This is a genomic window from Natrinema altunense, assembly GCF_000731985.1.
Classification (GTDB): domain Archaea; phylum Halobacteriota; class Halobacteria; order Halobacteriales; family Natrialbaceae; genus Natrinema; species Natrinema altunense.
In genome coordinates, this window is the sequence record NZ_JNCS01000001.1 from 606,401 (window position 1) to 716,524 (window position 110,124).

At 65.5% G+C, this 110,124-nt stretch carries 112 protein-coding genes and 1 pseudogene (2 of these 113 only partly in view); 56 read left to right on the forward strand and 57 right to left on the reverse strand.

Annotation, left to right across the window (positions count from 1 at the left end):
• The 4 genes from ALTAJ2_RS03140 to ALTAJ2_RS03155 all read right to left on the reverse strand — a co-directional run.
• Positions 1–617, reverse strand: the 5' portion of a protein-coding gene (locus tag ALTAJ2_RS03140) for a GNAT family N-acetyltransferase (RefSeq protein ID WP_007110726.1). The gene continues 226 nt to the left of window position 1, outside the view; only the first 617 of its 843 coding nucleotides appear in the window; its start codon is at positions 615–617; the stop codon falls past the left edge of the window.
• Positions 618–763: 146 nt separating this feature from the next.
• Positions 764–1,186 carry a universal stress protein gene (locus tag ALTAJ2_RS03145; RefSeq protein ID WP_007110725.1) on the reverse strand — a complete coding sequence of 141 codons (423 nt, stop codon included), beginning with the start codon at positions 1,184–1,186 and terminating at the stop codon, positions 764–766.
• A gap of 97 nt (positions 1,187–1,283) precedes the next feature.
• Positions 1,284–2,945 carry an acyl-CoA synthetase gene (locus tag ALTAJ2_RS03150; RefSeq protein ID WP_007110724.1) on the reverse strand — a complete coding sequence of 554 codons (1,662 nt, stop codon included), beginning with the start codon at positions 2,943–2,945 and terminating at the stop codon, positions 1,284–1,286.
• Between the two features lie 74 nt (positions 2,946–3,019).
• Complete coding sequence (locus ALTAJ2_RS03155; RefSeq protein ID WP_007110723.1) at positions 3,020–3,232, reverse strand: hypothetical protein; 213 nt, start codon at positions 3,230–3,232, stop codon at positions 3,020–3,022.
• A 129-nt stretch (positions 3,233–3,361) separates the two neighbouring features.
• Here ALTAJ2_RS03155 and ALTAJ2_RS03160 point away from each other — a divergent pair, with 129 nt between their 5' ends.
• On the forward strand, positions 3,362–3,898 hold the full coding sequence (locus ALTAJ2_RS03160; protein ID WP_007110722.1) for a Rieske (2Fe-2S) protein: 537 nt from the start codon (positions 3,362–3,364) through the stop codon (positions 3,896–3,898).
• Positions 3,899–3,930: 32 nt separating this feature from the next.
• Here ALTAJ2_RS03160 and ALTAJ2_RS03165 read toward each other — a convergent pair whose 3' ends face one another.
• The gene (locus ALTAJ2_RS03165; protein WP_007110721.1) at positions 3,931–4,812 is read right to left on the reverse strand and encodes a TIGR01548 family HAD-type hydrolase; all 882 of its coding nucleotides are present in this window, start codon (positions 4,810–4,812) and stop codon (positions 3,931–3,933) included.
• A gap of 93 nt (positions 4,813–4,905) precedes the next feature.
• A complete protein-coding gene (locus ALTAJ2_RS03170; protein ID WP_275039515.1) occupies positions 4,906–5,310 on the reverse strand; it encodes a UPF0146 family protein in 405 nt (134 codons plus the stop codon).
• Positions 5,311–5,349: 39 nt separating this feature from the next.
• Here ALTAJ2_RS03170 and ALTAJ2_RS03175 point away from each other — a divergent pair, with 39 nt between their 5' ends.
• Positions 5,350–5,871 carry an archaemetzincin family Zn-dependent metalloprotease gene (locus ALTAJ2_RS03175; RefSeq protein WP_007110719.1) on the forward strand — a complete coding sequence of 174 codons (522 nt, stop codon included), beginning with the start codon at positions 5,350–5,352 and terminating at the stop codon, positions 5,869–5,871.
• Between the two features lie 53 nt (positions 5,872–5,924).
• Here the strand turns inward: ALTAJ2_RS03175 and ALTAJ2_RS03180 are convergent, their stop codons facing one another.
• The 5 genes from ALTAJ2_RS03180 to ALTAJ2_RS03200 form a co-directional block, all read right to left on the reverse strand.
• The gene (locus ALTAJ2_RS03180) at positions 5,925–7,739 is read right to left on the reverse strand and encodes a ribosome biogenesis/translation initiation ATPase RLI (RefSeq protein ID WP_007110718.1); all 1,815 of its coding nucleotides are present in this window, start codon (positions 7,737–7,739) and stop codon (positions 5,925–5,927) included.
• Between the two features lies 1 nt (position 7,740).
• Positions 7,741–8,058 (reverse strand): EMC6-like membrane protein, encoded by a 318-nt coding sequence (locus tag ALTAJ2_RS03185; RefSeq protein WP_007110717.1) that lies wholly within the window; start codon positions 8,056–8,058, stop codon positions 7,741–7,743.
• A gap of 117 nt (positions 8,059–8,175) precedes the next feature.
• Positions 8,176–9,276 (reverse strand): hypothetical protein, encoded by a 1,101-nt coding sequence (locus ALTAJ2_RS03190; RefSeq protein ID WP_007110716.1) that lies wholly within the window; start codon positions 9,274–9,276, stop codon positions 8,176–8,178.
• Between the two features lie 3 nt (positions 9,277–9,279).
• Complete coding sequence (locus ALTAJ2_RS03195) at positions 9,280–9,852, reverse strand: DUF7344 domain-containing protein (RefSeq protein ID WP_007110715.1); 573 nt, start codon at positions 9,850–9,852, stop codon at positions 9,280–9,282.
• A gap of 260 nt (positions 9,853–10,112) precedes the next feature.
• Positions 10,113–12,821 (reverse strand): DUF7289 family protein, encoded by a 2,709-nt coding sequence (locus ALTAJ2_RS03200; protein WP_449289160.1) that lies wholly within the window; start codon positions 12,819–12,821, stop codon positions 10,113–10,115.
• A gap of 442 nt (positions 12,822–13,263) precedes the next feature.
• Here ALTAJ2_RS03200 and ALTAJ2_RS03205 point away from each other — a divergent pair, with 442 nt between their 5' ends.
• From ALTAJ2_RS03205 to ALTAJ2_RS03235, 7 genes are all read left to right on the forward strand, one after another.
• The gene (locus ALTAJ2_RS03205) at positions 13,264–13,911 is read left to right on the forward strand and encodes a hypothetical protein (RefSeq protein WP_193365022.1); all 648 of its coding nucleotides are present in this window, start codon (positions 13,264–13,266) and stop codon (positions 13,909–13,911) included.
• 60 nt (positions 13,912–13,971) lie between these two features.
• A complete protein-coding gene (locus ALTAJ2_RS03210) occupies positions 13,972–15,141 on the forward strand; it encodes a CARDB domain-containing protein (RefSeq protein ID WP_007110712.1) in 1,170 nt (389 codons plus the stop codon).
• A 166-nt stretch (positions 15,142–15,307) separates the two neighbouring features.
• Complete coding sequence (locus ALTAJ2_RS03215; RefSeq protein WP_007110711.1) at positions 15,308–16,486, forward strand: signal peptidase I; 1,179 nt, start codon at positions 15,308–15,310, stop codon at positions 16,484–16,486.
• Positions 16,487–16,625: 139 nt separating this feature from the next.
• Positions 16,626–17,810 carry a DUF5305 domain-containing protein gene (locus tag ALTAJ2_RS03220; RefSeq protein WP_049901007.1) on the forward strand — a complete coding sequence of 395 codons (1,185 nt, stop codon included), beginning with the start codon at positions 16,626–16,628 and terminating at the stop codon, positions 17,808–17,810.
• A gap of 158 nt (positions 17,811–17,968) precedes the next feature.
• Complete coding sequence (locus ALTAJ2_RS03225; protein ID WP_007110709.1) at positions 17,969–19,618, forward strand: long-chain-fatty-acid--CoA ligase; 1,650 nt, start codon at positions 17,969–17,971, stop codon at positions 19,616–19,618.
• A gap of 242 nt (positions 19,619–19,860) precedes the next feature.
• Positions 19,861–20,157 (forward strand): MarR family transcriptional regulator, encoded by a 297-nt coding sequence (locus ALTAJ2_RS03230; protein WP_006186143.1) that lies wholly within the window; start codon positions 19,861–19,863, stop codon positions 20,155–20,157.
• 45 nt (positions 20,158–20,202) lie between these two features.
• Positions 20,203–20,616 carry a hypothetical protein gene (locus ALTAJ2_RS03235; protein WP_007110708.1) on the forward strand — a complete coding sequence of 138 codons (414 nt, stop codon included), beginning with the start codon at positions 20,203–20,205 and terminating at the stop codon, positions 20,614–20,616.
• A gap of 66 nt (positions 20,617–20,682) precedes the next feature.
• Here the strand turns inward: ALTAJ2_RS03235 and ALTAJ2_RS03240 are convergent, their stop codons facing one another.
• Positions 20,683–21,600, reverse strand: coding sequence for an NAD+ synthase (locus tag ALTAJ2_RS03240; protein ID WP_007110707.1), 918 nt, complete (start codon positions 21,598–21,600; stop codon positions 20,683–20,685).
• A 272-nt stretch (positions 21,601–21,872) separates the two neighbouring features.
• The gene (locus ALTAJ2_RS03245; protein ID WP_007110706.1) at positions 21,873–22,475 is read right to left on the reverse strand and encodes a hypothetical protein; all 603 of its coding nucleotides are present in this window, start codon (positions 22,473–22,475) and stop codon (positions 21,873–21,875) included.
• Positions 22,476–22,641: 166 nt separating this feature from the next.
• Between ALTAJ2_RS03245 and ALTAJ2_RS03250 the strand changes: the two genes are divergently transcribed.
• The 3 genes from ALTAJ2_RS03250 (at position 22,642) to ALTAJ2_RS03260 (ending at position 25,754) form a co-directional block, all read left to right on the forward strand.
• Positions 22,642–23,367 (forward strand): bacteriorhodopsin, encoded by a 726-nt coding sequence (locus ALTAJ2_RS03250; RefSeq protein WP_081603399.1) that lies wholly within the window; start codon positions 22,642–22,644, stop codon positions 23,365–23,367.
• Between the two features lie 553 nt (positions 23,368–23,920).
• Positions 23,921–24,703, forward strand: coding sequence for a lycopene cyclase domain-containing protein (locus tag ALTAJ2_RS03255; protein ID WP_007110703.1), 783 nt, complete (start codon positions 23,921–23,923; stop codon positions 24,701–24,703).
• On the forward strand, positions 24,693–25,754 hold the full coding sequence (locus ALTAJ2_RS03260) for a Brp/Blh family beta-carotene 15,15'-dioxygenase (RefSeq protein WP_007110702.1): 1,062 nt from the start codon (positions 24,693–24,695) through the stop codon (positions 25,752–25,754). Before ALTAJ2_RS03255 ends, ALTAJ2_RS03260 begins: the two co-directional genes overlap by 11 nt.
• A 91-nt stretch (positions 25,755–25,845) precedes the next feature.
• Here the strand turns inward: ALTAJ2_RS03260 and ALTAJ2_RS03265 are convergent, their stop codons facing one another.
• Positions 25,846–27,720, reverse strand: a complete 1,875-nt coding sequence (locus ALTAJ2_RS03265; protein ID WP_007110701.1) for a PINc/VapC family ATPase — start codon at positions 27,718–27,720, stop codon at positions 25,846–25,848.
• A 159-nt stretch (positions 27,721–27,879) separates the two neighbouring features.
• Here ALTAJ2_RS03265 and ALTAJ2_RS03270 point away from each other — a divergent pair, with 159 nt between their 5' ends.
• The 7 genes from ALTAJ2_RS03270 (at position 27,880) to ALTAJ2_RS03300 (ending at position 35,526) form a co-directional block, all read left to right on the forward strand.
• Positions 27,880–29,523 (forward strand): globin-coupled sensor protein, encoded by a 1,644-nt coding sequence (locus ALTAJ2_RS03270; protein WP_007110700.1) that lies wholly within the window; start codon positions 27,880–27,882, stop codon positions 29,521–29,523.
• 93 nt (positions 29,524–29,616) lie between these two features.
• On the forward strand, positions 29,617–30,720 hold the full coding sequence (locus ALTAJ2_RS03275; RefSeq protein ID WP_007110699.1) for a M20 family metallopeptidase: 1,104 nt from the start codon (positions 29,617–29,619) through the stop codon (positions 30,718–30,720).
• 285 nt (positions 30,721–31,005) lie between these two features.
• Positions 31,006–32,538, forward strand: a complete 1,533-nt coding sequence (locus tag ALTAJ2_RS03280) for a carboxypeptidase M32 (RefSeq protein ID WP_007110698.1) — start codon at positions 31,006–31,008, stop codon at positions 32,536–32,538.
• 167 nt (positions 32,539–32,705) lie between these two features.
• Positions 32,706–33,179 (forward strand): hypothetical protein, encoded by a 474-nt coding sequence (locus ALTAJ2_RS03285; RefSeq protein WP_007110697.1) that lies wholly within the window; start codon positions 32,706–32,708, stop codon positions 33,177–33,179.
• A 125-nt stretch (positions 33,180–33,304) separates the two neighbouring features.
• Positions 33,305–34,279 carry a M48 family metalloprotease gene (locus ALTAJ2_RS03290; protein ID WP_007110696.1) on the forward strand — a complete coding sequence of 325 codons (975 nt, stop codon included), beginning with the start codon at positions 33,305–33,307 and terminating at the stop codon, positions 34,277–34,279.
• Between the two features lie 61 nt (positions 34,280–34,340).
• On the forward strand, positions 34,341–35,204 hold the full coding sequence (truA, locus tag ALTAJ2_RS03295; protein WP_007110695.1) for a tRNA pseudouridine(38-40) synthase TruA: 864 nt from the start codon (positions 34,341–34,343) through the stop codon (positions 35,202–35,204).
• 85 nt (positions 35,205–35,289) lie between these two features.
• On the forward strand, positions 35,290–35,526 hold the full coding sequence (locus ALTAJ2_RS03300) for a hypothetical protein (RefSeq protein ID WP_007110694.1): 237 nt from the start codon (positions 35,290–35,292) through the stop codon (positions 35,524–35,526).
• Positions 35,527–35,644: 118 nt separating this feature from the next.
• Here the strand turns inward: ALTAJ2_RS03300 and ALTAJ2_RS03305 are convergent, their stop codons facing one another.
• Positions 35,645–37,045 carry a uracil-xanthine permease family protein gene (locus tag ALTAJ2_RS03305; RefSeq protein WP_007110693.1) on the reverse strand — a complete coding sequence of 467 codons (1,401 nt, stop codon included), beginning with the start codon at positions 37,043–37,045 and terminating at the stop codon, positions 35,645–35,647.
• A gap of 195 nt (positions 37,046–37,240) precedes the next feature.
• Positions 37,241–37,789 carry a hypoxanthine/guanine phosphoribosyltransferase gene (gene hpt / locus ALTAJ2_RS03310; protein WP_007110692.1) on the reverse strand — a complete coding sequence of 183 codons (549 nt, stop codon included), beginning with the start codon at positions 37,787–37,789 and terminating at the stop codon, positions 37,241–37,243.
• Between the two features lie 156 nt (positions 37,790–37,945).
• Here hpt and pepF point away from each other — a divergent pair, with 156 nt between their 5' ends.
• From pepF to ALTAJ2_RS03335, 5 genes are all read left to right on the forward strand, one after another.
• The gene (gene pepF / locus ALTAJ2_RS03315; protein WP_007110691.1) at positions 37,946–39,748 is read left to right on the forward strand and encodes an oligoendopeptidase F; all 1,803 of its coding nucleotides are present in this window, start codon (positions 37,946–37,948) and stop codon (positions 39,746–39,748) included.
• Positions 39,749–39,915: 167 nt separating this feature from the next.
• Positions 39,916–41,148 carry a proteasome-activating nucleotidase Pan2 gene (gene pan2 / locus ALTAJ2_RS03320; RefSeq protein WP_007110690.1) on the forward strand — a complete coding sequence of 411 codons (1,233 nt, stop codon included), beginning with the start codon at positions 39,916–39,918 and terminating at the stop codon, positions 41,146–41,148.
• Positions 41,149–41,460: 312 nt separating this feature from the next.
• Positions 41,461–41,697, forward strand: coding sequence for a hypothetical protein (locus ALTAJ2_RS03325; RefSeq protein WP_007110689.1), 237 nt, complete (start codon positions 41,461–41,463; stop codon positions 41,695–41,697).
• 102 nt (positions 41,698–41,799) lie between these two features.
• A complete protein-coding gene (locus ALTAJ2_RS03330; RefSeq protein WP_049900942.1) occupies positions 41,800–42,285 on the forward strand; it encodes a pyruvoyl-dependent arginine decarboxylase in 486 nt (161 codons plus the stop codon).
• Positions 42,286–42,339: 54 nt separating this feature from the next.
• On the forward strand, positions 42,340–42,738 hold the full coding sequence (locus ALTAJ2_RS03335) for a DUF5811 family protein (protein WP_007110687.1): 399 nt from the start codon (positions 42,340–42,342) through the stop codon (positions 42,736–42,738).
• A 56-nt stretch (positions 42,739–42,794) separates the two neighbouring features.
• Here ALTAJ2_RS03335 and ALTAJ2_RS03340 read toward each other — a convergent pair whose 3' ends face one another.
• From ALTAJ2_RS03340 to ALTAJ2_RS03350, 3 genes are all read right to left on the reverse strand, one after another.
• Positions 42,795–43,232 carry a DUF6276 family protein gene (locus ALTAJ2_RS03340; RefSeq protein WP_007110686.1) on the reverse strand — a complete coding sequence of 146 codons (438 nt, stop codon included), beginning with the start codon at positions 43,230–43,232 and terminating at the stop codon, positions 42,795–42,797.
• Between the two features lie 54 nt (positions 43,233–43,286).
• Complete coding sequence (locus ALTAJ2_RS03345; RefSeq protein ID WP_007110685.1) at positions 43,287–44,012, reverse strand: V-type ATP synthase subunit D; 726 nt, start codon at positions 44,010–44,012, stop codon at positions 43,287–43,289.
• Between the two features lie 110 nt (positions 44,013–44,122).
• Positions 44,123–44,326: a zinc ribbon domain-containing protein gene (locus ALTAJ2_RS03350; protein WP_007110684.1), complete on the reverse strand. Its 204-nt coding sequence runs from the start codon at positions 44,324–44,326 to the stop codon at positions 44,123–44,125.
• A 64-nt stretch (positions 44,327–44,390) separates the two neighbouring features.
• On the opposite strand from ALTAJ2_RS03350, the gene ALTAJ2_RS03355 reads away from it, so the two are divergent.
• A complete protein-coding gene (locus tag ALTAJ2_RS03355) occupies positions 44,391–44,699 on the forward strand; it encodes a hypothetical protein (protein ID WP_007110683.1) in 309 nt (102 codons plus the stop codon).
• Positions 44,700–44,728: 29 nt separating this feature from the next.
• Here ALTAJ2_RS03355 and ALTAJ2_RS03360 read toward each other — a convergent pair whose 3' ends face one another.
• The 12 genes from ALTAJ2_RS03360 to ahaH form a co-directional block, all read right to left on the reverse strand.
• Positions 44,729–45,748 (reverse strand): ABC transporter ATP-binding protein, encoded by a 1,020-nt coding sequence (locus tag ALTAJ2_RS03360; RefSeq protein ID WP_007110682.1) that lies wholly within the window; start codon positions 45,746–45,748, stop codon positions 44,729–44,731.
• An 88-nt stretch (positions 45,749–45,836) separates the two neighbouring features.
• The gene (locus ALTAJ2_RS03365) at positions 45,837–46,868 is read right to left on the reverse strand and encodes an ABC transporter permease (protein WP_007110681.1); all 1,032 of its coding nucleotides are present in this window, start codon (positions 46,866–46,868) and stop codon (positions 45,837–45,839) included.
• 1 nt (position 46,869) lies between these two features.
• Positions 46,870–47,793 (reverse strand): ABC transporter permease, encoded by a 924-nt coding sequence (locus tag ALTAJ2_RS03370; RefSeq protein ID WP_007110680.1) that lies wholly within the window; start codon positions 47,791–47,793, stop codon positions 46,870–46,872.
• 9 nt (positions 47,794–47,802) lie between these two features.
• On the reverse strand, positions 47,803–48,948 hold the full coding sequence (locus ALTAJ2_RS03375) for an extracellular solute-binding protein (protein ID WP_007110679.1): 1,146 nt from the start codon (positions 48,946–48,948) through the stop codon (positions 47,803–47,805).
• A 279-nt stretch (positions 48,949–49,227) separates the two neighbouring features.
• Positions 49,228–50,646 carry an ATP synthase subunit B gene (locus tag ALTAJ2_RS03385; protein ID WP_007110677.1) on the reverse strand — a complete coding sequence of 473 codons (1,419 nt, stop codon included), beginning with the start codon at positions 50,644–50,646 and terminating at the stop codon, positions 49,228–49,230.
• A 2-nt stretch (positions 50,647–50,648) separates the two neighbouring features.
• A complete protein-coding gene (locus ALTAJ2_RS03390) occupies positions 50,649–52,412 on the reverse strand; it encodes an ATP synthase subunit A (RefSeq protein WP_007110676.1) in 1,764 nt (587 codons plus the stop codon).
• 3 nt (positions 52,413–52,415) lie between these two features.
• Positions 52,416–52,748, reverse strand: a complete 333-nt coding sequence (locus tag ALTAJ2_RS03395; protein ID WP_007110675.1) for a V-type ATP synthase subunit F — start codon at positions 52,746–52,748, stop codon at positions 52,416–52,418.
• The gene (locus tag ALTAJ2_RS03400; RefSeq protein WP_007110674.1) at positions 52,745–53,797 is read right to left on the reverse strand and encodes a V-type ATP synthase subunit C; all 1,053 of its coding nucleotides are present in this window, start codon (positions 53,795–53,797) and stop codon (positions 52,745–52,747) included. The genes ALTAJ2_RS03395 and ALTAJ2_RS03400 overlap by 4 nt, the downstream gene beginning before the upstream one ends.
• Positions 53,794–54,375, reverse strand: a complete 582-nt coding sequence (locus ALTAJ2_RS03405; protein ID WP_007110673.1) for a V-type ATP synthase subunit E — start codon at positions 54,373–54,375, stop codon at positions 53,794–53,796. Before ALTAJ2_RS03405 ends, ALTAJ2_RS03400 begins: the two co-directional genes overlap by 4 nt.
• A 26-nt stretch (positions 54,376–54,401) precedes the next feature.
• A complete protein-coding gene (locus ALTAJ2_RS03410) occupies positions 54,402–54,683 on the reverse strand; it encodes a hypothetical protein (RefSeq protein WP_007110672.1) in 282 nt (93 codons plus the stop codon).
• A gap of 227 nt (positions 54,684–54,910) precedes the next feature.
• On the reverse strand, positions 54,911–57,121 hold the full coding sequence (locus ALTAJ2_RS03415) for a V-type ATP synthase subunit I (RefSeq protein WP_007110671.1): 2,211 nt from the start codon (positions 57,119–57,121) through the stop codon (positions 54,911–54,913).
• A gap of 40 nt (positions 57,122–57,161) precedes the next feature.
• Positions 57,162–57,494 (reverse strand): ATP synthase archaeal subunit H, encoded by a 333-nt coding sequence (gene ahaH / locus ALTAJ2_RS03420; RefSeq protein WP_006183842.1) that lies wholly within the window; start codon positions 57,492–57,494, stop codon positions 57,162–57,164.
• 158 nt (positions 57,495–57,652) lie between these two features.
• On the opposite strand from ahaH, the gene ALTAJ2_RS03425 reads away from it, so the two are divergent.
• A complete protein-coding gene (locus tag ALTAJ2_RS03425) occupies positions 57,653–58,276 on the forward strand; it encodes a methyltransferase domain-containing protein (protein ID WP_007110670.1) in 624 nt (207 codons plus the stop codon).
• A 16-nt stretch (positions 58,277–58,292) separates the two neighbouring features.
• On the opposite strand, the gene ALTAJ2_RS03430 is transcribed toward ALTAJ2_RS03425, so the two are convergent.
• Both ALTAJ2_RS03430 and ALTAJ2_RS03435 read right to left on the reverse strand, forming a co-directional pair.
• Positions 58,293–58,802, reverse strand: a complete 510-nt coding sequence (locus ALTAJ2_RS03430; RefSeq protein ID WP_007110669.1) for a type IV pilin — start codon at positions 58,800–58,802, stop codon at positions 58,293–58,295.
• A 104-nt stretch (positions 58,803–58,906) separates the two neighbouring features.
• Positions 58,907–60,130: a DUF7096 domain-containing protein gene (locus ALTAJ2_RS03435; protein WP_007110668.1), complete on the reverse strand. Its 1,224-nt coding sequence runs from the start codon at positions 60,128–60,130 to the stop codon at positions 58,907–58,909.
• Between the two features lie 169 nt (positions 60,131–60,299).
• On the opposite strand from ALTAJ2_RS03435, the gene ALTAJ2_RS03440 reads away from it, so the two are divergent.
• Complete coding sequence (locus ALTAJ2_RS03440) at positions 60,300–61,595, forward strand: helix-turn-helix transcriptional regulator (protein ID WP_007110667.1); 1,296 nt, start codon at positions 60,300–60,302, stop codon at positions 61,593–61,595.
• Between the two features lie 102 nt (positions 61,596–61,697).
• Here ALTAJ2_RS03440 and ALTAJ2_RS03445 read toward each other — a convergent pair whose 3' ends face one another.
• Positions 61,698–62,429, reverse strand: a complete 732-nt coding sequence (locus tag ALTAJ2_RS03445) for a hypothetical protein (RefSeq protein WP_007110666.1) — start codon at positions 62,427–62,429, stop codon at positions 61,698–61,700.
• A 287-nt stretch (positions 62,430–62,716) separates the two neighbouring features.
• Entirely contained in the window at positions 62,717–63,712 is a 996-nt protein-coding gene (locus tag ALTAJ2_RS03450) for a radical SAM protein (RefSeq protein ID WP_007110665.1), read from the reverse strand.
• Positions 63,713–63,837: 125 nt separating this feature from the next.
• On the opposite strand from ALTAJ2_RS03450, the gene ALTAJ2_RS03455 reads away from it, so the two are divergent.
• Positions 63,838–64,275, forward strand: coding sequence for a response regulator (locus tag ALTAJ2_RS03455; protein WP_007110664.1), 438 nt, complete (start codon positions 63,838–63,840; stop codon positions 64,273–64,275).
• Positions 64,276–64,456: 181 nt separating this feature from the next.
• Positions 64,457–65,572: a DUF373 family protein gene (locus tag ALTAJ2_RS03460; RefSeq protein ID WP_049901004.1), complete on the forward strand. Its 1,116-nt coding sequence runs from the start codon at positions 64,457–64,459 to the stop codon at positions 65,570–65,572.
• Between the two features lie 127 nt (positions 65,573–65,699).
• Here ALTAJ2_RS03460 and ALTAJ2_RS03465 read toward each other — a convergent pair whose 3' ends face one another.
• From ALTAJ2_RS03465 to ALTAJ2_RS03485, 6 genes are all read right to left on the reverse strand, one after another.
• The gene (locus ALTAJ2_RS03465; RefSeq protein ID WP_007110662.1) at positions 65,700–66,542 is read right to left on the reverse strand and encodes a polyprenyl synthetase family protein; all 843 of its coding nucleotides are present in this window, start codon (positions 66,540–66,542) and stop codon (positions 65,700–65,702) included.
• Between the two features lie 57 nt (positions 66,543–66,599).
• On the reverse strand, positions 66,600–69,152 hold the full coding sequence (locus ALTAJ2_RS03470; protein ID WP_007110661.1) for a methyl-accepting chemotaxis protein: 2,553 nt from the start codon (positions 69,150–69,152) through the stop codon (positions 66,600–66,602).
• A complete protein-coding gene (locus ALTAJ2_RS03475; RefSeq protein WP_007110660.1) occupies positions 69,152–70,420 on the reverse strand; it encodes an ABC transporter substrate-binding protein in 1,269 nt (422 codons plus the stop codon). The genes ALTAJ2_RS03470 and ALTAJ2_RS03475 overlap by 1 nt, the downstream gene beginning before the upstream one ends.
• Positions 70,421–70,529: 109 nt before the next feature.
• Positions 70,530–70,664: a hypothetical protein gene (locus tag ALTAJ2_RS20240; protein ID WP_275574377.1), complete on the reverse strand. Its 135-nt coding sequence runs from the start codon at positions 70,662–70,664 to the stop codon at positions 70,530–70,532.
• A 187-nt stretch (positions 70,665–70,851) separates the two neighbouring features.
• The gene (locus ALTAJ2_RS03480; protein WP_007110659.1) at positions 70,852–71,808 is read right to left on the reverse strand and encodes an electron transfer flavoprotein subunit alpha/FixB family protein; all 957 of its coding nucleotides are present in this window, start codon (positions 71,806–71,808) and stop codon (positions 70,852–70,854) included.
• Positions 71,805–72,596, reverse strand: coding sequence for an electron transfer flavoprotein subunit beta/FixA family protein (locus tag ALTAJ2_RS03485; RefSeq protein WP_007110658.1), 792 nt, complete (start codon positions 72,594–72,596; stop codon positions 71,805–71,807). Before ALTAJ2_RS03485 ends, ALTAJ2_RS03480 begins: the two co-directional genes overlap by 4 nt.
• Before the next feature lie 206 nt (positions 72,597–72,802).
• Here ALTAJ2_RS03485 and ALTAJ2_RS03490 point away from each other — a divergent pair, with 206 nt between their 5' ends.
• The 7 genes and pseudogenes from ALTAJ2_RS03490 to ALTAJ2_RS20015 all read left to right on the forward strand — a co-directional run.
• Positions 72,803–73,285, forward strand: a complete 483-nt coding sequence (locus ALTAJ2_RS03490; RefSeq protein ID WP_007110657.1) for a TRAM domain-containing protein — start codon at positions 72,803–72,805, stop codon at positions 73,283–73,285.
• 122 nt (positions 73,286–73,407) lie between these two features.
• On the forward strand, positions 73,408–74,400 hold the full coding sequence (locus ALTAJ2_RS03495; protein WP_007110656.1) for an MBL fold metallo-hydrolase: 993 nt from the start codon (positions 73,408–73,410) through the stop codon (positions 74,398–74,400).
• Positions 74,401–74,511: 111 nt separating this feature from the next.
• On the forward strand, positions 74,512–74,865 hold the full coding sequence (locus ALTAJ2_RS03500; RefSeq protein ID WP_007110655.1) for a hypothetical protein: 354 nt from the start codon (positions 74,512–74,514) through the stop codon (positions 74,863–74,865).
• Positions 74,866–74,991: 126 nt separating this feature from the next.
• Positions 74,992–75,450 (forward strand): Tfx family DNA-binding protein, encoded by a 459-nt coding sequence (locus ALTAJ2_RS03505; RefSeq protein WP_007110654.1) that lies wholly within the window; start codon positions 74,992–74,994, stop codon positions 75,448–75,450.
• A gap of 162 nt (positions 75,451–75,612) precedes the next feature.
• On the forward strand, positions 75,613–76,398 hold the full coding sequence (locus ALTAJ2_RS03510; RefSeq protein ID WP_007110653.1) for an SDR family oxidoreductase: 786 nt from the start codon (positions 75,613–75,615) through the stop codon (positions 76,396–76,398).
• 152 nt (positions 76,399–76,550) lie between these two features.
• Complete coding sequence (locus ALTAJ2_RS03515) at positions 76,551–77,522, forward strand: hypothetical protein (RefSeq protein ID WP_007110652.1); 972 nt, start codon at positions 76,551–76,553, stop codon at positions 77,520–77,522.
• A 255-nt stretch (positions 77,523–77,777) separates the two neighbouring features.
• Positions 77,778–78,113, forward strand: a pseudogene (locus tag ALTAJ2_RS20015) (IS6 family transposase); the annotation flags it as partial.
• 19 nt (positions 78,114–78,132) lie between these two features.
• Here the strand turns inward: ALTAJ2_RS20015 and ALTAJ2_RS19090 are convergent.
• Together ALTAJ2_RS19090 and ubaA are read right to left on the reverse strand one after the other, a co-directional pair.
• Positions 78,133–78,342, reverse strand: coding sequence for a hypothetical protein (locus tag ALTAJ2_RS19090; RefSeq protein WP_144240205.1), 210 nt, complete (start codon positions 78,340–78,342; stop codon positions 78,133–78,135).
• A 225-nt stretch (positions 78,343–78,567) separates the two neighbouring features.
• Positions 78,568–79,404, reverse strand: coding sequence for an SAMP-activating enzyme E1 (gene ubaA / locus ALTAJ2_RS03525; RefSeq protein ID WP_007110649.1), 837 nt, complete (start codon positions 79,402–79,404; stop codon positions 78,568–78,570).
• A 181-nt stretch (positions 79,405–79,585) separates the two neighbouring features.
• On the opposite strand from ubaA, the gene ALTAJ2_RS18460 reads away from it, so the two are divergent.
• The 4 genes from ALTAJ2_RS18460 (at position 79,586) to ALTAJ2_RS03535 (ending at position 83,165) form a co-directional block, all read left to right on the forward strand.
• Positions 79,586–79,771, forward strand: a complete 186-nt coding sequence (locus tag ALTAJ2_RS18460; RefSeq protein WP_081603398.1) for an HVO_0416 family zinc finger protein — start codon at positions 79,586–79,588, stop codon at positions 79,769–79,771.
• Positions 79,772–79,920: 149 nt separating this feature from the next.
• Positions 79,921–80,079, forward strand: a complete 159-nt coding sequence (locus ALTAJ2_RS19555) for a DUF7563 family protein (protein ID WP_007110647.1) — start codon at positions 79,921–79,923, stop codon at positions 80,077–80,079.
• Positions 80,080–80,142: 63 nt separating this feature from the next.
• A complete protein-coding gene (locus ALTAJ2_RS03530) occupies positions 80,143–82,020 on the forward strand; it encodes a UvrD-helicase domain-containing protein (RefSeq protein ID WP_007110646.1) in 1,878 nt (625 codons plus the stop codon).
• On the forward strand, positions 82,017–83,165 hold the full coding sequence (locus ALTAJ2_RS03535) for a M24 family metallopeptidase (RefSeq protein ID WP_007110645.1): 1,149 nt from the start codon (positions 82,017–82,019) through the stop codon (positions 83,163–83,165). The genes ALTAJ2_RS03530 and ALTAJ2_RS03535 overlap by 4 nt, the downstream gene beginning before the upstream one ends.
• A 5-nt stretch (positions 83,166–83,170) precedes the next feature.
• On the opposite strand, the gene ALTAJ2_RS03540 is transcribed toward ALTAJ2_RS03535, so the two are convergent.
• Positions 83,171–83,425, reverse strand: a complete 255-nt coding sequence (locus ALTAJ2_RS03540) for a DUF7533 family protein (protein ID WP_007110644.1) — start codon at positions 83,423–83,425, stop codon at positions 83,171–83,173.
• A gap of 114 nt (positions 83,426–83,539) precedes the next feature.
• Here ALTAJ2_RS03540 and ALTAJ2_RS03545 point away from each other — a divergent pair, with 114 nt between their 5' ends.
• The gene (locus ALTAJ2_RS03545) at positions 83,540–84,145 is read left to right on the forward strand and encodes a riboflavin synthase (RefSeq protein WP_007110643.1); all 606 of its coding nucleotides are present in this window, start codon (positions 83,540–83,542) and stop codon (positions 84,143–84,145) included.
• A gap of 100 nt (positions 84,146–84,245) precedes the next feature.
• Here the strand turns inward: ALTAJ2_RS03545 and ALTAJ2_RS03550 are convergent, their stop codons facing one another.
• Positions 84,246–85,262 (reverse strand): PrsW family intramembrane metalloprotease, encoded by a 1,017-nt coding sequence (locus tag ALTAJ2_RS03550; protein ID WP_049900933.1) that lies wholly within the window; start codon positions 85,260–85,262, stop codon positions 84,246–84,248.
• 240 nt (positions 85,263–85,502) lie between these two features.
• On the opposite strand from ALTAJ2_RS03550, the gene ALTAJ2_RS03555 reads away from it, so the two are divergent.
• The gene (locus tag ALTAJ2_RS03555; RefSeq protein WP_007110641.1) at positions 85,503–85,880 is read left to right on the forward strand and encodes a DUF7532 family protein; all 378 of its coding nucleotides are present in this window, start codon (positions 85,503–85,505) and stop codon (positions 85,878–85,880) included.
• 82 nt (positions 85,881–85,962) lie between these two features.
• A complete protein-coding gene (locus ALTAJ2_RS03560) occupies positions 85,963–87,402 on the forward strand; it encodes a DUF402 domain-containing protein (protein ID WP_049900930.1) in 1,440 nt (479 codons plus the stop codon).
• A 45-nt stretch (positions 87,403–87,447) separates the two neighbouring features.
• On the opposite strand, the gene ALTAJ2_RS03565 is transcribed toward ALTAJ2_RS03560, so the two are convergent.
• From ALTAJ2_RS03565 to ALTAJ2_RS20020, 3 genes are all read right to left on the reverse strand, one after another.
• The gene (locus ALTAJ2_RS03565; RefSeq protein WP_007110639.1) at positions 87,448–87,912 is read right to left on the reverse strand and encodes an NUDIX hydrolase; all 465 of its coding nucleotides are present in this window, start codon (positions 87,910–87,912) and stop codon (positions 87,448–87,450) included.
• A gap of 648 nt (positions 87,913–88,560) precedes the next feature.
• On the reverse strand, positions 88,561–89,550 hold the full coding sequence (locus ALTAJ2_RS03570; RefSeq protein ID WP_007110854.1) for a bile acid:sodium symporter family protein: 990 nt from the start codon (positions 89,548–89,550) through the stop codon (positions 88,561–88,563).
• Between the two features lie 176 nt (positions 89,551–89,726).
• On the reverse strand, positions 89,727–89,873 hold the full coding sequence (locus tag ALTAJ2_RS20020) for a DUF7560 family zinc ribbon protein (protein ID WP_081603406.1): 147 nt from the start codon (positions 89,871–89,873) through the stop codon (positions 89,727–89,729).
• Between the two features lie 284 nt (positions 89,874–90,157).
• Here ALTAJ2_RS20020 and ALTAJ2_RS03575 point away from each other — a divergent pair, with 284 nt between their 5' ends.
• The gene (locus ALTAJ2_RS03575) at positions 90,158–90,427 is read left to right on the forward strand and encodes a hypothetical protein (RefSeq protein WP_049901055.1); all 270 of its coding nucleotides are present in this window, start codon (positions 90,158–90,160) and stop codon (positions 90,425–90,427) included.
• 34 nt (positions 90,428–90,461) lie between these two features.
• On the opposite strand, the gene ALTAJ2_RS03580 is transcribed toward ALTAJ2_RS03575, so the two are convergent.
• Entirely contained in the window at positions 90,462–91,517 is a 1,056-nt protein-coding gene (locus tag ALTAJ2_RS03580; protein WP_007110856.1) for an aldo/keto reductase, read from the reverse strand.
• A gap of 124 nt (positions 91,518–91,641) precedes the next feature.
• On the opposite strand from ALTAJ2_RS03580, the gene ALTAJ2_RS03585 reads away from it, so the two are divergent.
• The 3 genes from ALTAJ2_RS03585 to ALTAJ2_RS20480 all read left to right on the forward strand — a co-directional run bounded on the left by ALTAJ2_RS03585 (position 91,642) and on the right by ALTAJ2_RS20480 (position 93,128).
• Complete coding sequence (locus ALTAJ2_RS03585; protein WP_007110857.1) at positions 91,642–91,857, forward strand: hypothetical protein; 216 nt, start codon at positions 91,642–91,644, stop codon at positions 91,855–91,857.
• Positions 91,858–91,979: 122 nt separating this feature from the next.
• Positions 91,980–92,876, forward strand: a complete 897-nt coding sequence (locus ALTAJ2_RS03590; RefSeq protein WP_007110858.1) for an acyltransferase — start codon at positions 91,980–91,982, stop codon at positions 92,874–92,876.
• A gap of 144 nt (positions 92,877–93,020) precedes the next feature.
• Positions 93,021–93,128: a DUF7563 family protein gene (locus ALTAJ2_RS20480; protein WP_449289162.1), complete on the forward strand. Its 108-nt coding sequence runs from the start codon at positions 93,021–93,023 to the stop codon at positions 93,126–93,128.
• 58 nt (positions 93,129–93,186) lie between these two features.
• Here ALTAJ2_RS20480 and ALTAJ2_RS03595 read toward each other — a convergent pair whose 3' ends face one another.
• The 3 genes from ALTAJ2_RS03595 to ALTAJ2_RS03605 all read right to left on the reverse strand — a co-directional run bounded on the left by ALTAJ2_RS03595 (position 93,187) and on the right by ALTAJ2_RS03605 (position 96,321).
• Entirely contained in the window at positions 93,187–94,830 is a 1,644-nt protein-coding gene (locus tag ALTAJ2_RS03595; RefSeq protein ID WP_007110859.1) for a preprotein translocase subunit SecD, read from the reverse strand.
• On the reverse strand, positions 94,827–95,699 hold the full coding sequence (gene secF / locus ALTAJ2_RS03600) for a protein translocase subunit SecF (protein ID WP_007110860.1): 873 nt from the start codon (positions 95,697–95,699) through the stop codon (positions 94,827–94,829). Before secF ends, ALTAJ2_RS03595 begins: the two co-directional genes overlap by 4 nt.
• Before the next feature lie 148 nt (positions 95,700–95,847).
• A complete protein-coding gene (locus ALTAJ2_RS03605) occupies positions 95,848–96,321 on the reverse strand; it encodes a DUF5812 family protein (RefSeq protein ID WP_007110861.1) in 474 nt (157 codons plus the stop codon).
• Between the two features lie 150 nt (positions 96,322–96,471).
• Between ALTAJ2_RS03605 and ALTAJ2_RS03610 the strand changes: the two genes are divergently transcribed.
• Positions 96,472–97,767 (forward strand): hypothetical protein, encoded by a 1,296-nt coding sequence (locus ALTAJ2_RS03610; RefSeq protein ID WP_007110862.1) that lies wholly within the window; start codon positions 96,472–96,474, stop codon positions 97,765–97,767.
• A gap of 101 nt (positions 97,768–97,868) precedes the next feature.
• Entirely contained in the window at positions 97,869–98,990 is a 1,122-nt protein-coding gene (locus ALTAJ2_RS03615) for a CPBP family intramembrane glutamic endopeptidase (protein ID WP_007110863.1), read from the forward strand.
• Positions 98,991–99,050: 60 nt separating this feature from the next.
• Here the strand turns inward: ALTAJ2_RS03615 and ALTAJ2_RS03620 are convergent, their stop codons facing one another.
• Together ALTAJ2_RS03620 and ALTAJ2_RS03625 are read right to left on the reverse strand one after the other, a co-directional pair.
• Entirely contained in the window at positions 99,051–99,509 is a 459-nt protein-coding gene (locus ALTAJ2_RS03620; protein ID WP_006183793.1) for an NOB1 family endonuclease, read from the reverse strand.
• 4 nt (positions 99,510–99,513) lie between these two features.
• A complete protein-coding gene (locus tag ALTAJ2_RS03625; protein WP_006183792.1) occupies positions 99,514–99,759 on the reverse strand; it encodes a PRC-barrel domain-containing protein in 246 nt (81 codons plus the stop codon).
• A gap of 250 nt (positions 99,760–100,009) precedes the next feature.
• Here ALTAJ2_RS03625 and infB point away from each other — a divergent pair, with 250 nt between their 5' ends.
• The 4 genes from infB (at position 100,010) to ALTAJ2_RS03645 (ending at position 104,994) form a co-directional block, all read left to right on the forward strand.
• Complete coding sequence (infB, locus tag ALTAJ2_RS03630; RefSeq protein WP_007110864.1) at positions 100,010–101,809, forward strand: translation initiation factor IF-2; 1,800 nt, start codon at positions 100,010–100,012, stop codon at positions 101,807–101,809.
• 253 nt (positions 101,810–102,062) lie between these two features.
• Entirely contained in the window at positions 102,063–103,748 is a 1,686-nt protein-coding gene (locus ALTAJ2_RS03635; RefSeq protein WP_007110865.1) for a CTP synthase, read from the forward strand.
• Positions 103,748–104,665, forward strand: coding sequence for a glutamine-hydrolyzing GMP synthase (gene guaA, locus ALTAJ2_RS03640; RefSeq protein ID WP_007110866.1), 918 nt, complete (start codon positions 103,748–103,750; stop codon positions 104,663–104,665). The genes ALTAJ2_RS03635 and guaA overlap by 1 nt, the downstream gene beginning before the upstream one ends.
• Positions 104,662–104,994, forward strand: coding sequence for a DUF7126 family protein (locus tag ALTAJ2_RS03645; RefSeq protein WP_007110867.1), 333 nt, complete (start codon positions 104,662–104,664; stop codon positions 104,992–104,994). The genes guaA and ALTAJ2_RS03645 overlap by 4 nt, the downstream gene beginning before the upstream one ends.
• 486 nt (positions 104,995–105,480) lie before the next feature.
• On the opposite strand, the gene ALTAJ2_RS03650 is transcribed toward ALTAJ2_RS03645, so the two are convergent.
• Both ALTAJ2_RS03650 and ALTAJ2_RS03655 read right to left on the reverse strand, forming a co-directional pair.
• Positions 105,481–106,248, reverse strand: coding sequence for a 5-formyltetrahydrofolate cyclo-ligase (locus ALTAJ2_RS03650; protein WP_007110868.1), 768 nt, complete (start codon positions 106,246–106,248; stop codon positions 105,481–105,483).
• Positions 106,226–106,789: a MogA/MoaB family molybdenum cofactor biosynthesis protein gene (locus ALTAJ2_RS03655; RefSeq protein WP_007110869.1), complete on the reverse strand. Its 564-nt coding sequence runs from the start codon at positions 106,787–106,789 to the stop codon at positions 106,226–106,228. The genes ALTAJ2_RS03650 and ALTAJ2_RS03655 overlap by 23 nt, the downstream gene beginning before the upstream one ends.
• 233 nt (positions 106,790–107,022) lie before the next feature.
• Here ALTAJ2_RS03655 and ALTAJ2_RS03660 point away from each other — a divergent pair, with 233 nt between their 5' ends.
• Together ALTAJ2_RS03660 and ALTAJ2_RS03665 are read left to right on the forward strand one after the other, a co-directional pair.
• A complete protein-coding gene (locus ALTAJ2_RS03660) occupies positions 107,023–108,048 on the forward strand; it encodes a zinc-binding dehydrogenase (RefSeq protein ID WP_007110870.1) in 1,026 nt (341 codons plus the stop codon).
• Between the two features lie 114 nt (positions 108,049–108,162).
• Complete coding sequence (locus ALTAJ2_RS03665) at positions 108,163–108,477, forward strand: hypothetical protein (RefSeq protein ID WP_049901059.1); 315 nt, start codon at positions 108,163–108,165, stop codon at positions 108,475–108,477.
• A gap of 66 nt (positions 108,478–108,543) precedes the next feature.
• Here the strand turns inward: ALTAJ2_RS03665 and ALTAJ2_RS03670 are convergent, their stop codons facing one another.
• Positions 108,544–108,861 carry a DUF7853 family protein gene (locus ALTAJ2_RS03670; protein WP_007110872.1) on the reverse strand — a complete coding sequence of 106 codons (318 nt, stop codon included), beginning with the start codon at positions 108,859–108,861 and terminating at the stop codon, positions 108,544–108,546.
• Between the two features lie 221 nt (positions 108,862–109,082).
• On the opposite strand from ALTAJ2_RS03670, the gene ALTAJ2_RS03675 reads away from it, so the two are divergent.
• Positions 109,083–110,124, forward strand: the 5' portion of a protein-coding gene (locus ALTAJ2_RS03675) for an alkaline phosphatase family protein (RefSeq protein WP_007110873.1). Its footprint extends 32 nt past the window's final position; only the first 1,042 of its 1,074 coding nucleotides appear in the window; its start codon is at positions 109,083–109,085; its stop codon lies beyond the right edge, outside the window.

The window sequence follows — 110,124 nt, forward strand, 5'->3', positions numbered from 1 at the left end:
CCGTCGGTCACCGTCAACTGGCCGTCCGTCGTCTCCGTGTTGGGGAACGCCTCGCCCGCCGCGTCCGCCTCGCGGTCCGACTCCGACGTTCTCGACTCCGTGGGCAGGTCCCCGTCGCTGTCCACGTCCGCGTCCGCGTACACGTACTTCACGAGGGACTCCTCGGCGACTTCGATGCGCCGGTCGCCGTCGTGCTCGAGGCCGAACCGGTCGACGAACCCGTGGCCCTCGGTGTTCGCCTCGAGAACGGTGACACAGACGTGGGCAGCGCCACGCTCGCGGAGGGCGTCGCTCGCGGTCTCGTACAGCGCTGTTCCGATCCCCCGACCGCGGTGTTCGGGATCGACGAACAACCAGTTCACCTCGCCCCACTCGTCCGCGAGGCGGCCTTCGACGAAGCCGGCGATGGCCGTCCCCTCGATTCCGTCGCCGGTTTCGACGACGTACAGCAGGGTGTCCTCGTCGTCGATCTTCGCGGCGATGGCGTCATCGGCGAACTGGTCGTCGGTGATGCCGTCGATCTGTTCCGGACTCAGCCTGAACGAGGTCGTCATCGAACTGTCCACGAGCGCTCGAATCCGCTCGGCCTCGTCCGCGTTCGGTTCCCGGATCTCCATACCGAATGCTCGGTGTCGATCCGGATAAGATGGCTGCCGGCGGGGACATGCGGACATCTTCGCGGCGTCTCTCCCACCGACACGGCGATCAACACGCGTCCCGAGCGCGTTCGCGGACGGCGTCGCGCTTGCGGGGCGAGCGGGGCCTACTCCCCGCCATCGCCGGTGACGACCACCGGCCGGTCGGAGCCGAGGATGATCCCCTGGGTCGTACTGCCGAAGATTGCCTTCCCGACGGGCGATCGTTTCCGGCCGCCGAGGACGATCGAATCGACATCGTAAGCCTCGGCCTCGTCGAGAATGTCGTCTTCGGTGTCGCCGCTGTCCTCGAGCACCGTTACCTCGATGCCGGCCTCCTCGAGTGATTCCTGTGCCCGGCGGACGGAGCCGATCCGCGACGCGGACTTGAACTTCTCGAACTCCTGTGGGAGTTCGTTGCTGTGACCGGTGAAGACGAACAGGAGGTAGGCTTCGACCGACTCGGCGGCGTTCGGGAGCGATTTGACGTAGTCGGCCTGGGCCAGCGCGCGGTCCTCGTTGGTGTCGACGGGTAGCAGTACGCGGTACATGGACCCGCATTTGCATGGGTGGGTAATAAAACCGACTCCGAATGCCGCCCTCACGGCGGTCTCCAGGCGGGGAACGATAGGCGTCGATCGCCGCGGCTCACTCCTCGCCAGATCGGTCACGCTCCCGCAAGGTGCGACGACGGATCTTACCGGTCGTCGTGGTCGGCAGCCGCTCGACGAACTCGATGTGTTCGGGGTACTCGTACTCGGCCAGTCGGTCGCGAACCAGGGTCCGAATCTCCGCGCGGAGTCCGTCGGGGTCGTAGTCGTCGATCGCGGGCTTGACGAAGGCCTTGATCGCCTCGCCGCGGGTGTCGTCCGGAACGCCGACGACGCCCGCCTGTTCGACGGCCCGGTGCGTGAGAATCGCGTCCTCGACCTCCATGGGGCCGACGCGATACCCGCTGGTGAGGATAACGTCGTCGGCCCGGGAGACGAACCGGACGTAGCCGTCCGCGTCGCGCTCGACGAGATCGCCGGTCAGGAACCAGCCCTCCTCGGTCCGCTTGTCCGCCGTCTTCTCTGGCAGCCCGTGATAGGCGTCGAAGAAGACCCGCCGATCGCCCGGCTTCACCGCGAGTTCGCCGACCGCACCGCGCTCGAGTCGCTCGCCCGTCTCGGGATCGAGCACCGCGATCTCGTAGCCGGGGAACGGCTTGCCCATGCTCCCCGGCCGCGTGTCGAACCAGCGCTCGGCGTTGCCGACGACGAGATTGAGTTCGGTCTGCCCGTAGAATTCGTTGATCGAGACGTCTTCGAACGCCGCGTCGACCCAGTCGACGACCTCCGACGTGAGCGGCTCGCCGGCCGAGGCGACGGTCTCGAGCGAAAGGTCGTACCGCGCGTCTGGGTCGTCGACAGTCATCAGCATCCGGAGCGCGGTCGGCGGCATGAAGGTCGCGGTCACGTCGTGGCGCTCGAGCAGGTCGTAGACCGCGTCGGGGTCGAACCCGTCGCGGGGCCAGCCGACGACCGGACAGCCGTGGTGCCACGCCGCGAACAGCGTTCCGCCCAGCGCCGCGCCCCACGCCCAGTCCGCCGGGGTCCACAGCGTCGCCTCGCCCGCCTGCAGCCCCTGGTCGAAGTAGTTGTACGCCGCCGCGGCCCGCCCGAGCCAGAGCGCGTGGCTGTGGCGGACGCCCTTCGGTGGCCCGGTCGAGCCGCTCGTGTACATGATCGCCGTCGGCGTCTCGGGGGTCGAATCGTAGAGGTCGATACCCGGGTCGTGGGCCGCGACGAGATCGTCGAACGCGTGGGCCCCGCTCCGGACCGACTCACTGTCGCCGAGTTCGATCACGTGCTCGAGTGCGGGACACGCCGCGCGGATCTCGTCGATGGTCTCGCGGACGCTCGGGTCGACGACGGCGACGGTCGCCTCGCTGTCTTCGAGACGGTACCGGAGCGCATCGCGACCGAAGAGGACGGTCAGCGGTACCGAGACCGCACCGAGTTTCCAGTTCGCGAGATGAGTCAGCGGGTTCTGGGGTTTCTGCGGGACCACGACGCCCACCCGATCGCCGGCCGCGACGCCGAGGTCGGCGAGCGCGGCCGCGAGCCGATCCGATCGCTCGTCGAGGTCGTCGAACGAGTAGGTCTCGAGGCCGTCGTCGGGAGCCTCGTACCGCAGGGCCGTCCGACTCGTGTCCTCGTGTTTGCGGAGGAAATCGACGGCGGGATTGTACTCGTCGGGGAGGTCCCACGTGAACGCCGCGCGGGCGGTCTCGTAGTCGTCGTAGGTCGGCATCACCGTCCAGGCCATGCGGTGGCGTACCGGGGCCAGCACATAGCGTTTTTCGACACGCGCGAAAATCACGAACGGCCCGGCGCTCCCGGTCAGTCCTCTTCGGTCGTCTCCGGTTCGTCCGTGTCGGGGTCGTCGTTCGTTTCCGTTTCACCTGCGACCTCGATCTCCGCCTCGACCTCGATCGAGAGCCCGTCGGCCTCGAGTTCGCCCTCGAACTCGCGTTCGTCACCGACTTCGATCTCGAGTTCGTTCGAGTCCACTTCGACTTCGACCTCCACGTCGACGGTAACGTCGTCGTCCATATCGTCTCTTTCCGGCGGCCGACATAAAGGAATGTCGCGCGTTTTCGCGGACCGAATCCGCTCGCCCGCGTCCGTACACCCGGACCCTCGGTCCGGAACGTATTTTTAGGCCGGCCGAAAACGAGGCGTATGAGCGATTCCGTGCGAGTGACCCTCGAGAGCACCGACGAATCGAGGGCCGTCCGCGTCTACGACGACGAGGGTGACGTGTCGACCGGGGACGCGACGTTTCGATTCAGCGTCGACGGCGGAACCGAAGGGGAGTCCGACGATGCGGCCGGCGCTGCGGGGGCCAGTGGCGACGACCCTCGCCGCATCGCCCCGCTGGCGGCCGTCCCGACGAACGGGACGCTCCGGTGTGAAGCCCGACGCGACCGTCGCGGGACGGAACTGATCCTCCGACAGGAGGGCGGCGAGGTCGCAGCGTGGCGGAACTCGTGTCCGCACGAGCCCGACGTCCGCCTCGATCCCGGGCCGGGGGCGATCGTCCGCGACGATCAGTTGGTGTGTCACGAACACGGCGCACGCTTCGAGTGCGACGACGGCGTCTGTACGGCGGGTCCCTGCCGGGGCGACGCGCTCGACTCGATCGCGGTCGCCGTTCGCGACGGGACCGTCTACCTGACCGACGATCGCTTCGATTCCTGTCGCCGGTTAGACGAGTAGCACGTCCCCCGCCGTCGCGTTCCCCGCTCCGACTACGACTCGAGCCACTCGGGAAGGTCGTTCACCGACTCGAGGACGGCGGCTGCACCCTCGCGCTCGTACTTCCGCCGTCCCTCCTCGCCGGTCAGCCCGCCGGTCAGGACGCCGATTCCGCGGTACTCGCGATCGGGGTCTGCCTCGGCGGCGTTGCCCGCCGTCCGAACGTCGTCCAGCGTGTCGCCGACGAAGACGACCGAATCGGCCCCGAACCGCTCCGCGAGGGTCGTCAGCGCGCGCGGATGGGGCTTCCCTTCCTCCCAGTCGTCCATCGTGAAGCGATGTTCGACCGGAACCGCGTCGTCGAGGCCGACTCGATCGAGGGCGATCTCGGCCTCGGCTTCCGGCCGGCCGGTCAGGACGCCCACGTCGTAGTCCGCGAGCAGCCGATCGCGGACCGCGCGCTCGAGCACCACCGGCTCGTCGTGGATGAATCCCGGCGTTTCGCGCTCGAGATCGGGCTCGCCGCCCTCGAGTCCGCGATAGAGGTCGTCGCCCAGGTACAGTTGCTGGAACACGTCGCGCAGTCGCTCGCGGTTCCAGCGGTCGGTCACGCGCTGGGTCGCCCGCGCGCCGATCGCCTCGCGCACGACGGTCTCGGCCGCCCCGACTCCGCCGCCCGCAGCGGCGATCTCGTCGGTAAACGCCTCGAGCGACTCGCTGTACCCTTCCTCGACCGCGAGGATGTAGAGCGCGGCGGCGTCGGTGAGTTCCCAGTCGTTGTTGAACCCGCCCGCGTCCTTGAACTCCTGAATGTCGGCCGCACGAATCGTCCGGCCGTAGACCGCGTCGATGGATTCGACGATCGCCCGCCGGTAGGAGTCGGCGACGTCGACGAGCACGCCGTCGATGTCCAGGACGACTGCGTCTGCGTTCATACCCGTGGGAACGGGCCGGCGAGGATAAAGGCGACCGGTATTCGACCGTGGGCGTGCGACGATCAGCGCCGACTCCCGACCGCGGGCGGGCCGTCACCCCAGCGGCCCTCGAGCGACGTACAGCGTCCCCGCCTCGATTGTCACCCGTTCGACCGGCACTGCGGGCTGATCGCCGCCCAACGTCGTAAAGAGGAAGTCGGCGTCACCCGCTCGAGCCACCCGTAACGCCGGTCGGTGGAGTTCCGGCGGCAGGTTCCGCGCGTACACCGCGTCCGCGCCGGCGTAGACCGACGGATCGGGATCGACGACGTCGTCGCGGACGAACGCCACGCCGTCCGGAACGTCGCGGTCGTAGACGTCCGTCGCAGTGACCGAAACCCCGCGGTCGGCGAGCGCTCGAGCGAGATCGGTCCGGCGGCCGATCCCGACCTCGACGACCTGATCGTACTCGTCAATGTAATCGATCATTGCATCGGGATTCCGGCGCGAGTGGGCCACGGCGGGACGTTTATGACACCCGCGGCCATAGCCCTTGCTATGCTCGTCGATATCGTGCCGGTCGGCAACGTCTCCGCCGAGGTCAAGCGGGCGGCCTCCACCGCGTTGCGATCGGTCTACGACTGCGACGTGTCGGTCAACGACTCGCAGTCGATCCCGAACGGAGCCTACGACTCCGATCGGAACCAGTACTCCGCCGAAACGTTCATTCAACTCGCCGAACGGGTCGGCCGCGGCGAAAAGAATATCGCGATTACCCCACAGGATCTCTTCTACCGGCGACGAAACTACGTCTTCGGGCTCGCCTACCTCGACGGCAGCGGGAGCGTCGTCTCGACGTACCGACTGCAGACCTCGAGCGACGGCGGCTTCTCGAACCAAAGCGCCGCCGACATCTTCGAGGACCGCGTCCGCAAGGAGATCGTCCACGAGATCGGGCACACCTACGGCCTCGAGCACTGCGATAACAACCGCTGTGTGATGAACTTCTCGCCGACCGTCCGCGAGGTCGACATCAAAGAGGAACACCTCTGTGGCAGCTGTCAGCGCCTGATTAGCTAATCGTCGGCGTTTCGCCCGCCGCGATTCCGACCGTTACGACTCGAGTCGACGGCCTACGGCGCGTAGTAGTACTCGCCGTCGCTTTTTTGCTGGCGATCCAGTTGCGATTCGGGCTTGTTGATCCGCGGCCGGGAGGTCCGCTCGTCGCGGCGGAACGTGACCTCGAGGTTCGCGAGGAACTCGTTCATGCCGTCGCGCATGGGCTGGGGTTGGCCGGCCCGACCGTGGACGGCCGGTTCGCCGTCGAAGACCATCAGCCGGTCGGCGAGCAGGTCCATCATGTAGATGTCGTGGTCGATGACCAACACGGTGGCGTCCTGCTGTTCGGCGTAGCGTCGGATCGCCTTCGTGGCCTGGACCCGCTGTTCGACGTCGAGGTGCGCGGAGGGCTCGTCGAGCAGGTAGAGGTCGGCCGAATCGGAGAGGCAGGCCGCGATGGCGACCCGCTGGCGCTCCCCGCCGGAGAGGTCCGAGAGGTTCTGCTCCATGATCCGCTCGAGTTGGAGCGGCTGCGCGATCTCCGTGTTCCAGTACGAGGAGCCGAACTGATCGGTGATCGACGAGAGGAACGCGTCGACCCGCATGTGCTGGTCGATGGTGACGTACTGGGGCTTGTACGAAATATCGAGGTCGAGATCGGTGTCGCCCGCGTCGGACTCGAGGTTGCCGGTCAACAGCTTCGCGAACGTCGACTTCCCGATCCCGTTGGGGCCGACGATGCCCAGCACCTCGTTTTCCCGGATCGTCCCGCCCTCGATCTCGAGGCTGAACTCGCCGTCGCCGTAGCTCTTCGTGAGATCAGGGTACTCCACGAGCGCGTCGGCGCGGGTCGCGCTTCGGGGCGCGTGTTCCTCGAACTCGATCGGGTCCGGCCGGATCCGCATGTTCTCGTTCTCGAGATAGCCCGAGAGGTACTCGTTGATCCCGTTGCGGACGGACTTGGGCGAGGTAATCACACCGTAGGCACCCGGCTCACCGTAGGCGACGTGGAGCGTGTCGGCGAGCAAGTCGAGGATCGCGAGGTCGTGTTCGACGACCAGCACCGACTTGTCCGCCTCCTCGGCGAGTTCGCGGATCAGCCGCGCCGCGGTCACGCGCTGCCCGATGTCGAGGTACGGCGTCACCTCGTCGAGGAAGTAGAAGTCCGTGTCGCGGGCCAGCGTGGCCGCGATGGCGACCCGCTGGAGTTCCCCGCCCGAGAGGTCGTCGATCGATTGCTCCATGACTGGCCCGAGCGAGAGCCGCTCGACGAGCTCGTCGAGCACGCCGCGCTCGTCAGTCCGCTCGAGCAGCTGGCGGGTGTTGCCGTCGAAGCTGTTCGGGATCTGATCGACGTACTGTGGCTTCCGTGCGATCGTGATGTCGCCGTCGCGGACGTCGGCGATGTAATCCTGTAGCTCGGTCCCGCGGTAGGCTTCGAGGACCTCGTCCCAGCCCGGCTCTTCGTCGTGGCGACCGAGGTTGGGCTCGAGTTCGCCGGCCAGGATGCGGACGGCGGTCGTCTTCCCGATCCCGTTTGGCCCCAAAATGCCGGTGACCTGCCCCTCCTGTGGGGCCGGGAGCCCGTACAGCGAGAAGGCGTTCTCGCCGTAGCGGTGGACCGGCTCGTCTTGTAACTCCTGTGGGAGGTTGATGATTTCGATGGCGTCGAAGGGGCACTTCTCGACGCAGATGCCACAGCTCTCGCCCAGGCAGATCTCCTCGGAGATGTGGATCTGTTCGGGCTGGCCCTCGTCGGCCTCCTCGCCCCGAAGGGTGATACACTCCTTGCCGGTGCGGTTCGGCGGACAGTAGTTCTTGCACTCGTAGCTACACCGGTCCGGCTGGCACCGATCTAAGTCTACGACGGCGATGCTGTCGTCGGCCATGTTACCCCGAGACCTCCGCGGTCAGCAGGATACCCCACGTCACGAACCACAGCGAAAAGGTCATGAACGCGATGAACAGGTAGTGTTTCGCCCCGAACTCGTCCTCGCCGTAGATCCCCGAGAGGTTGATGAGGACGTACTGGACGAGGATCGCCCCGAGAACGAACGCGAGCGCCTGCGTGTCCTGTGCCGCCGCCTCCGACAGGCCGACCCAGGTTGCGGAGGCCAGCGCCGCACCGACGCCCAGTAGCGCGGACAACGCCGTCACGCTGACCGAGCGGATGTGCTCGCGCCGGTCGCTGATCGATTCGGTCGACATGGTCCGAACTCTGTCGTCAGTGGTGAAAAGGGGTTCGCATCGTCGGACACGAATCGTACCCGGGCACCGTTCGATCGGGCGTCCCGCGCTCGGTATGGACCATCGCGCGGCACGGTCTCAGCATTCATCGATCACGGAGCCAGCGGAGAGATCGCCGTTGAACCTGACGTCGCACCCGACGTAGAGCGTCCCCTCGGCAGTGACGTCGTCGTTGAACGTCACGGAGTCACCGACGTAGACGTCGCCGCCCGCATCCAGTTCGCCGTCGACCTTGGACCCGCTACCGATGTAGATATCCCCGCCGGCACTGATATCGTCCTGAACCTTCGACCCCGACCCGACAGTGATATCCTCGGTCGCGGTGAGTTCGCCGTTCGCGGTGTAGCCATCCCCGGTGGAGATGCTGCCACCGGCAGTGACTTCCCCGTTGGTTTTGCCGCCGTCGCCGATCGAGACATCGCCACCCGCCTCGACTTCGTCGTTCATCTTGACGTTCGTCCCGGTCGAGATATCGCCACCGGCGGAGAGTTCACCGTTTGCGGTGTAGTCGTCGCCGGTAACGATGTCGCCGCCCGCCTCGACTTCGTCGTTGGTTTTCCCACCGGTGCCGATCGAGACGTCGCCGCCTGCCTTGACCTCGTCGTTCGCCTTGCCGCTGTCGCCGATCCAGACGGTCCCATCGCTGTCGATTTCGTCGTTGGATTTGCCGCCGGGCTCGATGACGGTGTCGTCGTCGCTCGGCTGTCCTGGAGGCGTTCCGGGTTTGCCGCCAGTGCACTCGTAGTCGACCGTGACCGGGAGGGTCGCTTCCCGAACGGTGATCGCACCGTCGTCGCTGATCGCTTCGGTTACGGTAATGATTCCCGACTCGGTGCCGCTCGTCCCCCCGCCATTGCACGAAACCGTCGCCTGGAGGCTCTCGCCTGCCGCGAGCGTGCCCGACAACCGCCCGTCGACCTGCAAGTCCGGCCCCGTCGTATCCTCGGCCTCGAGAGAGAGCCGCCGTCCCGCATTGTTCTCGATCGAGACCGTCGCTTCGTCACCCGGCCCGTCGAGCGTGAGGTGCGTCGCGTCGACACCGATCAACGCGTCACTCCCGCCGACTGAAACGTCGGCTCCCCGATTCGCCGCGAGTGAGCTAAATCCGAACACCGGACCGGCCAGCAGCACCGCTCCAACGAAGAGGAAGACGACCGCGAGTTTGGTGAACGCGTTCATGAATTACGGTGGCCGCTCCATCTCACCGAGCCGCATCCGTCGGTTTTGGACCACGTGGACGACCGCGGAGGCGGCGAAAAGCCCGACCACCAGCGTGGCCCAGCCGAGTTCCGGGACCGTCTCGGTCGGAATTACCTCGAGCCACAACCCCGCCATCACGACCGACCCGACCGCAGCCAGCCCCAGATAGTAGGTTCCCCAGGGGACCGAGTCGCCGGGCACGATGTCGAGGTAGACGTCCAACTCGGCCGCCTCGTCCGTGAGTTCGATCGTCCGATCGTCGAACGCGATCACGTCGGCGCGCTCGAGGGTGGGCAAGTGCGACTGTTGTAACGACGTGTAGACCCGCTTTCGCTCGGCGGACGTGACCTCCGCGACGTCCTTTTCGAGTTCCCAAGCGGCGACGTGTTCGGCGAGGTCACCGATCGGAACCGGTTCGTCCTCGCGCTTACAGTAGTGGATGACGTACCGGCGACGCTGATTGCTCAGCAGGTCGAAAATTTCGCCCGCCGGTAGCTGGTCGTCTTGACCCGTCCCGTCCGGCGTACTCGGATTGCTTTCACTGATCGTTGCCATCCCCTGTTCAGTACGAATATCGGCGCTGTTGATACATAACGCTTGTTGCTACACCTGTGTTGAATGTCACTAGTAACTATTAATGACAGATCGGCCAGTAGGGAACAGACGCCTTCGGAACGGGATAGCGACCGTCTACGGTCGGGATAGATCGCTGCTTGGATTCCGACTTCGAATCGCTGAGATATAACAGTGGTAACAATACCGGGCGGAAAGATTAGTGTCGGTGCCCGCACCGGCCGTCGCAACACCGGCGGTCGTTAGCCGATGATGATCTTGTCCGTCTCGACCTCGACGCCGGAGTCGAATCCGGATGGATCACTGGAGTCGTCGTCCGACTCCCCGCGCCCGACATCAACGGGTACCCCGTCCTCGCCAACGGGTATTGGGGAGACGATATCTTCAGTCGGAATATCGTCGACTTCGACGAGGACGATCACGTCGTTGAAGTTCGGGTCCCCGGGTGTGTCGGTTTCCTCGGCTTCCTTCCAGAACTCCTCGGGGTCCGTGTTGGGTGGCGCTTCCTCTGTCAGTTCGTACATGAAGACGAACTCCTTTCCTTTTTCCAGGTCGAGATATCCCGTTCCGTTCTCGTATTTGCCACCGAAGAGGTCCTCGTCCCCGCGCTCGAGCACTTCGTCAGCGCTCTGCTGGCGCTGATGTCCCGCCCGTAGCTCTGGCACCGTGTTGTTTTCACTACTCCTGACACGGACGTTCGCCTTGTTCGAGTCGGTCGCCGCGTCCACCTCGAGCGACTTTCCGTACATGTTCGCACAGTCGTAGTGGTCCCAGTAGCCGTTGCCGTCGTATTTCGACCACGTGTCGTGATACGGGTAATACTCACCGTCGGTGTACAGATCGGTGTTCGTCTTCTGGTAATTGCTACAGCTGTACAACGTCGAACTCAGCGTGAGGCTGATTCGATCCTCCGTCGTGAAGTTGTACTTCCAGATCTTGTCTCGCGTATCGTGGGTGTTGAGGTTCTGGTCTTCCGGCGATCGGTACGACTCGTAGTTTTCGCTGCCCCAACTCTCCGGCTGGATCGTGTTCGACTCGCCGATCGGGTTTCCGTTCTCGTCGACCGGTTGCGTGATGATCTCCGTCGTCACCGGTGCCCATCGCTTGTTGTAGACGCGATGCTGTTGCCACGTCCCTGGTCCGTTCCAGGACCAGTCGCCGTATCTGCTCTTGGTCCATTCGAGGTCCCAGCCGCCATCGTCGTCCCACCATATCTCCGTCGGTTCGTCGCAATAGTAGCTGCATCGCAGATCTCCATCGGATCTCCACCCGCCGTTCTCATTCCAACCCTGATTGGTGAAGCCCCATTCACCTCGACCGCTCTGTTTCCACTTTCCGTTCGTTTTATCGCCGTCAACGAGTCGTGCCCGTTGCTCACGAGTTGGTCCTTCCGCCGATACTTCGGTCCCCATGACCGAGACGTTGACCTCGTTCCCGGCGTCCAAAACGAGTTCCGTGTCGCTCGGATCGACGCCCGTGTTGAGGGTAAACGTCTTCGTCACCGACTTGTCGTCGGCGGTGGTAATGCTGTACTCGTAGTCCCCTCGGATCATCCGACTCGCGTTGATGGTCCACTCGACCGTCGTCGTCGCGCCGTACGAACCGTTGACGGTGTTCGGACTGATCCGTTTATATGCATCCGGGGTCTCGTCGTCGAGATACTCGAGTTCGAGATCCGCGCGACCATCGCTCGTGTTCTCGACGCCGATGTTCTGTACGTCCGCGGTAATCGTCACGTTCTCGTCGATTTTGTGGCTGGCGTTCGAGACGTTAAAGTACGAGTCCGGCGTGCCGACGTAGAACGTACCGGGTGTCTCGGTCCGGTCGTCTTCGGTTTCGATGATGTACTTGTACGTCTCACCGTGGTCGAGTTTCTTTTTCGCGGCTGCATCGAGTTCGAACTTGAGTTCCGGATGGCCGATGGTCCGTTCACCGCCGTTTTTGGGAACTGAGAGATCGGAATGCGTGGTCGTCAGCAGCGTCTTGTTGCTGTCGTCATCCAAGATCGTTGCAGTGATGTCTTGGCTTTCGTCTCGCTGTCCGACGTTCTTGATCGTCGTTTTAATACTGAAGACGTCATTGCCGCCTTTCCCCTTTCCGGCGAGGGAGCGTGCGAGTCGCTGGTCTTCCGCCAGCGCTTTCCCACCGGGGCCCCGAAGCCCGTGGTCCTCTTTGACGATGAACTTCGCAGGGTCGAACGGCTCTCTGATGTCGGTAAGTTCCACTGTCACCGCATCTCCGTCTGTAGTCACGTTCGCTTCCGTTCCGAACTCCGAGTCGAGGTACTGATACCACCCCTCGTGATAGGAACTTTCAATCGTGAATTTCACGCTCGTCCCGTTCGGACAGTTCTGGGCGACGGTATTGATCTCCTCAGTGAGGTCCGTCGCTTTGCTGTGGTCGGCCTTCGCCACCGCCTCGGAGGCACCGAAATCTCCCTCCTCGAGTTGGAGGATTTGGAGCTGTAACGTCTCACCGTCGTACCCGATCTGGGGTTCCGAAACGACGGTGGTCCGCCCGTTGGCCTGCTTCCAGACGCCGCCCCCCTGATGGGCGATCGTCCGGCCGTCGAGTTCGAACTCGAGCGCACGGAGACTCTTCTCCCCGGTCGAGCAACTCGGTCCCGATTCGTTGTACCACGTGACGTTGATCGACCCGTCGTCCGTGATCATCGGTTTTTCAGCCTGCATCTCGTCGATCGGCAGCGGCTGGTTTTTACCAGTCGTCGCGGCCGTCATGATTCCTTGGTCCGTCTCTTCGACGAATTTCTGTGTCTGTTCGGAGTTCACTTGTGTCTGGATTGCGTCGAACATCGCTGACCCGGCGACGAACACCACTGCTGCCCCCAGTATAACGAGTGTAAACAGCAACAGGATCCCGATTATCGAACTTGCCCCTCGATCCCCAGCGTCGCTTTTCCGACCCCGGGATGAACGTCGTGTACCCACCATTAGCTCTGTTCGTACTACCCGGAATAAACATATAAAAATACGCGAGATAGTTTCATTATCATAATTGAGAATCGTCGTCTCAAGTACCACTTGATTGAGACTCAACCCGGTATCTCCGGCCGTTGAACGCGGCGAGACGAGCGCTGATCGGTCAAATCGGGGTTCGTCCCCGCTCGACTCGTGCGCCACCGCCAGTCGAACGTCCCACGCAGTGGCTGCCACTACGTCGTTTCGCTTCCCCCTCGGCAGTGTTTCAGGCGGCACTTGCTCGTATCGAGGCCCGGAAGAACGCGTTCAAGACCGTCTTGAACGGCTGTATGGCCGGTCTTTCGCCGGTTCCGGTTACTCAATACAAAGTGGGTAGGTGTTATAGTCGTGAGTAGGAACTGCGTTCCAGCACCCCCGGCGGTCGGTGCTTGGACGTAGCACGGAGATACCAACCATGAACATGAATCGACGGAATGTGTTAGTCGGACTGGGAACGATCGTTGCGGGTGGCGGGGCCGCGCTCGGAACGGGCGCGTTTAGTAGCGTCGAGGCGGACCGGACCGTCTCCGTTGCCGTTGCCGGTGACCAATCCAGCGCACTCGCGTTCGAGACCAGTGATAGCAACGGGAACCAATATACGGACGCCTCATCGATTACGAACGGGACGCTCGAGTTGACGTTCGACGACTTGGGGAGCAGTTCCGGAATAAACCTCGGCGCAAAGACGACGTTCAGCCCGCTGTTCCGGACGATCAACAATGGCTCGAACGGCGTCAACCTGAGTATTTACTCGAACGACGGGACCATCCAGACGTCGCCGACGATTCTGGATAGTTACAATGCCGTGATCGAAAACACGATCACCGACGGGAACAGCAACACGCTCACGATCGAGTACGCGTTCACTGACGAAAACGATAACTCGATCGTCGGCGACGGAACCAACGGCTCTTCGGTCGCCCTGGATGCGACGGGCGGGTCCGATCCCAACGAGGAGGTCTCGTTGGTGATCGGTGTCGCGAATCCCGGTTCGAGCTTCGATCCGAGCACGAGCATCAGCGGGTACCTCTCGGAAGTAACCGTCGTGGCCAGTTCCGCATAACGTGCTGGACTGACAGTTGCGAGCCGCGTATCGGTGGCCGATCGAGTCCGGTTCTGCTATATGAAATCGTACCACTATCTACTCGTGGCCACGTTGCTGGTCTCGCTCATCGTGCCAACGGCGGCACTGACGATGAGTGGGGACAACGCTACTGAGGACGTCGTTCTCGAGTCCGGAAACGCTGCCAACGGACAGTACGCGGCCATCGAGAACGGTAAACTCGGACTCGACCTCGAGGCCCTGAACGACCGGTCGGTCACGCGTGCGGACGACGTGTTCAGGATCACCGTCACCGACGACGCGGTCGAGCGGATCTGGATCGACCACGACGTTCCCGGGCTCACGTTCTATCGGAACGACCAGCCGACGGCGACGGTCAGCGAGGCACGCCCGCTCGAGCCGTCGGCCGGAACCGTCGCGCGTATCGGCGTCGCGGTCGATACGCACATCGCACGGTCCGGGACGGAGACGTTTACGGTCACGGTCCAATACGCGGACAACGAAACCATGCCAGGGGGGTCCGCGGGGGGCTCGAGCGGATCGCCCCCGGCCGAATCGACGGCCATCGGCGGCTCGGCGCTCGAGCTGTCACCCACGACGGTGGAGGCGGGCGAGACAGTGACGGTGACGGCGACGTATCGAAACGACGGCGAAACGACTACCTCGTCGACCGTGGCTCTGACCGTCGACGGGACCGTGGTCGATCAGCGGACGATTACCCTCGAGCCCGGCGAATCGCAGTCCGTCACGTTCGAGCGGTCGATGGAGTGGCCCGGGACGTACGATGTCGGCATCGAAGGAGTGGGGAGCGCGTCGGTGACCGTCGACGGGCCGGCGGCCGACATCGTCAACGCGACCGTCGTCGATCCCGACATCACCGCCGGCGAGTCGACGACGATCGAAGCGACGGTCGAAAACCCAACCGACGAGCGAGCCACGCGCACGCTCGAGATGGCAGTCGACGGGATCGTCGTCGATAGTCGGGCCGTTTCGATTCCGGCGAACGGCGAGCGGACGGTAACCTTCGAGCGCCGGTTCGACGAGTCCGGGACGTACGAGATCGCCGTCAACGCCGTGTCCGCGGGCACGGTGTCCGTCGAGCGGGCGGCGTTTTCGATCCGGGATCGGGAACTCTCGCCGGCGACGACGGCGGCGCTCGCTCCGCCGGCGACGGCGGGACTGCTGGTCCTGGTGATCGCTGCGAACCGCCGGTGGGCGTTCCTCCGCTAGCACGCTGTCGGAGGGCAGTCCCCACCGAGCGGCGGTGGGAGAGCGCTGCATCTCGCTCGCGAGTCGTCGCGGTTCGGATCGTCCTCTCGCGACCTTTATGCTGCTGGATCCGAAAGATATAGTACTCGAACAGTCAGCCGACCATGACCGTGTCAGCAACTGATTCATGACCGCCGTCGGACTCGCAAAGCGAGGGCTCGGCCTCGTCCTCGTGCTGGCCGTCCTCCTGCTGGTAGTCGGCCAACTGCTCGGTCAGCCGATCCTGCTTGGGTACGTCGCGACTGGGAGCATGGAGCCGACGATCGACACCGGCGACGGGTTCGTGGCGATTCCGAGCCTCGTTGCCGGTGACATCGAGGAGGGTGACGTCGTCGTCTACCAGGCCCGGACCCTCCACGACGGCGGGCTGACGACCCACCGCGTCGTCGGCGAAACCGAGGAGGGGTACGTTACGAAAGGCGACGCGAACCCGTTTACCGATCAGGACGGCGGCGAACCCCACGTCACGGAGGGTCAGATCGTCGCCGAAGTCTGGCAGCCAGCGGGGACCGTGGTAACGATCCCACAACTCGGAACCGCGGTGTTGGCGATTCAGGGGGTCGCAGCGTCGGCCGCCGGCGTCGTCGCGTCGGTGTTCGGACTGGCGACGATGTCCGGGAACGGACTCGGTGCGCTCATGGTCGCGATCGGCGTCGCGTTGCTCGGCTTCGGAACGCTTTTCGATCGACTCGGCCCATCCAAGCGCGAAACGAGGCGATCGCGATCGCGCGAGAACGTGATCGCCTTCTGGACCGCGCTCGGCCTCGTCTTGCTCGTGTTCGTCACGTTTGCGACCGCGGCGATGGTCGTTCCCTCGGGAACGACCGAGTACGAACTCGTCAGTTCGGAGTCACCGGACGACAATCCACAGATCGTCGCCCCCGGCGAGACGGCGACGCTCACCCGCACCGTCGACAACTCGGGGTATCTGCCGATCGTGGTCGTTCACGAGGCCGAAAGCCGCAGTATCAGTGCGGACCCGGCACGGCAGACCGTCGGTATCCGTGACAGCGGCGAGACGACGGTCTCACTGTCAGCCCCCGAGGAGACGGGCGAGTATACCCGTCATCTCGGCGAGTACCGCTATCTCGCCGTGTTGCCGCCGTCCGTCCTGTTCTGGCTCCACGATCTCCACCCGCTCGTCGCGATCGCGTCGGTTAACGGCGTCGTCGTCGGGCTCGCCGTCGGCATCGTGCTCGTGATCTTCGGCAGTAACGACATCCGGTTTCGATCCGCTGGCGATCACATCCCGTTGTCGACGCGACTCCACCGAAAGCTTCGCAAGTGGCGCAGAAACCGGGACTAGCGGCTCGAGGCCACTACCCTTATAGTGGTTCATTTCCTTCACTCCCGTATGAATTGTCCCGGTGACCGACCAGTTCGAAAGTGGACGGTTCGGCCACCGAATGCGCTCGGACGTGGGATCCGAGCCCGGAGGTCAACGAATGATCGATAACCCGCGTCTCGAGTTGCTGCTGGCCAAACAGGGCCGGACGATCACGATCGCGCTGCTCGCGGTGGGGCTGCTCGCGATCGGAGCGACCGGCTGGGCCGTCGCGAACCCGGAGACGACGACCGCACCCCAGTTCGGCGAGGAACGGGTCGCGGTCGACGCCGACACGAGCGCCGTCGTCACCGAGAGCGGGACGCTCTGGACCGAGGGCGAGCAACTCACCGATAGCTCGGTGTACTTTCTGAACGCCACACCGGAGCTCACCGTCGAACCGAGGACGACGCTCCGAAACGAAACCAGCGGGACGCCGATCGAGGACGGGGCAGTTACCCACGAACTGCGGCTTCGGTTCGAAGCGAAGCGCGAGGGCACGCCGTTCTGGAACGAGACCCACCAGGTGCTCCGCGAGTCGCCCGCGGTCGACAACGGCGTCGCGACGTCCCAGACGACGATCGACCTCGAGTCCTACCGGCAGCGCCAGCGCCAACTCGAGCGCGAGATCAGCGGCGTCGGCTCGGTCGATCTCGAGATGGTGCTCCGCGTCGAGTACGAGACGGATCGCCATCAGGGGACCCTCACGAGCACGGTGCCGGTGACGATCACGGAAGACGCCTACTGGCTCGAGGGGTCGCTCTCCGACTCCGCATCGAACAGCCACCGCAGCGGGACGGTTCGGACGACGGAGTCCCGTAGCCCGGCGCTCGTCGGCGGTCTGTCGGTGCTTGGGACGCTCTCGCTGGCCGGGGCGGCGATCGTCGCCCGGCGCTCGCCGACCGATGTCGAGGGTGCGCGCCGCGCGGTCCACGAACAGCGCTACGCGGAGTGGATCTCCCGGGGTTCGATCCCGATGTGGATCGGCGATTACCACGTCTCGCTCGACACGCTCGAGGACGTCGTCGACGTCGCGATCGACACCAACGAGCGGGTCGTCCACGATACCCAGCGGGGGCTGTTCGCGGTCGTCAACGACGGCGTCGTCTACTACTACAGCGACCGCGGCCTCTGGGAGGAGACCGCCTGGCCGGAGATGGACCTCGAGAAGCAGCCGGACGTGATCGACGGCGACCGTGACCTGTCCACCGAGGAGATCCTGGAACTCGACCCGAGCGACGAGTTCGCCGCCCCCGACGATCCGGATGGGTTCGAGGACGACGAAGACGTCTGGAAACAGCTGTAGTCCCTGTTCTCACCGCGGTGTCTGCCGCTAACTCGAGCCGTCGACAGTCTGCCGTCCCCTCGTGGGACGAAACGCGGCGTCGACGGTCCGCGTCGCTAATCTGCCTGATCGATGATAAACGAAATCACTATACGAGCCATCTCCGAATGCTTCGCCGTATGGAAACGCCACTCATTGTCACGGACTTTCTTGAGCAGGCGCGGGACCACTACGGGGAGCAGGAGGCGGTCGTGGGGGCCGACGGCGACCGCTTCACGTACGCGGAGTTCGGCGAGCGCGCGGACCGCTTTGCCGCGGCGCTCCAGGAGCGCGGTATCGAGAAAGGCGACCGCGTGGCCGTCCTCGACCCGAACACGCACTACCACCTCGAGGCGGCCTTCGGCGCGATGCAGATCGGGGCCGTGCATACGCCGCTGAACTACCGGCTCGAGCCGGACGATTACGAGTACATCCTGTCGGACGCGGGCGTCGACGCGATCTTCGCCGACTACGAGTACGCACACAAGATCGAGGCGATTCGCGACGAGGTGCCGACGGATACGTTCATCACGAACGATATCGACGCCGTTGGGGACGGCGACTCCGGGCGAGCTGCGTCGGACGAGTCCGACGGAACGTGGGAGGACTTCGATACCGTCGTCTCGGCGGCCGGGACGGAGTTCGACCGGCCCGAGATGGCCGAGGACGAGATCATCACGATCAACTACACCTCGGGAACGACGGGCGATCCGAAGGGGGTCTGTCGCACGCATCGGACCGAGACGATCCACGCCTATCTGATGTCGATCTACCACGAGATCACCGACGACGACACCTACCTGTGGACGCTCCCGATGTTCCACGTCAACGGCTGGGGGCACATCTACGCGGTGACGGGACTGGGCGCGACCCACGTCTGTACGCGCGGGGTCAACCCCGACGAGGTCGTCTCGTCGATCCGGGAGGAAGACGTGTCCTTCCTCTGTGCCGCTCCCGCGGTGCTCAACCAGTTGATCGACTACTACGAGAGCGAGGGCGAGCCCGCGATGACCGGCGAAAACCGGGTCCGAGTCACGACCGCTGGCAGCGCGCCACCGGAGGCGACGATTCGGGCCGTCGAGGACCGCTTTGGCTGGTACCTGAAACACCTCTACGGCGCGACCGAGACGGGGCCGCTGATCACGATCTCCGACGCGAAGCGGCTCATGACCGACGACAACCGCTTCGAGATCAAGAAGCGCCAGGGGATGGGCGTCCTCGGGACCGACGTTCGGGTCGTCGACGAGGACGGGGCCGACGTCCCCCGCGACGATCAGACGCTCGGCGAGATCGTCGTCCGGGGCAACCAGATCATGGACCGGTACTGGAACAAGCCCGACGCGACCGAGGAGGCGTTCAACGACCGCGTCGAAGGCTACTATCACACCGGCGACCTCGCGACCATCGACGAGAACGGCATGATCGCGATCCGCGATCGCAAGAAGGACATCATCATCTCCGGCGGCGAGAACATCTCGAGCATCGAACTCGAGGACACGCTGTTCGATCACGAGGCGGTCGCGGACGCGGCGGTGATCCCGGCACCGAGCGACGAGTGGGGCGAGACCCCGAAGGCCTTCGTCGTGCCGTCGAACGGCGATCCGTCCGATCCGCCGGTGTCGGCCGACGAGTTGACGGCGTTCACTCGTGAACAACTCGCGAGCTACAAGGTCGTTCGCCGGGTCGAATACGTATCGGAGTTACCCAAGACCGCGACCGGGAAGACACAGAAGTACGAGCTCCGCCAGCGGGAGTGGGCCGACGAGGACCGGATGATCGGCGAGGGATAATCGGGAAGCCGCCGGGCCGCCGGGTGAGGACTCGAAACCGTTCGAACAGCCCGTCGTCGAACCGATCACGCTCGCCGACTCTCGTCGGACTCGATACCTTCGTTCCGCTCGGCGATGATACGACTCTGCCGTCTCTCAGCGCCCAATTCGACATTTTACCCCTTAAAACATGTTGTAATCTATCGTCGTTGCCGGTCGGTAAGGCTCAACTTTTATACTGCTGGAGCCTTTCGAATCGTAATATGGCAGAGACCGACGGGGAGGAGATCGAAGACTTGCCACCGAGCGCGAAACTCGTCTTCAAGGTCCTCGAGTACGACGGGCCGCTGACGCAGAAACAGATCGTCGAGGAATCGATGCTCTCGGCTCGGACGGTCCGATACGCCCTCGAGCGCCTCGAAGAGATCGGGATCGTCGACGAGGACATCTACTTCGCGGACGCCCGTCAGAGCCTCTATCGGCTCGAGGAACCGGTCGCGGCCGACGGAAACGGGGGCGTCGAGGAGTCCCCGAAGAAAGACGCCTGCTGTGCCGAATAACGGCGAGAACGCCAGGGTTATTTTCTCGGGGAGTGCGGATTCGATATGGACAAAGAGCGGCTCCCGCGGTGGGGATGGCTGCTGATCGGCCTGTTTCTGGCAGCGCTCGGTGCGAATCTGCTCAACCTGCTCGTTCTGGTACCGACGGTTCTCCCCGAGGCGTACCGGTCGGTGACGGTCATCGCGATCATGTCGCCGGTGCTGATCTACGTCGGCGTCTGGTACGACGAGGAGCGCCAATCCTACTGGGAACATTCGCGTGCGCGGGTCGTCGGCGACGTCCTCTTCGTCGTGGCCGGCGCGGCGCTGGGCTCGGCGGTCGCGCTCGCGGCTATCATCGATCTGGGACTGTCCTCGTTCCTGCAAGACGTCCTCGCGATGGCCGCCGGATTCCTGCTGGCGTGGGGGCTGTTCTGGTGGCGTAATCCGGACATGTATGCCATCGAAACGGATCGGTGAGGTCGTCCCGTCGGAGTCGCCGTCCGCCACGAGCGGGCGCGGTGTCCCGTCCGCGAACCGCTGCCGCTACTCGAGGACGTCCGTTCGGTCGCCGGCGCGGCCATCGTCGCGCCCGCAGAGCCCCGGCGTCGGCGGGGTCGTCCGTTTGTGAGCGGTGGCAGCGTGCAGGGATGCGATCTCGGCGGCCGTTTCGCGGTCGATTCGCAGGTCGGCGACGGCCTCCTCGAGCGACTGCTCCGCGTCGACGAGCCGGTACAGTAGCGGATCGATGACCTCGTAGCGCGCGCCGAGTTCGCCGGCGTCGGTCTGCGTGGCCCAGAACCCAGCCGTCGGCTCCTTGGAGATGATCCGTCGCGGGAGCCCGATGTGTTTCGCGAGTGCGCGGACCTCCGTCTTGTAGCAGTCGCCGATCGGATAGGCGTCGGCCCCGCCGTCGCCATACTTCGTGAAGTAGCCCAGCAACCGCTCGGAGCGGTTCGCAGTCCCGAGGACGAGCCGTGACTGGCGGTTCGCCGCGTAGTAGGCGGTGACCATGCGCAGCCGCGCGACGGCGTTGCCGACCTCGTGGGTGCGTTCGTCGGGCCGCCCGCGCCCGTTTGATTCCGGCTCGAGTTTATCCGCGACCGTTCCCTCGAAGGCCTCGAGGAGCGGCCGCAACTGAATCTCTTCGTAATCGATCCCCAATCCCTCGGCGAGCGTCCGGGCGTCGCTGACGTGAGCCGCATCCGTCTTGTGACAGGGGAGTCCGAGTCCGAGCACGTTCTCGTTGCCCACGGCTTCGACCGCGAGCGCTGTCGTCAGCGTCGAGTCGAGGCCGCCGCTCATCGCCACGACGACGCCGGTCGCCCCCGCGTCGGCGACCCGGGTTCGAACGTCGGCGACGATCCGCTCGCGTATCGCCTCGAGCGAGCGACGATCCGTGACGAACGCCTCGTTCGTACGCTCCGCGTCCGAGAAGACGAACGTCGTCCTATCTACGCTCATACGCTGGGATCACTCCGTTGTTCACGTATCGCCTGGACGATCATCTCACATATGAAGCTAATCCTTAAACACCTAGTTCACCAATCCGTATCGGGGATTCATACGGCCCGGTACTTGTGGAGCTTTCTGATCATATGTCCACTCTCACGCCGCCGGAACTGTCCTTCCGCACGTTTGCAGCCTCTCCGTCGGCGGGGTCGATCGTCACCGGGTTCTTCCGGTCGCTCGCTCGAGTTCCGCTGCGAGGATACGTGAGGAATCCCGATCGTCGCTTATGCCGAGGAGAGGTATCGGCCGGCGGCGTAGACGACGCAGGAACTGATCGCTGCCGCGGCACCGACGGCGATCACGGGTACCGGGACGCCGGTCCGTCCGTAGGGATCTCGCGGTGCGGATTCGATGACGGCGGCGACGGTCTCGACGCCGGCGTGGCCGAGCAGGAAGAAACCGACCGTGATCAGGATCGCGAAGCCACCGGTCGCCAGTCCGAACATCGACGCGACGTCCTCGACGTTCAGTAGCGCGTGTACCTGTGACTCCGAGAGGGAGGGCTCGTACCGCCGACGCGCGATCGCCACCGCGACGAGACAGGTCGCAGTCCCCAATTCAATGCCGCCGGCGTAGACTCCGACCCAGAGGACCAGCGGCGACGACCAGAGCGGATCGCCGCCCGGGAACGTCGCTTGCACCGACGACGGATAGGTGGCGACGATCGGAACGACGAGCGCGAGCACGAGCAGCAGGCCGCTCTGGTAGACGAGTTTTTGCGGAATGCGGCGCTTGATCAGCGCGTATCGCTCCACTCTGAGTCGTTCGTACGTCGATTCGCCGAGGAGTGCGTCCGCAATCGGGTCGTTCGGATCAGTCGAGGTCATCAGTTGTGGAGGGAGCGTCGTGATCGGGCTATCCGACTGAACACAGAACATCCCAAAATACGCTGCGGTTTCACGCCCCACGTCAGATTTCTGGACATACACGACACGATAGTGGTTATTTTCGTTAGGGTCAAGTAATATGTATTGCTCTGCTCTAGCAACACCCATGGCCGCAACAGTTGGCCCAGAATCCATTTGGCTCTGGATCGGCACGATCGGGATGACCCTCGGAACCCTGTACTTCATCGGTCGCGGTCGTGGCGTTCGTGACCGGAAGATGCAGGAGTTCTACATCATCACGATCTTCATCACAACCATCGCCGCTGCCATGTACTTCGCGATGGCGACCGGCTTCGGCGTCACCGAAGTCATGGTCGGCGACGAGGCGCTCACGATCTACTGGGCGCGCTACGCCGACTGGCTGTTCACGACGCCGCTGCTGTTGCTCGACCTCTCGCTGTTAGCCGGGGCGAACCGAAACACGATCGCGACGCTGATCGGCCTCGATGTCTTCATGATCGGTACCGGCGCGATCGCAGCGCTCTCGTCCACCCCGGGTGCTCGGATCGCCTGGTGGGCGATCAGCACCGGTGCCCTGCTCACCCTACTGTACGTCCTCGTCGGGACGCTCTCCGAGAACGCGCGCAGTCGGGCCCCCGAGGTCGCGTCGCTGTTCGGGAGACTCCGCAATCTGGTTATCGCGCTGTGGTTCCTCTACCCGGTGGTCTGGATCCTCGGCACGGAAGGGACGTTCGGCATCCTGCCGCTGTACTGGGAAACCGCGGCGTTCATGGTGCTCGACCTCTCGGCGAAGGTCGGATTCGGCGTGATCCTGCTCCAGAGTCGCTCCGTTCTGGAGCGGGTCGCGACGCCGACGGCTGCCCCGACCTGAGGCCGTTGCATCGACTCCCGGCGTACGGCTCCGTGACGCTCGTCTCGCAACCGATCGCGATTCGCGTTCGTCGCCGGTTCGAACGCGGGCAGCCGACGGACCGCGCCAGTGATCGACGCGAGAGCGGAGATTCGGACTCCGTGCCGGTCACTGCCAGTTCGTATCCGACTCGAGACGGCCGCTCGTTTATGTGTCGCTCTGGTGAAGTGAGCCCGTTCATGCAGTCAGTCCACGACCCCGGTTTCCGCGCCTGGAACGCCGTCCCGCAGAATGGCGCGACTGACCAAGACCGATTCGAGTCCGTCTTCGGCGGTGACAACACCTCTCTCGTGCTGTCGTTCGTCGTCACCATCGCACCGGCGACGGCGAGGCGGACTACGGTACCAGCACGCCCGGACCCGCCACGTTCGGCAACCGATCGAACCGATCCAGATCGAGTAACCCGTTCGTCCCTACGCAGTATGGAGACGGCGCTATTCGGCTCCCGGCCGTACGACCGTCCACAGCGGTTCCGGTTTCCGCCAGCACACCGACTGCGAACGTCGACCCGCCCATGACCGTCCAGCTCACGTACTTCGGCATCCACCTCGCGTTCCTGCTGCCACCAATCCTGATTCTGGGACGGCTCGCGATCCGACGCGACCGCGCCTGGTGGGGGGTTCGCCCCCTCTCGGGACTCGGCGTCATGATCGCCCTCGCCATCGTCTACACGACGCCGTTTACGAACCGTCTCATCCCCGTCGGCGTCTGGTGGTACGGGGAGGGTGCCGTCCTCGCGACCGTCTGGCACACGCCGCTCGAGGAGTACCTTTTCTTCGCTCTCCAGCCGATACTGACCGCGCTCTGGCTGTTTCAGGTGCGGCCGTCCGCCGATCGGTCGCTGGCGATTCCTCGCACACATCGACTGCTCGGCGTCGCCGGCGGGGTGGCGATCGCCGTCGTCGGCTGGGTGCTCCTCGGCGACACCGCGACGTACTATCTGGGCTGGCTGTTCCTCTGGGCCGGGCCGGTCCTCGCTCTCCAGTGGGGGTTCGGGTCGACGTATCTGTGGGCCATCCGCCGGTCGCTGCTGGTCGCGGTCGCCGTCCCGACGCTGTACCTCTGGCTCGTCGATCGGATCGCGATCGAACTCGGCGTCTGGGTCATCTCAGATACGTACACCACTGGTCACGCGCTCCTCGGTCTCCCGATCGAAGAGGCGCTGTTCTTCCTCGTGACCAACCTCTTCGTCGTCCAGGGGATCACCATGTACGTCTGGGTCCTCGATCGAATCGGCGGCGTTTCGGCGTGGACGAGCGCATCTCCGCGGGTTCCGACGAGTTCCGATGACCGGTGACACGATCGGTCGGCGCGCCGACGTACGAGCGAGCACCGAGAGTCGATCGCGGGCCGCTCGGCTGGCCCTCGGTTTCGGCTCGCTGCTCGCCGTCGCTGCCGCGGCGACGATCGCGTTCGGGTCGCCGCCGCTCGTCTCCCAGTACGTGCCGCTGGCGCTCAGCGTCGTCGTTCTCGGACTCCCCCACGGTGCGGTCGACCACCTCGTGTTACCGCGGGTCCGAGGCGACCCGGTTACGCCGCGATCGCTCGCGTTCGTCGGCGTCCTCTACCTCCTCCTCGGCTCCGCCTACGCTCTCGTCTGGTTCCTCGCGCCCGTCGCGGCGTTCGTCCTGTTCATCCTCGTCACGCTCGTCCACTGGGGACAGGGCGACGTCTACGCCCTCCTCGCGTTCGTCGGCGCCGACCACCTCGAGACGCGGGCCAGCCGGCTCCTCGCTCTCCTCGTCAGGGGCGGCCTCCCGATGCTCGTCCCGCTGGTCGCCTTTCCCGGGCAGTACGCGTTCGTCGCCGAGACGCTCGTCGGGGTGTTCGATCCCGGCGCGGCGACCGCGCTCGAGCCCCTCTTCGAGCCGACGGTTCGGGCGGCCGTGACGATCGGGTTCGGGTCCCTGATCGCGCTCTCGCTCCTCCTCGGGAGCCGTCGAACGAGCCCCGGCGAGCGGTGGCCGTGGCTCGTCGATGCCGCCGAGACGCTGGGTCTGGTCGGCTACTTCGCCACCGTGCCGCCGATCCTCGCGATCGGTCTCTACTTCTGTTTCTGGCACTCGCTCCGGCACGTCCTTAGAACAATGCTCGTAGACCCCGTCGCTAGCGCGGCCCTCGAGCGCGGGGCGATTCGGACCGCCGTATACCGGTTCGCCCGTGACGCAGCGCCGTTGACCCTCGCCGCGCTGGCCGTCCTCGTCGGGATCTGGGTCTCCGTCCCACGAACACCCGCGACCGTCGCCGACATCATCGCGGTCTATCTGGTCGGGATCGCGGTGCTGACCCTCCCACACGTCGTCGTGGTCACGCTGCTCGATCGGGAAGACGGGATCTGGTCGCCCTGAGTCGGGGTAGCGGCCGGTCGCGCACACCGCCTCTCGAAACATCTGCACCGAAAAGCTGCTCGCTCACTCCGTTCGTTCGCCGATCGATCGCTTACGATGGAACGACCGTTACCGGGTCCTTCCGGTCGATCGCCCGCTCGAGTTCCTCGGCGATCGCGCTCCCGCGGGACACCTGAATCTCGCCGCCGCGGCTCACCGTCGCGGTGAAGAGGTACTCGCCGCCGGCTTGTACCTCGACGGTCTCGCCGTGGTTGCCGTCGACGGGGATGACGATGTGTCGCGAGGTGATTTCGGGCTGGACCATCTGGCCGGCCTGAGAACCGCCGCTGCCGCCGTTCGCACTCGCGCCGCCGGCACCGCCGCCTGCGCCGTAGTTGGGGTTCTCGTCGTGCGTTCGGACGTCGATGTCGATCCCCAGCCGGTTCTCGACGTCGGTGATGCGACCCCCACCTTTGCCGATGACGCTCGAGATGTCGTCCTCCTCGACGTAGACGACGGCCTTGTCCTGACTCCTGAGTTCGACGTCGACGTAGCCGTGGGCGATCGAACGGATCTCCCGTTCGATTTCCTGTTTGGCGATGCGGTCGACGCCGGACTCGGTGGCCGGACCGCCGTCCTCGTCTTTCAGCGGGACGGTGACGACCTGGCGGTTGAAGGTGTAGATCTCGTACTCGGGCTCGCCCGTCTGGAAGTTCGTGACCTGAATGACCGGGCGGGCGAGGTCCTCTTCCGTGAGCCCGGCGGGGACCTTGACTTCCGTCTTGACGTCGTAGACGGTCTCGACTTCCCCGGCTTCGATGTAAACCACGGTGTCGACGACCTGGGGAATCATCCCGAGTTCGACCCGGCCGACCAGTCGCTGGAGCGAGTCGATCGGTCGCGTGGCGTGGACGACGCCGATCATGCCGACGCCGGCCAGGCGCATGTCCGCGAAGACCTCGAAATCGTCGGTCTTGCGGACCTCGTCGTAGATGGTGTAGTCCGGCCGGACCATCAACAGGGCGTCGGCCGTCTTGGCCATCTCGCCGCCCAGTTCCGTATACTGGGTGATGTCGGGGCCGACCTGCAGGTCCCGCGGTTTCTCCATGGTCTTGACCGAGTAGTCGTGATCCGAGATGTAGCGGGCGACCGCCTGCGCGAACGTCGACTTCCCGGCCCCGGGCGCACCCGAGATCAGGACGCCGCGCTGGCGCTCGAGCAGCCGCTCTTTGAGTTCGTCGGCGTGTTCGTAGTCCTCGATGTCCGTCTGCGCGATCGGCCGGACGGCGGTGATCTCGATCCCGTCGGCAAAGGGTGGCCGACCGATCGCGATCCGGTAGTCCCGGAACTGGACGATCTTCATGCCCGGCTCGGAGAGTTCGATGAAGCCGTCGGGGGCCTCCTTCGCGCCGTCGACGACTTCGCGGGCGTACTCGTCCATGGTCGCCTCGTCGAGCGGCTCGTCGGCGATCGACTCGTAGGCCATCGCGCCGAGTTCGCCGCGTTTGGCCTTCGGGACGGCATCGGTCTTGAGATGGACGCTCATCGTCACCTCGTCGAAGAACTCCTCGACGGCCAGCGTCCCGACCTCCCGTACCTCGGGGGACACGCGCTCGACGGCGAGCCCTTTCGCCTGGGCGACCTCGGCCTGGACGATGTCGCTGGTGACGAAGGTCGCATCCAACTCCTCCGCGAGATCGCGAATCAGCGCGTCGATCTCGCCCTCGGAGGCGTGTCCCCGCTCGATCGCGTTGGGCCGCTCCCCGACGTAGCGGAGTTCGATGACCCCGTCGTCGGCCAGGTCGGCCAGCCGCTGGAGTTCCTCGAGGCCGTCCCAGCCGCTGTCGATCCCGTCGTTGGCCTGCGCCTCGAGTTCCGCGACGACCGCCTCGGGGACGCAGATCGTCGCTCCCTCGAACTGCCCGTCTTCGATTGTCGCCGAGACGCGGCCGTCGATGACCACGCTCGTATCCGGCACGACGTTCATACGTAAACTGATCGACGTACGCCTATAAGGGTGTCCACAGCACCGCCCCGTCCCGCGGACGTATTTTTCGGCACGTGACGTCGCGAATCCGTGTCGGATATTCCTATCCGACGGGAACAGTCGTGAAAACTTAACGGACCGACCGAACACGTTTCCCGCATGCAACCCCAGGAGACGTTCGGGCGCGGCGGACTCAATGGCTTTCTCGATGTCGACGATCTCGTCGACCGGATCGAGCTAGACGAAGACGAAATCGCGTGGCGAAAGGAATTCATCGGGTTCGACGAGGCCGATGAGCAGCGCCTGGCCGCTCTCGAGCCGCTCTTGCAGGCCAACGCGGAGGCGATCGCGGACGACTTCTACGAGAACGTCTTGCACTACGAGCAGACGCGGGCGATCGTCGACCGCTCCCCCAAAAACGTCGACGCGCTCAAGCAGACACAGCAGGCGTACCTCGTCTCGCTCGCGACCGGGGACTACGATCGGGAGTTCTTCAAGAACCGGGCCCGAATCGGCAAACTCCACGAACTGCTGGATATGCCCCTGAAACAGTACGTGGGACAGTACGGCGTCTACTACGACCTGATCATGGCCCGGCTCAACGAGCGGGTCCAGCAACAGGTCGTCGACGCCATCGAGGAGTGGGCCGCGGAGCGCGACACCGAGGACGACGGGGGTCTCGACCGGTTCGTCGGCGCGCTCGGCCTCGGCGGCAGCGCCGAACACGAGAGCGACGGTCTCGAGGAGTCGCTCGAGGAGACGGTCAGAGACGCCATCGACGACGGGATGATGGACGTCCTCTCGCTGCTGCGGATCATCAACCTCGACATGCAGGTCGCGGTCGACACGTACGTCGACTCCTACGCACAGCGACTCGAGGACTCGATCGAACGGCGCGAACGACTCGCGCGGGAGGTCGAAACCGACGTCGAAGCACCGATCGCCGAACTCCACGACTCGAGCGAGGTCGTCGCTCAGCGCGCCGAGGCGATCAGCGAGCAGACCGACTCGCAGGCGACCGGCATCACGCGGGCGGCGGGGGAACTCAACGAGATGAGCGCGGCCATCGAGGAGGTTGCAAGCGTCGCCGACGAGGTCAGCGAGGAGAGCGATCGAACCGAAACGCTCGCCGCGCAGGGCGTCGAGGCGGCCGACGACGCGCTGGACGAGCTCGCGGCGATCGAAGACGCGACCGACCGCGTCGCCGACGCAGTCGACACGCTCGCGAACCGAACCGAGGAGATCGACGAGATCGTCGATCGACTCGACGAGTTGGCCGAACGGACGACGGTGCTGGCGGCGAACGCGAAGATCGAGTCCTCGCGGGACGACGCGGACGGCAGCGAAACGATGGGGATCATCGCGAGCGAAGTCCGCTCGTTCGCCGAACAGACGAAGTCCGATCTCGAGGCGATCGAGGACGCCGTCGAAGCCGTCCGTCAGGACGCCGCGGCGACCGTCGAAACCACCGAGGAGACCGTTGCCCGCGTCGATACCGGGACCGACCGCGTTCGCGAGACGGTCGACTCGCTCGAGGAGATCCACGAGTCGGCACAGACGACGGCGGCCGGCATGGAAGACGTCGCGGCCGCGACCGATCAGCAGGCACGGGGCGTCGAGGTGACGGCGGAGACGCTCGAAGATCTCTCGGAGTCGGCCGACACCGTCGCAAGCGCCGCGGAGTCGGTCGCGGCGGCGAGCCAACAGCAAACGGCCAGCCTGCGAGAGGTCCGCGAGTCGGTTGCGCGGCTGACGGAGGCCGACGCAGACGATGAGCCGCCGGTGTACGAACGGTACGATTGAGTTTCGAGCCCCGGTGGGGCGACCGCTCTCCCGGACACTGTCCCGATGTCGTGAGTCGGTGCACTGAACAGCGGAGCCGCCGAGACATCGGGTATGACTCTCGTCGAGTTGACGCGCGATCTCGTGTCGATCCCGAGCCACGAAGACGGGGCCGCCGCCGGTGACTTCCTCGAGTCGTGGCTGCGCCGCGAGACCGACGCCGACGTGACTCGGGACGCCGTCGGTAACGTGATCGCCCGAAAAGGGACGGGACCCGAGACGCTCGCACTGGTCGGGCATCACGATGTCGTCGAGCCGGCCGCGTCGCAGGTCGCGAACGCGGACGGGAACGTCGACGAAGCGAGCGAGTACGTCGTCGACGAGCGGGACGGCCGCCTGTACGGTCGCGGGGCGGCGGACATGAAAGGAGCGCTCGCGGCCGCGCTGCTTGCCTTCCGCGATGCCGACCCCGCCGGCGAACTCGTCGTCGCGAGCTTCGTCGGCGAGGAGGTCGGCGGCGTCGGCGCACGATACGCGATCGACGACGGGTTCGCCCCCGAGTACGCCGTCGTCGGCGAGGGGTCGACGAACTATTCCGGCCCGAACGTCACCGACGTGGCCGTCGCCCACAAGGGCCGTCGCGGGAGTACGATCACCGCTCGCGGTACCGCCGCACACGCCAGCGAAGCCGACGCCGGTGAGAACGCCATCTATCGCGCCACCGCGGCCGTCGACCGCGTTCGCGAACTCGAGGTCCCGTCGGTCGACGTGGCGGGCGAATCGATCGCAGGCCGGCTCACCGTCACGGAGATCGAGGGCGGGTCGGCGATGAACGTCGTCCCCGCTCGCTGTGTGGTCACGGTCGACGAGCGGACGGTGCCGGGCGACCGCGCGGCCCTCGAGCAGGTCGCCGACCTCGACGGCGTCGAGTGGACGGTCGACCAGGACTTGCCGCCGATGCGCTGTGACGACGATGCGTTCGCCGAGACGGTTCTCGAGGTCGCTGACGGCGTGCAAGCGGCCGATCCCGAACTGGTGACGAAGCCCCACGCGACGGACGCGGGGTGGCTCTCGCGGGCCGGGACCGACTGCGTGATCTACGGGCCATCCGAGCCCGGCGAGGCCCACACCGACGACGAGAGCGTCTCGATCGCCGTTCTCGAGCGCTGTCGCGAGACCTATCGGCGGCTCGCCGAACGGTGGCCGTTGACGCGGTGAATACGTCGCAGCGGCGTGTCGAGCGGTCGGTGGGTACCGCCCGGGACACCGAAGGCATAACTCGAGCCCCGGCGTAGCCGGCGTCGCTGCTGAGACCACCGAGCAGCAGGCTCACGGCGAACACGACGGCTGACGCGGGAGATGGGAGGACCGTCCGTTTCGGCGAGACGGCCGCTCAGTGACGTTGTGACACGTCGTACTGACAGTTCCGATAGCCGACAGTCAATAGGCCTCGAAATGTCCGGTACCAAGACGTTGATAGCGCTTCCGAGTGAACGGACCGCTATGGCGACCGATCAAGCCCGGAGCGATGCGAGCGAGACGGACACCTACGAGCAGTTCGAAGCGCGAGTACAGCGCATTTCTAACGTCGGGAACGCCGCCGGCATCCTGCGGTGGGACCAGGAGGTCGTGATGCCCGACGAGGGGACGCCGGCCCGCGCACAACAACTCTCGACGCTGTCGTCGCTCAGTCACGAACTCCTGACCGCCGACGAGACCGGCGAATTGCTTTCGGCCCTCGAGTCCGATGCCCTCGACGAGGACGCGACCGCCGTCGTCCGCGAGATCCGCCGCCGGTACGACCGCGAGACGAGCGTCCCACAGGACCTCGTCGAGGAGATCTCGGCAACGGCATCGAACGCACATCCGAAGTGGAAACAGGCCAAGGAGGCCGACGACTTCGACCACTTCGCGCCGACGCTCGAGCGATTAGTCGACCTCAAGCGGGAGTACGCGGCCCACATCGATCCCGACGCCGACCCCTACGCCGTGCTGTTCGCGGACTACGAGCCCTACATCGACCTCGAGACCGCCGAACGGGTCCTCGAGCGGCTGCGGGAGAACCTCGTTCCGCTGATCGATGCCGTCCAAGAGAGCGACGTCGACCTCGCAACCGACGCGTTCGCGGGCGAGTTCGACGACGACGATCAGGAAGCGCTCGCACGGGACGTGCTGGATTCGCTGGGCTACGACTGGGATCGTGGCCGGATCGATACCGCGCCGCATCCGTTCTCGTCGGGCACGCAGTTCGACGCCCGCGTGACGACCCGGTTCGAGCCCGCGGATCTCCTGGGGTCGCTCACCTCGACGATCCACGAGTTCGGCCACGCGAACTACACCCTGGGCCTCCCGGATGAGGGGTACGCCACGCCGCTGGGCGAGGCGCGGGACCTCTCGGTCCACGAGTCCCAGTCACGGCTCTGGGAGAACCACGTCGGGCGGTCCCGTCCGTTCTGGGACCACTTCCTGCCGATCGCCCGCGATCGCTTCCCCGAACTCGAAGACGTCACGCCCGAGGAGGCCTACGAGGCCGCGAATCAGGTCTACGACGACAACCTCATCCGGGTCGAGGCGGACGAACTCACCTACCATCTCCACATCGTCATTCGGTTCGAGATCGAACGCGATCTGATCCGGGGCGATCTCGAGGTCTCGAAGGTGCCCGAGGTCTGGAACGACAAGTACGAGGAGTACCTCGGCGTGCGCCCGGACACGGACGCGGAGGGCTGCCTGCAGGACATCCACTGGTCGCACGGCGACTTCGGCTACTTCCCGACGTACTCGCTGGGCTCGGTGCTCGCATCACAACTGTACGCCGCCGCCGAGGACGACTGCGGCGAGTTCGACGACGACATCCGCGAGGGCGAGTTCGACGAACTCAACGGCTGGCTCCGCGAGAACATCCATCGGCACGGCAAGCGCTACGTCACGCCCGCCCTCATCGAGCGGGCCACCGGCGAGGCGTTGACCGCGGACTACTTCCTCGAGTACGTCGAGTCGAAGTACGGTGACCTCTACGATCTGGACGACTACTGATCGCGCGAATCGCGCAGTCATTGACGATCCTCGCGGGCGCGAGTCGGTCGACGGCTTCCGCCCGAACCCGTATGGGACCGGGTGCCGTGGCCGCGCTCGGTCCGGAACAAAACGGGGCTGTCATTGCCGGGTGCAGACTCACCCGTTCCCGACCCCCTCCCTCGAGTATGCGACTCTCGATTCCGGGCGCGCCGGGCGTCTACTTCGACACCGACGCGGAGTCGACGGCGATCAACGTCGCGCTGACCGCTGCCGGTCGGCGAGCACCGAAACCACAGGGCTACGCCATCCAGGTTCTGCCCTACCTCTGGTCGTTCGACGTCGACCTTCAGGAGGTCCCGACCGACCATCCGCTCCAGTACCTCCATCCGGAGGGCGCACGGAGCCTCGGCGACCGCGCCTCCCACCGCAGCGTTCGCGAGGCCGGCACCGAACTCGAGTCGGTACTGCGGTTCGTCTGGTCGGTCAACGAGGAACTCGAGACGGCGACGACGCGACTCCTCGGCGCGGGCGACGCGACGGCCGACGGCGTCACCATCGAGGTACGGGACGGGCGCATCGACGTCGACGGCTCGCCCCTCGAGACCGACGAGTTCGATATCGACGAGGCAGCCACTGACGATTCCGGTCGCGAGCACTGATGCTGCGAGTCCGTCGGCGGCCCGTGGCTGACCGCCGACGGTGTCGGCGGTAGCCCCAGGGAACCCGTCGATCGCCGACTGGTCGGTTCGATAATCATTTTGCCGGGCGATTCGAAGCGGTTTCCATGCCCGCCGGACTGACCGCCCTCCGGATACGGATGGTCGCCGCGCTCGTCGCCCTCGGCGTCGTGACGGTCGCGTTTCTCGCGGGCGTCTGGGCCGTCTTTTACGGCGTCTGCGTGTTACTCGATATCGGAATCGCCGCGCAGGTCGCGTTCGGCGCGACGGCCGTGACGCTCGTGACGATCGGCGGCCTCGAGTACAGACAGATCGAGACGATCGAGCGCCTCGCGGACGCACATCGGGTAGACCGTGAGACGGCACCGGCGCTCTCCGAGACGGCGACTCGAGTCGCCGCCCAACTCGGCGTTCCCGAGCCGACGATTGCCGTCTCGGAGCGCGACGCGCCCGAGGCGATGGCCGTGGGTCTCCGCCCGAACGCGGTCCATCTGGTCCTCTCGCTGGGAACGATCGCGGCGCTCGACGACGACGAGCTCGAGGCGGTGATCGCACACGAACTCGCCCACGTCAGCAACAGGGACGCGATCGTCATGACCGTCGTGTCGCTTCCCGTGGTGCTCGCCGACGGGCTGGGTTCGCGGATCGACCGGATAGAGAACCCCGGCTGTATGGCTCTGGTTACCGTCCCATTGAAGGCGCTGTCGGGGGGCGTCTGGATCGTCGGGCGAACGATCACGGCGCGGTTCTCCAGAGCCAGAGAGTTGGCGGCCGACCGGGCTGCTGCGGAGGCGACCGGATCACCCGCCGCCCTTGCGAGCGCGCTCCGACACCTCGACCGGGAGATCGCCGACACCCCGGATCGAGACCTTCGGGAGGCCGCGAGCGTGTCCTCGCTGTCGATCCTGTCGCTCGAGCCGGCGGAACCGGAGAAGGTCATGCTCGGGCCCGACGGAGCGACCGAGCCGTCGTACTGGTGGCTTCGGGCACGGCTCCACCGTCTCGAGCGGTTCCTCTTCGAAACTCATCCGCCGACCGAGGATCGAATCGACGCGCTCGCGGACCGCGAGCGACGACGGTGAGCGACCGTCGGGCGCGGCGGTCGAGACAGGTATAACACCCTGGCCCCGCTGGATCGACTCGATGCCACGCCGCGCGTTCCGGATCGCCTACGACGGGACCGACTACCACGGCTTCCAGCGCCAGCCTCAACCCGATATCCCCACGGTCGAGGACGCCGTTTTCGATGCCCTCCGTGCGCTCGCGGTCCTCGACCCCGACGCCGACAAACCCGCGGGCTACGCGGCCGCCGGCCGCACCGACGCCGGCGTCTCCGCACTGGCTCAGACGATCGCGCTCGAGGCCCCCGACTGGCTCACACCCCGAGCATTGAACGCCGAACTCCCCGCCGACGTGCGGGCGTGGGCGGCCGCCGACGCGCCCGACGGGTTCCATGCGACCCACCACGCGAGCCGCCGGGCGTACACCTACCACCTGTACGCGCCGCCCGCCGACGCTGCGACGCCCGATTCGGACGCCGATGCGACCGCCCCCGCCGTCGACGACGAGCGGTTCCGCGCCGCCTGCGACGCGCTGTCCGGCACCCACGACATCCACAACCTGACGCCCGACGACCGGAACACGGAGCGCTCGCTGACGATCGCGGCCGAGCGCGACGGCGACTACTTCGTCGTCACCGTCAGCGCGGGCGGCTTCGCTCGGGAACTCGTCCGTCGACTCGTCTCGCTCGTCCGGGCGGTCGGTGCCGGCGACTCCCCGCTCGCGAAGATCGAGCGCGTCCTCGAGCCGGAACCGCTGCCCGGTCACGAAGGGATCGCCCCCGCACCGCCCGAGCCGCTCGTCCTGACCGCGGTCGATTACCCCGCTCTCGCGTTCGAGATCGACGCGGACGCGGCCGAGAGCGCTCGCGCCGTGTTCGACCGCCGCCGCGTCGACCGGCGGACGGGGGCGCGGGTCGCCGGACAGGTGGCTGACGGGATGCGCTGAGCGAGGAACGCGGCGACTCGAGCCGTCCCCATCGCACTCGAGCCGCGGACGAGCGTTTTTCAGTGCCGGGCACACACGTCGGCGTATGGAACTGTCTCCGGAAGAGTACGGTGCGTACTGGCGTGCCTCGATCCGCGTCGCCGCGGGGCTGCTCGTCGTCTTCTTCGGACTGCGTCTCACGTCGCCGCTCCGGACTCACCCCGAAGTCGGGGCGTCCGCCCTCGGTGTCGTCCTGCTCGTCGTGCTCGTCCTCGCCGGGACATTCGTCGCGGTACTCGGCCTCGCCCGGGTCGTCCGGACCGCGGTCGACGCGGAGAGTTAGGATTCGACGAACGCGTAGTACGCTCCGTTGCCGTCCACGCCGCTCGTTTTTCGCCGAGCGAGAAAAGAACGGGTTGGCAAGCCGACGACTCAGTCACGGAGATCGGTTCGGAGACGGCTCAGTCGTCGGTCGGGCCAGCGGCCGCGGGGTCTGCATCCGCGTCCGTCTCGGGGACACGAGCGTCGAACAGCGGACTCTGCTCGCCGGGGACGAACGTGTTGAGGACCAGCGCCGACAGCGCGGTCATGATGACCGACTGTCCGAAGAACAGCTCTGCGCCGCTCGGGAGTCCCGCCAGCGCCTCGGGCGTCGTCGCGACGCCGAGCCCGAGGCCGAGCGAGACGGCGACGACGACCGTGTTCCGCCGATCGAGGTCCACGTGCGTGACGATCAGTCGGAACCCGCTCGCGGCGACCATCCCGGCCATCAGCAGGACCGCACCGCCGAAGACTGCGCTGGGGATCGTCGTAACTGCGGCGCCGACCTTCGGGCTCAGCCCGAGAACGGCGAGGAAGACGCCGCCGATGCCGACGACGTGACGGCTCATCACGCCGGTGAAGTTGACGATGCCGACGTTCTGGGAGAAGGAGGTGATCGGGAACGCGCTGAAGACGGCACCGATCGAACTCAGCAGGCCGTCGTTGAACAGCCCGCCGCGGAACTCCTCGTTCGTCGGATTGCGCCCCTCGGCAGCCGTGACGCCGGACATGTCGCCGACGGTCTCCATCGAGGAGACGAGAAAGAGGACGGCGAACGTGGCGATCGCGATCGGCTCGAACTCGAAGCCGAAGCGCGTCGGCGACGGGAGCGAGACCCACGCGGCGCTCCCGACGGGCGAGAAGTCGACGAGCTCGAGGCCGGTCGCGAACGTGAGGGCGATGGCGGTTGCGTAGCCGACGGCGATCGCGAACAGCACGGACAACAGTCGCGTGACGCCGCGCGTGAACATGTTGAGACCGACGGCGATCGCCAGCACGAGCGCGGCGAGTCCGATGTGATGCAGGGCACCGAAGTCCGGCGCGCCGACCCCGCCGGCGGCGTAGTCCATCGCGACCGGCACGAGGTAGAGGCCGATGATGACGACGACGAGGCCGGTCACCAGCGGCGGGAAGAAGGGTTTGATACGTTTGAACTGCCAGCCGATCAGGCCCTCGACGACGAAGCCGGTCACGAGGATCGCGCCGAAGACGGCGGCTAGCCCGAAGCTGGCGCCGATATCGATCGTCGCGCCGACGAACGTGAAACTCGAGCCCATGACGATCGGTAGCCGCGCGCCGACCGGACCGACGGTGTACGCCTGAACCATCGTTGCCAGTCCGGAAAACAGCAGGACCATCTGGACGAGATAGGCCGCGTCGGCCTCGACGCCGACTCCGTTCGCGACGACGTACGCCACCGCCGTCGCCGGCACGATCATCACTGCGACGTGTTGGAGACCGAGCAGAATCGATTTCGGCAACGGCGGTTTGTCGTCTACCCCGTACTCGAGTTGGATGCCTCCGTCCGGTTCGGTCGACATTCTATGGCCGCCAGGTTGCAGAGGGGTGCATAAAAAGATTCGTAAACACGCTCAACCGGACACATAACTCAGCATAAATGGACACGTACCTGCATATTTGCTGTGGTGGGAATACATGGATGTGTATACCCTTCCGTTACGCCGCTGTACTGATACGAGGCGAAGCGTCGTCGGCAGTCGGTTCTCGTCCGGTGCCTACTCGTGGACCGTCACCTCGCCGTCCTCGACCGTGATATCGATGAGGCTCGTCGCGTCGTACTCCGTGTCGTCGAGCGCCGAGTCGCCGACTTTCCGCATCACGACGACGATGTCGACGATCTCGGCCCCGATACCGTCGATCGCGTCGCAGATCGCCGCCAGCGTGCCGCCGGTCGAGAGCATGTCGTCGACGATCACGACGCGATCCCCCGCTTCGATGTCGTTGATGTACATCTCCGACTCGGAGTACCCCGTCTCCTGATGGAGCGATACCTCGCCCTCGAGCCCGTAGGGTCGTTTCCGGATGACGACGAGCGGGATGTCCGTCTGGAGCGAGAGCGCGGTCGCGAGGTGAATGCCCATCGCCTCGGGGGCGACGATCTTGTCGACGTCCAAGTCCGCGGTCTGCATGACTTCGGTGACGACCTCCCGCAACAGGGCGGGATCGAGGCGCGGAACGCCGTTGCTGATCGGGTGGACGAGGTACTCGTATCCGTCCTTGTCGATGATCGGTGCGTCGTCTAACGACTCGAGGAGCCGGTCCATGCTGACGATTCGGGAAATCGGAGTGAAAAGCGGTTCGTTCTTCCGGTTCCGGACCACCCCGAGATGGTGCCCGCGGTCCACGGATCCCCGCGTCGACTCCGTCCGTTCCTGACACGGTCCGACACGCTTTAGCGCCGCCGCTTCGAAGCCGTCTCCATGAGTTCCGTTCCCGAACGCTCGGAGGTCGACGAGGACTATACCTGGGACCTCGAGAGCATCTACGCGACCGACGACGACTGGGAGGACGCCTACGAGACGATCGCCGAACGCGTCGACGACCTCGAAGCCTACGAGGGCCGGGTCACCGACGACGCCGAAACCCTCCTCGACGTACTCGAACTCCGCGACGAGATCATGCGCGAGGTTTCGACGGTCGCGGCCTACGCCCGCATGCGCCGCGACGAGGACACGACGAACCAGCAGTACCAGGCGCTGACGGCACGGTCCCAGTCGCTCGCGGCCGACGCCCAGTCCGCGGCCTCGTTCATCGACCCCGAACTCCAGACGCTGACCCGCGAGCAGTTCGACGCGATGGTCGCGGACGAACCCGCCCTCGAGACCTACGACCACTACGTCGACGACGTGCTTCGGATGAAACCGCACACGCGATCGGCCGAGGTCGAGGAGTTGCTCGCCGACCTGAGCGAGGTCACGGGCGCGACCGGGGACGTGTACAACATGCTCTCGAACGCGGACATGACGTTCCCGACGGTCGACGCGCCCGCGGGCGACGAAGCGGATGCAATCGAACTCACCCAGAGTAACTTCACGAACCTCCTCAAACGCCCCGACCGCGAGTTCCGCAAGCGGGTCTACGAGGGCTACTTCGACGAGTGGGAGTCGGTTCGGAACACGGTCGCGGCCAGCTACAAGAACAGCGTCAAAGCCGACGTCAAGACCGCTCGAGCGCGCAACTACGACACCGCCCGCGAGGCCGCCCTCGACGGTCCGAACGTCCCCGTCGAGGTCTACGATACCCTCGTCGACACGGTCCACGACAACATCGACAAACTCCACCGTCACGCCCAACTCAAAGAACGGGCACTGGGTGTCGACGAACTCCAGATGTGGGACCTCTACATGCCGCTGACCGGCGACGAGGGTCCCGATCTCGAGTACGACCAGGCCACCGAGTACGTCGTCGACGCGCTCGCGCCGCTCGGTGAGGCGTACCAGACCCGTGTCGCCGAGGGGCTGGACTCCCGGTGGATCGACGTCTACGAGAACGAAGGGAAGCAATCCGGCGCGTACTCCGGCGGCACCTACGACACTCAGCCGTTCATCCTCCTGAACTACCAGCAGGACATCTCCTCGATGTACACGCTGGCCCACGAACTCGGCCACTCGATGCACTCCGAACTCACGAAGGAGGAACAGCCGTTCATCTACTCGAGCTACGAAATCTTCGTCGCGGAGGTCGCCAGCACGGTCAACGAGGCCCTGCTGACCACCCACCTGCTCGAGACCGTCGACGATCCCGAGTTCCGCAAGCACGTGTTAAACGAGTTCCTCGAGCGCGTGCGCTCGACGCTATACCGTCAGACCCTCTTTGCGGAGTTCGAACACGAGACACACCGCCTCGAAGAAGACGGCGAACCGCTCACTGCCGACCGATTGGACGACCTCTACCGCGGACTCAAGGCCGACTACTACGAACCCGCTACGATCGACGACCGGATCGCCCGCGAATGGATGCGTATCCCCCACTTCTACCGGGCGTTCTACGTCTACCAGTACGCGACCGGTATCTCGGCCGCCCTCGCTATCGTCGACGACATCCTCGAAAACGGCCAGTCCGCCGCCGAGGACTACCTCGAGTTTCTCCGCCACGGCTCCCGGGAGTACCCGCTCGACCTCCTGCGGATCGCCGGCGTCGATATGAGTTCCTCGGACCCGATCGACCGCGCGCTCGAGACCTACGGCCAGCGTCTCGAGGAGATGGAAGCGCTCATGTCGTAAGCCGTCGGCACGACGCTCCCCGCTCGAGCCGTCGGGCGACGCCGTCGCGACGGTGACGCGGCGTCAACGGTCGTCTCTCCCGGTAGTCGCGGTTCGCCGTGGGAGTCGAAAACCATCCGCGACCCAAAGGCACATTTACCATCGAAATCCTATCGGCGTACATCAGGATGTCTCGAAGCCCGTCTATTCCCGACCGACCTCATCGCGATATCGACTCAGATCTCCCCGACGACGAGCGGCTCGAGGCGCTTCGCGGGCACTACGAGGATCTGGTCGACGTCAACGACCAGCTCTCCGAACAGCTCGACGACGCCGAGGACCGCCGCGAACGCCTCCGGGAGAAGGTCGACCGCGTCGAGCGGGAAAACGAGACGCTCAAGAGTTCGTCGCTGTACATCGCCACCGTCGAGGACGTCCTCCCGGACGAGCAGGTCATCGTCAAACAGCACGGCAACAATCAGGAGGTGCTGACTGACGTTTCCTCCCGGATCGTCGATCGCATCGAACCCGGCGATCGCGTCGCGGTCAACGACTCCTTCGCGATCCAGACGGTGCTGGACACCGAGACCGACGCGCGCGCCCAGTCGATGGAGATCACGGAGAAGCCGGCAGTCACCTACGCCGATATCGGCGGGATCGACGAGCAGGTCCGTGAGGTCCGCGAAGCCGTCGAGCAGCCCCTGACAGAGCCCGAAATCTTCAACGAGGTCGGTATCGATCCGCCAAGCGGCGTCTTGCTCTACGGACCGCCGGGCACGGGGAAGACGATGCTCGCGAAGGCCGTCGCCAACGAGACCGACGCCACCTTCATCAAGATGGCCGGCTCGGAACTGGTCCGGAAGTTCATCGGCGAGGGCTCGCGGCTCGTCCGCGACCTCTTCGAGATGGCCCGCGAGCGCCAACCCGCCATCATCTTCATCGACGAGATCGACGCCATCGCGACGCGGCGCACCGAGTCCAAGACCTCCGGCGACGCCGAGGTCCAGCGGACGATGATGCAACTGCTCTCCGAGATGGACGGCTTCGAGGCCCGCGGCGAGATCCGCATCATCGCCGCCACCAACCGCTTCGACATGCTCGATCGCGCTATTCTGCGTCCCGGCCGGTTCGACCGCCTGATCGAAGTCCCCGAACCCGACCGCGACGGCCGCGAACAGATCCTCTCGATCCACACCCGCGGCATGAACATCGCCGACGGCGTCGACTTCGCCGCGCTCGCCGACGACACCGACGGCTACTCCGGTGCCGACATCGAAAGCCTCGCCACCGAAGCCGGCATGTTCGCCATCCGCAACGACCGCGACGAGGTCGCCCATCAGGACTTCGCCGACGCCTTAGAGAAGATCGAGGAGGACGACTCGAGCGACGTCGTCTCCTCTGCGGGCTACTTTTACCAGTAATCCGCGGCCCGATTTCGACGACTCGGATCGGTGGCGGTCGCCTCGTACTGCTGTGCGTTCGGTTCGGAATCACCAACCGCAGGGGAGTCGGCTGGATCGAATGGACAGGCTCCGACACAATACGACCGAGGAAGAACGTGGCTCGCTCACCGTCGCTTTCGTCCGGCGTTTCTACAATGGAGTCGCCTAATGGGCCGGCCTTTCACACAATGCACCGTACTGCATTGGTGAACGGGTTCCATTTCGTCACACACAATGTGTGTAATATGAAGTCAAAATAGACTTGTGTAGACGGAGGCGATAGACGGCGCGATGCCGAGGGAACGAGACGAGAAAAGTGGGAAATATACCGAGCGATATCTTCCGGACACGTTCGTTACGGCGCTCGAGGAACTCTCGGGAGCGGCGACCACACAGGAAGTAGCCGACGAGGTCGGCTGTGCATACCGAACCGCGTTCGCCAAACTCTCCGAACTCGAAGACGCCGGCGGGATCACGTCACGGACGGTCGGCAACGCGTATCTCTGGCATCCCGTCTCCGCCGAGTGAGCCGATCGAAACGGCGGTAACGGAGCGGAAACGCGGGAATTCGATCCTCGACGGACAGTTCCGAATCGCAAGCCCTTACGCCGCCGACCCCCGAGACCAAATATGAGCACGATTCGAGTCGTCTGGGGGGCTGCATCGGCACCCACGGCGATGGCCTCCTACGACGCGGCGCTGGCCGAGGCCGGTGTCGAGAACTACAACCTCGTCTCCGTTTCCTCCGTCATCCCGGCTGGCGTCGACGTCGAGGCCGTCGGCACCGCGCCCGATCTCGGCCCCGCCGGCGACCGCCTGACGGTCGTCGAGGCTCGAGCCACCGCTGCCGGCCCCGGTCGCGTGAGCGCGGCGCTCGCGTGGGCTCAGTCCGTCGATAACGGCCCGGGACTGTTCTACGAGACTGCGGGCGAGATGGACCGCGAGGACGTCGAACGCCGGGTCCGAGAGGGACTGGCCGCGGGGCAGGAGCTTCGCGACTGGGCGTTCGCCGATCCGCGAGTGGCCGTCGAGAGCCGGCAGGCCGAGTCGGGTGATTACACGACGGCGGTCGTCCTCGCAGTCTACGGCGAGAGCGAACCGATCCTCGTGGATTGACCCAAAGCGAACCCTTTTGAACCGGCGACTCATTGATACGGGTACACACTTCTCATGAACGGAAATACGCCGTACGCAGGGCTACCGGGCGAGACTGGTGCTGGGCAGCGTGCAGCGGCGGACGTTCCTGACCTCTCGAGCGCGCAAAAGCGGCTGCTTCACCGCGACGTCTCGCGGATCGCGGCCCGGACGCGCGAGTTTCTCCCGAACGAATACGCCGTCGACGCCGACGTCTCGACCGGCATGACCGGACCGGAGGTCACCGTCGCCGTCCGACCGCCGGTCGGTCACGCCGTCTCCGCTGGCTTCACGCCCGATCTCGAGGACGCGGCGGCCGCCGAGGAGGTCATTACCGCCGCCGAACGCGATGAAGTCGCCCGCGGGCTCGCCGCGAGTGCGGCCCTGCAGGTGAAACAGGCGATCAGTAACAACGTGCGGCCGACCGGGAAGTAGGCGACCGCCGCGCGCCATCGAACCCGCCGATCAGCTTTTCGACGTGTCGCTTCGTTTCAGTAGAGCAACTGCTCGAGCTGGTGGCGCCGCCGCTCGAGGTCGAACGCCGACTCGACCGATGGATCGTCGCTGAGGCGCTCGAGTAGCAACAGCGGGTCCCCGCCGGCTCCTTCCACTTCCCTGAGCAGCAGTTCGATAGCGGTTCGGTTCGTCGCCAGCGACGGGCAGAGACCGAGTGCCAGCGCGAACGGCACCGCACGCTCGGGCCGGGTCGGGAACGCGTCGCTGACGCGTTCGAAATCGGGAGTGGTGGCGGTGGCAGCGGGTGCTCCCTCGTCCGTTTCGGCTCCGTCGCGGTCCGATCGCGGAGCCGGCTCGAGGGACAGACAGCGGGTACAGAACGAGACGACGGCGGCCGCCGACGGTGCGTCCGTGCGGTACTCCGCCGGCACGGAAAACAGGATCGTCGGGGCACCGCACTCGGAACAGGTCATCGGGATGGGGTGTGCAGGTGGCTGTTCGGTCGTTCGGCGGTGGAACGGTCCGGCTTACTGGTTGGCCGCGGGCGACTGCGCGGCGGTTTCCGGCTGTGCGTCCTCGAGTGCCGCCTCCTCGGCTGCCCGCTCGGCCTCTCGTTCCGCCTTCTCCTCGGCTTCCTTCTTTTCCTTGATCTTCTTCAGGCGGAACGTCTCCTCGCGTTCCTGTTCCTCGAGTTTCTGCTCGATGTACTCCTGATTCTCGTAGAGTTCGGGCAGGAGCTTGAACTCGAGGGCGTTGACGCGGCGCTTCGTGGTCTCGATCTCCCGGAGCATCTTCTTCATCGCCGTCTCGACCTCGGCGGCGAGGATGATGCTCTCGAGGAGGTCCTCGTAGGCCTCGGCGGCCTCGTCGATGCGGGCGGAGGTGCCCATGATCCCGTAGCCGCGCTGATCGAGGCTCTTGGAGACCCGCGAGGATTCGATCTGCGGGACGACGACGCCCATGATGTTCTTGGACTCGGTGGTGATCTCGGGGTGTTCCTGCAGCGCCGATGCGGCACCGCGGACGGCGACGTCACCCTCCATCGCGCGGGCCATGTTGATCTTCTTCTGGGCGTCCTCGTAGTCCTGCGCGAGGTCGCCGCGGACGTCCTGGGCCTTGTCCAGAATGTCCATGAACTCCATGATCAGCCCGTCGCGTTTCTTCTCGAGCGTGCCGTGACCCCGCTCGGAGAGCTCGATGCGATCCTCGATCGCCATCAAGTTCTTGCGGGTGGGCTTGACGTCGTTGGCCATCTTGTGGGGGGATAGCGGGCCCAGTCGGATAACTGTTTACAGTTTCCGCGCACCGCTCGCGCTCGAGACGCGGGAAATCGACGGCAGCGGGTCGCTCTCGAGGGAGAGACTTACCCGAGGAACAGGTCGACCATGTCGCCCGACGACTGACCCTTGTAGAGTTCCGAGTAGCCGCAGCTCGTACAGCTTACGACGTGGAAACGCCTGTTTTGGATGTCGAACATCTTGGAAAGTCCACTCCCCGTCGTCGAGATTTCGTCGATCTCCGTCTCCGTGTGACCGCACTTCGGACAGCCGTGCTCGTCGTCTCTCATAGTCCCCCATCTCCTGTCAGTTCATAAAATCTTTGTGACTGGCATCTCGAGTGGTCACCACACCATGTCCGTCGGTCTCGTACTCGTCGTCCTCGCGTTTCTGGCGGTTCCGTTCGTCCTCTGGTTGGCGATCAATCAGGAAACGTCGGCCCCGACCGTGGTCGATCGAGCGGAAGCGGAACGGATCGCAAAGGAGCGCGGCGGCCGCGAGCCGACTCGTACGGCCGACGGATCGGGCGGAGCAACCCGTTCGGACGCCGACGATGACACGGCCGCTGAATGGGGCGCTCACCGCGAGCGCGACGCGCGAGACGGCCGGTCAGCAGAGGGTGACCGGGACGACCGCGATGAGTGGGGCGATCGACGCACGTAGCGTACAGTGGCCGGTGCCATCGTCGGTCGTCAATCCGACTCGAGGACGTGGACCCGGTCCGCGTCGATCGAGAGCGGGATCGAGTCGCCGACCCGATAGCTGTCGCTCCCGTCGGCGTGCAGCGTCACCGTCGTGTCGTCGGGCAGCGTCGCCGTGAGTTGGGTCCGGTCCCCGAGGTAGGTCACGTTCGTCACGTCGGCCTCGATCTGCCCCTCGCCGAGTTCGAAGGCGGCGGGCCGGGCCGCGACCCGGATCGAACCGTCCGTCTCGGCGGCCACGGGCAGTTCAGTAAAGCCCAGATCGACGTGGCCGTTCTCGGCGACGCCCTCGAGCAGGGTCGAACTCCCGACGAAGTTCGCGACGAACGCGTTCGCGGGACGTCGGTAGATCTCCGCCGGCGTCCCGACCTGTTCGACGGTGCCGTCGTCGAGGACGGCGATCCGGTCGCACATCGCCATGGCCTCTTCCTGGTCGTGGGTGACGTAGAGGGCGGTGACGCCGAGGTCGGCCAGTAGGTTGCCGATTTCGTCACGCAGTCGGGTCTTGAGTTTCGCGTCCAGTCCCGTCATCGGCTCGTCGAGCAGGAGGACGTGGGGTTCGATCGCGAGCGCTCGCGCGAGGCCGACCCGCTGCTGTTGGCCGCCGGACAGCGTCGTCGGCCGCCGGTCGGCGAGGTCGGCGATGTCGAGCAACGCGAGCAGTTCGTCGGCCCGCTTCCGGCGCTCGGCCGTCGAGACCCCCTGCATCTTCAGCCCGAAGGCGACGTTCGCGCGGACGCTCATGGTGTCGAACAGCGCGTACGACTGGAAGACCAGCCCGACGTGGCGCTCTTCCGGCGGGACGTGAGTGACGTCGACCCCGTCGAACAACACCCGGCCCTGCGTGGGCGTCTCGAACCCCGCGATGGTCCGCAGCGTCGTCGTCTTCCCACAGCCCGAGGGGCCGACGACACCGAGGATTTCGCCGTCGTGGATCGTCAGCTCGACCCCGTCGACGGCGACCTCGTCGCCGTAGGCCTTGGTGAGCGACTCGAGGACGACCTCGCTCACGACCGATCACCGCCGCCGACCGCGGCGTTGGCTGGGTGTCGTCTGCAACCGATGCGTCTCGATCTCCGGCGAGCAGTTCGTGTCCGTTTCATCGTTGTCGTGTGGTCGTAAACCCGCTGTTGCCGATCACCTGCAACACGAGGATCGCGGCGACGACGATCAAGAAGTAGACCGACACCGCCGCCGCCGACTGCAGGTACGTCGCGTTCGAGATGTTCCGATAGAGGAAGATCGCGAACGGGTCCGGGCTCCCGCTCGCCACCATGTACGTGAAATTGAACTCCGCCGCCGCCAGCGTCCACGTGATGATCGCGCCCGCGACGATCCCCCGCTTCGCGTGGGGGACGACGATCGTCAGGAACGTTCGCGGCCACGACGCGCCGAGCGAGCGGGCGCTCTCCTCGAGTCGGACGAGATCCATCGATTGGAACGAACTCTGGACCGTCAGGACCATGTACGGCGATTTGAGCAGGCAGTAGCCCGCGATCAACCCGACCGCCGACCGGCCGTGCTCGGGGTAGGTCTGGACGAACGCGATCCCGAGGATCAATCCCGGGACGAGCGGCAGGATCGCGATCGTGTTCACCACGTCCCGCGCGACGAAGTCGTACCGCGTGAGCGCGTACGCCACCGGGACGCCGATCACCACGTTCAACACCATCCCGCCGGTCGCGATCGCGAGGCTGAACGCGAGTCCCGGGAGCGCGTTCGACCGGACGCCGTAGTCCCCGAAGCCGAGCACCTGCCGCCAGTGCTCGAGGGTGACGAACCCCTGGGGTACGACGCCCGTTGCCGACTGCGCGAACGAGGAAACGACCGTCACGACGACTGGGAGGGTCAGAAAGGCGACGACGATCGAGACGACGCCGACGAGGATCGGGCGACCGAACAGCGTCGAATACGCCGTTTCGGACCGCGACCACTCGCCGGACGCGGCGGCCGTCGCAGTGCCACCGTCGGGACGCGGCCCGCCGCGGGCAGCTCCGGCCAGCGTGTCGCGGTCCGCTTTCGATTCGTCGGTCGCGTTGGGTCCGCACCTCTCGTTCTGTGCCCCATTGGATTCGCCGTTCACGTTCGATCCGTCGATCGTCTCCCCAGTCGAGTCCGTGTTCTCAGTCATCTCAGATCTCCACCGCCTCGTTCTCAATGAACCGTAACCCGACGAACGTGACCGCGACGATGAAGGCCACGTAAACGAGCCCGATCGCGGCCGCGATGTCGGGATCGTACGAGCCGACGCTGATTTCGTCGTGTATCTGCAGCGTGAGCACGCGGTGGCTCTGGAGGATCAGTACGGTCCCGAAGATCGCGAGCCCGGAGCGGAAGGTCAGAATCGCCGCCGCGACGATCCCCGGTCTGATCTCCGGGAACGTCACGTGATAGAACGTTTGCCACCGGCTTGCCCCGAGTGCACGCGCCGCCTCCTCGGCCTGGACGTTGACTTCGGCGTAGGTGCCCCGCAACACCATCGTCGCCCGCGGCAACAGCGAGTAGACGTAGCCGAGGAACAGTCCGGTGATCGCCGTCGCGCTCGCCAGATCGAGCGCGCTCTGGCCCGTCGCGACCGCGATCGCGTTCGTCACCAGCCCCTGTCGGCCGAGCAAGACGATAATCAGGTACGCGACGATGATCCCCGGAAGCGCGATCGGGAACGAGACCGCCGCGACGACGGCTCGCTCGAACGGGAGTTCGTACTTCTCGAGGACGTGGGAGACGGCGACGCCGAGCGCGACGCTGACCAGCGTCGCCAGTCCGACGAACCACAGCGTGTTCCAAGCGACCCACCGGTACTCGGCGGTGGTCGCGAGGGTCCGCCAGGCCTCGAGCGACCAGCCTTCGATCCAGACCGTCTCCTCCGCGAGGCTGATCCGCACCAGCATCGCGAGCGGGACGAACCCCGCGACGGTCGCGAGGGCGAAGAAGGGCAGACACATGATCGCGATCCGGCGGCGCTCGCGGTCGCGTTCGGTCGTCGGCCGTGCGGTCGCGGCGGCGAGCGTTGCGACCCGACGGACCGACGCCGTCGCCGAGCTCCGAACGGACATGTCGCGATCTCACTGCGCCCCCTGTAGCGGGGTGCGCTCGACGAGTTCTTCCTGAATCGCGTCCTGTTTCGAGACGAGTGTTTCCTGATCGACGGTAAACTGCGCCGCGTCGTAGGCCGACTGGTCGGGAAACGCGTCGGGTTGGTCGAGCTCGTCCGCCCGAATCGGTCTGACGTACGCGTCGAAGAACAGCTTCTGGCACGCTTCGGTTAGCACGAAGTCCATGAACAGCTTCGCCGCTTCGGGGTTCGGAGCGTTCCGGAGCAGGGCGTAGCCGTAGGGGACGTTCATCGCACCCGGCTCGCCGTCGGGTCCCGGAAGGATCGTCACGTCGATCTGGTCCTCGTCGAACTCGTCGTTGTTGTACTTCAGGTTCAGCCCCGTGTAATCGTACTCGACGACCGTCGAGATTTCGCCGCTCGTCATCGGTCCCTCGACGTTGCGCCGGAAGTCGGCACCGTGGTCGGAGATCTCCTCGTGATACTCGATGACGGGATCGAGGTCGTCGAGGTCGCCGCCGTAGGCCCTGTTGACCGACAGCGCCGAAGCCTGTCCGTTGGCCGTGTGCGGCGGTGTGAAGGCGAGATCCTTCGCGATGTCGGGGTGTTTCAGGTCTTCCCACGTTTCGGGGGCATCCAGTCCCCGCTCCTCGTAGATGTCGGCCCGATAGGTCACCGCGGTCGTCATCTGCCGGGTCGCGGTCACGTGGCCGTTGTCGGTCTTCAGATCGTCGGGAACGACGTCCCAGTTGGCCGGCTTGTAGTCGGTCGTCAGCTCGTCGTTCATCGCCTGCAAGCCGAACGAGTAGCCGCCGTTGTACGCCGAGTGGGTCGGGTTCCGGGCGTTGGCCCGCATGTCCTCGAGTGCCTCGCCCGACGATCCTTGCGCATCGTACAACGAGATCCCGTACTCGTCTTCGAACGCTTCCATGACGGCCCCCCAGTTCGACCAGCCGGTCTGGACGCAGTAGATCTGTAGTTCCTCGGGGAACGCGGCGCTGTCGATGCCAGTCTCGTAGTCACCGTGCCCAACGGTGTACGTCTGGCCACTGCCCCCGCCGGTGAAATCGCTCAGACAGCCCGCGACCGCGAGCGTCCCCACGGTCGCGCTACTCGCGAGCACCGATCGTCGCGTCGTCCCTGTCGACTCGGACATACCTGAGCAAGCCGACAAAACACACTAATCGGTTGCTATGTTCGGACTACTGACCTATATAGCACATCGTAGCGGCCCCGATCGGTCCGCAGGACCTCGAGCGACCGACACGGACGCCATCGGCGTCTCGCCCCACGCGTCGCCGGACAACGGCATGACCGCCCCATCGGACGCCTCGAGGTGGCCGATCGGCGCGTCCTCGGGTTCGACGCTCGAGATGTCGCCGAGCCGAGACGGATACTTCGAACAGTAAAAGTGGATGCGGGCGATCCGCGGCGCTCAGTCAGCCTGTACGGCTTCGGCAGTTTCCGACTCGTCTTCGCGGTAGTGCTCTTCGATGAGTTCCTCGTCGATCCGGTTGAGTTCCGTCTTCGGCAGATCCGAGAGCAGATCCCAGCCGAGTTCGAGCGTGTCGTCGATCGAGCGGTTGGTGTCGTACCCCTGCTGGACGAACTCCGTCTCGAAGCGGTCGGCGAAGTCGAGGAACTTGTTGTCCCGCTCGGAGAGCGCTTCGCGGCCGACGATGTTCACGAGGTCGCGCAGGTCCTCACCCTCCGCGTAGGCAGCGTACATCTGGTCGGAGACGTCGCCGTGGTCCTCGCGGGTCAGACCCTCGCCGATCCCGTCGTCCATCAGCCGCGAGAGGCTGGGCAGGACATTGACCGGCGGTTCGATGCCCTGACTGTTTAAGTCCCGATCCATCATGATCTGGCCCTCGGTAATGTAGCCGGTCAGGTCCGGAATCGGGTGCGTGTCGTCGTCGCCGGGCATCGTCAGGATCGGGATCTGCGTGACCGATCCCTCCTTGCCCTCGATTCGACCGGCACGCTCGTAGAGCTGTGCCAGGTCGGTGTACATGTAGCCGGGGTAGCCACGGCGACCCGGGACCTCCTCGCGTGCGGCACCGATCTCGCGCAGCGCCTCACAGTAGTTGGTCATGTCCGTCAGGATGACGAGGACGTGGTAGTCCTTCTCGAAGGCCAGGTACTCGGCCGTGGTGAGCGCGAGTCGCGGCGTGACCTGCCGCTCGACTGCAGGGTCGTCCGCGAGGTTCATGAAGACGACCGAGCGCTCGAGCGCGCCGGTGCGCTCGAAGTCGTCCATGAACTCGTTTGCCTCTTCGGCGGTGATCCCCATCGCACCGAAGATGACGGCGAACTCCGAACCCTCGTCGTCGCCCTCCTCCTCTTCCGGAACGGTCGCCTGCCGGGCGATCTGAAGCGCGAGTTCGTTGTGGGGCAGCCCCGAGCCGGAGAAGATCGGCAGCTTCTGTCCCCGGACCAGCGTGTTCATGCCGTCGATGGCGGAGACGCCGGTCTGGATGAACTCCTCGGGGTACTCCCGGGAGTAGGGGTTGATCGCTTCGCCGACGATGTTATGTCGTTCCTCGGGGACGATTTCCGGACCGCCGTCGATCGGGTTCCCGGAGCCGTCGAGCACCCGTCCGAGGAGGTCCTCGGTGACGGGCATCTTCATCGTCTCACCCAGGAAGCGAACGGAGGCGTTGCGGTCGATCCCGCCCGTGCCTTCGAACACCTGGATCGAGACGATCCCTTCGCTCGATTCCAGGACCTGGCCGCGCAGCGTTCGCCCGTCCTCGGTCTCGATCTCGACGATCTCGTCGTAACCGACCGGCTCGTCGACCTCGGCGAACACCAGCGGACCGCTGATTTCCGTGATAGTCTGGTACTCTTTCATCGTTAGTACAGTGCTCGTAGTTGTTCTTTGAGGTCGTTCTCGATATCGTCGATGAACTCGTCCCACTCCTCGGCCGTGCCCATCCGGTTGAGCTGTGGTGCAGCGTCGACGTCCGTGATCTCTTCTGGTGGCACACCGGCTTCGAGTGCCTCGAAGGCCTCGTCGTTGAACGTCTTGATCGCGCCCAGCATCCGGTATGTCTTCTCGGGTTCGCAGTAGGTGTCGACGTCGTGGAGCGCGTTCTGCTGGAGCCAGGCCTCACGCAGGTAGCGTGCGACCTCGAGCGTGAGCTGCTGGTCCTCCGGCAGCGCGTCCTTCCCGACGAGCTGGACGATCTCTTGGAGTTCGTCCTCCTCGTCGAGTACGTCGACCGCCCACTGGCGGGTCTCCGCCCAGTCGCCGGCGACGTTGCTCTCCCACCACGGGTCGAGCTGATCCTTGTACAGCGAGTAGGACTCGTTCCAGTTGATCGACGGGAAGTGCCGACGCTCCGCGAGGTCGGCGTCCAGCGCCCAGAACGTCTTGACGATACGCAGCGTGTTCTGGGTGACCGGCTCGGAGAAGTCACCGCCCGGTGGCGAGACCGCCCCGACGACCGAAATCGAACCTTCGCCGCCGTTGATCAGTTGGAACTTGCCGGCGCGCTCGTAGAACTCCGAGAGCGCGGCCGCCAGATACGCGGGGTAGCCCTCTTCGCCGGGCATCTCCTCGAGTCGGCTCGAGATCTCCCGCATGGCCTCGGCCCACCGCGAGGTGGAGTCGGCCATCAGTGCGACGTCGTAGCCCATGTCGCGGTAGTACTCCGCGATCGTGATGCCCGTGTAGATACAGGACTCGCGGGCCGCGACGGGCATGTTCGACGTGTTGGCGATGAGGCAGGTCCGGGCCATCAGCGGGTTCCCGGTCTGTGGGTCCGGCAGTTCCGGGAAGTCCTCGATGACCTCCGTCATCTCGTTGCCGCGCTCGCCACAGCCGATGTAGACGACGATGTCCGCGTCGGACCACTTGGCGAGTTGCTGCTGGGTGACGGTCTTCCCGGAGCCAAAGGGTCCGGGGATCGCCGCCGTCCCGCCCTTCGCGAGCGGGAAGAGTCCGTCCTGGACGCGCTGGCCCGTCACCAGCGGCTCGGTCGGCGTCTCCTTGTCACCGGCGGGACGGGCCTCTCGGACCGGCCACTCCTGGTGCATCTGGATCTCCTCGCCGCTCGAGAGTTCGGCGACCGTCTCCTCGACGGTGAACTCGCCGCTCTCGATGGACGTGACTTCACCGCCCTCGTAGTCCGGCGGCACCATGACCTTGTGGTCGATGGTGACGGTCTCTTCGACGACACCGACGGCGTCGCCGGGTTCGACCGCGTCGCCTTCCTCGACGGTGGGTTCGAACTCCCACTGCTTCTCGAGGTCGATCCCGGGTGCGTCGACCCCGCGGTCGAGGAACGCCGTCCCCATCTTGTCCTCGAGGACGTCGAGCGGGCGCTGGACGCCGTCGTAGATGGAGTCCATCATGCCCGGTCCGAGGTCGACGCTCAGGGGCTCGCCCGTGTTCTGGACGGGTTCGCCCGGGCCGACGCCGGAGGTTTCCTCGTAGACCTGAATCGTGGTCAGGTTCCCTTCGATCTCGATGACCTCGCCCATCAGTCCTTCGTCGCCGACGTAGACGACGTCGTTCATCCGGGCGTCGAGGTCCGTGGCAGTCACGACGGGACCGCTCACGCTTTCGATTACACCGTCTTCGTCGACGGATTCGATGTCTTCTGCCTGGCTCATAGTTTACTCTTGTTCGTCCTCGTCCATCAGGTCGATACCGATCGCGCGTTTGATCTGGTCGCGCAGTCCGCCGCCACCGGTGCCGCTCCCGATCGTGACGACGACCGGCTCGACGCTCGTTTCGACCTCCTGGCGGACCGACCGCGACAGGTACTCGAGGTCGTCGTCGTGCATGACGACGATGCCGACGCCCTCGTCCTCGAGGGCCGCCGTCGCTGCATCGTCCAACCGCTCGTCTTTCTCGTCGTCCGGGACGTTCTCGAACCGCCGCACTCCCGCGAGGCGGAAGCCGGTGGTGAACTCCGGACTGCCGACGACTGCGATTTCCTGGCTCATAGGATCACCAGCTCTTCTTCGATCTCGTTTTCGTCGAGTCCGACCTCGCGACCCCGCGCGATCGCGCGGATGTTCTCGACCTCGCGCTCTTTGGCGAGGACGAACGACAGAACGGGCGATATCGAGGTCGGGTACACGCTCGAGAGCGTGTCGGCGTACTCGAGCAACGCAGCGTCTAGTGCGTGCTCGAACTGGATAAGGCTGTCAGCATCGCGCAGCCGATCCAGCGCCCCCGAGAGGCGGTCGCCGTAGCGTTTGTTCTCGGCGATGTGGTCGACGAGCGCGTCGTAATCGCCGACCAAGCGGTTCAGGTCCGACTCGTCGAACAGGACGCCGCCGTCGATGTAGTAGGCGGCGGGGTCGAGGTCGGCCCCGCTCCGTGCGAGGCGCAACGCGTTCCGCGCGTTCAGGAAGTCGATCTCGGCTTCGAGGAACTCGACGTACTTCGCTTCCGGCCCCTCTCGGGGTCGGCCGAGGTCCTCGAGCAGGTTCTCGTAGAACGCGCGATCGAGCGCGTTCTCGAGGGGAACGAGCGCGCCGCTCTCTTCGAACTCCTCGTAGGCGTCTTCGAGCTGCTCGGCGAAGATCGTCCCGTCGAGGATCTCGATGACGTCTTCGATCGAATCGACTTCGACCAGCCGGTCGATCGTTCCGTCGTCGAGTTCGCCGGCCCGAATGAGATCCGTACTGATCTCCTCGGGATCGGAATCCGTATAGATTCCGCGGACGATCGTCTTCAGGTTCCAGACGTCGAACTTCCGGAGGTACCGAACGATGCGGTCGTAGAGGTGCCCTTCGGACCACTCGAGGAGGTCGTCGAAGTGCTTCGCGAGGTTGCGGTTCAGCGCGTACTCGATCAGGTCGACGCCGGAAAACCGCGTTCCGAGCGCGTTGATCTCCTGTTCGTACTCCGTTTCCTCCATGAACCGCGCGATCTCGCTCGGCCCCATCCGGATCAGCTTGCGGTAGTCCTCGTCGGACAACATCGCCGCTCGGCGCGAGCGAACGCGAGCGTTCACGTACTCCGGATTCGAGGCTCCCGTACTCATTGCTCGAAGAGTCGGTTACTGATCTCCTGAAGGTTGTCTTCCCAGACGTCCTCGAGCACCGAATCGAAGGTGTTGTTGACGCGGACGCGGGAGGCCTCGCTCTCGACGACGACGCCGCCGAGACAGTCGTAGTCACCGGCGTATTCGTAGCCGTCGTAGTCGGCGAGGATCGATTCGAGCAACTCCGCGTCGTCGGACCGGCCGTAGACGGCGACGTCGTCGCCCTCGTCGAACTCGACCGTCGCTGCCTCGAGCAGGTCGCGGGTGAGTTCCTCGCGGCTGTCGCCCTCGAGGGAAGCGAGTTCGTCCTCGACCGCCTCGCGGACTTCCGTGAGGACGTCGCGGCGTGCCTCCAGGCGCTGCTGTTTCGCCTCCAGTTTCGCACTGGAGAGTCGCTGTTCGCGCAACTGCTCGATCTCGCGGTCGACGTCGGCTTCGGCGTCGGCGACGATCTCGTCTGCGTCCTCCTGGGCGGCCGATTCGATCTCTTCGGCGCGCGTTTCGCCCTCAGCGCGGATGTCCTCCGCACGCGCGTGAGCCTCTTCTCGAATGTCCTCAACGACTGTATCCAAACTCATTGTAAGAAAGTTCGAAGGGAGACGCTTTAAGGTCCGACGAAGAGCGCGACCAGTGCGAAGATCACGAGCGTCTCGGGCAGGACCGTCAGCAGGATGCCGATACCCGGCGAGATGGAGTCCTCGGCGAGCGCGCCGACGACCGATGCACCGATCGCTCGCTCCGCATACCCCGCACCGATGGCCGCGAGGCCGATACCCAGCGCCGCCGCCGCACCTCGCTCGATCATGGGACCGCCGTTACCGGCCTGAGCGGCGGTCTCCTGTAGCGCAACCGCGTTCTCTGCGAAACTGTTCAGCGCGAGTGCCATTTCGGGTAGAGCTTCGATTGTCATGTTGAGTTTTCCTCGTGGTTTTGCAACCGGACAGGTGGTACTACTCCCCAGCGTGTTCTTAAAACTTCCCAAACCAAACTGCCGATTTCCCCGTTATAACCCTCGATACTTGCCATCCAGGGGTATTATCCTTTCGATACGAGTGGGAAAATACGAGTCGAGTTAGCACGAAATTCGGTCGCCGAGACGGGAGCCGACGAGGGTTACTCCTCGTCGTCGGATCGAACCCTACCGAAGGGTTCGAACTTCCGGCCACCGCCCTCGTAGAACCGGTTGAAGAACTCGACGTACTCAAGACGGATCCCCTGGAGCCCGGCGCTCGTAATGCCGAGCAGCAAGACGACAACGTGGCCGATCACGAGAACGACTACACCGATGAGTGCCATCAGGATGCCGCCGTGGAGCAGGCCGCCGAACATGACCTCGGTCACTTCGTGACCGTGGTAGGTCCCCTGTTCGAGCATGTGCTGGGGCGCGTGGCTGGTCCCGAAGTGCCACTCCGCGCCGTGATCGGTCTCGACGACGTACACCCCGAAGAACAGCATGTTAACGACGAACGCCATGCCTGCCTTCGCGAGGATGACCGCGGCGATCCGCAGGTACGAGAGTACGTCTCCGAAGACGTTGAAGCTCTCGAGACCGCCGATGATGATCCCCAGGGCGCCATAGTGTCTGACCTCGCCGTAGACCATCGTCACGAACCCGATCAGCATGAGCGGAAGTGCGACGAACTGGCCGATTTCCGCGGGGAAGCCGGTGAACCCGAGCTCGAGCGCTGCCTCGGAGCCGGACCCGAACACTTCGAACAGGAAGTTCGGCTTCGCCGCTCCAAGGTGGCGACTGAAGATCCACGTCCAGAGGCCGATCATGAGCAGTGCCCACGAACCGTTCTCGAAGTAGGCGTCTCCGACGCCGTGGTCGAGATCGTTAACGAAGCCGAAGACGTACCCGAGGGTGAGATGTGCCAGTCCGATGAAGACGCTCACCAGCAGCCACGTCTGGCTGAACTGCGAGAACGCGGGCTGAATCCCCTTCCGCAGCGGCGGGCCGTGGCTAAACAGGAGCTCACCGAGAACGTGTAGGCCGAATATTTCCCCGTACAAGACGCCGAACAGCATCGTGAACCCGCCGGCCCACATGCCGATCGCACCCAGGCTTCGGATGATGTCCTCGTCGAACCGGCTATACAGGAAGAAGCCGGCGGCCGTGTAGAGCATCCCGTAGCCGAGGTCACCCAGCATGAACCCGTAGAACGCCGGGAACGTCAACAGCAAGACGACGGTCGGGTCGAGTTCGCTGTATTTCGGCCGGTCGATCAGCCGAAGCAGGAACTCGAACGGCTTCGCGGGACCGGTGTTGTCCTGAATGACCGGCGGTTCGTCGACCATCGTCACGACATCGCCGCTGGCCGCGGTCGTGCCGCCGTCGGCGATCGCCTCCTGTGTCCCGACGTCTCGTTCTTCTTCCTCGGTCGTCTCCTCGGCACCGCCGGAGCCGCCGTGGTCGACGTCTTCCGTCCGCGTCGGATACCCCTCGTCGTTGTAGTCGGCGCGGACGAGTTCTTCGACCTCGACACTGTCGCCGACCGCATCGTTCAGTGTCGCGACGAGCCGGTCGTACTCCTCGGTCGGGAGCCAGCCCTCCGCGACGAACGCGTGGTCGGTCGTCGCGAACTGCAGCGGCGCTTCCGCCTGCTGAACCTCGATCGTCAGCTCCTCTTCGGCACGCAGGAGGAAGCCGGCCTCCTCCCGCTTGATCTCTTCGAGGTCCGCATCGATGTCGTCGAGCTGGGACTCGAGGTCGCGCTTTCGACGCTCGAGGTCGGCGACGTAGTCGTCGGGACTCTGGTCGGTATCGGGCACCTCGTAGCGGGTGAACTCGACGCCGACCAGGGCGTCGTCGATCGGACTCTCGTCGGCGCTCTCGGCGGGCGCGGCGACGATCGCCACGACGTTGCCGCCGGTAAACGTCTCGAACGCCCGAACGTCGTCGGACGCGCTCACGGCCGCCTCGACGTCCTCGAGCGAACCCTCGCCGACGAGGACGTCGACCGACTCATAGCCCGACAGCAGGTCGATATCGACGCCGAGCTCCGCGAACGGAGCCACGCGATCGATCCGATCGTCGACCCGCCGCAGTTCGTCGTTGATCTCCGCGCGCCGGTCGTCGAGTTCGTTGATCCGCGTGCGGATCTCCTCGAGTCGCGCCTCCCAACCCTCTTCGAGGGTCCCCGGTTCGGCCTCGTCGGCCGAGAGATCGAGGGTGCTCTCGAGGGCGCGGACGGTGATCAGCTTCTCGGAGGCGTCGTCGGCACCCGCCATCGGGTCGCCGTTGTCGAACGCCTCCCAGGAGCCGTCGTAATCCGATAGATGCACCAGGCTCAGCTCGTGAACCGTCTCGATGACCGTGGGCATAACGCCCCTGGAGCCGGTCACCGAGACCTTGCTCATTCGCTCAGGTCTGAGCATGAACGTCCTCCTGGAACAGTTCGACGACGTAATCGGTGACGTCGTCGGCCCGTTTCCGGGCGCGCTCGGCGAGCTCCTCACGCTCCTGTTCGCCTTCTTCGAGGACCTGCTCGCAGTCCGCGTCGATCTCCTCGCGAGCTTCCTCCAGGCGGCGCTCCCGCAACTCCTGGGCCTCCTGTTCCGCTTCCGTGCGAATCTCCTCGGCACGTTCCCGGGCCTCGGCTATTCGCTCGTCGCGGTCGTTTTCTGCCAATGCGACGATCTCGTCGGCCTCCTCTTCCGCCGACTTAATTCGTTCGAGAACCTCTGGCCTCGGCATACTCTAAGCAGTCGGACGTTTGCCAGAGCGCGTATATGGTAGTTGCGAAAGTGCCTCAGCGCGATTCGCCCTCAGTCGGTCGGTAATTCGTCCTTACTCAGCCGTTCGTCCCGCCGAGAACAGCAGACATATGCCGATCGGATCGAAACGCCTCAGTAATGGGACTTCTCGAGAACAAGGCCCGTGCTCGACTGTTCTACAAGTACCTGTCACGGGTCTACGACCAGGTGAACCCCTTCATCTGGACCGAAGAAATGCGTACCGAGGCCCTCTCCTTGCTCGAGATCGAGGACGACATGACGGTCCTCGATGTCGGCTCCGGGACCGGGTTCGCGACCGAGGGGTTACTCGAGCACGTCGACGAGGTGTACGCCCTCGATCAGAGCGAACATCAACTCGAACAGGCCTACGAGAAGTTCGGGAAACGCGCCCCGCCGGTTCATTTCCACCGCGGTGACGCCGAACGGCTCCCCTTCGCGACGGACACGTTCGACATCGTCTGGTCGTCGGGGTCGATCGAGTACTGGCCCAATCCGATCCTCGCGCTCCGTGAGTTCCGCCGCGTTCTCAAACCTGGCGGCCAGGTACTCGTCGTCGGCCCGAACTATCCCGACAACGTCGTCAGCCAACTACTCGCCGACTCGATCATGCTCTTCTACGACGAGTACGAGGCCGATCGCATGTTCAAAACCGCCGGCTTCGAGGACGTGAAACACGCGTTCATGGGACCGTCCTACGATCCCGAGGTCGCGATCACGACGATTGGACGCGTTCCGGAATAAGCGGCGAGCCTCCGTCTCAGGTCGCCGTCGTCTCGAGGGCGGCGATCCGCCGTCCGTCGACGGCGAGGGTCACGGAGACCGAATCCCCCGTCCCGAGCGTCGGGGTGTTGGTAGCCGCGACCGAGACCGCGGCCCGCTCTCCAGCCGTCCAGTCCGAATCGGCTCTCGAGTTGAAAGGCCCGTCCGGTGTCCCGTCGAATCCGCTCGCGCCGACGAACGGAACCGGCGGCTGCGTGCTCAGTGCTCGTCCGTTTACCGCGATCGTCACCGACAGCGACTCGACGTCGATGCGCTCGCCGGCGACGTGTTCGATCTCGATCACCGAGCGCTCCCCGTCGACGGAGAGTTCGAAACTCGCCGTCGGCCCGGGCGACTCGAGCGCCCACGCGTTGACACCGACGGCGACGACGGCACCGAGCGCAACGGTGAGTGTGAGTAATAAGAGGACTCCGACGACCGGACTGACGCCGCGTCCACCCGTCGATACCGCTGGCCGCGTGCCGCGACGGTCCCACGTTCGGTTCACGGTCCGCTCTGGCTGCTCGTTCCCGTAAAAATATCAGGCCGCGAGGGGAATCGGTGCCCGACTCCGGATAACTCTCGCTCCGTCGTCCGTTCCCGGGGCCCGGGTCAGGAGACCGCGTCGATCGTCGCGTTGACGCTTCCAGCGTCCGTTTCCGCTGTGATCTCGCTGGGACCGAGTGGCCGCGCGATCCAGTGGGTCCCGTCGTCGTCGGTCTCGCCGACTTCGGTACCATCGACGGAGAGGGTTGCCCGTACGGGTTCACCGGTCTCCGCGTCGACCACCGTCACCTTCACCGGTCCGCCCGCAGCCGTCTCGGTCGTCGTCAGCCTAAGTCCGCCGCTGATCCAGGTCCGGTCTTCGTCGGTCGGAAGCGACGAGACGGACAATTCCTGTATCTCGCGGTAGACGTCGCCCGTTCCGCTGTCGAAGTAGAACTCGAGGCGGCCGTGGTCGTGTCCCACGTCGGCCCAGTAGTAGCCGGGGCTGTTGTCCTGGAAGGACGGGCCGAACTCGTTCGCCCACGGGTAGAGGTCGCCGATGTGCTCGTATGCTTCGCCGCTTTCGAACCGATCCGGTGCCGATTCGTCGCGGTTATCGAACCGGCTCGTTTCGACGACGTACCGACTGCCGTCCATCATCGCAACGCTGTATCCGGTCTGTGAGGTCGAGACGACGACATCGTACTGGACGGTGTCAGTCGGCCGTTCGGACAGTCGTCCGAGCGTCGATCGGAGCGGCGTTCGGTGCGCATCGAGCGTCGTGTGGGTCGCACGGGTTTGGCTCCCCGACAGCGAATAGCCCGGCACCTGATCCGCTCGATTGCCCAGTTCCTCGAGATCACGCGACAGCATCGCCGCCTCGTTGTGATTGCGTAACAGCGTCCGGAGGAGTTCCGCCGACGACCGCTCGCCGGCGGCGTGTGCCCTCGTTGCGTTGCGTTCGCGTTGCTCGAGTTCGTTCGCTCGTTCCTTGAGTCGGTCGTAGGCCGCCTGTATTATCGCTTTTCGTTCCTCGTCCGTCGCATCGTCGAACTCGCTGTCGACGATGGTATACTGGTCGTGGTCGACCCGGAGCTGGTCGTCCGCGCTCGCAAGCGCCGTTCCCAGGTCCGGTCCGTACTCGGTGTACTCGCTTCGGACCTCGCCGCTGAGCAGGAGTCTATTGGTCGTATTGTTAACCGTCGTTGGCGTCTGGGAGGACGACGTTTGCAGCCGCACCGTCTCTACGGCGCTGTTACCCCCGTCGGTAGGCCCAGCCGCAACGATCGTTATCGCGGGCACGGAAAGGACGAGAAGCAACGCGAGGAGGGCGGGGGTCGCGTTGGTCATCGCCACTCCGTACGGGCTCTTGATACAAAAACAGGTCGTCTCCAAACGAGCAGCCGGGACTGCTTTTAATCACCTACTTACCGCCCGGGAAACCCTTTAGCGCCGGCGGTAACGTTTTATTTTCCGATGGAAAGTGTTTTTTCCCCCGGGAAACCACCCGTTGATACGCATGCGGATGTCCACTGCCGCCACACTCGCCCTCGCGGTCCTCCTCGCTACGACCACGCTGGGGGCAGTGGCCGCAACGCCGTCGGGTCAGTCCCACCCGACGGACGCGCGGTCCCCGCCAGCGCCCTCCCCACCCGTCTCCGCCCTCGAGTCGCCGACCGCCACCCCGGCCGCAGTCACACCGCCTTCGCTCGAGCGACCCGACACCCGGCAGATCATCAGCGTTCGAATCACCGAGTCCGGGAACGCGGAATGGACGATCGAGAGTCGATTTCGTCTGACGAACGATACCGATGCACAAACGTTCGACGAGTACGCCGACGCGGTCGTCTCGGGACGCCGAGACGCGCCGTACGACCCTCGATTGTTCACGCGATACGCGGATCTCGTGTCCGAATCGACCGGGCGCGAGATGTCGGTCGAGAACGAAGGGTGGGACGACCCCCGAATCGAAGAGCGCGACCCCGAGTCGGATCAGGGCTCGGACGGGACGGCTGATCGGATCGGTGTCATCTCCTACTCGTTTACGTGGACGAACTTCATCACCGTCGACGGGGATCGGATTCACGTCGGCGATTCGTTCCAGGCGGCTGATCAGAACGTGATCCAGACGCTGGGAGCCGGTCAGCGCCTCGTCGTCGAACCACCGCCGAACTACGACGTCGTCGACGCACCGACGGGGATGGAAGGTGGTGCGCTCGTCTGGGACGGCCCCCACGAGTTCGGCCCGGACGGTCTCCAGATCACGATTCTCCCGGGTGCCGGTCAGGGCTCGCCACTCTTTTTGGGCGGCGGCTGGCTGCTCGCCGCCGTTCTCGGCCTCGTGATCGTCGTCGGTGGCGCCGTGTATCTGCTCACGCAACGAACGCTCGACGTCCCGATTTCGGCCGAACGCCTCTCGTCGCTCGGCATCCTTGCGAGACTCGGCGAGGATACCGGAGACGACCGCGAGACCGCGACAGCCGACCGAGCCGGCGGTTCCGAAGCGGTCGCGTCCGCGGCGGCCGACCCGGCCACCGACGGCCCCGAACCGGGTACCCACCTCGAGTTCGAGGAGTCGGTCGAGGACGAGATCGACCCCGAACTGTTGAGCGACGAGGAGCGCGTCCTCCGCTTGCTCAAACAGAACGGCGGCCGGATGAAACAGGGAACGATCGTCACCGAGACCGGCTGGTCGAACGCCAAGGTCTCCCAACTGCTCTCGAAGATGGCCGACGACGACGAGATCGAGAAGCTCAGGATCGGCCGGGAGAACCTCATTACGTTACCGGGCGTCGACCCGACCGAGATCGACTGAACCTCGCGGAGAACGGTCGTTCCGTGGCCGTCACCGAACGTCCAGTCCCGAAACGCACTGCACGCCCGGTCCGACGACCGCTTGCAGTCGGTGCGTGACCGTTCAGTTGGACGTGGCACTCTCGCTCGGCTCCGACTCGTCGGTGGTCGAACTCGAGCCGTCGGTGCCCCCGTCCGGGGCGTACTGGATCTCCCTCCCCACGGCGTCGTAGATGTCGTCCCAATCCTTGTCCTCGTCCATCAGGAAGACCTCGACGGTCAGCGGGCCAGCACCGAACTCCTCGAGACCGGCCGGCCGAACGTCGATGTGATACGTTCCGTTCTCGTCCATTCGAACCTGGTCCGTCCGTTCGACGAGCTTCTGCTCGTCTTCGTTGATCTTGACGAAGAAGTACGGTTCTCCGATCACGTCGCCGTGCTCCGGTGGATCGACGGATTCCATACTGGTGTTGGCGACGATCTCGAGGGTGAAGTTCGAGTAGCCGTCACCGTTCGCTGCGGGTTCTTTGTCGACGAACGTGACGGACCGAATCCGGTCCTCGCGTTTGTCTTCCAGCGGGCGGTTCGGTTCCTCGGGCGGCTGCCACGCCGCGTCTGCAGTGTTATCTCCGGCATCCGTGTTCGTGTCGTCGTCGGTTCCGTTCGGGTCGGCGTTGCCGGAGCCGGATTCGATGTCGTCGCGCTCGTCCGCGTCCGCCTCGGTCCCGTTCAGCGGTTCCGTCTCGGCGTCGGAGCCGGTCGATGGCCCGTCCGCTTGCGAGCCCTCGAGGGCGCTGCACCCGGAGAGTGCCACGAGCAGTGCGACGGCGACGACAGCGACGGTTCGGAATTGCATCGTACTCCGGCGTACCGACCCAAGGCGGATTATTACAGCCTCGCTAAGCGTCACCGTCCAGTTCATCCCGGAAACGGGACGGGGAGGCTTTGAAACGGCCGTATTCTTGCGTTGGCTATTGCGGGACGGTGCTTATACTGTGTAAAACCGTTCCCGTCCGGTCGGTCCGCGATCGGGTGCAATCCCGAGCTACGCGCTGCTCCGTCGTCGAGGATTCGATAGCGGCGTTCGCTCGACTGGAATCGTCCACGAAAAAGCCGTTCGGCCGTGCTGTACGCCCGCAGTACTTAGGCGAGGGGCGTCCGCTCGACCACTTGTCCGTCGTAAGTCGGGTACTGTTCGACGATCTCGCCGTCCTCGAGATCGCCGTCCTCGATCATCTCCTCCAAGAGCCACCAGGCGACCTCGACGTGGTCGGTTTTGACGGTGTAAAACTCCTCGGGGACGCCGAGGGCTTCGAACTCCGCGGGATCGGCGTGGGTCTTGCCGTAGACGAGCGTGCCGTCGTCGGTGACGTCGTCGAACTCGCGGCGAATGTTGCGGGCCATGCGCTTGAGACGGCGGCGATGCTGGGCCGCGTCCTTGAAGACGGAGGTACAGAAGTAGACCTGCTCGTGGTCGCCCATCACGTCGAGGATCTCCTCGCGGGAGCCGTCGACGGCACTCATGTGGTCCTCCTTGAGTTCGTACCCCTGTTCCTGCATCCGGCGGTAGTTCCCGTCGCTCATCTCGAACTCGTTGATGTTACAGAACTCGGCCGCGCCCTCGTCCAGGAACTCGAGGAACTCCGCTTCGGCCCGGATGCCGGGGATTTCGAACGCAGGGGTCAGCCCCTCTTCGCGGGCGATGTGGAGGATATCCTCCCATTCGGTGCCGTGAAGGTCTCCCCACTGTTCGTAGGGCGGGTGGAACCGGATCTCGTCCAAGCCGGCCTCCGAGAGCCGCCGCATGTTCTCGCGGCCACCGGTGATGCCAGTGTAGAGGTGGGTGTGGTGGTCCTCGCCGAACTCGTCTTTGAGGAGCTCGAGGTAGTGACAGGTCCGGCCGAGGGCCTCCTGGGGTTCGCCACCGGTGATCGACGTCCCAAGCGCGTCCATCCGGTGGGCTTCGGTGAGGACGTCGTCGTCGCTCTCGACGAGCCGTTCGTTGGCGTAGACGTCGGTGACGTTCTTGCGGTTCTCGCCGAGCGGGCAGTAAAAGCAGTCGCGCTGGTCGCAGTAACCGTAGACGAACAGCACCATTTTCCCACCTTTCGCGCACTGCTCACAGCCCTTCGAGATCATTCGAGGGAACGTATCCGCCCGAGCCTCAAAAGCCGTGCGAAATCAGCGGGGCCGAACGACGATATCTGACGGTCGAGTCGCGGCCACACACTATTATATCACGGCGACGGAACGTACCGTATCCAATGTCACCGGGGATTCACGTTCTCTGTATCGACGACGACCCCCACTACCGCGAGTTGACGGCGACCGTCCTCGAACGGCGCGACGACGATCTCGTCGTGACGACCGCCGAAACCGGACGCGAAGTGCTGGCGATCGTCGACGGCGAGTGCGATACCGACCCCGACCACGGGATCGACTGCGTCGTCAGCGATTACGATATGCCCGGTATGGACGGCCTCGAGTTGTTCGCGGCGATGCAGAACCGGAACCTCGATGTCCCGTTTATCCTGTTTACGGGGGTCAGGTCCGCGGAGATCGCAGACGAGGTGATCTCGGCCGGCGTCACAGACTACGTCCGGAAAGGGACGGGAACCGGCCAGTACGACGAGTTGGCGGCCCGAATCGAAACCGCCGTCGAGAGCCACCGCGCCGACCGCGAGAGCGACCGCGTACGCTGACGCGGTCCGCGGCTTGCTCTCCTCGGCGAGCGAGGGCGACCGCGCGACGTATCAGGTACGGTTTCGGACGCCGGATGGCGGGAAAGCGTTCACGACGGACGAACCGGACTCCTCCCGCTCGCGGCGGCGTCGATTCCGTCGTCCAGAAGAGGGAAATACCGCGGCGTGCAACCACGAGGCGATGCTGTTGGTCCTCTGTGTCGATCTCGACGACGATCTCGGCCGCAAGACCGGCTTTTCGACCCCGGTCATCGGCCGCGAGCCCGTCGAAGAGGCGGCCGTCGCCCTCGCGACCGCCGATCCGGAGGACTCGGACGTCAACGTCATCTTTCAGGGCTTGCACGTCTACGACGATCTCGCCGACCGCGAGGAAAGCGTCGAGGTCGCCGTCGTCACCGGGAACGATCAGGGCGACGTCAGCGCCAACCGCGAAGTCGGCGACGAAGTCGATACCGTCCTCGCGAGCCTCTCGACCGCGGAAGACGTCACTGCCCTCGTGGTCACGGACGGCGCACAGGACGAATCCGTCATCCCGATCATCCGCTCGCGCGTCCCCATCGACGGCGTCCGGCGAGTCGTCGTCCGACAGGCACAGAACCTGGAGTCGATGTACTACACGATCAAGCAGGTGTTAGACGACCCCGAAACGCGCGGGACGGTACTCATTCCCCTCGGAATCCTCCTGTTGATCTACCCGCTCGCACTGGTCGGCTCCGTACTGGAGATGCCCGGGTTCGTGCTGGGGACAACGTCTGCGTTACTCGGCTTGTACCTCATCTCTCGCGGACTGTGCCTCGGCGATCGACTGGACGCCACCGTCGAACGCGCCCGCCGCTCGCTGTATGCCGGCCGTACGACGTTGCTGGCGTACGTCGTCGCCGCGGCACTGTTCGTCCTCGGCGGCGTCAGCGGGATGGAGACCCTCGAGTCGGTGCGTGATTCGACTACGGGGAGCCTCGAAGTGCCAGTCATGCTCGCGGCACTGGTCAACGGTGCGATCCTCTGGTTCGCCGCCGCGGGGCTGACCACCAGTCTCGGCCAGATCACCGACGAGTACATCGCCGGCTCGCTCGAGTGGCGCTATCTGAACGCACCATTTTACGTGCTCTCGATCGCGGTCGTCCTCCACGCGGTGAGCGCGTTCTTCCTCGAGAGAGTCGGGATCACGTATCTCGCGGCGTCACTGACGGCGGGCACGCTGCTCGGGATCGTGAGTACGCTCACGTTCGCCGTCGCGGAGTCGCGGTTCTCGGACGCGGATCGGGACGACGGACGGCGCGGGGCCGAGCGCGTCTGATCCGTACGGTCACTCGGGGCGCTGCTGATCGGTTTCGGAACGTCCGCTCGCGTTCGCCGCACCGGAAACCGATCGGCAACAGCATCCGCTGATTGGGGCCGATCAGCCGGCCACCGTCGTCACATAGCTACCGTTCACGCTCGACGACGAATTCGGCGAGATCGAGGAGATACTGTCGTGCGTCGGGATCGGCGACCTCGACCCGATCCAGGGCGTCGATCGCCCGGTCGGCTTCCTGTCGGGCGCGGGCGTTCGCCTCGCCGGGCGTGAGATCCGTCACCTGAACGACCGACGGGCGCTCCAAGGCGGCGTCGTGGCCGGTCGGCTTGCCGAGCTCGTCGGGATCGGCGACGGCGTCTAAGACGTCGTCCCTGATCTGGAAGGCGACCCCGACCCGCTCGGCGTACTCGCCGAGCGCCTCGACGGTGACGGGATCGGAGTCGGCGGCGATCGCCCCGAGTTCGGCCGCGGCCCGGAACAGCGCACCGGTTTTTCGACGGGCCAACGTCATGTACTCGTCTTCGTTGGTGGGCTCGGCCGACAGTTCGGTCGCCTCGCCGACACCGAGTTCGACCATCGCTTCGGCGACGACGCGCGTCGCGTCCGGACTCGCGGAAAAGAGGGCGAACGCCTCGCCTAACAGTCCGTCGCTTGTAATGATCGCCGGCCCGTGGCCGAACTCGGCCCAGGCGCTGGTCGTTCCGCGTCGCAGTTCCGAGCGGTCGATGATGTCGTCGACGACGAGCGAGGCGCTGTGGACGAGTTCGATACCGACGCCGAACTCGACGGCGTCCTCGGCCCGCCCGCCGACCGTCTCACAGGCCAGCAGCGTTATCATCGGTCGGACGCGCTTGCCGCCCGAGAGCGCAACGTGGCGCAGTTCGTCGCTGAGCGTCTCGGGTTCGACCCCCTCGACTACCTCGACGAGACGCTCCTCGATCAGCGCCCGTCGGCGCTCCAGCAGTTCCATCACCCGCGCTTAGGACGGCGGTGAAAAGTACGTGACGGTTCGACCGTCGATTCGGACCTACTCGTCGTCGTCGAATCGATTGAAGGTGAACTCGTCGTCCGACGACCCGTCAGCGTCCGCGTCGTCGGCGTCCGACTCGGACCCGGTTTCCGTCTCGTCCGCTCCGCCTTCGCCGGCATCGCTTCCGTCTCCCGCGTCGGTCACGCCCCGCGTGGCCTCCGTCGATGCTCGGTTGCCGGGTTCGGACTCGGTTTCAGTCTCGGCCACCGCGTCGGGGTTCCCGTCACGGTGCTCAACTATGTCGTCGCCGTCGATGTCCGTCTCCTCGAACTCGAAGGACATCTCGTGGTCGGACTCGTACTCATCGATGGAGACGTCTTCCTCGCGGTCGGTTTCGAAGTGATCGAGCGTCTCGCTCAGGTGTGCCGCCTGATCGGCGAGCGAACTCGCGCTCTCGGACACTTCCGAGAGGGCGGAGGTCTGCTCTTCGGCAGCCGCCGCGACGCGCTGGGATTCTGCCGCGGTCGACTCGGAGATGTTCGTCGCCGACGAGACCATGGCGACGACTTCCTGCGTCGAGGCCGCCTGTTCCTCGGTCGCCGCGGAAATCTCCTGTACGCCGTCGTTGGTCCGATCGGCGTAGTGGGCGATCTCGTCGAGCGCCTCCGCGGCGTTTTCGACGGAGCCGACGTGTTCCGAGATCCGCTCTGCGGTGCGCTGGACCTCGGTCGCCGTTTCGCTCGTCTGTTCGTCGATCCGCTCTAATCGCTTTTCGATGTCCTCGGCGGTCGATTTCGTGTCCGCGGCCAACTCCTTGACCTGCGTGGCGACGGCACCGAACCCGGAGCCGTCCTCACCGCTGTCGCCCCGCGAGGCTTCGATGTTCGCGTTCAGGGCGAGCATGTTCGTTTCGCGGGCGACGTCGGAGATGAACTCGACGAGTTCGTCGACCTGCGCCATCTCCTCTTCGAGGTCCTGGATCGCATCGACGGCCTCGGTCGACTCCGATTCGATTACGTGCATTCCGTCGATCGCCTCCTGTGCCGCTTGGCGGCCGAGCCGTCCCGTTTCGGCCGTCTGCTCCGCGAGGTCGGCGACGTTGTTCGAGGAGGCTGCGATCTCCTCCGTCGTCGTCGACAGGTCGCTCATCTCCTGGTTGACCGACTGCAGGTTCTGGTTCTGGCGGTCCGCACCGTCCGAAATCGACTGAATCGAATCGGAAACCTGCTGTGATGCCGAGCGAACCTCCTCGGAACTGGCGGTCACCTGTTCGCTGGCCGCCGCCACCTCGTCGGCGAAGGCCTTGACGTTGGCCGTCGTCTCCTCGAGTTCCTCGAGCATCTCGTTGAACGCGACCGCGATGTCGGTCATCGCTTCGCTCTCGCTCTCGGGATCGAGCCGCTGGGTCAGGTCGCCGTCGGCACACTCGTCCATCACGCTGCTGAACTCCTCGGCTTTGGTCTCGAGGTGGCGGTTCATCGATTCGGTCTCCTCGCGGGCCGCTTCCGCCTCCCTGCGGGCGACCTCGGCCGCCTCGATCTGGTTTCGCAACGAGGTACGCATGCTGTCGAAGCCGTCGTACAGCCGGCCGATCTCGTCGACGCGGTTCGTCTCGAGATCGACGTCGAGGTTGCCCTCTTCCATCTCGGCCGTCCGGTCGCGGAGCCGAGTCAGCGGGACGACGGTCTGTCGCCCGAGGACGACGCCGACGGCACCGAGCGCGATGAGGCTCGCGAGTATCATCGTGATGACGTTGGTCCTGACGTCCTTCGCGACGCCGTAGGCTTGCTCCGCTGGGACGCTCGTGACGGCGACCCACTGGGTGTTACCCACGGGGACGTACGATCGGACGACATCACCGTCCTGGTTGAGCGTCATCCGACCGCCGAGGGCAGCCTCGATCGCCCCACTGTCGACCGCGTCGGCGTCGAACGACGCCGAGTCGGCCTTGAAGACGGTTGCACCGTCGCCGCCGATGATGGCCGTCGAGGCGGACGTGTTCTCCTCGTGGAGTTGGTCGACCTGATACTCGAGGGCGCCGACGATGACGACGGCCCGATCGTCGCGGTCGGTGACCGGACTGGCGAAGGCCATCACCTGATCCTCGAGGCTCGGCGACTTGTAGGCCGACTGGGAGTGCCAGACGGACTCGTCGAGTCCGAGGTTGTCGTCGAAGCCGTCCGTGGCCCACGGTTCCGCCATATCGGCGAACGACTTGCCGCGGTAGGACGCATCCGTGCTCGTGACGATCTCGTTGTTCTCAGTGTCGACGTAGTGGATGGCACGGACGTCGACGTCCATCCGAGCCTGCTCTTCGACGAGTTTGCCCTGGACCGCCTGCGGATCGCCCTCCCGAAGGACTGACGAATCGGACGCCGTTCGGGTCTGAACGCGCATCGACTCGACCCAGTTGCTGATCGTATCCGCGTGCGTTTCGGCAGTCGACTCGAGCTGTTCGTTCGAGTCCGTCCGGACCGTGTCGTTGATCTGGATATGGCTAACCGCCCCGACGCTCCCGATCACGAGCACGACCGCCAGGATCGAGACCACGAACTTCAGGAGGTACCGCCGCCTGATGAACGACGGAACCAGCGATGCGAGCGACACCATTATGGACTCACCCGTTCTATTTCGGCGATTCCGCCGGAAGCACTTTCGTCGAACTCCCAGTACTGGATGACGCCGTCGGTCACATCGCCGTTCTCGTCGAAGTTAACCGAGCCGGACGCCCCCTGATACGTGACGGCCTCGCCCTTGGCCGCGAGTTCGATTCCCTCCGCGAGATTGTCCGGGGTGATCTCCTTGCCGTCTCCGGTCGTGACAACCGGCATGGCGCTGCCGATCGCCTGGCCGTCGTTTTGCCCGGCGTAGGCGTTCGCGAGCAGCAAGACGGCGCTCGCGTCGTACGACTGGGGCGTGAAGGCCCCCGGTTCGGTGTCGTACTTGCTCTTGAATAGCTCCGTGAACGTCTGATTACCCGGCCCGTTGACCAGCGGTGCGGTGCCGCGGATGCCGTCGAGCGAGTAGTCGATCTCGTCGTGGAGGCTCCCCTCCTGCATCCCGTCGGTAACGAGGATATCCTCCGGAGCGTCGGCACCGAGGTCAGTGAGTACCTGGCCGCCGGTCTTCGGATAGCCGATCACGAGCAACAGATCTGGATCGTCCGTTCTGGCTCGCTCGATGGCCGCGTCGTAGGAACTCGAGTCGCCTTTCAGCGGGACCTGCGACGTGACCGTGCCGCCGTGTGTCCGCTGGAACGACCGCGTGAACGCCTGGGCCAACTGCCACCCGTAGTCGTTGTTCTCGTAGAGGATTCCGGCGCTGTCGTGGCCGAGGTCGTTCGCCGCCTTCTGGGCCAGGACGAGCGCCTGCAGCCGGTCCGACAGTGCGGTCCGGAAGACGAGCCCGGCGTCGTTGAGCGACGTGATCGTCGGCGACGTCGCGCTGGGCGAACAGCAGACGGTCCGGTACGGAATGAGCACCTGCTGGGTCGCCTGCAGCGTCACGTCGGCCGCCGCCGGACCGTTGACCATCGGGTACCCCTCGTTGGCGAGCGTGAAAGCACTTTGAACGCCCGCTGACGGGGACGTTTCCGTGTCGACGACGCTGGAATCGATGTCGAGCGATACGTCGTCCCGTACCTGTTTGATCGGGAGTTCCGCGGCGTTTCGCATCGGTTTCCCGAGCGACTCGAGACGGCCGGTCAGGGGTTGCATGATACCGAGTTTGAGCGTCCGGTCGGTACCACCAACGTCGGTCCCGGACTCGGCATCGTTCGAGTCGAGTCCGGGTACCGAACTGAGACAGCCGGCAAGGCCGCCGAGACCAGCGGTACAGAGACCAGACAGTAGTGTTCGTCGGTTCGATCGACTGGGCATACCTCCGCATCCAACTCATAGCATATAACTGTACTGTCTGCCAAACCGAAACGGTTAGCTGAGTATCAATAGAACGGCGATATCACCGATCGAGAACCCGGAATCGCCGTCAGTAGCCGACCGTGCCACCCTCGAGCGGGAACTGATCGTGTGGCGTGAGCCATCCGACGCCGAGAACGCGTTGCAGAAAGCGGGCGCACAGCACCACAATTGCGATCCCGATCCAAACGGCTGCTCGTTTCACCGCGCGCGCAGCGCCGTGATTCCGTTCGGCCGGAACGCTATCGCTTCCCCGTTGTGCTCGTCGGAGAATGCCGGCACGACGTGCAACCGCCTGTTTCCGCTCGAGTCGCTCACCCGGTTCGCGACCGTTCGCACAAAAATCCGGACGGAAAAGCCGCTCCCCCTCGGTTCGATCGCGGTTCGCCCGCTTATCCGTCGAACTCGTCGATGAGTTCCGGCACGACGTCGAAGAGGTCGTCGACGATCGCGTAGTCGGCGATGTCCATGATCGGCGCGTTGGGGTCCGTGTTGATCGCGACGATCGTGTCGGAACCTTTCATGCCGGCGACGTGCTGGACCGCGCCGGAGATCCCGATCGCGATATAGACGTCGGGCGTAACGACTTTCCCGGACTGGCCGACCTGCCGGTTCTTGGGCAGCCAGCCGTTGTCGACGATCGGACGGGACGAGGACAGCGTCGCGCCGAGCGCGTCCGCCAGATCGCGGATCAGATCGAGGTTCTCTTCCTCCTCGATCCCGCGGCCGACCGAGACGAGTAGGTCGGCTTCGCTGATATCGACATCGCCGCCACCGACTTCCTCGAAGCCGTTGACGGTCGATCCGATCGCGTCCTCGTCGATGTCCGCGTCGAAGGCCTCGATCGTGGCGTCGCCGGTCCCCTCCGCGGCGGGCCACTCGGCACCGCGGATCGTGATCACGGCGTCGCCCTCGAGTTCGGTCGTCGTCTCGACTTTCCCGCCGTACATTTCCCGCGTCGCGACGAGCGTCTCGCCGTCGTTGTCGAGGTCGACCGTGTCGGTGACGACCGGCAGGTCGAGTTCGTTGGCGATCGCGGGCGCGTAGTCGAGCCCGTTGACGCTGTTCGGCGTCAGCACGTACTGCGGTGCGAGTTCGTCGTAGAGCTGTGTGATTGCCTGACTGTAGACGTCGTGGTTGAACTCCTCACCGTGGGAGACGGTGTGGATCGTGTCGACGCCGTCGCGGTTGAGTTTGGCGGCGAAGTCGTCGACGGTGCCGCTGATGACCGCGATGTGGAGGTCGCCGCCGGTTTCGTCGGCGAGCTGACGGCCGGCCGTAATACTCTCGTAGCTGACGTCGCGCAGTTCGCCGCGTCGGTGGTCCGCGACCGCGAGGACGTCCGTCATTGTGCCACCCCCTTGTCGCGGAGCAGGTCACCCAGCTCCGAGGCGGTCTCGTCGGGGCTCCCCTCCCAGAAGGTCGCGTCGCTCTCGCTTTCGGGCTCGTACATGTCCGTGAGCTCGAGTTCGGTCTCGATGTCGCTCTCGTCGACGCCGATGTCGGCCAGCGTCTGGACGTCCAGCGGTTTCTGCTGTGCCTGCCGGATGCCACGGAGGCTGGCGTAGCGCGGCTCGTTGATCCCCGTCTGGATCGTCAGGACGGCCGGCAGCTCGATGTCGGTCAGCTCCTCGACGCCGCCCTCGAGTTCGCGTCGGACCGAAGCGAGTCCGTCCTCGAAGTCGTGCTCGAGGTGGTTGACGACGGCTCCCCACTGGAAGCCGAGGTTCTCGGCGACCGAGACGCCGGTCGCGCCGAAGCTGTCGTCGCCGGCCTGGACGCCGGAGAGCACGAGGTCGGGGTCTTCCGCCTCGACGACGGCACTGAGGATCTCCGTCTTGGCGTTGACGTCGAGCAGGTCGACGTCCTCGAGGGCGTCGTCCCAGACGCGAACGGCACGGTCCGCGCCCTTGGCGAGGGCCTGCCGGACGGTCTGTTCACAGTCTTCCGGACCGATGGTGACCGTTACGACTTCGTCGGCGATGCCGTCTTCCTGAAGCTGCACTGCCTCTTCGATCGCGTAGTCGTCCCACTCGTTGAGATCGGCACCGAGGTACTGCTCGGCGATTTCGGTTCCCTCGATTTCGAACTCGTCTTCGACGGTCGCCACCTCTTTGACCGTAACGAGAATTTTCATCGTCTGTCACTGCGACGCCCATACCGTAAATCTTTTCGAAACCGCCCGTCGCGTGGAAGCCGTTCAGTTTCCAGCCTTCGCATATTCTGCCGCTTCCGTTATATTTGCTGTCCGCTTCTCCGACGTTTGCTACCACCGTTTCGTTCGATCGTGGCCTCGATCCCCAAGACGGAAACGGTTTAACGCCACCGCTGGTAGTGGCGATCATGGCAGACTGTCCACTCGCCGACGACTGCCCGGAGTTCTCCGAACGGATCTCGGGTATGGGGTGTCAGCACTACGGTGATCGGGGTGGCAAGGAGTGGTGTAACCACTACGGCCAGCCGATCGAGGATCTCAAGACACAGCCGGTCAAGTCCGGCGAGGAAGTCATCATCGATGTCGTCGACATGCACGAGAGCGGGGCCGGCGTCGGACGCACCGAGGACGGCTTTATCGTCATGGTCGACGGCGTCCTGCCGGAGGCCCGTGCACGAGTCGAGATCACGCGGGTCCACAGCAACCATGCACGCGCCGAGGAACTGGAACTCCTGCCGATGGAGCCCGACGACGGTGAAGAGGCGGACGGAGACGAGGACGCCGACGCGGATGCTGACGGCGATGCCGTCGCCGAAGGGCAAATGAACGACGGCGACGACGGTCCCGAACGCGAGCGACTCGGCAGCCGCGATAACTTCTGGGGCTCGTAACGCGGCCCCCGAGTGGACAGATCGCGCGCCCCTGCGACCGTTTTCGGCGGTGGCGGACCGTCCCCGCTTCACAGCGTGCCGCTTTACACAACGTTTTCTCGGCTCCAGTGAGACGTGGGGGCATGGAACGCATTTCGCTCTCGAACTCGGCGTTCGAAGGCGACAACAACGCCTACCTCTTCGCCGACGGCTCGGAGACGGTACTGATCGATACCGGTGACTGGATGGCGACGACCCGCGAGCAACTCGAGGCGGCCTTCTCCGACCGCGGCCTCGAGTTCGCCGACATCGATCGGATCTTTCTGACCCACTGGCACCACGACCACTGCGGGCTGGCCGGCGAGATTCAGGCCGAGAGCGGTGCCGAGGTGTTCGTTCACGCCGCCGACGCGCCGCTCGTCGCCGGCGACGACGACGCCTGGGATGCGATGTACGAGCGCCAGAAGCAGTACTTCGTGGAGTGGGGAATGCCCGACGATCGGCAAGCGGCCCTGCTCGAGTTCATGGCCGACGGCGAGACGACGGTCGAGACGCCGACCGTGACGGCGTTCGAGGACGGCGACACGTTCCCGGTCGATGACACCGAACTCGAGGTCGTTCATACGTCCGGCCACGCCGCCGGCCTCAGCATGTTCGAGGCGGACCGCGACGGCGAACGGGTGGTCTTCTCCGGCGACGCGCTGTTGCCCGTCTACACGCCCAACGTCGGCGGGGCGGACGTACGCGTCGAGCGACCGCTCGCCAAGTACCTCCGCGCGCTTCAGCGGATCGTCGACGCCGACTACGCCCGTGCGTGGCCGGGGCATCGCGATCCGATCGACGATCCCGCCGACCGCGCCAAGCACATCATCGAGCACCACAAGGAACGCTCCTGGCGGGTCCTCGACGCCCTCGACCGGAAGGGTCCCTGCGACACCTGGACGGTCAGCGCCGACCTGTTCGGCGAACTCGACGGGATTCACGTCCTCCACGGGCCCGGCGAGTCCTACGCGCACCTGGAACACCTCGAGCGAGCGGGGACCGTCGTTCGCGAGGGCACCGAGTATCGACTCGCGGACGGCGTTGCGGAGGAACTGGCCGCGACCGACGGGGAACGCTGGGACCTCGAGTACTGACGTACGATGCGTCGCTCCGGGCCGTTCGATCCGGGTTCGCAGTCCGATCACCGCCGAGACACGATCCGATACCGAGAAGTATTTACTCACCTCCGAGTTAGGAAGTCCACGATGTGGCAAGACCTGATATTCCTCGCCGGTAGCGTCCTCTCGATCGTGTTCCTCGCGCCGACGGTCCGCGACGCGACGGCGAACGTTCCCCTCGGCTCGAGCGTCCCGTCGATGACGATCGGCGCGATTTACGCGATGACCTACGCGACGATGGGCATGCGGTTCTCGGCGCTCGGTTCCCTCGGCGTCGCGACGATGTGGTCGCTGATCGTTTCCTACCGCTCGCCCGGCCCCCACGACGGCCCCGCGAACGCCGTTCGCTTCGTGCGTTCGCTGGGCCGACGGGTACACCGGTCCGTGACCGGGACGCCGACCGACGACGAGTACGTCGCACCGAGCCAGTCGGCCGACTGAGTTGCCGCGCGCTCGCGCTCGAGGGCGCGGACTGAGAGTGCCGAGACCGGGGAAGCTTTGATCCCGCCGAAAGCTAGGTCTCACTATGGACACGCGAGCCTGTGGAGTCGGGGGAGGCGAGTCGCCGTGATCGACGACGTCGAGGCGCTCCTCGAAGAGATCGGCTTCGATCCGGAGACGAGCGTGTTGACCTACCGACAGGCGGAGGTACTCGCCTTGCGCGAGCGCGATGTCTCCCAGGCGGATATCGCCGATGCGCTCGGTACCTCGCGGGCGAACGTCTCCTCGATCGAATCCAGCGCCCGCGAGAACGTCTCGAAGGCCCGCGAGACGGTCGCGTTCGCGGAGGCGCTGCGCGCACCGGTACGGGTCCGCGTCTCGGCCGGCACCGACCTCTACGACGTTCCTCAGATGGTCTACGACGCCTGTGACGAGGCGGGCGTCAAGGTCGATCACACCGCGCCGGACCTGATGAAGATCGTCAGCGACGCCGCGGGGTCGGCGGTCACCGGCCGACAGGTGTCGACGCCCCTGATCGTCGGCGTGACCTCGGCGGGCATGGTTCGGGTCCGACATCAGGACTGAGCAGGGCACACCCAAAGGGGCGGCATCGGTGGTGCAACCCGACTGCCCATCCGATTTCGAACAGCCCCGCGACGAAGACGACGGCGGGAGTCGATGGCGATCCGACCTGGATCGCGCTCCGGTTCCCCGAGTGATTTGTAGGCCCCCACCGTCGCTCCGAGTATGGACCTCGAACTCGCCGGTAACAGCGCACTGGTCACTGCCTCCTCGAGCGGCCTCGGGTTCGCGAGCGCACAGGCCCTCGCCGAGGAAGGCGCGAACGTCGCGATCTGTGGCCGCGATGCGACGCGACTCGCGGACGCCCGCGATGCCCTCGAAGCGACGGCGACGGGCGACGTACTCGCCGTCCAAACCGACCTCACCGATCCCGACGACGTCTCCCATCTCGTCGGCGAAACCGTCGACGCCTTCGGCGGACTCGATCACCTGGTCACCTCCTCGGGCGGGCCGCCGAGTACCACGTTCCTCGAGACCGACGAGCGGGACTGGTACCGGGCCTACGACCTGCTGGTGATGAGCGTCGTCTGGACGCTCGAGGAAACCTACGAACACCTGCTCGACTCGGAGGACGGGACGATCACCTGCATCACCTCTCGCACCGTTCGGGAAGTCGCTGACGGCCTGCTCCTCTCGAACGCCGTGCGCCGGGGCGTGATCGGTCTCGTCAAGACGGTGTCGCGCGAGTTCGCGCCGGAGATCCGTGCCAACGCGGTCCTTCCGGGGACGATCGAGACGCCCCGAATCGAGGAACTCATCGACGCCGGCGTCGAGCGCGGGACCTACGACGACTACGAGGAGGGACTGACGGCGATGGCCGACGACATTCCGATGGACCGCATCGGCGAGCCCCGGGAACTCGGTGACGTCGTCGCCTTCCTCTCGAGTCCGCACGCGAGTTTCGTTACCGGGGCCGAGATTCCGATCGACGGCGGGCTGTTGCGGAGCTGACCCGATCGCGGCGGTAACCGTGACCGCGGACGGGAGCTGTGACCGCAGCCGTCGTCTCAGTCGCTGCTAGCGCCGCCGTCACCACTCCGATCGAACGGCCGGCTCGGATTTCGAATCGAAATGTTCTCGGTCACCCTCGGACGAGTGCGGGTGTGTACGGTTCGGTTCAGCTTGCCGGCTATCTCGCGTTGCTGGCGACGCCCGCCGCGTTGCTCCTCGGTGCCGTTCGTGCGCCGACCGATCCCCCGTCCGGGCTGTTGAGCGTCCAGTTCGGGGTCGTTCTCGCGGGGACCGTCGTCGCTGCGACGGAACGCCGGCGTCTCCGGGAGTTCGAGGCGGTGGGCTTCGATCGGACGGACGCCGTCGACGCGCTTGCGGTCGCCGCCGCTGCGGTCGGCACGTATTGGCTGAGCGTCTCGGTCGGCCTCGGCCCGGTGCTGGCTTCCGCGGCCGTCGGACTGACGGTCGGCCTCACGATTCGACACGTCGACGGCGCGGCCTACTGCGGCTCGTTCGTCGGCATGGCCTCGCCGGCGCTGTTCCCGTCGCTCGAGTGGGTCGCGCTGGCGGGGCTGCTCGCCGGCCTCGCGTTCGTCGCGACGGCGGAATCGTTCGGCGGTTTCGGCGGGAAGTACGGGACGATCGCGCTCTTCGGCTGCATCGCGACGGCGACGCTGACCGACGTCGACTACGCCGGCGGGGGATCGCTCGCATGGCGGCTCGCCCCGGTGATCGTCGCCGTCGCCGTCGTCGCTGCGGTCGCGACGATCGGACTCCGCACCCACGGGGGGCTGAGTTCGGTCGTCGCCTCCGCGGCGGTCGGGGTCGTCGCCGGCGTCGCGTTCCCGCCGCTGCTCCCGGAACTGGGGGCGACGCTGGCCACCGTCGCCTTCTGTGCGTCGTTCGTCGGGATGTCGAGCGGTGAGCGGTTAGAAAGCACAGGGCACGTCGCGGGTGCCGGACTCCTCTGTGGCGTCGTTTTTCTCGCCGTCTCGCCTGCGCTCGCCGGCGCGGGTGGCAAACTCGGCACGACCGCGTTCGTCTCCTGTCTCGCCGTCGCCGGCGCGCAGGAACTGCACGCCGTCGTCCGCTCGCGGGGCCGCCGCTTCCCCCCGAACCGTTGACCGCCGGCTCCCATCGCGGTCGTCGCCGGAGACACCTCGAGCGCGCTGACGGCACCGACGATGTGCTGTTTTCGTTCGATGACGGCAAGCGCACGTTCTCGGCCGAATACGTCAACTTCGAAGACCCACCGTTCCGCGGTTTCAACATCGCCGGGACGCTCCCGGGCGATGTCCACGGACAGGATGTGGCCGACGCCGTCTCGCTCGGGGCGACCGACGTGAGCAGTGATTTCATTGTCCTCGAGAGTGGGGCCGACGACGCTGCTGCTCGGTACAGTCGTCTCAGAACGGCGAGGAACGGACCCAGCCGCCGAGCTTCTCGGAGACGACGTTTCTTGTGGACGGGGTAAGGTATTTGACCGCGCTCGTGCGGTGCAATCTATGCGATTACCTCGACTACGTCGACCGGAATTTGATCGAAAAGTGGTTCCAAACGCTTGCGATGCGGATCGAGCGATTTCATCAGACGTGGATAGGCGGCAGAGCCAGCGCCCGCGCTGGCTCACCGCCTTCGTCTACTACTATAATTTCCAGCGACCAAACCAGGCGCTCAACAACCGGACGCCTGCCGAGGAGGTGCAGAATCGTTGACTAGACAGTGCCCTGGTCCCTAACGCAGAGCAACCCATACCAGAGAAACCAACGAAATTAGCCCAGATGCTGCCCCAGTGAAGAATATGAGCGTTTCCCAAAAATCATCCACACTTAATATGCCATCAATACCTTGGACATGAATTGATGAAGCCATAATAAAGATTGAAAATACGAGCAAGAATACAGCCATTTTCGGGTCTTTCGTCAATCCATTTTCAATTTCCATTGGTTATTTTTTAATGTAGGTGAGCATAAGTATTTTGCGGTACGGTGGTCTCAGTAGATTACTGAGGTTCGATTCCTCCGCCGTCTTTGTAACGCTCGCCCATATCGCTCGTAGTAATGGCGACCACGATGCCCTCGCCCTCATCGTTACCGCCCTGCGTATTCGCGTCGGCGAGCTGTCCCCAGCGCGCAGCCAGCGTCTCGAGACCGGTCGTCTCACCGCCGCTCAGTCGGCCGAGATCCCGCAGGTCCCCTCGTAGGCCACGTCGCCGACGGATTCGATCTCGGGATCGTCGCCGCATACGGGACACGACGGGTTCGGCCGTATGGGAACCTCCTCGAAGCTCATGTCCATCGCGTCGTACATGAGGAGTCGCCCCTCGAGCAGGTCCCCCTTCCCGAGCAGGTACTTGACCGCCTCCGTGGCCTGGATACAGCCGACGGTTCCGGGGAGGACGCCCAGTACCCCCGTCGTCGCGCAGTCGGGGACGGTGCCGGGCTCGGGCGCTTCGGGGAAGACACACCGGTAACACGGCCGCGGCTCGTCGCCGCCGCGCTCGTTCGTAAAGGACGTCAGCTGGCCCTCGAAGCGGTAGATCGCGCCGTGGAACAGCGGCGTCTCGGTGAGGACGCAGTGATCGTTGAGCAGGTAGCGGGTGGCGAAGTTGTCGCTGGCATCGAGGACGATGTCGTACCCGGCGACGAGGTCGGCGACGGTGTCGGCCGTAACGCGGGTGTCGTGTGTGTCGACGTCGAGATCCGGGTTCAGGGCCGCGACGTAGTCGGCTGCGCTCTCGACTTTCGGCCGGCCGACGTCGGCGTCGCCGTGGACGATCTGTCGTTGCAGGTTCGAGCGCTCGACGACGTCGTCGTCGACGATTCCCAACTGGCCGACGCCGGCCGCGGCGAGGTACTGGATCGCCGGCGAGCCGAGGCCACCCGCGCCGACGACCAGGACGGCGCTCTCGAGCAGCCGTTGCTGGCCGTCCGGACCGATCTCGTCCATGATGACGTGTCTCGAGTAGCGGTCGAGTTGGGTCGCGTTCAGGCGCAGGTCGCTCATATCATCCCGTTTGCGCGAGAGCGAGAAAAGTCCGCGGGTCGAACCGTCGGTGGACGGGCTCGCCGGGGCGATACGGCGGCAGAACGGTACCGTGACCGTCGGAAGGACACGTGAGTGCGGAAAGGAGGCAGGATCTTCATCGACCCAACGATTTAATACTGTGGTTCGTGTTCACATACATATGGCAACCTCACCCACGGATGCCGGTGACGACGTCATCGATCAATTCCTGTCCGATCGCGGTCACTCGGTCGAACGAGTAGGGTGGGAGCAGGAGTATAACAAGAAGCAGTGCCCCGATTGCGGCGGCCTCCACGATACGTCGGCCAGTTCCTGTACCGTCTGCGGGTGGGAGCCCGCGCCCTGACCGACAGCGACCGGACGCTCCTCTCGGCCGCCGAAACCTCGTTTTCCGCTCCGCATTGGGCGATTTCTCAGCGTCCTCGAGCAGTTATTATCGTTCTTGATCCGACACAATTATAATGCATTACTGACCATATCCGACTGAGAAGAACGATGCCGGAATGCCAGAACTGCGGCGCGTTCGTTACGGACGCGTACGCCCGGGTCTTCACCCCCCGCGATGTCGACGAACCGCGCGTTTGTCCGGACTGCCAGGACAAGATTCGCGACGGCGCGAACATCAGAGACGCCCGCTCTCCACGCGATCCCTGACCACTGGTTTCTGTCGACGAAAACCCACGTCACTTATGGGTGTCGCGCTCCTGTTCAGCTACAATGACTACGACGGACACGACGGTTACCCGCCTGTTCGGTGGTCCGGGAAGCGGCAAGACGACTGCCCTTCTGGACCACGTCGAGGAAATCCTCGAGCAGGACGGCGTCACCTTTCGGGATATTCTCGTCGTCTCGTATACGCGAGCGGCGGCCCAGGAGGTGCGGGAACGCCTCGCCGAACGACTCGATGAAAGCCCGCGTGCGCTGCAGGGCAACGTCTGTACGATGCACGCGAAGGCCTACGAGCTGCTCGATCTCTCTCGAAGCGACGTCATCGGCGAGTCGGACAAAGAGGAGTTCTGCGAGGAGTACGGCATCGAGTACGAGGACGAGTACTCGGGTGCTGGCCGCCGGACCGCCCGATCGACGACCATCGGTAACAAGGTCATCGCGACGAGCCAGTGGCTCCAGCGGACCAGCCGCGATGTTTCGGACTGGTACGACGTTCCCTTCCAGTGGGACGAAGAGGAGGTCCGTCTCCCGCCGGAAATCGACCCCAACGCCCAGGAGGGCAACAAGTACACGCCGACCTGGCCCAGCGACGACGACCGGATCGACGTCCCCGAAGCTATCCGTGCGTGGCGTTCTTACAAGGGTGAGCACGGCAAGATCGGCTTCGCGGACATGCTCGAGCGAGTCGAGCAGCGCTCGCTGCTCCCGAACGTCGACTACCTGGTGATCGACGAGTTTCAGGACATCACCACGCTCCAGTACGACGTCTACGAGGAGTGGAAACCCCACATGGAACAGGTCCTGATCGCCGGCGACGACGACCAGGTCGTCTACTCCTGGCAAGGTGCCGACCCGGCGCTGCTCCTCGACGAGGAGGTCGACGAGGACGTCATCCTGCCGAACTCCTATCGGCTCCCGTCGAACGTGCTCAACGCGGTCAACAAGGAGATCCGCCACATCGACCAGCGTCAGGACAAGGACCTCAAGCCCCGCACCGAAGGCGGCTCCGTCGAGGCTCGCACGAACGGATCGATGCTCGACGTAGTCCGGATGGTCCGGCGCACCCTCGTCGAGGGCGACGGCACCGTGATGGTGTTGTTCCGGGCCCGATACCAGATGTTCCAGTTCATCGACGAGTTCATCACCGAGGGCGTTCCGTTCACGTCGCTGACCGACCAGCGGATGTGGACCGATCGACTCACGCAGTACGTCCGCGCGGTCGAGGCCATCGACGCCGGCGAGGACGTCACCGGCCTGCAGGCTCGCCGACTCGCCGACATGCTGCAGGAGTCGGCCTTCGGGACCGAGGAACGCGACGATCTCTTCGACGAGATCGACGAACGACAGGAGGACGCGGGCATCGAGGACCTCGAGGATCTCATGATCCCCGCCGAGGTCGTCGAGGACCACGCCCCGTTCATGCCCGGTCCCGATTCGGCGGCCGACATGCTTCGGAAAGTCACCAACTTCCAGAAGAAAAGCGTCCGGTCGTACTTCGCCATCGGCGAGTATCAGGGGATGGATACCGACCGCGTCCGCGTCGGCACGATCCACTCCGCGAAGGGTCGCGAAGCCGACCACGTCCTCGTCGGGACGGACCTCACCGAAAAGGTCGTCGAGCAGATGGTCGCCACCGTCGACGACCCCGAGGACGTGCCCGGCTGCGAGGAGTTCACCAAGACCACCTCGCCGGTTCCGGTGTTGACCGACAACGAACGTCGGGTGTTCTACGTCGGCATGTCCCGGGCTCGCGAACGACTCGTCTTGCTCGAGAACCTCGTCGACGGCGCACCGACGCTGCCGATCGACGTCCTGCTCAGGAACCAGTTGACCGACTCCACGCTCGAGGAACTGATCGAGCAGGCCCAGGAACCCGTCCCCGACGCGGAGGCAGACGAGGTCGAGCCCGAAGCCGAAGCGCCGTGACTGGTAGGAACGACGACGGGACCGACCGAGCCGGCGACGGGTCGGCCGCCCGTGAGCGACGCGACCACGCGGCCGGGGTCGTGTCGGCCGCCCTCGCGGACCGCGATGCGACCGCGTTCGTCCACGCCGGGACCGACCGCGAGCCGGGGATTCGATACGCTTGTCCGACGCCGACGACCGGCCCTACCGCGATCGCGTACGACGGGATCGAAAACGAGTGGCTCGTCCGATCGGCGGCCGACGACGCGAGCGGGCATCCCGCCGAGCGACTCGCGTCGGCACTCGCCGACCGCGGTCTCGAGGGCACGGTTGTGACCCCGCCGCGGGTCCCACACGACGCCGCACTCTATCTCGAAGGGGCGGGGTTCGACCTCGCGTCGACGGACGCCCTCGAGCGGGCGCGAGCGACGAAGACGGACGGCGAACGGGCGCGGATCGCGGCCGCCCAGCGGGCGGCGAGTGCCGGGATTCGGCGAGCGGCGTCGCTCCTCGCCGACGCGACGGTCGTCGACGGACGACTCGCGGTCGCCGATGGAGACGGGACCGGGAGCGAGCCGCTGACGCCCGCCCGACTTCGGACCGCCATCGACGCGGCGATCGTCGGCGCGGGTGCGTTTCCGGCCGGTAACACCGCCGTCGATCCCGGGTCCGATGCAGGGACCGACGATCCCCTCCGGCCGGGCGAGCCGATCGTTCTCGAGGCCGCTCCTCGCGACCCGGCGGGCTACTACGGCGGCCTCGTTCGGACGCTCGTCGTCGACGGCGACGGCGGCCGCGAACGTCGGGTCCACGTCGCCGTCACCCAGTCGTTCCGGTCGGCGCGGTCGATGCTGACCGCCGGGACGGAGTCGGTGACCGCCGTCGCGGCCGATCTCGAGGCGGAGGTCCGATCGTTCGGCTTCACCGAGGGGGACGCGATCGAAACCGACGTCTCGGGCGTCGGGCTCGAGCCCCGCGAGCGGCCGCTCGCGGGCGGCAGCGACGTCGGCCCCGGAACCGTGGTGCGACTCGACGTGGCCGGGCACGTCGACGCGGACGTTCGGGTCCGGATCGCCGACGTACTGGCGGTCCACGAGGCCGGCGAACGACCCGACTGGCTCGCCGCGCCGTCGCAATCGCTCGAGCCGACCGCACTGCTCGACTAACGGCGCTATCCGTCGTCGTCCGGCTCTGATTCCGGCTCTTTCGCGACCGTGCCGACGACCCGTTTTGCCAGGAGTTCGGGAACGTCGGTGGGCATGGTCAGCGTGTGCTGGATGACGACGAGTCCGATCGCGAGTCCGACGAGCGCCATGCCGAACGCCGTCTGTCCGCGAACGAGCGCGAGGTCGAGCCCGGCGATCGCCGCGGGGAGCGCGAGAACGAGGGTACCCGCGAGTTTGATCGTATCGATAATACCGGCCATTGGACCGAGATAGCGCGGCGACCGGTAAAAACGCGGCGGCGTGTCGGCCTGAGTCGAGCCGCTGCCGGAGCCGGACCCGGAACGGCTTTGCCTCGTCGCGCGTCAGGTTCGGATATGTTCACGGGGATCGTCGAGGAGACCGGCGAGATCGTCGCTCGAGAGCGAACCGATGACGGCCTCCGGCTGCGGATCGGAGCCGACGAGGTCGCGACGGGGCTCGCACACGGCCAGAGTATCAGCGTCAGCGGCGCGTGTCTCACGGTCGAGCAGTTCGCCGAGGACGAGTGGTTCGAGGTGTTTCTCGCGACGGAGACCGTCGAGCGGACCTATCTGGGCGACCTCGATCCGGGTGCGTCGGTCAACCTCGAGCGGGCGATGCCGGCCGACGGCCGGTTCGACGGCCACGTCGTGCAGGGCCACGTCGACGCGGTCGCCACCGTGACGAACGTCGAATCGGTCGCGGAAGACTGGTTCTTCGAGTTCGAATTGCCCGCGACGTACGACCGGTACGTCGTCGAGAAGGGCTCGATCACGCTCGACGGGATCAGCCTGACTGTCGCGGAACTGGACGCGGAGCGCGGCCGGGTCACCGTCGCCATCGTTCCGACGACCTACGAACTGACGACGCTCGCCGACACGGAGCCCGGCGATCCGGTTCATCTCGAGGTCGACGTGCTCGCGAAGTACGTCGAACGGCTGCTCGAGGCCCGGTTCGACTGACGGCCGGGGGCTCTTTCCTGCGATGTCGGCCGTGGGTCGTCGACCGACTGGCGGATCGTGGCATCTGCATCGGCCTCGAGTCGAGACCGGAACGGGACGGTCAGCGCTGTGGCGGTTCGAACTCGGTCAGCTCCGGTCGCACGCCGCCGTCGGCACCGCTCGTAACCGTCTGATAGGTCCGGCGGTACCGAGCGAGCTTGCGGTAGAGATAGTAACCGATCGTGAGGTCGTATAACACCACGTAGCTCACGAACGCCAGTCCGTAGCCGAGCGGGAGGAACTCGGTGAGGATGTCGGGCACGATGCCGACCGTGACGTTGTACGTCCCGTGGACGAAGGCGGCGACGAGCAGTCCCTTGAGGACGATCGGCCAGAAGTAGTCGCGGTTGAACTTCGCCAGCCCGAGGTAGTAGCCCGCGATCGCGGAATAGATGACGTGGCCGGGGCCGGCCAGGGCGCGAACCGTCGCGATGCCGCCGGCAGTGACGACGATACCCGCCTCCGGATCGGCTTCACCGACGACGCGGCCGATGTAGATCGCGTTCTCGATGGCCGCAAAGCCAAGTCCTGCGACGGCACCGTAGACCGCTCCGTCGATGACCGCGTTGAAGCTGGTGCTCCGGTAGGCGAACACCTGGACGGCGAGCAGCTTGACCGTCTCCTCGATCGGACCGACGATCAGGTAGAAAAAGAGGACGCCGCTGCCGATCCCGAGCACCGCCTGACTGAGTGAGTTGACGACGGCGGCGAACGTCGCGAAGAGCACACCGAGCAGAAAGGTCGCGACGAGCAGCGGGAGCGGTTCGCTCGTCGTGATATCGGCGTACCAGATGTACGCTGCGAGCAGTCCCGCGGGGACGACGGACAGCGCGAAGAAGAGTCCGATGAACGGGTCCTCGAGGACGAGCGCGGCGGGGGAGACGAGCAGGGAGAGCGTGATCGCGACCGCGGTCAACAGGACGATCGCCCGAAACCCGTAGCTGACCGCGGTGTAAAGCGTGTACGCGAGCAGATCCGGTATCGATCGGGGTTCCCACGTGGAGATATCGTAGAGGTCCATCGACCCGCCGTCGCGTCGCTCCTCGGCTCGTTCGACCGGGTCACGCCTTCGCTGCATGGCCGTGTGTAGAGCCGCCGGCCCGGTATAGGTTCGGCAACCGGCGATGAGATCGGGACGACGCGTCTCGCTCGGCGACGACGCATCGATCGGCCGCTCTCGGTATCGATCGGACGGTCGACAGCGCGCGACCGCGGATCGGTCGAGTGACCTGCCGCGATACGCCGTTCTCCGCAAACGGCGTGTGGGACCCGACGCGGACTCGGAATTATCAAAGGCCTCCCGCCCCAACCGGCGGACATGCACTTCGACCAGCGAACGCAGCAGGCGCTTCGCGACGTCGGCCTCGAGATCGACGACCTCCGGGCCGCCTCCGAGGCGGTCGTCGACGCCGTCGCCGCGGACGCGGCGGCGCTCGAGGCCTTCTTTGACGAGCACGACACCGTCTACTCCGACATGGAGATGGCACACTCGAGTGCGGCATATCCCGAACACGAGGTCGACTACGCCGACATCACGACCCACGCCGACGAGATGCGCGGCTGGCTCCGATTCGAGACGTGGGGCGTGCCCGTCGAGGGCGGTCGCATCCTGGGGGAGGACTCCGTCGAACTCTCGCTCGGACCGACGATCGACGACCGCGTTCGGTTCGCGGCCGACCGCGAAACGCTGCGGTGAGTCCCATGTGTGAACGAGGACTCGGCGCGTTCGAGCGGTCCCTACATCGACGGACGGCGTGTACACCCGCAGGGAGGGATCGATGACGACGGCTCGAGTCCGCGGCATCTACACGACGGCAGTCACCCACCTCCTGAGCAAGGCCGACTGCGAGGTCGTCCAGGCCTCCGAGCCGATCCGGGAGCGGTTCGAGCAGTCGTTCGACGCCGCGCCGGCCGCCGTCTCGATCGAGACGACCCGGGATCGGCTGGGCGTCGAGGTCTCGGGCGACCCCGACGCGGTCGAGACGGTCGCGGGCGAACTCGAGGAACTCGCCATCGACACCTTCCGTTGGGACGACGATACCCCCCGCGGGGCGGTCTTCGACGCGGCGGTGCTCGAGGCCGGCGGCGGTAGCGGTGCGGTCGTCGACCTCGGTGACGGCCGCCGTGGCTACCTCAACTACGACGACGCCGACGGGTACGTCGACGGCGGCGACCGGTATCGCGTTCAGGTTCACGAGCCCGCCCCGCCGTGGGGCGACGACCGCCCGCTCGTGCGGCCGACCCTCGAAGTCGGAGGCGGGCTCTGTACCCTTTCCCGGGCCCGGACCGGCGTCTCGGCGGCGATGGGCGGCGACCGCGCGGAGGAACTCGTCGGCATGACCGACCTCCTGTCCGCCGACGTTCCGGACGGATGGGGGCTGCGCTGGCAACGCGCCGCCGCCGACGTGGATCTCGAGGCGATGGGCACCGCCCTCGAAGACGCCGCGACACGAGCGCGGGCGCTCGAGGACGCCCTCGCCGATACACCGGCCGAGCCGGGCGAGCCAGGGCTGCTCGCCGCACCCCGGACGACGGCGTGGTGCTGGTTCGGCCGCGACGCTCGGTTCGCGCTGGACGGCGCTCGACGGCAGGTGGCGGCGACCATGCCGGGCCACCACCGGACGAAGGCGGCCGATCGGGCCGCGAGCGCGGCGGTCGACTTCGCCGAGGCCGTCTGTGGCTCCCTCGGGGACGACACCGGCGTCGAGGGCGACGAGTTCCCCTTCGCCGCGGTCGCGCGTCAGTTCGGCCCGACCAGGGGCGACCGCCTCGAGATCGGCCACGGCAAACCCGACGGCCGACTCGTCTCGCTGGGCCGCGGCGAGGTCACCGACTGGGACCCCGACGGGAAGGTAACCCTCGAGCGCGCCATGAGCGCGGGCGGCAGCTACGACGCGCTCGGCGTGCCAAAAGAGGCGGGCGACGTGGCCGTGACGAAGTTCCGCGAGGGGCGCTGGTGGTATCCGACGACGTACAAAGCCGCCGACGGCACGCCGAAGGGGACCTACGTCAACGTCTGTACGCCGATCGAGCTGTTCCCCGATACCGTACGGTACGTCGATCTCTATGTCGACGTCATCCGGCGGAGCGACGGGACGGTCGAGATCGTCGACGCCGACGAGCTCGAGGCCGCGGTCGACGACGAACTGGTCGCCGAGGACCTGGCCGAGAAAGCGATGGACGTGGCGGCGGCCGTCGAGCGCGCGCTCTCGAAATAGGGTCCGTCCCACGTCCGTTCGGAACGTCGGGAGAGCCACACACGGTCAGTCGGCGGCGCTCGCGACCGCGTCGGGACCGGGAGCGGTCGGGAGCAGACCGACGTATTCGCCGAGATCGAGTGCGAACTCGCCGTCCTCGACGGCCGTCGGCTGAAGCCAGCGGAACTCGAACTCGGCACCGTGTTCCTCGCCGCCGTCAGTGACGACGTGATGCCAGTGGTCGCGTGGTTCGTACACTGTCGCGTGGAAGAAGTGGCGCACGTACCGCTTTGGCGGCTCCTCGCGGCGCGTCCAGATATCGGTCGTCAGGTGTTGCGTCCCGTTCAACGTTCCGAGGCCGCTCTCCTCGCGGACCTCCCTGAACAGCGCTTCCTGCGGTGATTCGCCCGTCTCGAGCGTTCCCTTCGGGATCTGTAACTCGTCGTGTCCCGGCCCCTCGAAAACCAGTAGCTCGCCCGTTCCGCGAGTGATGTACGCACACGCCTTCCGGATGTACGTTACGTCGCTCATGCTGTCCAGTAACACACCATTCTACGGTAAAACGCTGTCATAGGGGTGATTGAATGAGTTTGACATCCTCCTCCGGGTAAACGCGGAGGAATCCCGAGCGGTAGGAGTTTCAGGTTCGCAGTCCAGTCACCGGACTCCCAGTCCTTTCGGGCACGGGTAGTCCCACACATCGAACTGGTGGACTGCTGGCGGTGCCAAACCGCCGTTACCCCTCTCCTCGACCGTGTGTGGCGTCCCGGTGTTGTTTTTGCCAGCGGGACGCCGGCAGGTGTCAGCAGAGTCGGGGGTATCGTGGTGCTCGCTTTGAACAGTCAGCACAGACACACTCTTCTGGAAAGTGCGTTCACCGACTGCCGTTCCGGATACTGCCTCGTTTCGTGGGCGGACAGGCCGCCTCCGAAGGACGGTTCGGAATCCGATCCGTTCCGACCGATTCCTCCTCGACAGTCGGTCGCCTGCCACTTAACCAGCACCATGGGTAACTCGGGGGTGGCGTTTGAACGGTGAGTTGTTACGACAAGTGACGGCTCGTATCCACGCCGTGAACGGCGTGGTATTGCGCCTGTTCAGCCTATAAGGGTATTGTGTGATCGAGTCGATCACCCATGACTCGCGAGCGAGTCAGTCGGTTCCGCGCCCTCGAGCGGGTCAATTCGAGGCGACAGTCGGTTCCTCGTCCCCGATGGACGCGTCGCCGTCGAGTCGGGTAAACAGGGTCGCGAGCGCCGGCCCGGAGACGTTGTGCCAGACGCTAAAGAGCGCCGGGATCAGCGCGGCGCTCGGACTGAAATAGGTCGTCGCCAACGCGACGGCGAGCCCGCTGTTCTGGAGGCCGACCTCGAACGCACACGCCCGTGCCCGGTCTTCGGCCATGTTCGCCGCGTGCCCGACAGCGTAGCCGGCCCCCAGACCGAGCCCGTTGTGGACGACGACTGCGAGGAAGACGAGGGCGCTCGCGCCGAGGATCGTCTCGACGCTGAGTCCCACGACGGCCGCGACGATGGCGACGATCGCGATCACGCTGATCGCGGGGAAGATCGACAGCCCCAGCTGCGCGACCGCCGGCGCGTACGCGTCGAGCAGATGGCGCAAGACGAGACCGACGACGACCGGGAGCAAAACGACCTGGACGATCGAGGTTGCCATCGTGGCGAACGTGATGGTAATCGACTCGCCCGCGAGCAGGACGATCCACGCCGGCATCACGAGCGGCGCGGCGATCGTCGTCACCGACGTGATCGATACCGACAGCGCGACGTCGCCGCGACCGAGATAGGTCATCACGTTCGACGCGGTTCCGCCCGGCGCTGCGCCGACGAGGATCAATCCGAGGCCGATCTCCGCCGGCAGCTCCAGAACGGTGACGAGGACGTATGCGATCGTCGGCATCAGAAGCCACTGCCCCAGCGCTCCGATGAAGACGTCCCGCGGGCGCTCGAGGATGCGACGGAAGTCATCGGGAGTCAGCGTCAGTCCCATCCCGAGCATGATGATGCCCAGCAGCGGCGTGATGTAGGGTTCGATCCAGATGAACGACTCGGGCGAGTACAGTGCCAGCGGGGAGACGACCAGGATCCAGACGACGAAGTACTTGCTCGTCACCGCGCCGATCCGTTCTACCGATCGCTGTACGGTCATGCAACCGTCACCACAATGTGAGACACACTCGGCCGTCTGTGAGTGTCACACATCAATACAACGACTTCAGCGTGCGCTCGCGTCCGCTTCGCTCCACGCGAACGGGTCCGATCGGCGACCGACGGAAGACGGTGGGCATTCGAGCGGCGAGTACGGAACCGCGTGGGACGTCCGTCCTAACAACGGGACCTGGTCGCAAAGTTGTCTTCGGCTACCGCCCGCCCGCAAACCGGGCAGCCGTTCGCCAGCGTCGCCTCGCGCATCGGATCGGTCACCGGGATCTTCCGATGACAGTCGGGACAGGTAAATTCGTACGGTGTCATGGGTCTGGATGGTGTTCGTCGATTAGACGTTCGGTCCGTATTCGGATAGGATGCTGACCCAGATATGGAGGGACGTATATAGGCAGGACGCCGGCGACCGCTCTCGCTCGCTTGCCCCGTCCCGAGCACCGGCGCTCGCGGTTGCCCCTCGAGACGACGCTGTCCGCCCGATCGCAACGGACGGGCCGCACCGTTCGGCCGGCGGATGCGATCCTCGTTGCGGTGCTCGGGACACATCACAAACAGGCTACATGGTTATGATGTGGGCGGTGCTAGCAGTACTGATGAGCACGTTAAACGAGGAGATGTCCGACGTTCGGTCGGAGGTCGACGACGTGCGAGAGCGGCTCAGAGCGGACGTTCCGGAGCTCTTCGAGTTCGCCGTCACGGTCGGCAACATCACGTACAACGCCAATAGCAACAGCGTCTCCGTCACAGTCGAACCGAGTTCGCAGGCGCGAGCGCAACTCTCGGACCGGCTCGGAGGTGTGAACGTGAAAACGGACGGGACACTGGAGTTCGAATTTAGGCTCTCGGAATCGACGTCCGACTAGACCGAGGCGGCCGGTCCCCGCTCGAGGCGGGCGATCAGTCGGCCGCGAGTTTGTCCAGGCCGGCCGACTCGATGTCCGCGCCGTCGACCGAAGAGCGCAGCGCGTCCATACCGTCGTCGCGGTCGATGTCGAAGTCGGCCTCGTACAGCTCCGCAACGCGGGTCATCTCCTCGTCAGTGAGTTTCGGCACGTCGCTGGCAGCCGCCCACTCGTCGATGTCCGCCTTCGTGCGGAACGTCGGCGTTACGGTCGCGACCGGCTCGTGACTGAGGAGCCACGCGATCGACGCCTGGCCCATCGTCCGTTCGCCGTCGCGTTCCAGGAAGCGCAGTTGCTCGAGTTTCTCCCAGCCGGTCTCGTACCACTCGTCGGGGCGGAACCCGCGGTGGTCGCCCTCGTCGAGTTCGGTCTCGGGAGTGACCTGCTCGTTTAAGATCCCCGAAGAGTGGGGCACGCGGGGGATCAGACTCGTCGACGAACTGGTCCGCTCGATCGTCTCGAGGAAGTGGTCGCCGACCTCCTGCTCGAGGACGTTCCAGACGAGTTGGACGGAGTCGAACTCCTCTTCGATCGCGAGGTCACCTTCAGCGAGCCAGCCGATCGAGGGGCCGAGCGCGAGGCCGGTGGCGTCGATCAGGCCCTCCTCCTCGAGTTCGTCGAGCAGTTCGAGCACGTCGGGCGTGATCTCGTCGACGTCCGCGTTGTGGAGTTGGAGGACGTCGACGGAGTCGAGGTCGAGGCGCTCGAGGCTCTTGTCGACGGCGTCGCGAAGGTACGCCGGCTCGATCGATTTGGGGAGTTCGCCGTGGCCGGCCTGGGGGTTGTCGTAGAAGTCGTAGCCGACTTTCGTCGCGATCGTGACCTCGTCGCGGACCTCGGCGAGCGCCTCGCCGACCAGTTCCTCGCTGTTGCCGTGCCCGTAGACGTCACCCGTGTCGAAGTAGGTGATCCCCTGCTCGACGGCGTACTGGAGCATCTCGATCGCGTCGTCGTCCGAGCGGTCGCCCCACCAGTCGGTGCCGACGGTCCACGCGCCGAACCCGACTTCGCTGACCTCGACGCCCGAGTCGCCCAGTTCGCTGTAGTGCATGTTCGGCCCTTCGTAGCGGGGGAACTTATGGTGAACGGAACGCCCGAGCGGTCGCTCCGAACGGGTTCGGGTCGCCGGCCCCTCGAGCCGAACCATTCTTGCCCCGTGATTGACAAATAGGGGTATGGACGACTCCCGCATCCGGGCCCGGGATTCCAGCCGGCTCCTGCTGGCGATCCTCCTCGCTCTCGTCCCGCTCGGACTCGTCGTCGTGCGGTATCTCGAGTTCCCCGGGGACCGCGTCACGGTCGGCGCGGTCGTAGGCGGCGGTTTGCTGGTGATCGGCGCGCTCGCGCTGCCCGCGTTGCTGCTCTCGGAGTGGCAGTCCGACCGGGAGTGACCCCGCCGACATCCGGTGCGGTCCGCGGTCCTCGCCCGCACCGAACCACCCGCACTGGCGGGTCCGGCAACCCGGACCGCACAACCGAACCCCTATGAACTCGGCGGGCAATACCTCGGGGTATGACAAAGCGGTACGTGTCGCTCCCCGAGGAGGCGGAAGCGGGGATGCGCGAGTTCATCGATGCGGTCGATCGGCGACTCTCGAGCGACGAGGACACCTGCTCGGTCGTCGAGGACGTGCTGATCGACCTCTCGGGCGACCGCGAGGCCTACGAGCGCTGGCAGGATGGTGCATCCGTCTCGGCGGCCGAGCGGGTCCGCCTGCAGAGCTACGACCCTTGTAACACGACCCTCGAGAGCGAGTACTACGCCGAGAAGGACGAAGCGCAGTTCCGGCGGTCGAAACACCTCCAGTGGCTCTGGCGGCAGTTCGACAGCCTGCCGATCGCGGACAACGTCGAGTTCGCGCTGCGGTTCCGGCGGATGCTCGCGGACCACCTCTTCGAGGAGTGTGGCGACAACTGCCGGTTCTTCAAGGGAATCACGTTCACCTACGGCCACAACATCACGGTCGGTGACAACACGGTCGTCCACGACGACGTCCATCTGGACGACCGCGGCAAACTCACCATCGGCGACCGCGTCTCGGTCTCCGACGGCGTCCATATCTACAGCCACGACCACGACGTCGTCGACCAGACCGAGGTCCGCAACTACCACACGATCGTCGACGACGACGTCCGTCTCACCTACGACGCGATGGTCCGCGCCGGCTGCAAAGTCGGCGAAAACGCCATCGTCGGCGCGCGCGGCATCGTCCAACACGACATCCCCGCCCACCACATCGCGATCGGAATGCCCGCCAAGAGCGTCAAGATCAAACCCGGCTGGGAGGATGTCGCCACGCCGATCGACGACGCCGGCACCAACCGGCAGGACGAGCGCCACCTCGCATACGACCTCCCCGCGGATCTCGAGGTCTTCGACGAGTTCCAGCGCGACCTGGACCAGCCATAATACGTCGACGGCGACGGTTCTGCGGTCGCTCTCGGAGCCGCGATTTACCGCACCTCGCGACGGGAGTCCGGTCTCGAGCGTCCGTTGCAATCGCAGGCAGACCGTTATTGATCGTCCCACCGGTGCAGTACGATTGGTGATGTGATGCCGGTGTGTACTACCTGCGAGAGCCCCGTCTCGTACGATTTTGCACGCGTATACGGAGAGGACGGAACTGTCGACTGGTGTCCGCGCTGTCGCACTGCACGCTGACACGGAGCAGGGAGAGCGGAGTGCTGGACTAGACGGAGCGGAAAAACGGGAAAGAGCGCTAGCGATCGGTCAGCAGCCGTCGCAGGATATCACCGTAGGCGGGTCGGGTGATAAGCACCCCGATGAGCACGCCGAGGATGGTGATGATGGCGAAGCCTTTCAGATCGCCGAGGCTCAGGACCGCGAGCGGCGAGAGGGCGATGATGGTCGTCGCCGCGGCGGCACCGATGACCCAGAACGCCTTCCGGAACCGCGACTGGAAGACCCGCGCCGAACTGACGTCGCCTTCGTCCAACACCTCGTCGGCGATGATCACGAGGTCATCGACCCCGGTCCCGACGACGGCGATGAACCCGGCGACGTGGGAGAGATTCAGCGGCATGCGTATCATCGCCGCGAACCCGAGCAGGATCACGACCTCCGACAGCGCCGTGAGGATCATCGGGAGGGCGATGCGAGTATCCGTGTATCGGGCGTAGACGACGCCGCTGACCGTGACCACCGAGAGCAGTCCGATCAGCAGGGAGTACTGCTTGAACTGATCGGCGTGGGTCGGCGTGATCGAGTCGATCTGGGCGCTTTCGGGACTCAGATCCAGCGGTGCACGCAGGCTCCCGGCACGGAGGTTGACCGAAAGCGATTGGGCCTCCTGTTGGCTCGGTGCGCCCATCTGGAACCGCGGATCGTTCACCCAGGTGCCGGCGATCATGCTGTCGGCGAGACCGCCCATCGAGTGGGCATCGACGACCTCCTCGTCCGCGATCGTCAGCAGACAGTACTGCTCTCCCTCGTGGTCGAAGCTGATGGAGCCGTTCTCCTCGGGGAGGTTACACGCGCCCTGTGGCGTATACCCCTCGTCGAGGAAGCCGTATTGCTCCATATCCCGTTGGAACTGCTCGGCGGGTTCACCCTCCTTTACCTGCACGGGGACGACGTACCCTCGAGATTGGCCTTGTGGCCCCTGTGGCTGCCGAGGCGGGTCAACGCTGGCCATCATGTCTTGGGTCAACACCGTCTCGTTCGTCTGGTTTCCGTTTTCGTCCGGGAAGTAGGCCACGACTTCGACGACCCCGCGCTCGGAGAGGAGCTTCCGGAGCTCAGCGGCGTCCATGTTCGGCACTTCGACGACGATGTAGTTCGTGTCCTGCATCGTCTGCTCGGTGACCGAGCCCCCGGAGAGCCCCGCCTCGTTGATCTTCGTACGCAGCGTACTGATGATCTCGGTACGGGTCTGCTCGGTGACGCCGTCGCGAATGTCCGCCTCGGATACGTCGACGTTCGCCGACTGCAGTGCCCCGGCGAACTCCGCTTTCGTCACGTTGTCGGTGAAGACCTCCGCGGAGACGGACCCATCGTCGTCGTCGACAGTCACTCTGGCATCGGCCTGATCCAGCTCGAGGTCCGTATACAGCGTCGACTCGATCTCCTCGATCCGGTCCCCATCGACTTGCCCGTTGTCGCTGACGACGCCGGCATCGATGTCGGCGGCAGTCATCCCGGTTACCGGAGCCCTGACGCGGGTTCCGCCCTCGAGATCGAGTCCGAACTCGAGGTTCGTCGGGCCGCTCTCGACGCTGTCGTTCGCGACGCTGCTGTCGGCGACGATGCCGCCGGGGACGAACAACGCGACGACGGAAAAGGCGAGAAACACCACGAGCAGGAGGACCCGCCAGTTTTGCTTGACGCCGTCTATCGGGTTCATGATCGGACCCCCTCGAACTTGTACCAGCGAAGCAAGCTTAGGTTCAGCATGTACGTGTTCATCAGGTCGGTTGCGAGGCCGACGAACAGGATGATTCCGATCGATGCCAGGAGATCGATGCCGAGGACGAACGCCGCGACGCCCATGACGAGCATCGCGGCCATCGACGTGACGGTCATCGTGATACCGGTTCGCATCGCGCGATGGGTGCTGTCGTAGAAATCACCACCTCGGCGCAGGATGTGATTGTTCAACAGGATATCGGAGTCCACCGAATACCCGATCAGCATTAGGAGTCCGGCGACCGTCCCCAGCGAGAGCGGGATTCCGGTCAGCCGCATGAACGCGAGCGGGATCATGAGGTCGGAGAACGCCGAAATGACGATCGCGATCGACGGGACGAACGTCCGAAAGAGGATGAACGCGATCGCGCTCATGCCGACGAACGCGACGACGAGGCCGAACAACGCCGTCTGCTGGTTTTGTTGCCCGAACGTCGCGCCCATCGACGAGGCCGACTGGACGATATCGGTGCTCCCGTCCTGCTCGAGCCCCGATTCGGCCTGCGTCCGGAGCGACTCCAAGTCGGAATCGGAGAACTGCACGACGTACTGATTGTCGGTTCCCGTGCTTCTCACGTCCGCATCCGCGTCGAACGCCGCGGCGATATCATCCTGGGGCGTCGACGTCTGCACCGTCAGTTCCGTCCCGCCGGCGAAGTCCATTCCCATCGGGACCGGCGAGCCCAAGACGAGAAACGACCCGACGAGGACGAGCAGTGCCACTGCGAGGACCGCAAGCGGGACCGCCGCGAGTTGGCGGTTACTGTACCGGGTGTAGTCGATCTCCGGTACGTCGAAATACGCCATATATCCGTCTACTGGTATCCCCCCCGAAGTAAGCCTTCTCAATTCCGACAGTCCGTCCCCGCGGTCACGCGATCAGCTACCACGAGGGGAGAGTGTCCAGTTCCGTCGCCGACATCGATCCGACTCGACCGGTGTGGTCCGTTCCCGGTCAGTCGGGCAGGTATCGCACGCTCAAGACGCCGTCGTCGACCGATCGACGAACCTCCACGCGGACCGCCTCGAGCCGGGCCGCCCGCGAGATCGTCTCCTCGTCCGCGAGCACGTCCTGCGCTGCGGGTTCGATCTCACCCTCGGGAACGCTGAAGACGTGGATCTCTCCCGTCCCGGCTCGTTCCTCCTGCACCAGGTCGCCGATGTCGGCCTCGGCCGCCAGCTCCTTCTCGTACGTGGTCGGCTCGAGGTCGCTGTCGACCAGTTCGATCGCGCGTCTGTCCGCGACGTCGACCAGCTCCCAGGTGACGTCCAACGGCGGTTCGGGCGCGACGGTCGCCTCGAGCACGTCGTGGACCTCGAGGTCGGGGTTCGATCCGAGAGTGTGGACCTGTGCGGTCTCGACATCGCGGACGACCGCCGAGTCGGCCTCGGCGTGTGTGACGACGAAGGTGCCGGTTTTCTCGGTCATGGGCGGTCGTAGCGGACGGGTCGGTTTCCCGGTTTCGGCTTTCGACCGCCGTCCGAACGCGCGTTCCGATCGGGATCGTCGCTCGGTAGTGAGTCGCCCTCGCGCTCGCGTCACGGAACGTCTTTAGTCCGGGCGGTCGCGTACTGAGGCATGCACGTCGACATCGGAAACGCGCTTTCGTCGGTCGCGTCGCCGGGCGTCTCGCGGGACTCCCTCGAGCGGCTGGACGAGCAGGTGGCGACCGCCCACGAACGGATCGAGACGGGAATGGCGAACGCGGACCACGGGTACGAGGCGCTGAACCTGCCCGAGCGGACCGATCCGGACGAGATTCGCGCGGCGGTCGAACCGATCGCCGACGCCGAGGCGCTGCTCACTATCGGGATCGGCGGCAGTTCCCTCGGCGCGGCGACGATCACGAACGCCCTCGAGTCCGACACCGAGACGGTGTTCCTCGACAACGTCGATCCCGCGTGGGTCTCGAACCACCTCGAGCGACTCCCGCTCGCGGAGACGGCGATCAACGTGGTTTCGCGGTCGGGGACGACGGCGGAGACGCTGGCGAATTTCCTCGTCGTCCGCGTGGCGTTCGAGTCGGCCGGCGTCGACTGGACCGAGCGGACCATCGTCACGACCGGCGACTCGGGGCCGCTCCGGGACCTCGTGGAGCGACACGGGCTGCCGTCGCTGCTGGTTCCCGACGGCGTGCCGGGTCGCTTCTCGGCGCTGTCGGCGGTCGGCATGGTCGCCGCGGCCGTCTGCGGCCACGATCTCGAGGCGTTACTTGCGGGCGCGGCCGCCGAGCGCGAGACGCTGACGGGGTCGCTGTTCGACTGTCCGGCCTACGCCTACGGCGCGACGACGTACGCGCTGGATCAGCGTGGTGCCGGAGTCAACGCGATCATGCCCTACGCCGAGTCACTCGAGACGTCCGCGGAGTGGTTCGCCCAGCTGTGGGCCGAGAGCCTCGGGAAGGATGATCTCGGCCAGACGCCGGTGCGAGCCCTCGGCGTCACCGACCAGCACTCGCAACTCCAACTCTACCGTGCGGGCCCGCGGGACAAGCTCGTCACCTTCGTCACGACCGAGGAGAGTGCTGACCGCCCGATTCCCACCACCGATGTCGAGGACCTGGCGTACCTCGGCGACGCGACGCTCGGCGAACTGCTCGCAGCGGAGTTCGAGGCCACGGAAGCGAGCCTCGCCGCCGCCGGCCGACCGAACGTCCGCGTCGAACTCGAGCGCGTCGACGAGTACGAACTCGGCGGCCTGCTCTACGGGATGGAAGCCGCCTGCGTCCTCGCGGGCGAACTCTACGGCGTGAACACGTTCGAACAGCCCGCCGTCGAGTGGGCGAAGAAGGCGACCCGCGGCCTGCTCGGCGGCGGTGACTTCGAGGAGGCCGCAGCGGTCGCCGAGAAGACCGAACTTCGAGTCGAGCGGTAGCCCGGCGTCCGTTCCCGATCGCCCGACGCAGGTCGGTGCGGTCGACCCGTCGCCCCGTTCGGTTGCGGTGTGCCTATGAGTCCGGACACGAATACACCACTATGAGCCAGACTGCACGGGCCGACGACGCCGGCCCGATCGCGTCCGACGTGGTCCCCGGCATCGGAACCGTCCTCTCGGCGGTCACGATGGTCGCCATGCTCGTCCCGGTTCGCAGCGGCGTCGACGATCCGACCGTCCTGACTGGAGCCGGGTTCGCCCTCGCTGCCGTCCTCGCGTTTCTGGCCCAGCGCCACGGCGGTCTCGAGGGGCGAATCGCCGGCCCGATCGCCGCCGTCTCGAGCGTGGCCGTCGTCATGCTCGCCGGCTACGCGTTGAATCAGGGCGTCACCGCGCCGGCCACGCTGCCGACGGGTTCGGTGTCGGTTCCGATCGTTTTCGTCGCGTTCGTCACCGGTGGGCTCACCGCGGCCGCCGGGGTCGCGGATTACCACGGGATCAGCGGGCAGGGACTCGTCCGTCGGAGCCTACAGGTGGTCGTGCTCTCCGGCGTCGGTATCGCGGGTCTCCTCGTGACGCCGCTGGTTTACGCCATCCTCTCGCCTCCGGTTTCCGCGCTGCTCGAGCCGGTGTCGGAGGTCGAAGACACGGTCTTCACCCAGTTCTGCATGGCCATCGGGATGACGCTCGTGGTGGGCGGGTATCTCGCACTGACCGATCGGGACCTGTCGTTTATCGATCTCCGACGGCCGACGCTCCGGGACATCGGCTGGACCGTCGGGGGACTGGTCGTCCTCTTCGGGGCGCTCTTCGTGATTTCCGTGGTCATGCAGTCTGCTGGCGTGGAAAGCGCCGATCACTCGACGACCCAGCGGGCTCAGGAGAACCCCCAACTCATGCTCGTGCTGGTGCCGTTCGCCGTCCTGATTATCGGCCCGTTCGAGGAACTGCTCTATCGGAACGTCATCCAGAAGTCGCTGTACGACTCGTTCTCGCGGGCCGGCGCGGTCGCCGTGGCCAGCGTCATCTTCGCGGCGGTACACGTGCTCGCGTACGCCACCGCCGGACTGGGTGCGGTGATCGCCAGCCTCGGGACGATCTTCGGGCTCGCAATCGTACTCGGAACGATCTACGAGCGGACCGACAACCTCCTCGTCCCGGCGCTGATCCACGGGGTCTACAACGCGTTGCTCTTCGCGAACCTCTATTTCACCTACGGCTGATCGAGCGCACGGTCTCGACGGGGCCACCGGGCGGCCGATTCGACAGAAGGGGAGCGCGGGCTACGACGGGTTCTTCCGGGCCAGTTCGGACCCGCAGATCGGACATCGGTCTTTCTCCTCGTCGAACTCGCGGCCACAGCCCTGACACTGATACAGCCACTGGCGCTGTTCGTCGATTCCCTCGCGGGCGATCACCTCGACCGCGACGTTGAGTTTCTCCGCGACGTTTTGCATCGCGTAGTCGTCGGTCACCAGGGTCGCATCGAGTTCGAAACTCGCCGCGACGAGCCGAACGTCGGTGTCCGAGAGGACATCGAGGTCGCCGGACTCGCGTGCCGCGCGTTCGACCTTCTCGGTGGTGTCGTCGTTGGGAATGTGAATGTGCATCCCGGAGCCTTCCATCGCATCGTAGCGGTAGGCGCTCTCGTCCTCGAGTTCCTCGCGGACGAGCGGGATCGTTGCAGTCTGTTCTGTCGTGTGAAAGTCGTGGATAAAAGCGGAGGAGTCGAGAACGTACATACCGTTAGCGCTGGACGACGATGTAGTCTTTCACCGCTTGGACGCGATTGACGGGAACGAGAAAGCGGCCGGCGTCGTCGTTATCGAAGTCGACGGCGCGCCGGGACAGTTCCTCGTCGGGTTCGATGACGAGATCGTGGAGTTTGCCGGATTTCAGATCCATCGTGATGTTGTAGAGCAGTCCGAGCTCGGTGCCGTCGGAACCCATGACGGACTTCCCCGAGAGGTTTTCAGCGAGTATATCGCTCATGCATGCCCGTACTTACTAATCGGTATTAAAGACCACGGGGTCCGGCATACGGGCGGCAGACACCGGCCGGGACGAGCGTGCGCCGTCTCGGCGATCGGGACGGCGGTCGGCCGAACTGCCATCGGTTGCCGGTCCGCTCGGCAACGACGAGGGTACTCGCGCGCGGACGTGCTCGGCGGACCGTCGATGACGATGGGTTTAACTACGGTGCTACGGAGGTTTTAGGTAAGACCTTCTCGGGTGGTTCATCATGTCGGACACGGATACACGCGACCCCACATCTCTCAGAACGCCGATCGTCGCCGTCCTCGGACACGTCGATCACGGCAAGACAAGTCTCCTCGATAAGATCCGCGGCTCCGCAGTCATCGAGGGCGAAGCAGGCGCGATCACCCAGCACATCGGCGCGACCGCCGTTCCGCTGGACATCATCTCCACGATCGCGGGCGAACTCGTCGACCCGGACGATTTCGACCTCCCCGGCCTCCTCTTCATCGACACCCCGGGCCATCACTCCTTTACCACGCTGCGCTCCCGCGGGGGGGCGCTGGCCGACATCGCCATCCTCGTCGTCGACGTCAACGACGGCTTCCAGCCCCAGACGCTCGAGGCCCTGGACATCCTGCGGCGGTCGGAAACCCCGTTCATCGTCGCGGCGAACAAGATCGACACCGTGCCGGGTTGGAACGCAAACGAGGATTCGCCGATCAACGACACCTACGAGGCCCAGTCCGATCGCGTCCGCGAACGGCTCGACGAGAGCCTCTACGAGATCATCGGCAACCTCTCGGACGAGGGGTTCTCCGCGGACCTCTACTGGCGGGTCCAGAACTTCCAGCGCAACGTCGGCGTCGTCCCCGTCTCGGCGATGACCGGCGAGGGGGTCCCGGACCTCCTGACCGTCATGATGGGGCTCTCCCAGCGCTACATGAAAGAGGAGATGGAGATCGACGTCGCCGGCCCCGGCGTCGGCACCGTTCTCGAGGTCAAAGAGGAGAAAGGGTTCGGGACGACGGTCGATACGGTACTGTACGACGGGACGATCCGGTCGGACGATCGGATCGTCGTCGGCGGACAGAACGAACCGATCGTCACCGACGTCCGCGCGCTGCTCCAGCCGCGGCCGCTCGCGGAAATCCGGACCGAGAGCCGGTTCGAAAAGGTCGACGAGGTGTCGGCCGCGTCCGGGATCAAGGTCGCCGCGCCCGAACTCGCGGACGCGATGGCCGGCGCGCCGGTTCGAGTCGTCCGCGACCGCGACCTCGACGCGGTCATCGACGAAGTCCAGGCCGAACTCGCGGATATCGCCGTCGACACCGCCGAAGAGGGCGTCGTCGTCAAGGCGGATACGCTCGGCAGCCTCGAGGCGATGGCCGACGCCCTGGACGACGCGGAGGTGCCGATCGTCCGCGCGGAGGTCGGCGACGTCGCGCCGCGGGACGTCTCGGTCGCCTCGACGGCCGAGGACGGCAAGCAGAAGGCCATCCTCGGCTTCAACGTCGACACCCTCGACGATGCCGACCAGCGCGCGGAGATCGAAGACGTGACGATCTTCACCGACGAGGTCATCTATCAGCTCATCGAGGAGTACGAGGAGTACGTCGAGGGGATCGAGCAGGCCCAACAGGACACCATCCTCGAGAACATCACGCGGCCAGCCCGGTTCCGGATTCTGCTCGATCATACCTTCCGTCAGAACGATCCTGCGGTCGTCGGCGTCGAGGTCAATTCTGGGACGATCCAGAACAACGCGAACGTCGTCAAGTACGAGGGCAACGAACCCACCCGCGTCGGCCAGGTCAAGGGGATTCAGGAACAGGGCGAGGACGTCGACGAGGCCCGCGCGGGCAACCGGGTTTCGGTCGCTATCGACGGCCCGACCGTGGGCCGTCAGATCGAGGAGGGCGACGAACTCTGGATCGAGATTCCCGAGAAACACGCGAAGATCCTCGAACAGGAACTCGCGGACGAGATCCCCGGCGACGAACTCGAGGCGCTGAACATGTATCTCGACAAGCAACGCAGTCGAGACCCCTTCTGGGGCAAGTAGACGACCCGGGGTCCGTCTCGGATCGTTCGAGGCGATCCCGTCTCCCGCCGTCGGAATTCTCGACGGGCACTCGGGAATGCGGAGATCGATCGGCAGCGTCCACGAAAGCGGACCTGGCCACCGACTCGGTTGGACGACTCCGACTCGACACGATGAACTGCCGACCGGTAGCTCCGCTGGCCGGGAGTGACAACCTCTGTCGGAGGCAGTGCGGTCCCGAAATCGTTTTCAAGCGGTCGCGCGCACACTCGGTATGCCGACGGAATCGGACACTCATTATGACCCCTCGCTGGGGAACAAGTTCATCTTCGTCACCGGCGGCGTCATGTCGGGACTCGGCAAGGGGATTACGGCCGCGAGCACCGGCCGACTCCTCAAAAACGCCGGGTTCGACGTCACCGCGGTGAAGATCGATCCGTACCTGAACGTCGACGCGGGAACGATGAACCCCTACCAGCACGGGGAGGTCTACGTCTTGGAGGACGGTGGGGAGGTCGACCTCGATCTGGGGAACTACGAACGGTTCCTCGATATCGACATGACCTCGGACCACAACATCACGACGGGCAAGACCTACCAGCACGTCATCGAGAAGGAACGCGCGGGGGACTACCTGGGCAAGACGGTCCAGATCATTCCTCACATCACCGACGATATCAAGCGGCGCATCCGCGAGGCCGCGGAAGGCACCGACGTCTGTATCATCGAAGTCGGCGGCACCGTCGGGGACATCGAGGGGATGCCCTACCTCGAGGCCCTGCGCCAGTTCGCCCACGAGGAACCCGAGGAGAACGTCCTCTTTACCCACGTGACCCTCGTCCCGTACTCGAAGAACGGCGAGCAAAAGACCAAGCCGACCCAGCACTCGGTCAAGGAGGTCCGTTCGACCGGCCTCCAGCCCGACGTGATCGTCGGCCGCTGCGAGGACCGACTCGATCCGGAGACCAAGGAGAAGATCGCGCTGTTCTGTGACATTCCGACCGAGGCAGTGTTCTCGAACCCCGACGTCGAGGACGTCTATCACGTCCCGCTGATGGTCGAAGACGAGGGGTTAGACCAGTACGTCTTGGAACACTTCGGGCTGGCCGACGAGGCCCTGCCGGAAGGCGAACGGGCGAACGACTGGCGCGAGATCGTCACGACCGAGAAAGATGGCGACGTCGACATCGCGCTGGTCGGCAAGTACGATCTCGAGGACGCGTACATGTCGATCCACGAGTCGCTGAAACACGCCGGCTTCGAGGTCGGCGTCGACGTGACCGTCCACTGGGTCGCAGCAGACGAGTTGAGCGAGGGCTACGACGGCCAACTCGAGGGGATGGACGGCGTCATCGTTCCCGGCGGGTTCGGGATGCGTGGCTCCGAGGGCAAGATTCGGGCGGTCCAGTACGCCCGCGAGAACGACGTTCCGTTCCTCGGGCTCTGTCTGGGCTTCCAGATGGCGGTCGTCGAGTACGCCCGGAACGTACTCGGGCTCGAGGACGCCCACTCCGCCGAGATGGAGGAGGACACGCCCCATCCGGTCATCGACATCCTCCCCGAGCAGTACGAGGTCGAGGACATGGGCGGCACGATGCGACTCGGCGAGCACACGACCGTCATCGAACCCGAAACGCTGGCCTACGTCCTCTACGGCGATACGTCCTGTTCGGAGCGACACCGTCACCGCTACGAGGTCAACCCCGAGTACTTCGACGCGTTCGAAGACGAACCGCTCGTCTTCTCGGGCACCGCGGGCAACCGGATGGAGATCCTCGAACACGAGGAGCATCCGTACTTCGTCGGGACGCAGTTCCACCCCGAGTACACGTCACGACCCGGCCAGCCGAGTCCGCCCTTCCTCGGACTCGTCGAGGCGATCCTCGAGCGGACCGACGACGAGCCCGAGCGCGACCCCGAGAACGCGGACACAGACACCGAAACGGAGGTAACCCACTGATGGTAGACACCGAAACGTTCGTTCCAGACGCAGTCGCAGAGATCGACGAGGAAATCGACGACGCCAACGCCGTCATCGCCCTCTCGGGCGGTGTCGACTCCTCGGTCGCCGCCGCCTTGGCCTACGAGGCGATCGGCGACCGACTCACGCCCGTCTACGTCGACACCGGCCTGATGCGGAAAGGCGAAACGGATCAGATCCGCGAGACCTTCGACTACATGGAATCGCTCCGGGTCGTCGACGCGAAAGACCGATTCCTCGATGCGCTCGAGGGAACCACCGATCCCGAGGCGAAACGCGAGATTATCGGCGAGCAGTTCATCCGGGAGTTCGAGCGCGAAGCGAAAGACGCCGACGCCGACTACCTCGTGCAGGGGACGATCTACCCCGACCGCATCGAGAGCGAGGGCGGGATCAAGTCCCACCACAACGTCGGCGGCCTCCCCGAGGTCGTCGACTTCGAGGGGATCGTCGAACCCGTTCGCGACCTCTACAAGGACGAGGTCCGCGAGGTCGCGCGCCACCTCGGCTTAGACGAGCTCGTCGCCGAGCGGATGCCGTTCCCCGGGCCCGGGCTCGCCGTCCGGATCATCGGCGAGATTACCGAGGAGAAACTCGAGGTCGCCCGCGAGGCCAACCACGTCGTCGAGGAGGAACTCGAGGAGTACGAGCCGTGGCAGGCGCTGGCGGCCGTCATCGGCAAGGCGACGGGCGTCAAGGGTGACAACCGCGTCCACGGCTGGGTGGTTTCCGTCCGCTCCGTCGAGTCACGCGACGGGATGACCGCCCGCGCCCAGGAGATCGATTGGGAGACGCTCCAGCGGATTCAGTCCCGAATCACGGGCTCCCACGAGAACGTCGCCCGCGTCGTCTACGACGTGACCCACAAACCGCCCGCGACGATCGAGTACGAATGAGTTCCGCGACGACCGCCGTCGTCGCCGGTTCCGACGAGGACGACATCGGGACGGCACTCGAGAGCGAAGGCGTCGCAGTGAGCCGACTCGACGGCGTCATCTCCCGCCCCCAACTCGAGGAGGCGGGCGTCGTCACGGCAGACCTGTACGTCCTGACCGATGTCGGGCAGGCGACGACGATCCCGATCGTCTGCGATCTGAACGACGAGGTCCGAACCGTCGTCTACGCCAACCGGACCGTCCCCGAGTTCGTCAAGGGGCAACTCGACATCGCGATCGATCCGCAGTTGATGGACGCGAGCGTCGTCGCCGACGAACTCGTCGACTGACGCTTTCGGACCCGACCGCCGAGCCGGGCCGACGGTTGGGACACCGATTCGGTCGCCGACACCGCCGTTTCGGCCCGTCCGTTTTTCGAACGGCCGTCTCAGCAGTATAAACTTTCTCACCGCCGATTTCGACCGAATAAAATCGAATTGAACTCGGCAGAACTCGGCGTAAAATCGGTGTACCATCACCCCCGTTCAAGTGATCGTCCCCGCTACGTCGGGATGGAGGTCGACGGGCAGTCCCCACCGACGCACCCACCACTGCTCCCGCGACTTCCAGCAACCCCACCACAGCACCCTTCCCCCACCACTGCCAACCGATTTCGCTGACGCGGGCCCACCCCACCGGCTCGCGTCACACCCTGCGATTCTGGCATCGGGACGCGGCGGGTTCCGTCGCGTCCCGGGGATGGACTTCCTTCTGTCGACGCCTCCGGTTCCAGTCGAACAATCACCAGCGACCGCCCCGTGGTCGCCCCGACCGCGCTACGAGGTTCGAAGCCGTTCCAGAACCGGAATCTCCGCGACTCGATCGTCCGTAAGCAGGTCCCAGTCGATGCCGGTCGGCTGCGCGCTCCCCTCCGGACGGAACGCGCGCTCGGGCGTGACCACGAGATCCATCGGGACGTCGTGGGCCTCGATCGTGACCGACTCCGCGATCAGTTGTCGCTCGTGGACGGTGGTCGCGACGGGCGTCGCGTCGTCGACGAGACCGAGTTCCCGGAGGACGGCGTACTCGAGGTCGCTGTAGCCCTCTCCCTTTCCGATCCGGCCGCCCTCCGGGGTGACCGCGACGCTCCCGGAGACGATCAGATCGACGCGGTCGATCGCGCTCGGGCCGACCTGTTCGCCGTGTGTCGAGGAGCCGGAGACGGTCGTCGCCGCGTCGTAGTCCTCGAGGTCGTCCGGATCGAGCTTCAGGAAACACCGCTCGTCGGCCAGCCGCGGCACGGCCATGTAGACCGTCTTGCCCTCGCGCAGCGCCCGCCGCCGGACGGAGAGTTGCGGTGCGTCGGGGTTCGCTTTGATCGTCGTCGCCGCGGCCCACTCGGGCTGGTCGGCCAGTCGGTCGGCGGCCTCGCTCGCCCCGGCGAAGTTCGGAATACGGCCGTGGGGCGGGAACGGAAAGCGGGCTTCGCCGCGTTCCTCCAGGTCGTCCCAGACCCGTTCGCGGACGGCGTCCTTGTCGAGCCGGTCGGTCGCATCCCCATCGCGATCGGAAACGCCCACGTCAGGCACCTCCGTCGGCCGCATCCGCGTCGGTCGAGTCGTCGTCCTCGTCCGGTTCCTCGCGTGCGAGCCCGACGAGCACGGGCGCTTCCGACAGGATGATCTCCGCGAGCGCGAGTCGGGCCGCGTCGGCGTCGCCGGGGAGACAGAAGACCGGCGTTCCGTCGGCGACGCCCGCGAGGGTCCGCGCGGCGACGGTTTTCGTTCCAACTCGTTCGTACGCCAGGAGGGTAAACAGTTCGCTGAACGCGGTCAGTTCCTTCTCGAGGAGCGGCTCGACGGCGTCGAGCGTGACGTCGGTCGGTTCGACGCTGGTCGCGCCGGCGGAGATCACGATGTCGACGTCGTCGCGATCGATCAGTCGCGAGACGATCGACTGGACCTTGTCGTGGTCCGCGCCGACGTGCTCTCGGACCGTGACTTCGTTGCCGTCGTCCTCGAGCGCCGTAGAGATCGCCTCGCCGGCCTCGTCGGTAGCGAGGCTCCGACTCGAGGAGACCGTGACGACGCCAGTACAGAGCGTCCCGTCGTCGGGGTCGGCGTCGCTGGTGGTCGTCTCGTTCATACGTCGCCTTCGAAAGCCGGCGGGTAAAAACTACGCACACGCGTCTGCGCTTCGGATAGCGCTCGACCCATCCCGGATCGGCGACGCTCGTCGCCGCTGCCCCGGTCGTGCAACCAAGCGAGAGCGGCGTCGTCCGTGATCCACCGTCTGGCCGCGTCGGACGGCCACGGGCAGCGACCGCCGGATGCTGGTAGCCAAACTGTTATGGACGGCGTTTCCGTTGGCCTGCGTATATGCAGGCAGTTCAATTCACGGAGCACGGTGACACTGACGTTATCGAGTACGGGGAGTACCCCGATCCGGAGATCGATCGGGACGAGGTGCTAGTCGACATCAAAGCGGCCGCACTCAACCACCTGGACATCTGGACCCGGCGAGGGATGCCGGGGATCGACCTCGAGATGCCCCACGTTCCGGGCAGCGACGGGGCCGGCGTCGTGACGGACGTCGGCGCGGACGTCACGCGCTTCGAGGAGGGCGATCGCGTCGCGCTCTCGGCCGGCTGTGGCGACCTTCGAATGGACGACCCGACGCTCGATCCGCGATACCACATCATCGGCGAACACGTCACGGGCGTCCACTCCGAATACGCGGCGATCCCCGAGGACAACCTGATCCCCGTCCCCGAGCACGTCGACTGGGACGTCGCCGGCTCGAGCTGTCTGGTCTTTCAGACCGCCTGGCGGATGCTCATCGAGCGCGCCGATCTCGAGGCCGGCGAGACGGTCCTCGTGCTTGGCGCAAGCGGCGGGGTCGGCCACGCCGCCCTGCAGATCGCCGACTACGCGGGCGCGGAGGTCTACGCGACCGGCAGCACCGAGGACAAACTCGACTACGCCGAGGCCCACGGCGCGGATCACGTCTGTAACTACGAGGAGGCGGACTTCGCGGACTGGGTTCTCGAGGAGACGGACGGCCGGGGCGTGGATGTCGTCGTCGAACACGTCGGCGCGCCCACCTGGCGGAACTCGCTGAAGAGCCTGACCAAGGGCGGCCGGCTCGTCACCTGCGGCGGCACCGGCGGCGGCAATCCCGAGACGGACATCCCGCGTATCTTCTGGAACCAGCTCCAGATCATCGGTTCGACGATGGCGACGCCCGATCAGGTCGACGACGTGATGGACCTCGTCTGGGACGGGACGTTCGAGCCCGCGATCCGCGAGGACCTGCCGATGAGCGAGACCGCACGCGCCCACGAGATCATCCAGAACCGGGAAGGGTTCGGCAAGGTCGTCGTCCGCCCGGACAGCGAACGCTAACCGCCGACGACCGCCGCACGGACACGACGCGTCCCGCTCGCTCGCCGCTTGCGGACGAACCTGTCAGGTCGGCCAACCGTGAGGGCTTTGACGATGCGGTCGAACGATCCGATAGTGAGCTCGAGCGACGACGGCGGCTACGTCCACGATCCAGCGGCGTTCGATACCGATGCCGACGGCGAACAGGGCGACGAGCCGGCCGACGACGAAGGGGACGAACCGCCCCACCCCGCGACGGTCGACCGCGAGTTCGACTGGCGTGGCTGGGTTCTCGTCGGCGTCCTGTGTTTTGCCTTCCTCGTCGCTCCGGCGGCCATCTATCTCGTCCCGCCGGGCGCGGAGGGGTATCGCTTCGCGCTGTTGATTCTCCCGCTTGCGCCCGCACTCTTGCTCGCGATCACCGCCGTCTGGGCGACGACGCGACCCTGAACGCGGCCAGCGGCGAGGCTGAACGAGATGCGGTCGACGAAAACGAAACGGCGAGCGGTGCGTCGGCTACGCCTGCGCGTTCCGTCCGTCCTCGAGCTGCTCGAGGGCGGCCGTGCCGTGATCGACGTCCCGGACGGGCGTCTCCTCGCGGTCGACGTACGCGGCGAGCGCGTCGTAGATGTGATCGGCCTGGGTGGCAGTGAGCCGGTCCGTGTTGCCGTCGGTCTCGAGCGTGTCGATCGCCTCGAGGACCCATTCCGGCGGCCGTTCGTCCGCGTCGAGTGCCTCGTCGAGGCGGGTCGCGAGGACGTGGTGGACGACCCAGCGTTCGTCTCTGGAGAGCGTGACTTCGTACGTCTCGGTGTCCGGTGGTGAGGAGCTCATTTCGTCAGACTGGACCGGGATTGTCGGTCCTCGATCAACGCTACGAACACCGTCATAATAAGCCTTGTCACACTATGCCATAGTTGCTGCCTTCGGTCGATCGACATCGGGTGGGGACAGGCCGCTCGGCCGCTCGATCGTGTCGTGGCTACTGACAGTCCGGTCACCGATCAAAAGCTACTAACAGAATCGTCCCGATACACACACAGGAGCCGACGCTGATGGACCTCGCGACGTTATCCGCAAAGATCGCGACCGGACGCATCGGAGGCACGCTCTCACAGCTCGTCCCCGCGACGCCGATCTGGGAGCGCGAGTGGGACGTCTGTTGTGTGCTCGACGGCTGCCGGCTCGATCTCATGCACGAGGCGGCCGCCGCCGGCCACGAGGCGCTTCCCAGCCCCGATGCGGTGGGTTCGCTGTGGTCGGTCGGGTCCCAATCGGCCGAGTGGATGGATCGGACCTTCGCCCCCGAACACCGCGAGGAGATGGCCCGCACCGCCTACGTGACCGGGAACCCCTTTTCGTCCCAATCCTGCGAACACATTCTCGTCACCTCCGACGACGTCCTGCCGCTCACGGCCGACGATTTCGGCGTCTTCCACGAAGCCTGGCGCGATGGCTGGGTCGACGACGATATCTCGACGATCCCACCCGAGCCGCTGACCGACGCCGCGATCGCGATCTGGCGACATCGCCGGAAGCTGGGCATCGACCGCATCGTCGTCCACTACATGCAACCCCACGCCCCGTTCCGATCGCAGCCGGGTTGGTTCTTCGGCTCGGCCGACATCGAACACTGGGGCCAGTTCACCGACGGGGACGACGACGATGATCTCGATCTCGAGGCCCTCGATCCCGCGGACCGCGAGGCGCTCGAGGCGTTGGCCGACGCCGAGGACGATGCCGACGAGACGGACTCGATGAACGATCCCTGGCTGCGACTGCGTGACGGGGACCTCTCCTACGAGGCGGTCTGGGCGGCCTACCGGGACAACCTCGAGTGGGTGCTCGACGATCTCACGCGCCTGCTCGCGAACTGCGACGGGCGGGTCGCGATGACCAGCGACCACGGCAACGCGATCGGCGAGTTCGGCGTCTGGTCACATCCCCCCGGAACGCCGGTCCCCGCCCTTCGCCGGGTTCCCTGGGCGGTCCGCGAGGGTCGGGATCGAGGGACCTGCGATCCCGCCCTCCCGACGGGGCTTCGCCAGCGCGGCGCGGACGGCACGGAGCGGACGGAGGACCACGGTGACGACATCG

Excerpts from the sequence above, each read along its gene's own strand:
- ALTAJ2_RS03145 (WP_007110725.1), bottom strand. The coding sequence starts at position 1,186 with ATGTACCGCGTACTGCTACCCGTCGACACCAACGAGGACCGCGCGCTG.
- ALTAJ2_RS03150 (WP_007110724.1), bottom strand. The coding sequence starts at position 2,945 with ATGGCCTGGACGGTGATGCCGACCTACGACGACTACGAGACCGCCCGC.
- ALTAJ2_RS03155 (WP_007110723.1), bottom strand. The coding sequence starts at position 3,232 with ATGGACGACGACGTTACCGTCGACGTGGAGGTCGAAGTCGAAGTGGAC.
- ALTAJ2_RS03160 (WP_007110722.1), top strand. The coding sequence starts at position 3,362 with ATGAGCGATTCCGTGCGAGTGACCCTCGAGAGCACCGACGAATCGAGG.
- ALTAJ2_RS03165 (WP_007110721.1), bottom strand. The coding sequence starts at position 4,812 with ATGAACGCAGACGCAGTCGTCCTGGACATCGACGGCGTGCTCGTCGAC.
- ALTAJ2_RS03175 (WP_007110719.1), top strand. The coding sequence starts at position 5,350 with ATGCTCGTCGATATCGTGCCGGTCGGCAACGTCTCCGCCGAGGTCAAG.
- ALTAJ2_RS03180 (WP_007110718.1), bottom strand. The coding sequence starts at position 7,739 with ATGGCCGACGACAGCATCGCCGTCGTAGACTTAGATCGGTGCCAGCCG.
- ALTAJ2_RS03185 (WP_007110717.1), bottom strand. The coding sequence starts at position 8,058 with ATGTCGACCGAATCGATCAGCGACCGGCGCGAGCACATCCGCTCGGTC.
- ALTAJ2_RS03190 (WP_007110716.1), bottom strand. The coding sequence starts at position 9,276 with ATGAACGCGTTCACCAAACTCGCGGTCGTCTTCCTCTTCGTTGGAGCG.
- ALTAJ2_RS03195 (WP_007110715.1), bottom strand. The coding sequence starts at position 9,852 with ATGGCAACGATCAGTGAAAGCAATCCGAGTACGCCGGACGGGACGGGT.
- ALTAJ2_RS03200 (WP_449289160.1), bottom strand. The coding sequence starts at position 12,821 with ATGGTGGGTACACGACGTTCATCCCGGGGTCGGAAAAGCGACGCTGGG.
- ALTAJ2_RS03205 (WP_193365022.1), top strand. The coding sequence starts at position 13,264 with ATGAACATGAATCGACGGAATGTGTTAGTCGGACTGGGAACGATCGTT.
- ALTAJ2_RS03210 (WP_007110712.1), top strand. The coding sequence starts at position 13,972 with ATGAAATCGTACCACTATCTACTCGTGGCCACGTTGCTGGTCTCGCTC.
- ALTAJ2_RS03215 (WP_007110711.1), top strand. The coding sequence starts at position 15,308 with ATGACCGCCGTCGGACTCGCAAAGCGAGGGCTCGGCCTCGTCCTCGTG.
- ALTAJ2_RS03220 (WP_049901007.1), top strand. The coding sequence starts at position 16,626 with ATGATCGATAACCCGCGTCTCGAGTTGCTGCTGGCCAAACAGGGCCGG.
- ALTAJ2_RS03225 (WP_007110709.1), top strand. The coding sequence starts at position 17,969 with ATGGAAACGCCACTCATTGTCACGGACTTTCTTGAGCAGGCGCGGGAC.
- ALTAJ2_RS03230 (WP_006186143.1), top strand. The coding sequence starts at position 19,861 with ATGGCAGAGACCGACGGGGAGGAGATCGAAGACTTGCCACCGAGCGCG.
- ALTAJ2_RS03235 (WP_007110708.1), top strand. The coding sequence starts at position 20,203 with ATGGACAAAGAGCGGCTCCCGCGGTGGGGATGGCTGCTGATCGGCCTG.
- ALTAJ2_RS03240 (WP_007110707.1), bottom strand. The coding sequence starts at position 21,600 with ATGAGCGTAGATAGGACGACGTTCGTCTTCTCGGACGCGGAGCGTACG.
- ALTAJ2_RS03245 (WP_007110706.1), bottom strand. The coding sequence starts at position 22,475 with ATGACCTCGACTGATCCGAACGACCCGATTGCGGACGCACTCCTCGGC.
- ALTAJ2_RS03250 (WP_081603399.1), top strand. The coding sequence starts at position 22,642 with ATGGCCGCAACAGTTGGCCCAGAATCCATTTGGCTCTGGATCGGCACG.
- ALTAJ2_RS03255 (WP_007110703.1), top strand. The coding sequence starts at position 23,921 with ATGACCGTCCAGCTCACGTACTTCGGCATCCACCTCGCGTTCCTGCTG.
- ALTAJ2_RS03260 (WP_007110702.1), top strand. The coding sequence starts at position 24,693 with ATGACCGGTGACACGATCGGTCGGCGCGCCGACGTACGAGCGAGCACC.
- ALTAJ2_RS03265 (WP_007110701.1), bottom strand. The coding sequence starts at position 27,720 with ATGAACGTCGTGCCGGATACGAGCGTGGTCATCGACGGCCGCGTCTCG.
- ALTAJ2_RS03270 (WP_007110700.1), top strand. The coding sequence starts at position 27,880 with ATGCAACCCCAGGAGACGTTCGGGCGCGGCGGACTCAATGGCTTTCTC.
- ALTAJ2_RS03275 (WP_007110699.1), top strand. The coding sequence starts at position 29,617 with ATGACTCTCGTCGAGTTGACGCGCGATCTCGTGTCGATCCCGAGCCAC.
- ALTAJ2_RS03280 (WP_007110698.1), top strand. The coding sequence starts at position 31,006 with ATGGCGACCGATCAAGCCCGGAGCGATGCGAGCGAGACGGACACCTAC.
- ALTAJ2_RS03285 (WP_007110697.1), top strand. The coding sequence starts at position 32,706 with ATGCGACTCTCGATTCCGGGCGCGCCGGGCGTCTACTTCGACACCGAC.
- ALTAJ2_RS03290 (WP_007110696.1), top strand. The coding sequence starts at position 33,305 with ATGCCCGCCGGACTGACCGCCCTCCGGATACGGATGGTCGCCGCGCTC.
- truA (WP_007110695.1), top strand. The coding sequence starts at position 34,341 with ATGCCACGCCGCGCGTTCCGGATCGCCTACGACGGGACCGACTACCAC.
- ALTAJ2_RS03300 (WP_007110694.1), top strand. The coding sequence starts at position 35,290 with ATGGAACTGTCTCCGGAAGAGTACGGTGCGTACTGGCGTGCCTCGATC.
- ALTAJ2_RS03305 (WP_007110693.1), bottom strand. The coding sequence starts at position 37,045 with ATGTCGACCGAACCGGACGGAGGCATCCAACTCGAGTACGGGGTAGAC.
- hpt (WP_007110692.1), bottom strand. The coding sequence starts at position 37,789 with ATGGACCGGCTCCTCGAGTCGTTAGACGACGCACCGATCATCGACAAG.
- pepF (WP_007110691.1), top strand. The coding sequence starts at position 37,946 with ATGAGTTCCGTTCCCGAACGCTCGGAGGTCGACGAGGACTATACCTGG.
- pan2 (WP_007110690.1), top strand. The coding sequence starts at position 39,916 with ATGTCTCGAAGCCCGTCTATTCCCGACCGACCTCATCGCGATATCGAC.
- ALTAJ2_RS03325 (WP_007110689.1), top strand. The coding sequence starts at position 41,461 with ATGCCGAGGGAACGAGACGAGAAAAGTGGGAAATATACCGAGCGATAT.
- ALTAJ2_RS03330 (WP_049900942.1), top strand. The coding sequence starts at position 41,800 with ATGAGCACGATTCGAGTCGTCTGGGGGGCTGCATCGGCACCCACGGCG.
- ALTAJ2_RS03335 (WP_007110687.1), top strand. The coding sequence starts at position 42,340 with ATGAACGGAAATACGCCGTACGCAGGGCTACCGGGCGAGACTGGTGCT.
- ALTAJ2_RS03340 (WP_007110686.1), bottom strand. The coding sequence starts at position 43,232 with ATGACCTGTTCCGAGTGCGGTGCCCCGACGATCCTGTTTTCCGTGCCG.
- ALTAJ2_RS03345 (WP_007110685.1), bottom strand. The coding sequence starts at position 44,012 with ATGGCCAACGACGTCAAGCCCACCCGCAAGAACTTGATGGCGATCGAG.
- ALTAJ2_RS03350 (WP_007110684.1), bottom strand. The coding sequence starts at position 44,326 with ATGAGAGACGACGAGCACGGCTGTCCGAAGTGCGGTCACACGGAGACG.
- ALTAJ2_RS03355 (WP_007110683.1), top strand. The coding sequence starts at position 44,391 with ATGTCCGTCGGTCTCGTACTCGTCGTCCTCGCGTTTCTGGCGGTTCCG.
- ALTAJ2_RS03365 (WP_007110681.1), bottom strand. The coding sequence starts at position 46,868 with ATGACTGAGAACACGGACTCGACTGGGGAGACGATCGACGGATCGAAC.
- ALTAJ2_RS03370 (WP_007110680.1), bottom strand. The coding sequence starts at position 47,793 with ATGTCCGTTCGGAGCTCGGCGACGGCGTCGGTCCGTCGGGTCGCAACG.
- ALTAJ2_RS03375 (WP_007110679.1), bottom strand. The coding sequence starts at position 48,948 with ATGTCCGAGTCGACAGGGACGACGCGACGATCGGTGCTCGCGAGTAGC.
- ALTAJ2_RS03385 (WP_007110677.1), bottom strand. The coding sequence starts at position 50,646 with ATGAAAGAGTACCAGACTATCACGGAAATCAGCGGTCCGCTGGTGTTC.
- ALTAJ2_RS03390 (WP_007110676.1), bottom strand. The coding sequence starts at position 52,412 with ATGAGCCAGGCAGAAGACATCGAATCCGTCGACGAAGACGGTGTAATC.
- ALTAJ2_RS03395 (WP_007110675.1), bottom strand. The coding sequence starts at position 52,748 with ATGAGCCAGGAAATCGCAGTCGTCGGCAGTCCGGAGTTCACCACCGGC.
- ALTAJ2_RS03400 (WP_007110674.1), bottom strand. The coding sequence starts at position 53,797 with ATGAGTACGGGAGCCTCGAATCCGGAGTACGTGAACGCTCGCGTTCGC.
- ALTAJ2_RS03405 (WP_007110673.1), bottom strand. The coding sequence starts at position 54,375 with ATGAGTTTGGATACAGTCGTTGAGGACATTCGAGAAGAGGCTCACGCG.
- ALTAJ2_RS03410 (WP_007110672.1), bottom strand. The coding sequence starts at position 54,683 with ATGGCACTCGCGCTGAACAGTTTCGCAGAGAACGCGGTTGCGCTACAG.
- ALTAJ2_RS03415 (WP_007110671.1), bottom strand. The coding sequence starts at position 57,121 with ATGCCCACGGTCATCGAGACGGTTCACGAGCTGAGCCTGGTGCATCTA.
- ahaH (WP_006183842.1), bottom strand. The coding sequence starts at position 57,494 with ATGCCGAGGCCAGAGGTTCTCGAACGAATTAAGTCGGCGGAAGAGGAG.
- ALTAJ2_RS03425 (WP_007110670.1), top strand. The coding sequence starts at position 57,653 with ATGGGACTTCTCGAGAACAAGGCCCGTGCTCGACTGTTCTACAAGTAC.
- ALTAJ2_RS03435 (WP_007110668.1), bottom strand. The coding sequence starts at position 60,130 with ATGACCAACGCGACCCCCGCCCTCCTCGCGTTGCTTCTCGTCCTTTCC.
- ALTAJ2_RS03440 (WP_007110667.1), top strand. The coding sequence starts at position 60,300 with ATGCGGATGTCCACTGCCGCCACACTCGCCCTCGCGGTCCTCCTCGCT.
- ALTAJ2_RS03445 (WP_007110666.1), bottom strand. The coding sequence starts at position 62,429 with ATGCAATTCCGAACCGTCGCTGTCGTCGCCGTCGCACTGCTCGTGGCA.
- ALTAJ2_RS03450 (WP_007110665.1), bottom strand. The coding sequence starts at position 63,712 with ATGATCTCGAAGGGCTGTGAGCAGTGCGCGAAAGGTGGGAAAATGGTG.
- ALTAJ2_RS03455 (WP_007110664.1), top strand. The coding sequence starts at position 63,838 with ATGTCACCGGGGATTCACGTTCTCTGTATCGACGACGACCCCCACTAC.
- ALTAJ2_RS03460 (WP_049901004.1), top strand. The coding sequence starts at position 64,457 with ATGCTGTTGGTCCTCTGTGTCGATCTCGACGACGATCTCGGCCGCAAG.
- ALTAJ2_RS03465 (WP_007110662.1), bottom strand. The coding sequence starts at position 66,542 with ATGGAACTGCTGGAGCGCCGACGGGCGCTGATCGAGGAGCGTCTCGTC.
- ALTAJ2_RS03470 (WP_007110661.1), bottom strand. The coding sequence starts at position 69,152 with ATGGTGTCGCTCGCATCGCTGGTTCCGTCGTTCATCAGGCGGCGGTAC.
- ALTAJ2_RS03475 (WP_007110660.1), bottom strand. The coding sequence starts at position 70,420 with ATGCCCAGTCGATCGAACCGACGAACACTACTGTCTGGTCTCTGTACC.
- ALTAJ2_RS03480 (WP_007110659.1), bottom strand. The coding sequence starts at position 71,808 with ATGACGGACGTCCTCGCGGTCGCGGACCACCGACGCGGCGAACTGCGC.
- ALTAJ2_RS03485 (WP_007110658.1), bottom strand. The coding sequence starts at position 72,596 with ATGAAAATTCTCGTTACGGTCAAAGAGGTGGCGACCGTCGAAGACGAG.
- ALTAJ2_RS03490 (WP_007110657.1), top strand. The coding sequence starts at position 72,803 with ATGGCAGACTGTCCACTCGCCGACGACTGCCCGGAGTTCTCCGAACGG.
- ALTAJ2_RS03495 (WP_007110656.1), top strand. The coding sequence starts at position 73,408 with ATGGAACGCATTTCGCTCTCGAACTCGGCGTTCGAAGGCGACAACAAC.
- ALTAJ2_RS03500 (WP_007110655.1), top strand. The coding sequence starts at position 74,512 with ATGTGGCAAGACCTGATATTCCTCGCCGGTAGCGTCCTCTCGATCGTG.
- ALTAJ2_RS03510 (WP_007110653.1), top strand. The coding sequence starts at position 75,613 with ATGGACCTCGAACTCGCCGGTAACAGCGCACTGGTCACTGCCTCCTCG.
- ALTAJ2_RS19090 (WP_144240205.1), bottom strand. The coding sequence starts at position 78,342 with ATGGAAATTGAAAATGGATTGACGAAAGACCCGAAAATGGCTGTATTC.
- ubaA (WP_007110649.1), bottom strand. The coding sequence starts at position 79,404 with ATGAGCGACCTGCGCCTGAACGCGACCCAACTCGACCGCTACTCGAGA.
- ALTAJ2_RS18460 (WP_081603398.1), top strand. The coding sequence starts at position 79,586 with ATGGCAACCTCACCCACGGATGCCGGTGACGACGTCATCGATCAATTC.
- ALTAJ2_RS19555 (WP_007110647.1), top strand. The coding sequence starts at position 79,921 with ATGCCGGAATGCCAGAACTGCGGCGCGTTCGTTACGGACGCGTACGCC.
- ALTAJ2_RS03530 (WP_007110646.1), top strand. The coding sequence starts at position 80,143 with ATGACTACGACGGACACGACGGTTACCCGCCTGTTCGGTGGTCCGGGA.
- ALTAJ2_RS03540 (WP_007110644.1), bottom strand. The coding sequence starts at position 83,425 with ATGGCCGGTATTATCGATACGATCAAACTCGCGGGTACCCTCGTTCTC.
- ALTAJ2_RS03545 (WP_007110643.1), top strand. The coding sequence starts at position 83,540 with ATGTTCACGGGGATCGTCGAGGAGACCGGCGAGATCGTCGCTCGAGAG.
- ALTAJ2_RS03550 (WP_049900933.1), bottom strand. The coding sequence starts at position 85,262 with ATGCAGCGAAGGCGTGACCCGGTCGAACGAGCCGAGGAGCGACGCGAC.
- ALTAJ2_RS03555 (WP_007110641.1), top strand. The coding sequence starts at position 85,503 with ATGCACTTCGACCAGCGAACGCAGCAGGCGCTTCGCGACGTCGGCCTC.
- ALTAJ2_RS03560 (WP_049900930.1), top strand. The coding sequence starts at position 85,963 with ATGACGACGGCTCGAGTCCGCGGCATCTACACGACGGCAGTCACCCAC.
- ALTAJ2_RS03565 (WP_007110639.1), bottom strand. The coding sequence starts at position 87,912 with ATGAGCGACGTAACGTACATCCGGAAGGCGTGTGCGTACATCACTCGC.
- ALTAJ2_RS03570 (WP_007110854.1), bottom strand. The coding sequence starts at position 89,550 with ATGACCGTACAGCGATCGGTAGAACGGATCGGCGCGGTGACGAGCAAG.
- ALTAJ2_RS20020 (WP_081603406.1), bottom strand. The coding sequence starts at position 89,873 with ATGACACCGTACGAATTTACCTGTCCCGACTGTCATCGGAAGATCCCG.
- ALTAJ2_RS03575 (WP_049901055.1), top strand. The coding sequence starts at position 90,158 with ATGAGCACGTTAAACGAGGAGATGTCCGACGTTCGGTCGGAGGTCGAC.
- ALTAJ2_RS03580 (WP_007110856.1), bottom strand. The coding sequence starts at position 91,517 with ATGCACTACAGCGAACTGGGCGACTCGGGCGTCGAGGTCAGCGAAGTC.
- ALTAJ2_RS03585 (WP_007110857.1), top strand. The coding sequence starts at position 91,642 with ATGGACGACTCCCGCATCCGGGCCCGGGATTCCAGCCGGCTCCTGCTG.
- ALTAJ2_RS03590 (WP_007110858.1), top strand. The coding sequence starts at position 91,980 with ATGACAAAGCGGTACGTGTCGCTCCCCGAGGAGGCGGAAGCGGGGATG.
- ALTAJ2_RS20480 (WP_449289162.1), top strand. The coding sequence starts at position 93,021 with ATGCCGGTGTGTACTACCTGCGAGAGCCCCGTCTCGTACGATTTTGCA.
- ALTAJ2_RS03595 (WP_007110859.1), bottom strand. The coding sequence starts at position 94,830 with ATGAACCCGATAGACGGCGTCAAGCAAAACTGGCGGGTCCTCCTGCTC.
- secF (WP_007110860.1), bottom strand. The coding sequence starts at position 95,699 with ATGGCGTATTTCGACGTACCGGAGATCGACTACACCCGGTACAGTAAC.
- ALTAJ2_RS03605 (WP_007110861.1), bottom strand. The coding sequence starts at position 96,321 with ATGACCGAGAAAACCGGCACCTTCGTCGTCACACACGCCGAGGCCGAC.
- ALTAJ2_RS03610 (WP_007110862.1), top strand. The coding sequence starts at position 96,472 with ATGCACGTCGACATCGGAAACGCGCTTTCGTCGGTCGCGTCGCCGGGC.
- ALTAJ2_RS03615 (WP_007110863.1), top strand. The coding sequence starts at position 97,869 with ATGAGCCAGACTGCACGGGCCGACGACGCCGGCCCGATCGCGTCCGAC.
- ALTAJ2_RS03620 (WP_006183793.1), bottom strand. The coding sequence starts at position 99,509 with ATGTACGTTCTCGACTCCTCCGCTTTTATCCACGACTTTCACACGACA.
- ALTAJ2_RS03625 (WP_006183792.1), bottom strand. The coding sequence starts at position 99,759 with ATGAGCGATATACTCGCTGAAAACCTCTCGGGGAAGTCCGTCATGGGT.
- infB (WP_007110864.1), top strand. The coding sequence starts at position 100,010 with ATGTCGGACACGGATACACGCGACCCCACATCTCTCAGAACGCCGATC.
- ALTAJ2_RS03635 (WP_007110865.1), top strand. The coding sequence starts at position 102,063 with ATGCCGACGGAATCGGACACTCATTATGACCCCTCGCTGGGGAACAAG.
- guaA (WP_007110866.1), top strand. The coding sequence starts at position 103,748 with ATGGTAGACACCGAAACGTTCGTTCCAGACGCAGTCGCAGAGATCGAC.
- ALTAJ2_RS03645 (WP_007110867.1), top strand. The coding sequence starts at position 104,662 with ATGAGTTCCGCGACGACCGCCGTCGTCGCCGGTTCCGACGAGGACGAC.
- ALTAJ2_RS03650 (WP_007110868.1), bottom strand. The coding sequence starts at position 106,248 with ATGCGGCCGACGGAGGTGCCTGACGTGGGCGTTTCCGATCGCGATGGG.
- ALTAJ2_RS03655 (WP_007110869.1), bottom strand. The coding sequence starts at position 106,789 with ATGAACGAGACGACCACCAGCGACGCCGACCCCGACGACGGGACGCTC.
- ALTAJ2_RS03660 (WP_007110870.1), top strand. The coding sequence starts at position 107,023 with ATGCAGGCAGTTCAATTCACGGAGCACGGTGACACTGACGTTATCGAG.
- ALTAJ2_RS03670 (WP_007110872.1), bottom strand. The coding sequence starts at position 108,861 with ATGAGCTCCTCACCACCGGACACCGAGACGTACGAAGTCACGCTCTCC.